Here is a 115,343-nt window from a genome sequence, read left to right as displayed (position 1 = left end):
GCGGATGTTCAGGCCCGGCGCGCGCTGCAGCTTGAGCAGGTCCTTCGCGAGCAGGATGCCGATGATGTTTTCCTTCTCGCCCTCGTACACCGGGAAGCGCGAGTGCGCGGTGTCGATGACCAGGTGCAGCAGCGCGTCGTAGGGCGCGTCGATGTTCACCAGGTCCATGCGCGGCGCCGCGACCATCACGTCGCCGGCCGTCATGTCGGCCATGCGCAGCACGCCTTCGAGCATCACGCGCGATTCGGCGCCGATCACCTGGTTGTCTTCGGCATCCGCCAGGGTTTCGATCAGCTCGTCGCGCGAGTCCGGACCGGGATGGATGAATTCGGCGAGCTTCTGGAGAAAGCCTCGCTTGTCTTCCCGTTCGACGGGTGCGCGTTCAGGGTGAGGTTCGGCCACTGCGGGAGGGCGTAGTTGGGGGGAGTGCAAGGATACCGGATTGCATGTGACAGGCTCTACCGGGTCCGCCTGGGGGTATGCAAGGAGCGTTCCCGGACGGGGCCCGGACGCTCGAGGGCCTTACTGCGCTGATTTGCCGCGTGCGTCGCGCACGCCACTGCGAACTTCCTGCAGGCTCGCGAGGAAGGCCCAGAACTGCTTGGCGCGCGTCTTGAGGTGGAAGTCGACCGCCGCGTAGTGCTCGAGCGCGATCTCGCTCATGCGGCTGTCGAAGGTGGCGCTCGGCAGCTGCAGGTGGGCTTCCGATTCGGAACCGCTGCGCACCACGGTGGCGCCGGCGTTGCGCGCGATCTTGAGCATCGCGGCGTTCTCGCTGAGCGCATGGATGAACAGCATGCCCACGCCTTCGTTGCGCGCCACGACCACGGCACGCTCGAACAGCCGGGCGCCATAGCCGCGTCCGCGGGCATGGGCCGAGACGGAAACGCCGAATTCGGCGCAGTCGCTGGGCTGGTGGTCGGGCGCGAAGGCCAGGTGGGCCATCGCGATCAGCTCGAGCTTGCGGTTGTAGATGCCGAACAGCTCGTCGCGGTCGAAGTCGAGGCCGTCGACATAGCGCTGCACCTGCTCGTCGCCCGCGGCATAGCCGAAGCGCAGGTAGCGGTCGTGGGCGCTGAGCGCCAGCAGGTGGCTGGCGATGCGGTCGCGCTCGCGCGGGCCGATCGAGCGGATCGGCACCATGACGGGCTGCGGCGCGGTGGCGGCGCGTGGCTGGGCCTCAACCATCGGCGCCTTCAGAAAAGAGCCGAGGCCGAGGGATGCCCTGAGGAGGTCCTTGGCGGTAAGCATGGCTTGAATGTAAGGGTTTTCCCTTAACCCGCAAGCCCGGCGGGACACTTTCGTGACTCATTTGTGAATCAATACCCGAAAGCGTGTGCATGGAGCAACTTTTTCCTGCCTAGACCGGCACGGCTGTGGTGGCTTTGACACGGTCGAGCACGAAACTGGTCTTGCAGTCCTGCACGCTCGGGTGCTTGAGCAGGGTGTCCATGATGAAGCGGCTGTAGTGGGCCATGTCGGCCACGACCACGCGCAGCAGGTAGTCCATCTCGCCCGTGAGGGCGGCGCACTCGACGACCTCGGGCCAGGTTTGCACGCTGGCGCGGAACAGGTCCATGGGGTTGCGCTTGTGGCTCTCGGTGTGCTTTTCGAGCCGCACGTTGAGATAGGCCGTGAGGCCCAGCCCGACGGCCTCGGGCTTGACCAGCGCCACGTAGCGGTCGATCACGCGCTGCTCCTCGAGCCGCTTGACCCGCCGCAGCACGGCGCTGGGCGAGAGGCTGACCTGCTCGGCGATCTGGTCGTAGGTGGCGCGGCCATCTGCTTGCAGAGTGCGCAGAATCAGCCGATCTATCTTGTCGAGTGCTTCCATCATTGGATTTTTGCACTTTTCCTGCAACATGACCAAAGAAGGCGCCCGCAAACGCTGAAATCATGAGCGGCAATCGACCTACATTGCTGCACTGGCCGAGCCGCCATCCTTTTCCTTCCCCCCTCGATCCCCACTTCTTCGGAGACTGCCATGAGCCACGCCGACGCGCCCGCCTTCACGCCCTGGGACAACCCCATGGGCACCGACGGCTTTGAATTCATCGAATACGCGGCACCCGATCCGGTCGCCATGGGCAAGGTCTTCGAGCGCATGGGCTTCACGGCCATCGCCAAGCACCGCCACAAGAACGTGCTGCTGTACCGCCAGGGCGAGATCAATTTCATCCTGAATGCCGAGCCCGATTCGTTCGCGCAGCGCTTCGCGCGCGAGCACGGCCCGAGCGTGTGCGCCATCGCCTTCCGCGTGCACGACGCCAAGGCCGCCTACGAGCGCGCCACCTCGCTGGGCGCCTGGGGCTTCGCCGACAAGGCCGGCCCGGGCGAGCTGAACATTCCCGCCATCAAGGGCATCGGCGACAGCCTGATCTATCTGGTCGACCGCTGGCCCGGCAAGAACGGCGCGAAGCCCGGCGACATCGGCAACATCGGCTTCTACGACGTGGACTTCGAACCGCTGCCGGGCGTGGCCTCGCAGGACGCCCTGACCACCAAGGGCAACGGCCTGACCTACATCGACCACCTGACGCACAACGTCTACCGCGGCCGCATGAACACCTGGGCCGGCTTCTACGAGAAGCTGTTCAACTTCCGCGAGATCAAGTACTTCGACATCGAGGGCCAGGTCACCGGCGTGAAGAGCAAGGCCATGACCAGCCCCTGCGGCAAGATCCGCATCCCGATCAACGAAGAGGGCAAGGAACAGGCCGGCCAGATCCAGGAGTACCTGGACATGTACAAGGGCGAAGGCATCCAGCACATCGCGATGGGCTCGGACGACCTCTACCAGACGGTCGACGCGCTGCGCGCCAAGGGCGTGACCCTGCTGGACACCATCGATACCTACTATGAGCTGGTCGACAAGCGCATCCCGGGCCACGGCGAGAGCGTGGAAGAGCTGCAGAAGCGCAAGATCCTGATCGACGGCAAGAAGGACGCGCTGCTGCTGCAGATCTTCAGCGAGAACCAGCTCGGCCCGATCTTCTTCGAGTTCATCCAGCGCAAGGGCGACGACGGCTTCGGCAACGGCAACTTCAAGGCGCTGTTCGAGAGCATCGAGCTCGACCAGATGCGCCGCGGCGTGCTGACCGCCGCAAAATAAGCGCTCCTTCCACCCTCCAGGAGCTCCGCATGCGCAACATCCTCTCGATCGGCCTGACCACCCTCGCCGCGGCGGTCGTTCTCTCGGGATGCGCGGCGGGGCCGGGAGGCGCGCCGGCCGGCGTCGCCGCGGGCTCGCACCTCGACAGCGTGCAGAAGGCGGCCGTGCTGCGCGTCTGCACGCCGGGCGACTACCGGCCGTTCAGCTTCCAGAAGGCCGATGCCTCGTTCGAAGGCATCGACGTCGACCTGATGGCCGGCTTCAGCAGCAGCCTGGGCGCGAAGCCCGAGTGGATCAAGACCACCTGGGCCAACCTGCTGCCCGACCTCGCGGCCGGCAAGTGCGACATCGCCGTGGGCGGCGTGTCGGTGACCACCGATCGCCAGAAGCGCGCCTTCTTCAGCGCGCCCTACATGGTCAACGGCAAGACGCCGATCGCGCGCTGCGCCGACGTGGCCAAGTACCAGAGCGTGGCCGACATCGACAAGCCGACCACGCGCGTCATCTTCAATCCGGGCGGCAGCAACGAACGCTTCGCCCGCACCAACTTCAAGCAGGCCCGGCTCACGCTGCACGGCGAGAACGTGACGATCTTCGACGAGATCCTCGCCAATCGCGCCGACGTGTTCGTGACCGAGTCGGCCGAGGCGATCGTGCAGCAGAAGCTCAAGCCGGGCCTGTGCGCGATCCATCCCGACAAGCCGCTGCAATACGGCGAAATGGCCTGGATGCTGCCGCGCGACGACGTGGCCTTCAAGGCCTATGTCGACCAATGGCTGCACCTTCAGCAGGCCGGCGGCGAGTTCCAGCGCGTCATGGACCGCTGGCTCAAGTAATCAACCGAAGCACCCATGGACACCCCTGCCACCGTCGTCACGCCCGCCGTCTACGGCGCCTCCGATCGCCCGCCGCGCGGCGACTATTCGCGCGGAGGCACGGTGCAGGCCGACTACACCTGCGCGCAGGACTGGACCAGCTACACGGCAGCCGACCACGACACCTACAAGCGGCTCTACGAGCGCCAGGCCGCGCAACTTCCGGGGCTGGCCTGCGATGCCTTCATCAAGGCGCTGCCGCTGCTGGGTGTGAAGGACCGCATCCCGCGCTTCGAGGAGCTCAACGAGCGGCTGCACAAGGCCACCGGCTGGGAGATCGTGGCGGTGCCGGGGCTGATTCCCGAGCTGCCCTTCTTCACGCTGCTCGCGAACCGAAAGTTTCCGGTCACCGACTGGATCCGCAAGCCCGAGGAGTTCAACTACATCGTCGAACCCGACGTGTTCCACGACCTGTTCGGGCACGTGCCGATGCTGTTCGACCCGACCTTCGCGGACTACGTCCAGCGCTATGGCGCGGGCGGTATCAAGGCCCATGAGCTCGATGCCGGCGAGAAGCTCGCGCGGCTGTACTGGTACACGGTGGAGTTCGGGCTGATCCGCCAGCCCGATGGACTGCGCGCCTATGGCGCCGGCATCCTGAGCTCGGTCGGCGAGCTGCAGCACGCGGTGCGCTCGAACGAGCCGCTGCGGCTGCCGCTCGACCTGCTGCGCACCATGCGCACGCTCTACAAGATCGACACCTACCAGGCCAACTACTTCGTCATCGACAGCTTCGCGCAGTTGTTCGACCTGACCGAGCCCGACTTCGCGCCGCTGTACCGGGCGCTGGAAACCGCGGCCGACATTCCCGCAGGCGTGCTGCAGCCCGGCGAATCCGGCAAGGCCTGAGCTTCCTTCTCGGCAGCCGTGCCGAAGTGCGCGGCTCGCGCCGGCTCCATGCATCGATCGGCAGCTATCGCGCAGGCGACAGCCGATGCATTTACCTAGGACAAGCCCGCTGGTCGCTTGTCCTTTGCGGCTCCCACAATCCGCGCCAAAGGAGCTTGCATGCAGACATCCGCGCGACAGCACTATCCGGCCGGCGTACCGCACGAGATCGATCCCGAGCAGTACCGATCGCTTTCCCACATGTTCGACGAGGCTTTCGGCCGCTATGCCGACCGCCCGTTCTCGGTGTGCATGGAACGCTGGATGTCGTACGGCGAGCTCGATGCGCAATCGAAGGCGCTCGGCGCCTGGCTGCAATCGCGCGGGCTCGAGCCCGGCGCGCGCGTGGCGATCATGCTGCCGAACATCCCGCAGTTCGCGGTCACCATGTGTGCCGTGCTGCGCGCCGGCTACACCTGCGTGAACGTCAATCCGCTGTACACCGCGCGCGAGCTCGAGCACCAGCTCAAGGACTCGGGCGCGACCGCGATCGTGATCCTCGAGAACTTCGCCTCCACGCTCGAGCAGGTGATCGAGAAGACGCCCGTGAAGCACGTGGTCATCACCGCGATGGGCGACCTGCTCGGCGGCCTCTACGGCAGCTGGATCACGCTCGCGGTGCGGCACCTGAAGAAGATGGTGCCGCCGTTCAAGCTGCCGCTGAGCGATGGCCGCACGGTCACGCCGTTCTCGCAGGCGCTCGCCGAAGGACGCGGCCGCACGCTGGCAGCCGACGAGAGCACGCTCGATTCGATCGCCTTCCTGCAGTACACGGGCGGCACGACCGGGCTGTCGAAGGGCGCGGTGCTCACGCATCGCAACATCGTGGCCGCCACCCTGCAGGCCGAGGCCTGGTTCACGCCGGCGCTCGCGCGCGCGGGCGACCTCGCGAAGGTCAACAGCATCGCGGCGCTGCCGCTGTATCACATCTTCGCGCTCACGCTGTGCCTGCTCGTGATCCGCCAGGGTTCGCACATGACGCTGGTGCCGAACCCGCGCGACTTCGACAAGTTCATCGCGGTGCTGAAGAAGCGGCCCTTCCACATGCTGCCGGCGGTGAACACGCTGTTCAACGCGCTGTTGATGCATCCCGAGTTCAAGACCATCGACTTCTCGACGCTGTTCGTCTCGCAGGCCGGCGGCATGGCGGCCTCGGAAGGCACGGCGAAGCGCTGGTTCGAGGCCACCGGCTGCCCCATGATCGAAGGCTGGGGCATGAGCGAGACCTGCGCGATCGGCACCAACAACCCGGTGTCGAACACCAGGTTCACCGGCACCATCGGCCTGCCGTTGCCGAGCATCGAGATCGCGATCAAGGACGATGAGGGCAATTCGATGCCGATCGGCGAATCGGGCGAGCTCTGTATCAAGGGCCCGAACGTGATGAAGGGCTACTACAACCAGCCGGCCGAGACAGCGGCGGCCTTCACCGCCGACGGCTTCATGCGCACCGGCGACGTCGCCGTGATGCAGGAGGACGGCTACAGCCGCATCGTCGACCGCAAGAAGGACATGATCCTGGTCAGCGGCTTCAACGTGTTCCCGAACGAGCTCGAGAACGTGATCTCGCTGTGCCCCGGCGTGGTGGAATGCGCGGCCATCGGCGTGCCCGACGAGAAGCAGGGCGAGGCGATCAAGGTCTTCGTGGTGCGCAAGGACCCGAGCCTGACCGAGGAGGCTGTGCTGCAATACTGCAATGGACAACTCACCGGCTACAAGCGCCCACGGCACATCGAGTTTCGCGATGCGCTGCCCAAGACCAACGTCGGCAAGATCCTGCGCCGCGAACTCCGCACCACCGCCTCCGCGGGCCATTGAATGAGCGCGGCGGCGGTCGCCGGGTTGCCGGCGAATGTCGTCGTGCTCGAGCGTGGGTGGCTGTCTTCCAACAACATCCTCGCGATCGGCGCCGATGAGACGGCGCTGATCGATACCGGCTATGTGGCGCATGCCGAGCAGACGGTGGCGCTGGTCGAGTCGGCATTGGACGGGCGGCAGTTGGACCGGGTGCTCAACACGCACCTGCACAGCGACCATTGCGGCGGGAATGCGGCGCTGCAGGCGCGCTATCCGGCCCTTCGCATCGAGATCCCGCCGGGCGAGGCGGCGCTGGTGGAGCGCTGGGATGAAGAAGCGCTGAGCTTCCGGGCGACGGGGCAGAGCTGCCCTCGGTTTCGCGCCTCAGGGCTGCTGCAGCCTGGGACGGAGCGCGAGGTCGGCGGGCTGCACTGGCAGATTCATGCGGCGCCTGGTCACGATCCGCACTCGGTCATTCTTTTCGAGCCTGTGTCGCGGACCTTGGTGTCGGCGGATGCGCTGTGGGAGAACGGGTTCGGCATCGCTTTTCCGGAACTGAAGGGCGAACCGTCGTTTGGAGAGATGGGGGTCACCCTGGATCTGATCGAGCGCCTGGCGCCATTGATCGTGATTCCGGGACACGGAACGATCTTCACGGACGTGGCAGGTGCGTTGAAGGTGGCGCGGCGACGGCTCGAGGGGCTGCAGCGGGATCCCGCAAAGCATGCGCGGCATGCGATCAAGGTACTGATCAAGTTCAAGCTGCTGGAAAAGCAGAGGATGTCGCGCTCGGATTGGACGGCTTGGGTGCGCGAGACGCCTTATCTAGCCATGGTGTGCGCGCGGTTCTTCCAGGGTGTGGCATTGGATGTCTTGGCACAGGAGATCCTAGGCGAGCTCGTCGCGGCAAAGGCGGCTGAATTAACCGAATACGAAGTCCGGAATCTCTGAATTGATCCAGCAATAAAAAAAGCGCATCGTTTCAAGCGATGCGCTTTTTGTTTTTTGCTTCTGCTTTGCTTTTGCTTTTGCTTGCGCAAAGAAAAAAGCCCCAACCGTTTTGGTTGGGGCTTTTTTGGCTGTAATAGCCTGACGATGACCTACTTTCACACGGGAACCCGCACTATCATCGGCGCTGAGTCGTTTCACTGTCCTGTTCGGGATGGGAAGGAGTGGTACCAACTCGCTATGGTCATCAGGCATAAAGGGTTGCCGGGCTGATCGAGTGATCAACCTGGCGAATTCATAGAGTTTTGAATCAGCACGCGCGGTGGCGTTATTTGAATGTGTTTTTGAATGCGTCAACTTGGCATAACACCTTGATCTGACTGATCAAAGTTATAGGGTCAAGCCGCACGAGCAATTAGTATCAGTTAGCTTAACGCATTACTGCGCTTCCACACCTGACCTATCAACGTCCTGGTCTTGAACGACTCTTCAGGGGGCTCGAGGCCCCGGCAGATCTCATCTTGAAACGAGTTTCCCGCTTAGATGCTTTCAGCGGTTATCTCTTCCACACTTAGCTACTCGGCAATGCCACTGGCGTGACAACCGATACACCAGAGGTGTGTCCACTCCGGTCCTCTCGTACTAGGAGCAGGCTTCCTCAAATCTGCAGCGCCCACGGAAGATAGGGACCAAACTGTCTCACGACGTTTTAAACCCAGCTCACGTACCTCTTTAAATGGCGAACAGCCATACCCTTGGGACCGGCTACAGCCCCAGGATGAGATGAGCCGACATCGAGGTGCCAAACACCGCCGTCGATATGAACTCTTGGGCGGTATCAGCCTGTTATCCCCAGAGTACCTTTTATCCGTTGAGCGATGGCCCTTCCATACAGAACCACCGGATCACTATGTCCTGCTTTCGCATCTGCTCGACTTGTCAGTCTCGCAGTTAAGCACGCTTATGCCATTGCACTATCGTCACGATGTCCGACCGTAACTAGCGTACCTTCGAACTCCTCCGTTACGCTTTGGGAGGAGACCGCCCCAGTCAAACTGCCTACCATGCACTGTCCCCGATCCAGATAATGGACCTAGGTTAGAACCTCAAACACACCAGGGTGGTATTTCAACGTTGGCTCCACAAGATCTAGCGACCCTGCTTCAAAGCCTCCCACCTATCCTACACAGATCTGTTCAAAGTCCAATACAAAGCTACAGTAAAGGTTCATGGGGTCTTTCCGTCTTTCCGCGGGGAGATTGCATCATCACAAACATTTCAACTTCGCTGAGTCTCAGGAGGAGACAGTGTGGCCATCGTTACGCCATTCGTGCAGGTCGGAACTTACCCGACAAGGAATTTCGCTACCTTAGGACCGTTATAGTTACGGCCGCCGTTTACTGGGACTTCAATCAAGAGCTTGCACCCCATCATTTAATCTTCCAGCACCGGGCAGGCGTCACACCCTATACGTCCACTTTCGTGTTTGCAGAGTGCTGTGTTTTTAATAAACAGTCGCAGCCACCGATTTTTTGCAACCCATTCATGCTCCGTTGTTCACTTCACACTAATAGGGCACACCTTCTTCCGAAGTTACGGTGTCAATTTGCCGAGTTCCTTCTCCTGAGTTCTCTCAAGCGCCTTAGAATACTCATCTCGCGCACCAGTGTCGGTTTGCGGTACGGTCGTATACAGCTGAAGCTTAGTGGCTTTTCCTGGAACCTCGTTCAGTCACTTCGCGAGCAAGCTCGCTCGATCGTTGGCCTCGGTATATGTGCACCGGATTTGCCTAATGCACGCCTACATCCAACTAAACCGGGATATCCAACACCCGGATGACCTATTAAGATCCGTCCCCACATCGCACTGTATATCGGTACAGGAATATTGACCTGTTTCCCATCAGCTACGCATCTCTGCCTCGCCTTAGGGGCCGACTCACTCTACGCCGATGAACGTTGCGTAGAAAACCTTGCGCTTACGGCGAGGGGGCTTTTCACCCCCTTTAACGCTACTCATGTCAGCATTCGCACTTCTGATACCTCCAGCACGCTTTACAACGCACCTTCACAGGCTTACAGAACGCTCTCCTACCACTTGCAATAAATTGCAAATCCGCAGCTTCGGTAACTGGCTTAGCCCCGTTACATCTTCCGCGCAGGACGACTCGATCAGTGAGCTATTACGCTTTCTTTAAATGATGGCTGCTTCTAAGCCAACATCCTGACTGTTTTAGCCTTCCCACTTCGTTTCCCACTTAGCCAATTTTAGGGACCTTAGCTGGCGGTCTGGGTTGTTTCCCTCTTGAGTCCGGACGTTAGCACCCGGTGCTCTGTCTCCCAAGCTGTACTCTTCGGTATTCGGAGTTTGCCTTGGTTTGGTAAGTCGCCATGACCCCCTAGCCAAAACAGTGCTCTACCCCCGAAGGTAATACTTGAGGCACTACCTAAATAGTTTTCGGAGAGAACCAGCTATTTCCAAGTTTGTTTAGCCTTTCACCCCTATCCACAGCTCATCCGCTAGTTTTGCAACACTAGTCGGTTCGGACCTCCAGTACCTGTTACGGCACCTTCATCCTGGCCATGGATAGATCACTTGGTTTCGGGTCTACACCCAGCGACTGATCGCCCTATTCGGACTCGATTTCTCTACGGCTTCCCTATTCGGTTAACCTTGCCACTGAATGTAAGTCGCTGACCCATTATACAAAAGGTACGCAGTCACCCTTGCGGGCTCCTACTTTTTGTAAGCACGCGGTTTCAGGATCTATTTCACTCCCCTCCCGGGGTTCTTTTCGCCTTTCCCTCACGGTACTAGTTCACTATCGGTCGATGATGAGTATTTAGCCTTGGAGGATGGTCCCCCCATATTCAGACAGGATTACACGTGTCCCGCCCTACTTTTCGCTAGCTCAGTACCACACAAGTCTTTTAACGTACGGGGCTGTCACCCACTATGGCCGGCCTTTCCAAGCCGTTCTGATAAGTCTTGTGCTATCACTAGCAGGCTCTTCCGATTTCGCTCGCCACTACTTTCGGAATCTCGGTTGATGTCTTTTCCTCGAGCTACTGAGATGTTTCAGTTCACCCGGTTCGCCTCGCATGACTATGTATTCATCATGCGATACCTTTCGGTGGGTTTCCCCATTCGGAAATCTCCGGATCAAAGCTAATTTGCCAGCTCCCCGAAGCTTATCGCAGGCTATCACGTCCTTCGTCGCCTATCATCGCCAAGGCATCCACCACGTGCTCTTATTCACTTGACCCTATAACTTTGACGTTTCTTCACAGAAACCAAAGTCAATCAAGGAATCGCCAGGTCTTTCACCTGGCGCGTTATGCCGTCTTCATAAATCGATTTCTCGAAATTGAAGTTCATATTGACGCAATCAAAAATTCAAGTTGCTGACGGCACGGTGAGCCATGAAGCTCTTTCCGTCAGCAACGCTGATTCAACTCTATGAATTTTTAAAGAACAGCCGATTGATCAGGAGATCCCGATCAACAACAAAGAAGCCTCATGCTTTCGCAGGAAGCCGCTTTGGTGTTGAAACGTTCCGAGGGGAACCGATGATTGGTTGTGGTGGAGGATGACGGGATCGAACCGACGACCCCCTGCTTGCAAAGCAGGTGCTCTCCCAGCTGAGCTAATCCCCCAAATCCCTCAGTTTTCTCTCACACGAGGTATCAGAAGATTTGGTGGGTCTAGTTGGGCTCGAACCAACGACCCCCGCCTTATCAAGACGGTGCTCTAACCAGCTGAGCTACAGACCCATTCGCCAATCGCCTTCAAAACCGAAGACAACCGACTTCTTCCAACAACCGATAAGTGTGGGCGTTTAAATTAAATTGCTTGTTTCCAGAAAGGAGGTGATCCAGCCGCACCTTCCGATACGGCTACCTTGTTACGACTTCACCCCAGTCACGAACCCTGCCGTGGTAATCGCCCTCCTTGCGGTTAAGCTAACTACTTCTGGCAGAACCCGCTCCCATGGTGTGACGGGCGGTGTGTACAAGACCCGGGAACGTATTCACCGTGACATTCTGATCCACGATTACTAGCGATTCCGACTTCACGCAGTCGAGTTGCAGACTGCGATCCGGACTACGACTGGTTTTATGGGATTAGCTCCCCCTCGCGGGTTGGCAACCCTTTGTACCAGCCATTGTATGACGTGTGTAGCCCCACCTATAAGGGCCATGAGGACTTGACGTCATCCCCACCTTCCTCCGGTTTGTCACCGGCAGTCTCATTAGAGTGCCCAACTGAATGTAGCAACTAATGACAAGGGTTGCGCTCGTTGCGGGACTTAACCCAACATCTCACGACACGAGCTGACGACAGCCATGCAGCACCTGTGTTACGGTTCTCTTTCGAGCACTAAGCCATCTCTGGCGAATTCCGTACATGTCAAAGGTGGGTAAGGTTTTTCGCGTTGCATCGAATTAAACCACATCATCCACCGCTTGTGCGGGTCCCCGTCAATTCCTTTGAGTTTCAACCTTGCGGCCGTACTCCCCAGGCGGTCAACTTCACGCGTTAGCTTCGTTACTGAGAAAGTGAATTCCCAACAACCAGTTGACATCGTTTAGGGCGTGGACTACCAGGGTATCTAATCCTGTTTGCTCCCCACGCTTTCGTGCATGAGCGTCAGTACAGGCCCAGGGGATTGCCTTCGCCATCGGTGTTCCTCCGCATATCTACGCATTTCACTGCTACACGCGGAATTCCATCCCCCTCTGCCGTACTCCAGCAATGCAGTCACAGATGCAGTTCCCAGGTTGAGCCCGGGGATTTCACAACTGTCTTACATTACCGCCTGCGCACGCTTTACGCCCAGTAATTCCGATTAACGCTTGCACCCTACGTATTACCGCGGCTGCTGGCACGTAGTTAGCCGGTGCTTATTCTTACGGTACCGTCATTAGCCCTCTTTATTAGAAAAGGCCGTTTCGTTCCGTACAAAAGCAGTTTACAACCCGAAGGCCTTCATCCTGCACGCGGCATGGCTGGATCAGGCTTGCGCCCATTGTCCAAAATTCCCCACTGCTGCCTCCCGTAGGAGTCTGGGCCGTGTCTCAGTCCCAGTGTGGCTGGTCGTCCTCTCAGACCAGCTACAGATCGAAGGCTTGGTGAGCCTTTACCTCACCAACTACCTAATCTGCCATCGGCCGCTCCATTCGCGCAAGGTCTTGCGATCCCCTGCTTTCATCCGTAGATCGTATGCGGTATTAGCACAGCTTTCGCTGCGTTATCCCCCACGATTGGGCACGTTCCGATGTATTACTCACCCGTTCGCCACTCGCCGCCAGGATTGCTCCCGCGCTGCCGTTCGACTTGCATGTGTAAGGCATGCCGCCAGCGTTCAATCTGAGCCAGGATCAAACTCTATAGTTCGATCTTGATTTGCGCCTGATCTCGCGACCAGGCAAAACTCATAAAAAAGAAATTGAAGTGAACTTCACTTCTATTCTCATGAGCGTTTTAAGTCTTGCGACTTGTTCCGAAGAACTTACGCAATTACCTTCAAACGCCCACGCTTATCGGCTGTAATTTTTTAACGATCACCGAAGCAACTTAACGTCTGCTTCGTCTTGCTCGCTGCGATCAGCGAAGCCTTGTAGTCTAACACGGTTTTTAAAGAACCGTCAAAACTTTTTTCATCCTCTTCACCATCCAACCCCACAGCAACAACTTTCGTCATCACCGCCGAAGCCAGTCAGCGAAGCCCTCGATTATGCACAGAATTTTCACCATGCGTCAACTTCGAGAGAAGTTTTTTCGACCTGCTTGCAGCTCGCCCGAAGACTCGCTACCGACAGTGCTGACAACCTGCAGAGTGCCGGATGCTTCGCTTGTCTTGCTTGCACTTATGAGGTGCTCACATAAATAAGAAAGGCCCAACACACTGTGCTGGGCCTTTCCGGGCTGTAATAGCCTGACGATGACCTACTTTCACACGGGAACCCGCACTATCATCGGCGCTGAGTCGTTTCACTGTCCTGTTCGGGATGGGAAGGAGTGGTACCAACTCGCTATGGTCATCAGGCATAAAGGGTTGCCGGGCTGATCGAGTGATCAACCTGGCGAATTCATAGAGTTTTGAATCAGCACGCGCGGTGGCGTTATTTGAATGTGTTTTTGAATGCGTCAACTTGGCATAACACCTTGATCTGACTGATCAAAGTTATAGGGTCAAGCCGCACGAGCAATTAGTATCAGTTAGCTTAACGCATTACTGCGCTTCCACACCTGACCTATCAACGTCCTGGTCTTGAACGACTCTTCAGGGGGCTCGAGGCCCCGGCAGATCTCATCTTGAAACGAGTTTCCCGCTTAGATGCTTTCAGCGGTTATCTCTTCCACACTTAGCTACTCGGCAATGCCACTGGCGTGACAACCGATACACCAGAGGTGTGTCCACTCCGGTCCTCTCGTACTAGGAGCAGGCTTCCTCAAATCTGCAGCGCCCACGGAAGATAGGGACCAAACTGTCTCACGACGTTTTAAACCCAGCTCACGTACCTCTTTAAATGGCGAACAGCCATACCCTTGGGACCGGCTACAGCCCCAGGATGAGATGAGCCGACATCGAGGTGCCAAACACCGCCGTCGATATGAACTCTTGGGCGGTATCAGCCTGTTATCCCCAGAGTACCTTTTATCCGTTGAGCGATGGCCCTTCCATACAGAACCACCGGATCACTATGTCCTGCTTTCGCATCTGCTCGACTTGTCAGTCTCGCAGTTAAGCACGCTTATGCCATTGCACTATCGTCACGATGTCCGACCGTAACTAGCGTACCTTCGAACTCCTCCGTTACGCTTTGGGAGGAGACCGCCCCAGTCAAACTGCCTACCATGCACTGTCCCCGATCCAGATAATGGACCTAGGTTAGAACCTCAAACACACCAGGGTGGTATTTCAACGTTGGCTCCACAAGATCTAGCGACCCTGCTTCAAAGCCTCCCACCTATCCTACACAGATCTGTTCAAAGTCCAATACAAAGCTACAGTAAAGGTTCATGGGGTCTTTCCGTCTTTCCGCGGGGAGATTGCATCATCACAAACATTTCAACTTCGCTGAGTCTCAGGAGGAGACAGTGTGGCCATCGTTACGCCATTCGTGCAGGTCGGAACTTACCCGACAAGGAATTTCGCTACCTTAGGACCGTTATAGTTACGGCCGCCGTTTACTGGGACTTCAATCAAGAGCTTGCACCCCATCATTTAATCTTCCAGCACCGGGCAGGCGTCACACCCTATACGTCCACTTTCGTGTTTGCAGAGTGCTGTGTTTTTAATAAACAGTCGCAGCCACCGATTTTTTGCAACCCATTCATGCTCCGTTGTTCACTTCACACTAATAGGGCACACCTTCTTCCGAAGTTACGGTGTCAATTTGCCGAGTTCCTTCTCCTGAGTTCTCTCAAGCGCCTTAGAATACTCATCTCGCGCACCAGTGTCGGTTTGCGGTACGGTCGTATACAGCTGAAGCTTAGTGGCTTTTCCTGGAACCTCGTTCAGTCACTTCGCGAGCAAGCTCGCTCGATCGTTGGCCTCGGTATATGTGCACCGGATTTGCCTAATGCACGCCTACATCCAACTAAACCGGGATATCCAACACCCGGATGACCTATTAAGATCCGTCCCCACATCGCACTGTATATCGGTACAGGAATATTGACCTGTTTCCCATCAGCTACGCATCTCTGCCTCGCCTTAGGGGCCGACTCACTCTACGCCGATGAACGTTGCGTAGAAAACCTTGCGCTTACGGCGAGGGGGCTTTTCACCCCCTTTAACGCTACTCATGTCAGCATTCGCACTTCTGATACCTCCAGCACGCTTTACAACGCACCTTCACAGGCTTACAGAACGCTCTCCTACCACTTGCAATAAATTGCAAATCCGCAGCTTCGGTAACTGGCTTAGCCCCGTTACATCTTCCGCGCAGGACGACTCGATCAGTGAGCTATTACGCTTTCTTTAAATGATGGCTGCTTCTAAGCCAACATCCTGACTGTTTTAGCCTTCCCACTTCGTTTCCCACTTAGCCAATTTTAGGGACCTTAGCTGGCGGTCTGGGTTGTTTCCCTCTTGAGTCCGGACGTTAGCACCCGGTGCTCTGTCTCCCAAGCTGTACTCTTCGGTATTCGGAGTTTGCCTTGGTTTGGTAAGTCGCCATGACCCCCTAGCCAAAACAGTGCTCTACCCCCGAAGGTAATACTTGAGGCACTACCTAAATAGTTTTCGGAGAGAACCAGCTATTTCCAAGTTTGTTTAGCCTTTCACCCCTATCCACAGCTCATCCGCTAGTTTTGCAACACTAGTCGGTTCGGACCTCCAGTACCTGTTACGGCACCTTCATCCTGGCCATGGATAGATCACTTGGTTTCGGGTCTACACCCAGCGACTGATCGCCCTATTCGGACTCGATTTCTCTACGGCTTCCCTATTCGGTTAACCTTGCCACTGAATGTAAGTCGCTGACCCATTATACAAAAGGTACGCAGTCACCCTTGCGGGCTCCTACTTTTTGTAAGCACGCGGTTTCAGGATCTATTTCACTCCCCTCCCGGGGTTCTTTTCGCCTTTCCCTCACGGTACTAGTTCACTATCGGTCGATGATGAGTATTTAGCCTTGGAGGATGGTCCCCCCATATTCAGACAGGATTACACGTGTCCCGCCCTACTTTTCGCTAGCTCAGTACCACACAAGTCTTTTAACGTACGGGGCTGTCACCCACTATGGCCGGCCTTTCCAAGCCGTTCTGATAAGTCTTGTGCTATCACTAGCAGGCTCTTCCGATTTCGCTCGCCACTACTTTCGGAATCTCGGTTGATGTCTTTTCCTCGAGCTACTGAGATGTTTCAGTTCACCCGGTTCGCCTCGCATGACTATGTATTCATCATGCGATACCTTTCGGTGGGTTTCCCCATTCGGAAATCTCCGGATCAAAGCTAATTTGCCAGCTCCCCGAAGCTTATCGCAGGCTATCACGTCCTTCGTCGCCTATCATCGCCAAGGCATCCACCACGTGCTCTTATTCACTTGACCCTATAACTTTGACGTTTCTTCACAGAAACCAAAGTCAATCAAGGAATCGCCAGGTCTTTCACCTGGCGCGTTATGCCGTCTTCATAAATCGATTTCTCGAAATTGAAGTTCATATTGACGCAATCAAAAATTCAAGTTGCTGACGGCACGGTGAGCCATGAAGCTCTTTCCGTCAGCAACGCTGATTCAACTCTATGAATTTTTAAAGAACAGCCGATTGATCAGGAGATCCCGATCAACAACAAAGAAGCCTCATGCTTTCGCAGGAAGCCGCTTTGGTGTTGAAACGTTCCGAGGGGAACCGATGATTGGTTGTGGTGGAGGATGACGGGATCGAACCGACGACCCCCTGCTTGCAAAGCAGGTGCTCTCCCAGCTGAGCTAATCCCCCAAATCCCTCAGTTTTCTCTCACACGAGGTATCAGAAGATTTGGTGGGTCTAGTTGGGCTCGAACCAACGACCCCCGCCTTATCAAGACGGTGCTCTAACCAGCTGAGCTACAGACCCATTCGCCAATCGCCTTCAAAACCGAAGACAACCGACTTCTTCCAACAACCGATAAGTGTGGGCGTTTAAATTAAATTGCTTGTTTCCAGAAAGGAGGTGATCCAGCCGCACCTTCCGATACGGCTACCTTGTTACGACTTCACCCCAGTCACGAACCCTGCCGTGGTAATCGCCCTCCTTGCGGTTAAGCTAACTACTTCTGGCAGAACCCGCTCCCATGGTGTGACGGGCGGTGTGTACAAGACCCGGGAACGTATTCACCGTGACATTCTGATCCACGATTACTAGCGATTCCGACTTCACGCAGTCGAGTTGCAGACTGCGATCCGGACTACGACTGGTTTTATGGGATTAGCTCCCCCTCGCGGGTTGGCAACCCTTTGTACCAGCCATTGTATGACGTGTGTAGCCCCACCTATAAGGGCCATGAGGACTTGACGTCATCCCCACCTTCCTCCGGTTTGTCACCGGCAGTCTCATTAGAGTGCCCAACTGAATGTAGCAACTAATGACAAGGGTTGCGCTCGTTGCGGGACTTAACCCAACATCTCACGACACGAGCTGACGACAGCCATGCAGCACCTGTGTTACGGTTCTCTTTCGAGCACTAAGCCATCTCTGGCGAATTCCGTACATGTCAAAGGTGGGTAAGGTTTTTCGCGTTGCATCGAATTAAACCACATCATCCACCGCTTGTGCGGGTCCCCGTCAATTCCTTTGAGTTTCAACCTTGCGGCCGTACTCCCCAGGCGGTCAACTTCACGCGTTAGCTTCGTTACTGAGAAAGTGAATTCCCAACAACCAGTTGACATCGTTTAGGGCGTGGACTACCAGGGTATCTAATCCTGTTTGCTCCCCACGCTTTCGTGCATGAGCGTCAGTACAGGCCCAGGGGATTGCCTTCGCCATCGGTGTTCCTCCGCATATCTACGCATTTCACTGCTACACGCGGAATTCCATCCCCCTCTGCCGTACTCCAGCAATGCAGTCACAGATGCAGTTCCCAGGTTGAGCCCGGGGATTTCACAACTGTCTTACATTACCGCCTGCGCACGCTTTACGCCCAGTAATTCCGATTAACGCTTGCACCCTACGTATTACCGCGGCTGCTGGCACGTAGTTAGCCGGTGCTTATTCTTACGGTACCGTCATTAGCCCTCTTTATTAGAAAAGGCCGTTTCGTTCCGTACAAAAGCAGTTTACAACCCGAAGGCCTTCATCCTGCACGCGGCATGGCTGGATCAGGCTTGCGCCCATTGTCCAAAATTCCCCACTGCTGCCTCCCGTAGGAGTCTGGGCCGTGTCTCAGTCCCAGTGTGGCTGGTCGTCCTCTCAGACCAGCTACAGATCGAAGGCTTGGTGAGCCTTTACCTCACCAACTACCTAATCTGCCATCGGCCGCTCCATTCGCGCAAGGTCTTGCGATCCCCTGCTTTCATCCGTAGATCGTATGCGGTATTAGCACAGCTTTCGCTGCGTTATCCCCCACGATTGGGCACGTTCCGATGTATTACTCACCCGTTCGCCACTCGCCGCCAGGATTGCTCCCGCGCTGCCGTTCGACTTGCATGTGTAAGGCATGCCGCCAGCGTTCAATCTGAGCCAGGATCAAACTCTATAGTTCGATCTTGATTTGCGCCTGATCTCGCGACCAGGCAAAACTCATAAAAAAGAAATTGAAGTGAACTTCACTTCTATTCTCATGAGCGTTTTAAGTCTTGCGACTTGTTCCGAAGAACTTACGCAATTACCTTCAAACGCCCACGCTTATCGGCTGTAATTTTTTAACGATCACCGAAGCAACTTAACGTCTGCTTCGTCTTGCTCGCTGCGATCAGCGAAGCCTTGTAGTCTAACACGGTTTTTAAAGAACCGTCAAAACTTTTTTCATCCCCTTCACCATCCAACCCCAGAGCAACAACTTTCGTCATCACCGCCGAAGCCAGTCAGCGAAGCCCTCGATTATGCACAGAATTCTCACCATGCGTCAACTTCGAGAGAAGTTTTTTCGACTTTCTTAATCGACTTGCCCTCGGCTTTCGCCTTCGGGCTGGTCGATCTGATTTGCGTTGCCGCATCGTCAGCCGAGCCAGCGAGTATATGCCATTTCTTCCGCCCTGCAAGAGCGCCGCAAACAAATCGACCGCCCGGCTTCCTGCCTGCGGCAGCGCTGCGCGCTGCCGCAGGCAGAACAGGCTCCTCGGATAATCCGCCCCACATGGCACTCATCACACTCCTCGACGCCCAACTGGCGTTCGGTCACGTCCCGCTGCTCGATCACACGGACTTCTCGCTGCTCGAATCGGAGCGTATCGGCCTGATCGGCCGCAACGGCGCGGGCAAGTCCTCCCTGCTCAAGATACTGGGAGGACTGGAGAAGCCCGACGACGGCGCCCTCCAATACCAGCAACACCTGCGTGTCTCCTATGTGGCGCAGGAACCCGCCCTCGACATGGAGGCCGACGTGTTCACCGCCGCCAGTGCCGGGCTGTCCGAGGTGATCGCCGTGCGGGACCTCTATCTATCGGGCGCGGAAGGCCTGGACCTGGACGCCCTCCAGTCCCAGATCGAGGCCTTCGACGCCTGGAACTGGGAGCAGCGCGTCGAAGAAACCCTGCATCGCCTCCATCTGGACCGCAATGCCCGCGTCGGCAACCTGTCGGGCGGCACCCGCAAGCGGGTGGCCCTGGCCCAGGCCCTGGTCGCGGCGCCCGACGTGCTCCTGCTCGACGAACCCACCAACCACCTGGACCTCGATTCCATCGAGTGGCTGGAACAACTGCTGATCGACTTCAAGGGCAGCGTGGTCACGGTGACCCACGACCGCAGCTTCCTGAACCGCGTCGCCACCCGCATCGTGGAGCTCGACCGCGGCAAGCTCGGCTCCTACCCCGGCAACTTCGAGCAGTACCTGCTGCAGAAGGAAGAGCAGCTGGCCCAGGAAGCGGTGATCAACGCCAAGGCCGACAAGCTGCTGGCGCAGGAAGAGGTCTGGATCCGCAAGGGCGTCGAAGCCCGCCGCACCCGCAGCCAGAGCCGCATCGGACGCCTCGAGGCGCTGCGCGCCAACCGTGCCGCCCGCCGCGAGGTGCAGGGCAGCGTCAACATGGACGTGGCCACCGGCCAGGCCAGCGGCAAGATCGTGGCCGAGCTGACCGAGGCCTCCAAGTCCTTCGGCGAGAAGACCGTGATCCGCAACTTCAGCGGCACCATCCTGCGCGGCGACAAGATCGGCCTGCTCGGCCCCAACGGCGCGGGCAAGACCACGCTGCTCAAGCTGATCCTCGGCGAGCTCGAACCCGACAGCGGCAAGATCCGCCGCGGCACCAACCTCGAGGTCGCCTACTTCGACCAGATGCGCGACAAGCTCGACCTCGATGCCACGCTCGAGGACTTCATCAGCCCCGGCAGCGAATGGATCGAGATCGGCAGCCAGCGCAAGCACGTCAAGAGCTACCTGTCGGACTTCCTGTTCTCCCCGGCGCGCGCCAATTCCCCGGTGCGCTCGCTGAGCGGCGGCGAGCGCAACCGGCTGCTGCTGGCGCGCCTGTTCGCCCGCCCGGCCAACGTGCTGGTGCTCGACGAGCCGACCAACGACCTCGACATCGACACGCTGGAGCTGCTCGAGGGCCTGCTGCAGGACTACGACGGCACGGTGTTCCTCGTGAGCCACGACCGCACCTTCCTCGACAACGTGGTGACCAGCACCATCGCCTACGAGGGCGACGGCCGCTGGCGCGAGTACGAAGGCAGCGTGCAGGACTGGCTGATCCAGTCCCGCCGCGCGCGCGAGATCGCCGAGCAGCGCCTGGCCGCGACCGCCACGCCCGCCGTGGCGCCTCCGCCGCCCGCCGCCAGCGTGGCCCCGGCCTCCACCGGCGCGGCGCGCAAGAAGCTCAGCTACAAGGAGCAGCGCGAATTCGACGCCCTCCCCGCGCTGATCGAATCGCTGGAGACCGAGCAGAAGCGCATCGCGGAAATCCTCGCGCTCGACGGCGGCGCGATCTACGCCACCGACGCCTCGCGCGCCACCGAGCTGGCGGCCCGCCATACGCAGATCGACGACGAACTGCTGAGCGCGATGGAACGACAGGAGGAATTGGGCGCGAGCCGCTGAGTCCGCCTGCCGTCCGACGCCGGACGGCCGCGACCTCGGCTATACATGCGGCTCCCACCCAATCCAGACCACAGACAGCGCCCCGGGGGAGTCCACCGCATGCCGTTCATTCCAGCGTTCCTCGGCCGATCGATGGCGGCGACCGTGCTGCTCGTCCTCGGCGCCTGCGCCCAACTGCCCCAGGACGTGGACCGCCCGGTGTCCAATGCCCTGGCCTCCCCGGCCGGCACGGCACTGGCCACGCTGGTCCAGGAACGCCGCCGAGCCGACGCGGCGCGCTACGAATCGGGCTTCCTCCTGCTGGCGGGCCCGCAGGCGGCCTACGGCAGCCGGCTGGCGCTGATCGATGGCGCCCAGAAGACGCTGGACCTCCAGTACTACGCCATCCACGTCGATGCCAGCACGGGCCGCCTGGTGCGCGGCCTGCGCGCCGCGGCCGAGCGCGGCGTGCGGGTGCGCATCCTGCTCGACGACTTCCACAGCACCGGCCGCGACGCGCTGGTGCTGGGCCTGGCCTTCGTGCCGAACATCGAGCTGCGGCTGTTCAATCCGCTCGCCGGCGCGCGCGGCTCGACCTTCAGCCGGCTGCTGAACTCGGCCGGCGACGCCTCGCGCATCCAGCAGCGCATGCACAACAAGCTGTTCCTGGCCGACAACGTGCTGGGCGTGACCGGCGGGCGCAACCTCGGCGACGCCTACTTCGGCAACTCGCTCAACGGCAACTTCATCGACGTCGACGTGCTCGCGGCCGGCCCGATCGTGCAGGACCTCTCGCGCAGCTTCGACAGCTACTGGAACAACGAGCGCGCCTACCCGGCGCAGTCGCTGGTCTCGCGCGAGGAGCTGCAGGCGATCCGCGAGCGCGCGCGCCAGACCGACAAGGAGCTGGCCGAGGAATCGGCCCGCGCGCGCGACCCCGCCACCGCCAATTCCGGCGACCAGCCCAAGCCGCCCGACGGCGAGCCCCGCCCCGACGGCCCGCCCACCGCCGAGCAGCGCGCGCGCGCCTGGGACGAGAAGCCGCTCGACCTGCGCAGCGCGCGTTTCGTCTGGGCGCCGGCCGCGATGCTGGCCGACCAGCCCGGCAAGATCCCGGCCGACGTGCCCGGCGGCCCGGACGGCGCCCGCGCGCCCGGGCTGGTGGTGAGCCAGCCCGAGGACAAGGCCAGGGTCTCGCGCAGCGCGGCCGCGCTCACGGCCGACTCCGACCTCGCGGCCGGCAGCGAGACGGTGGTCGAAGGACTGCTGCAGCTCATCGGCCAGGCCCGCTCCGACCTGCTGATCATCTCGCCCTACTTCGTGCCCGGCGCCGACATGAAGCAGGCCTTCGCCGCCGCCCGCGCGCGCGGCGTGCGCATCCGGGTGCTGACCAATTCGCTGGCCTCGAACGACGCGCCGGTGGCCCACGTGGGCTATGCGCGCCACCGCGAGGAACTTCTCAAGATGGGCATCGGCCTCTACGAACTGCGCAGCGAGCAGGCCGGCCTGGGCAGCGCCTTCGGCGGCTCCACCGGCTCGACCGGTGGCAGCAGCGTGACCGGCGAGTCGCGCGCGATGCTGCATTCGAAGGTGCTGGTGATGGACGGCCGGCTGCTGGTGGTCGGCTCGATGAACCTCGACCTGCGCTCGCAGTTGCAGAACACCGAGATCGCGCTGCTGATCCGCAGCACCGAGCTGTCGCGCCTGGCCGCCGATCAGATCGAGCGCGGGTTACGCGAGCGCGCGTGGCACGTCGAGCTGGTCGACGGTTCGCTGGTCTGGCATGCGCCCGAGGGCAGCGGCCTGTCCGACAGCCGGACCGAGCCCGATGCCAGCCTGAGCCTGCGCCTGCTGCTCAAGCTCTTCGGGCCGCTGGCGCCGGACCAGTTGCTCTAGTCAGCCCGGCGCCGCGGAAGCGGCCTCAATGCTTGTGCTGATGCGCGGCCCCGCCCGCGTCGGCACCGGCCGGCGCGCCCACGGGCAGCGTGACGTCGAGCGCGGTCTTCACGCCCTTCGCGTCCTCGAACTTCAGGGTCAGCGGCACGTTGGTGCCCTTGGCGACCGCGCCCTTCAGGTCCATCAGCATGACGTGGAAGCCGCCCGGCTTGAGCTCCACCGTCTGGCCGGCCGGCAGGTCGAGGCCGGCGCTCAGTTCGCGCATCTTCATGGTGTCGCCTTCCATCTTCATCTCGTGCACCTCGGCCACGCCGGCCGCGGGCGTGGAGATGCCCACGAGCTTGGTGCCCGTGGGCGAAGTCAGCTTCATGAAGGCGCCGGTGCCGCTCTGGCCCGGCACCGACTGGCGCACCCAGCCGTCGCGCACGTCGACGGTCGCGACGCCCTGCGCCACCACGTCCAGCCTGGCGGCCGGGCGCTTGAGGCCCGCGGTGGAATTGCCCGAGGCCGGCACTTCGGCCCAGTCGGCGCTGCCCACGTCGCAGGTCTGCAGCACCTTGAACCACAGCGTGCCCGGCGTGGCCGGCGCCTTGCCGCGCACCACGAACTCGGCCTTCTCGGTGGCGGGCAGCGCGGCCTGCGCGTTCTCGGCGGTCCAGCGCACCTCGCCGCCGGCGCCCTTCTGCACATCGAGCTTCCAGCCCTTGCGCGCCTGCGCCTCGCTCAGCACGAAGCCCGCGGGCAGCTTCACCGCCAGGCCGGTGGTGGACTTGGCGCCTTCGCAGGCATGGCCGACGCGGAAGGCGGCGTCGTAGTCGCTGCCCACGGTGACGCCGCCGGGCGGCAAGGTGACGTGGGCCAGCACGGCGGCGGCGCTGCCGGTCAGCAGGACGGCGGCGGCGACGCTGCGCAGGGTGAGGTGACGGTTCATGAGAGTTACTCCTTGAGGAAAGACGGTGGAAGACAGGGCAGGCGTCAGAGGTCGAACTTGAGTTCGCCCACGTAGGTCCGCTGCGGATAGGGATGGAAGGCCCAGTACTTGTTGTTGTTCAGGTTGTCGATGCCGAAGGATGCGCTCCACTGGCGGTCGATGCGATAGCGCACCCGCAGGTCGGCCACGAAGAACTTCGAGAAGCCCATGTAGGCGAAGCCGTTCGGATCGCTGTTGTCGAGCGTGCCGTACTGCTTGCCGCTGTAGCGCATGCCCAGGGTGTAGCTCCAGTTGGCGTCGGGCCGGTAGGTGGCCAGCAGGGTGGCGCGCACCTTGGGCACGCGCGGCTGCTGCTGGCCGACGCTGGCCGGAAAGCCGCGGTTGGCCGTGATCTTCGAGTTCGCGAGCGTGAGGCTGCCGCCGAGGTCGAGCCCGCGGAGGCCGACGTCGGTGGCGTTCAGCGCCACCTCGAGCCCGCGGGTGCGGATGGCATCGACGTTCTGCACCGTGCTCACGAGGTTGGTCAGCGCCTGGCTGTAGAGCGCGTCCTTCGTGCGCTCGAAGAGCAGCGTGGTGCGCAGCACGCCGTCGAGCCCCCAGCCATCGAGGCCGCGTTCGGCGCTGAGCTCGGTGGTCCAAGAGCGCTCGGGCCGCAGGTTGGGGTCGGTGTTGACGATGCGGTTGCCGTCGATCGAGCCCTGGTAGAGCTCGCTCACGGTCGGCATGCGCACCGCGCGGCCGGTCGAGGCCTTGAACAGCCAGTCGGACGTGGCCTGCCAGGCAATCGCGGCCTTGGGCGAGTCGTAGCTGTTCTTCCGCGGCGCGAAGTCGAGCAGCCGGGTCGCGTTGCCGAGTTGACCGCCCCAGGCCTCCCAGCGCTCGTGGCGCAGGCCCAGGGTGGTCTTCCAGTCGCGCGCGAAGCGCCAGGTGTCCTGCAGGTAGAGCGACTGCAGCCGCGTGTTGCCGTTGAAGGCCGAGAACGGCGTGACCGGCGGGCCGCCGATCCAGTCGAGGGTGTTGCCGACGCTGGTGCGCAGCTTGGCCGTGTCCTGCTGGAAGCCGAAGTCGACCACGTGCGCGCCTACGCCCTCGGCCGAGCCGGTGGGCCGCCAGGTGCCCGCGGCCTTGAAGGTGCGCCAGCCGCTGCCGCCCATGTCGGTGGTGCGGCCCGGCCCGCCGAGGAAGGCGCCGGGCAGCGGCGTGGTCGGCGTGCGCGAGGTGTCGCTCGCGTAGTCGAACAGGCTGGCCGCCACCTCCCAGTCGAACACGCCGCCGCTGTGGCTCTTGACCGAGAGGCCGTGCATGTAGTGGGTGAGCCGGGTCTCGGTCGGCACCAGCGCGCCGCTGGGTGCGTCGAGGTTGTAGCTGCGCCCGGCGATGTTGACCCGCCCGCCATAGACCGGCTGGCCCAGCGGATCGCGCAGCCAGGTGTCGACGCTGCCGTGCGTGCTGTTGTTCCAGGCGCCCAGCGTGTAGGTGGCGCGCACCGTGGGCGAGAAGTCGTAGGCCAGCTTGAGCTTGGCCTGTTCCTGCGTGGTGTCGTAGATCGTCGCGCCACCGACCAGCCACCAGGGCTGGTTCGAGGGGTTGAGCCCCAGCACCGCGCCGGCGACCGGGGTGCCGGCATTGCCGAGCGTGCCCGCGCTCAGCAGCCGGTTGCCGAACACCAGCGCCTGGCCCTTGCTCTGGGTGCGCGAGGCGCTGAGCCACCACGACCAGTCGCCGCTGCGGCTGCCCAGCGACAAGTCGAGCTGCTGGCCGGCCGGCGAGGAATGGCTGTTGTAGAGATCGAAGTTCGAGACGAAGCCGCTGAGCTTGACATGGGCCTCGAACTTCTCGGGCATGCGCGTCACGTAGTCGACCACCGCGCCCACCGAGTTGCCGGGGTAGGCGGCCGAGAACGGTCCGTACAGCACGTCGACGCGCTCGATCTCCTCGGGCGAGACCATGCCCCAGCGCGGCGCGTAGGTGGCGCCGTTGCCCAGCGGGTTCGACAGCATGATGCCGTCGGCATAGACCATCGAGCGCGCGCTGTTGCCGGTGCCCGAGGCGCGCGTGGCCAGCACCGCATGGTTGAAGTCACCGATGTAGCGCTTGCGCACGACCAGGCTCGGCAGGTACTTGAGCGCGTCCTCGCTGTCGGTGGCGTTCACCGTCTCGACGATCTGCGCGTGCGTCGTGCCTTCGATGGTGGTCGGGATCTGCGCCGGCAGCGAGGTCGGCCGGCCGCCGGTGACGGTGATGGCGCCGAGCGCGCGCTCGGCGCCGGGGGCCGCGTCAGCCGACGGCGCCGGCGCGGTTTGCGCCCAGGCGGGCGCGCCGAGCGAGGCGCTCAGCGGGAATGCCATGGCGATCGCCACGGCGCGGGAATGCTTGTTCACAGGGAGGCTGCTCCACGAAACGCTGGCCAGGAAGGACCGGAGACGCCCGTCGAACGGGCGCATCCAGCCATGGACTCGAGGGTTTCAGGAGCGCGAAGGCGGTCCGCGCGCGGGCAGCGGCGCCGCGGTGGCCGCGGCCAGGCGCGCGGCGGGAATCGGCTGGAGCACGCGCCCCAGCGGCAGGGGAAGGTCGAGGGTGGCGACCGGCGGCACCGGCGGCGGCGCGCCGGTCAGCACGCACAGCGGGCAGTCCATGTGCGAGACGCCCATTTCCTGCACGCCGTCCTCGGTGTGGACCACCGCCTTGACGGCACCGGCGCTCGAGCAGACCAGCTCGATCGCCTGCGGATGCACGAGCGGCGAGGCGATCGCCGCGCCCAGCGAGAGCGCGAACCACAGCAGCACCCAGCGGCCGGCGAGGCCGAGGAAGCGGGTGTGGCGGCGCATCAGGTGCATGGCGGGCGCGATTATCGGCGCGTTTTGGACGCGGCGGGCTTGGCCGGTGCCTTCGCGGCCGGCTTGGCCGCCGATTTGGCCGGTGCCTTGGCTGCCGGTTTGGCGCCCTTCGGCGCCGCCTTGCCGCCCTTGGCCGGCGCCGCCGCACGCGCGCCCGCCTTGCCGCGAACCGGCGCGGCCTTGGCCGAGCGGCTGCCGCGCGCCGATCGCACGGGCGGTGCCACCGCCGCCGCCTCGGCCTCGGGCTCCTCGGCCGCGGTGGGCAGCGTGCCGCGCTCGCCCGGCAGCACTTCGGTCACCGTGAAGCCGCGCGCCGCCAGCAGGGTCGGCAGGCCCTGGGCGCCGATCATGTGCAGCGCGCCCACGGCCGCGAACACGCGCTGGCCGCCGTCGTGCATGCGCGCGATGCCGGCCGCCAGGATCGGGTTGCGGTCGTCGAGCAGCCGCGTCATCAGCCGCTGTTCGGCCGGCGTGCGCATGCAGTCGCACCACTCCGGATAGCGCGCGAGCCGCGCGAGGTCGCTGCGCCCCCAGGCGTCGGCCAGCTCCTTGAGCTGGGTGCGCAACTGGCCCGATTCGAGTTCGTCGAGCGCCGAGTCGATCTGCGCCGCCTCCTCCTCCTCGGAGCCGCCGGTCAGCATCTCGAGCTGGGCGGCCGGGTTCTCGAGCGCGAACACCGGCTTGTTGGCGTTGCGCGCCCACACGGCCAGCATCTCGTCGATGCCGAAATCGGGGTAGAGGCCGTCGGCCCGCCCGGCCAGGCCGGTCAGCGCCGTCACCTGCAGGATCGGCTGCAGCGCCGCGTTGGCGCCCGGCGTCACGCAGGCGATCTCGTTCTGCCGCGCGAGCCGGCGCGCGCGCTCGCCGCTGAGCAGCCGCGCGACCAGCGCCGGGTCGGCCGGCTGGGTCAGCGGCTTCATCGCGGCGGGATCGCGCACGTCGATCTCGAGCGCCAGCGCGTCGCTCTGTCCGAGCGCGCGCTGCACGGTCGGGCCGGGGCGCAGCCAGGGCGCGCGCCCGAGGTGGATGGTGCCGTACAGCCACGAGGTGCGGCCGTCCTTCTCGATGCGCCACAGCAGGCCGCGGTCGGCGCCGCTGCGCTGGTCGCTCGAACTGCGCGAGCGCTCGAGGCTGCCGATGGCCGAGGGCGGGCAGGCTGCCTGCGCCGCCACGCCGGCCAGCGCGCAGCAGGCACCGACCAGGGCCGGCAACGCGCCGCGCGCCCAGGAGAAGGAGAAACGAAAGGAAGAGAGGAAAGATGAGGAGACCAGGCGCATGCGCCGTGCCGACCGATCGGACGGCTTGTCGATTTCGCGCCTCGGTGCAACCAGTGCCCGGAGTATCCGCAAGGCTCGCTCCATGAAGAAAGAAAGTCCGGCATTACAACAGCACCGCTGCCCATAATCCGGAACATGCAGAGCATCTTCCATCTCGCCTTCCACGTGCGCGACCTCGACGTCGCGCGCCGCTTCTATGGCGAGGCCCTCGGCTGCGCCGAAGGCCGCAGCACCGACACCTGGGTCGATTTCGACTTTTTCGGCCACCAGATCTCGCTCCACCTGGGCGAACCCTTCGCCACCACGCGCACCGGCCGCGTCGGCGATGCGATGGTGCCGATGCCGCACTTCGGCATCGTGCTGGCCCTGCCCGACTGGCAGGCGCTGGCCGCGCGGCTCGAGGCCGCCGGCACCGACTTCGTGCTCAAGCCCCAGGTGCGCTTCGAAGGCCAGCCGGGCGAGCAGTGGACCATGTTCTTCTGCGACCCCTTCGGCAACCCGATCGAGGCCAAGGGCTTCCGCTCGCTCGACGCGCTTTACGACAAGTGACCCACGCTCCGGTCCGGCCGGTCGATGTTCCGCGGCTCGCGGCGCGGCTGGCCCTGGCCACATCGCTGGCGCTGCTGTTCGCCGGCGCGACCGCCGCGCGCGCGGCGCAGGACTGCGAGCTCAACGGCCAGCCGGTCAACCCCGCCAACGGCAGCGAGACCGCGCGCAAGACCGGCGTGCTGCGCTGCAAGGACCGCGGCAGCGGCCAGCTGCTGCGCGAGGAACAGATCCAGAACGGCGTCTTCATGGGCCTGGTGCGCGTCTACGAGAACGGCCGGCTCGCGAAGGAGCACACGCTCAACGCCAAGGGCAACATGCACGGCCTGGCGCGCGAGTTCGCGCCCGGCGGCCAGGTGCTGCGCGAAGCCACCTACGACGACGGCCAGGAACGCGGCCTGGTGCGAAGCTTCCATGCCAGCGGCAAGCTGCGCCGCGCCAGCTTCTATCCCGAGCAGGGCGGCGACCGGGCCTCGGCCGAATTCACCGAGCGCGGCCAGCTCTCGGCGCTGCGCTGCGGCAACGCGCCGATGCTGGCGCCCGCGGCCGACGACGCGCGGCTGTGCGGCTTCGGCGGCGCGCCCTCGCAGGTCGAGCTGTTCGACGCGCGCGGCATCCTGCGCTCGCGCCAGTCCTACCTGGCCGGCAAGCGCGTGCGCACGCAGGATTTCTACGACAACGGCAAGCCCTCGCAGCTCGACGAGATCAACGGCAACCAGCGCACCGAGCGCCAGTTCTCTTCCGAGGGCGTGAAGCGCCGCGAGACCGTCTCGCTGCTGGGGGCGTCGCGCTCGGCGATCCGCCTGCGCGACCAGGAGTTCTCCGAGCGCGGCACGCTGGTGCGCGACCAGCGCTGGAACAGCGCCGGCGAGCCGATCGGCGACGACAGCTACTACCTCAACGGCCAGCCGCACACCAGGTCGGTCTACAGCGGCACGGGCAATGCGCGCACGGTGCTGGTCACCGAGTTCCACGACAACGGCCAGCGCGCCGCGCTGGGCCGCTACCTCGTGGGCGGGCGCGGCGCGCGGCAACTGCCGCAGGGCACGCACCAGCGCTTCGACGAGAAGGGCACGCTGGTCGCCGAATCGAGCTTCGACGCGCGCGGCCGCGTCACGCGCGAGCGCGGCTGGGACGAGAACGGCGAACTGGTGCGCGACGACGAGGTGTTCGAGGACGGCTCGCGCAAGGCCTACGCGCGCTGACGGGCCCCCTCGGGGGCGATCAGTCGAGCTTGATGCCTGCCTGCTTGATGATCGGGCCCCAGCGCTTCGACTCGGCGCGCGACAGCGCCGCGAACTGCGCCGGCGTGCCGGGCATGGCTTCCATGCCGAAGTCCTCGAAGCGCTTCTGCACCTGCGGATTGCCGAAGGCGCGGTTGAGGTCGCCGTTGAGCTTGTTCACCACCGGCGCTGGCAGGCCGGCCGGGCCGAGCACGCCCTGGAACGCGAACACCTCGGAGTTCGACACGCCCACCTCGGCCAGCGTCGGCACCTCGGGCAGCAGCTTGCTGCGCGCGCCCGAGCCGATGGCCAGCACGCGCACCTTGTTGCCCTTCATGATCGACAGGCCCGAGGCCAGGTCGAGGAACATGCACGGCACCTGGCCGCCCATCACGTCGGCCATGGCCGGGGCCGCGCCGCGGTAGGGGATGTGGGTGATGAAGGTGCCGGTGCGCACCTTGAACATCTCCATCGCCAGGTGATGCGGCGAGCCGTTGCCCGGCGAGGCGTAGTTGACCTTGCCCGGGTTGGCCTTCACGTAGGCCAGGAACTCCTTGAAGTTCTTGGCCGGGAAGTCCGGATGCACCACCAGCGCCAGCGGGAACTTGCCGATCGCGCCGATGTAGCTGAAGTCCTTCTCGGGGTTGAAGGGCAGCTTGCCGAACAGGTGTTCGTTGAAGGCCAGCACCGCGTTGTCGGCCGACAGCACGGTGTAGCCGTCGGGCTTGCTCTTGGCGACCATGTCGGCGCCGATGTTGGTCGAGGCGCCGGGACGGTTGTCGATCACGATCTGCTGGCCCAGCGTCTGGCGCATGGCCTCGGCCAGCGCGCGCGCGATCACGTCGGTGCCGCCGCCCGCGGGATAGGGCACCACCCAGCGGATCAGTTGCGAGGGATAGTCCTGCGCGCGGGCGAAGGGCGCGGCGGCCACGGCGGCGCCCGAGGCGAGCGTGGCAAGAAGGGTACGGCGGTCCATGAGTGTCATCTCCAGGTTGTCATTCGGTTGCGGACAGCGATGGTACGGGCAGCGCATGCAGCGCGTCGGCCAGCGCGGCGCGGCAGCGCGCCTCGTCGCCGACCTGCTCGAACAGCAGCAGCGCGAGCCGCGCGAGGAACAGCGATTCGCGCTCGGCGCCGGCCTCGCTGATGGCGTTCGCGCAGTCGGCGTAGAGGCGGTCGCGGGCCTCGGGGGCCAGGGTGGGAAGTGCGGTGGTCATGCGGCGAGGGTCTCCAGTTGCACGGCGGCGGCCGCGCGTTCGAGCGCGCGCGGCAGCACGCCCGCGCCCAGGCGGCGCCAGCGCGCGGCCACGTGGCCGTCGGGGCGCAGCAGGTAGACGGCGCCCTCGCGCGCGCCGAGGGCCTCGAACACCCGCGCGTCGGCATGGGCATCGGCGGGGCCGTCGGCCGCGACGGTGCACAGCGCGAACGGCAGGGCACCGGCGCGCGCCGCGGCGATGTCGCCGGCCGGCAGTTCGAAATCCGCGCCCGCGGAACGCAGCACGAGCAACGTGAAGCACGCGCCGATCCGGTCGGTGAGATGGCCCTGCGCGAGCTGCTGCTCGGGCATCGCCTCGCCGGGCAGCGGGCCCGCGGGCAGCGCGTCGCCATCTTCGCTCGACAGCGGCGAATCCTCGTAGCGCACCGCCTGCGTCTGGCGCGGATTGATCAGTTGCGCGATGCCGCGGTGCGCGCCCGACAGCGACAGCGCGGCCTCGCGCAGCAGGTCGAAGCCGCGCGAGGGCGGCGACATGAACTCGGTGCTGCGCATCGCGTTCTCGGCATTGACGTGGAAGGCGGCGATGCGCTCGGCCGAGTAGCTGTCGAGCAGCGCGGCCTCCGACAGGCCGCGCGCCACGAAGGCCAGCTTCCAGGCCAGGTTGTCGGCATCGTCGAAGCCCGAGTTGAGGCCGCGCACGCCGAAGATCGGCATCGCATGCGCCGCGTTGCCCGCGAACAGCACGCGGCCATGGCGGTAGCTCGCGAGCGTCATCGCGCCGGCGCGGTAGACCGAGGTCCAGACCGTCTTCCACGGCAGGTGGCCCTCGCCGATGGCGTCGAGATGGCGCTGCACGAACTCGGCCACGGCCGGCGGCTGCAGCGCCTCCTCCGTGCTCTGGCCGGCGCGCAGCTGGTAGTCGATGCGCCAGATGTCGTCGGGCTGCCGGTGCATCAGCACGGTCGAGCCCGGGTTCCACGGCGGGTCGAACCAGGCGCGGCGCTCGGTCGGGTGGCCGCTCTTGAGTTCGATGTCGATGATCACGTAGCGGCCTTCGTAGCCCGTGCCCTCGAGCGCCAGGCCCAGCGCCTTGCGCACGAAGCTCTGGCCGCCGTCGCAGGCCGCGAGCCACCGGCCGCGCAGCCTGTACTCGCCCTGCGCGTTGCGCGCCTCGAGCAGCACGCCCGCGTCGTCCTGCGAAAGGCCGGTGAGCTCGGTGCCCCAGCGGATGTCGATCAGCCCCGGCGCCGCGGCGTTGCGGCGCTCGATCTCCTCGAGCAGGTAGTGCTCGGCGTAGTACTGCTCGAGGTTGATCATCGGCGGCAGCTTCTGCCGCGCGTCGTGCGGCATCTCGAAGCGGAACACCTCCTCGGTCTTGTAGAAGCTGCGCCCGCCGGTCCACGGCAGGCCCTTGGCCAGGAAGGCCGGCAGCACGCCCAGGCGCGCCATGATCTCCAGGCTGCGGCGCGAGATGCAGGCCGCGCGGCTGCCCACGCAGACCGTGTCGTCGGCCTCGAGGATCACGCTGCGCACGCCGTGGTTGGCGAGCCCCAGGGCGAGCGCCATGCCGACCGGGCCGCCGCCCGCGATCACCACCGGATGGCTGCCGCCCGCCACGGCCTCGAGGCCGTCGGCCGCGAGCGCCGGCAGGCGCACCGGGTAGCGCGTGTAGTCGAAGGCGCCGACCGAGGGCGGCAGGCCGGCCGCTGCCGGCGGCAGCGGTCCGCCGGCGGCGTCGCCGGGGCGCGCGGCCGGCGAGGGATTCGAGGGAGCAACGGGGCGGTTCATGCCCGGGATTGTCCCGACGCGCCCGGCGCCGCATTGTCATAACTTCGTACGAAGTGTTTACCCGAATCCCCTGCCCTCTCCCCGCCCCATGAAACGCTGGCGCCTTCCCGCCGCGCCCGAGGCCACGCTGTCGGCCAGCGTGGTCGGCGACGTGCTCGCCGGCGTCGGCACGCCGCACCTCGCGGCCAGCTACCTCGCCGCGATGCAGCGCGTGATGCCCGTCACCTTCTGCACCGTGTTCGCGGTCGGCGCCAGCGGCCGCATCGAGACCGTGTCGGCGGCCAGCAGCTACGGCAGCACGGCCGAGCGCACGGCCGAGCGCTACGTGGCGCAGCGCTTCGACCTGCTCGATCCCAACATGGCCTGGCTGGCCGCGCGCAAGCTGCCGCGGCGCGCGCAGCTGTGGCTGGGCCACCAGCTCGGCGACGAGGTGGCCGATCCGGCCTACCGCGCCGCCTGCTATGGCGACGTCGGCATCCGCGAGCGCGCCTCGGTGCTGTTGCTGCTGCCCACGGGCCAGCGCGTGGCCGTGAGCTTCTACCGCAGCCTGGCGCAGCCCGAGTTCGGCGCCGGCGACTTCGCCGTCATCGAGCGCCACGCCACCCTGCTGGCCGACGCCACCACCGCCCACGGCCGCAGCGCCGTGGCCGCGCGCGAGGCCACGGCACCGGCGCTGGCCTCGCGGCTGCTCACGCTGAGCCTGCGCGAGCGCGAGGTCATCGGGCACCTGATGGCCGGGCGCACCGCGAAGGAGGCGGCGCGCGAGATCGGGGTCGAGCTCACGACCGTGCGCACCCACCAGTACCGGGCGTTCCGGCGGCTGGGGATACGGTCGCAGAAGGAATTGCTGCGCGGCTGGCCCGCGGCGCAGTGAGCGGGCGCGCTCAGTCCTCGGAAGCCTGCGGCTCGGCCGCGTCGTCGGGCACGGCCACCGGCGCGGGCTTCGCGGCCTCGTCCGCCGCCGCCTTCGCGCGCCCGCCCGGCGCCACGATCTCCTGGTCGATCGCGCCGAACATCGAGCGCCCGTCGAGCCCCTTCATCTCGATGCGGATGGTGTCGCCATAGCGCATGAACTCGGTCGAGGGCACGCCGTCCTGGATGGTCTCGATGCAGCGCTTCTCGGCGATGCACGAATAGCCGCGCGGCCATTCCATGCGGCCGTTCTTCTCCACGCCCTGGTTGCTCACGGTGCCGCTGCCGACGATGCTGCCGGCGCGCACGTTGCGCGTCTTGGCGACATGCGCGATGAGCTGGCCGAAATGGAAGGTCATCTCGGGGCCGGCCTCGCACAGCCCGACCTTGCGGCCGTTCCAGCTGCTCTGCAGCGCGAGGTGCACGCGGCCGCCGATCCAGGCCTCGCCGAGCTCGTCGAGGGTCACGGCCACGGGGCTGAAGGCGGTGGCGGGCTTGCTCTGGAAGAATCCGAAGCCCTTGGCGAGCTCGGCCGGGATCAGGTTGCGCAGGCTGACGTCGTTGGCCAGCATCACGAGGCGGATGCCGTCGAGCGCCTGCTCGGGCGTGGCGCCCATCTTCACGTCGCCGGTGACGACCGCGATCTCGGCCTCGAAGTCGATGCCCATGGCCTCGCTGGGCACGACCACGTCGTCGGTCGGGCCGATGAAGTCGTCGCTGCCGCCCTGGTACATCAGCGGGTCCTGGTAGAAGCTCTCGGGCACCTCGGCATTGCGCGCCTTGCGCACCAGCTCGACGTGATTGAGGTAGGCCGAGCCGTCGGCCCACTGGTAGGCGCGCGGCAGCGGCGCCATGCACTGGGCGGGATCGAAGGGAAAGGCGTGGCGCGCGCGGCCGGCGTTGAGCGCGGCGTACAGGTCCTGCAACTGCGGCGCCATGAAACCCCAGTCGTCGAGCACCTGCTGCAGGCGGTGGGCGATGCCGGTCGCGTAGTGGGCGAGCGTGAGGTCGCGCGACACGACGACGAGCTGGCCGTCGCGCGAGCCGTCCTTGAGGGTGGCGAGTTTCATGGTGCGGTGCTGGGAAAAAGGCGACGGGGCGCCGCGCCGGGCCCCGCGCCGCTCCCCTAAACTGGTTGGACGGGCGGCAGTGTACCGAGGTGGCCCCGATGAACCTCGGTGGCGGCGCCCACTCCACCTTCCATGCCGACGACCGTCGCTCCCCCACCCTCCTCCCCGGCGCCCTGGCGGCCCTCGTGGCGGGCGCTGGCGCTGCTGACGCTGCTGGTGGCGCTCGCGCACATGGCGCTGCTGGGCCTCGCGCCGGCCGGGCTCGGGGCCGAGCCCGCGTCGCCGATCACCAAGTTCAGCACGCGCACCATCGTGATCGCGCCGCCGGTGGCCGAAACGCCCGCGGCGGCGCCGCCGCCCGCCGCGACGGCCCCGCCCGCGCCGACCCGGCCGCTGCGGCCGCGCGCGGTGCACGCGCCGCGTCCGAAGCCCGATCCGGTCCCTGCGGCGGCCGCGCCCTCGCCCGATCCCGCGCCCGAGGCCACTGCGCCCAAGGATCCCGAAACACCCGACCTGGTGGCGCAGGCTGCTCCCGATTCAGGAGCAGCACCCGCGCCCGAGCCGCCCGCCAGCGCGGCCGCCCCCCCGCCACACCGGGCAGCGCGCCCGCCACCGGCGCCGGCGAAGCGCCCCCCACGATGGCCGGCACCCAGTCGCTGCGCATCCCGGGCTCGGTCACGCTCGATTTCGAGGCCACGGGCCAGATCGGCGCCTCGCCGCAGCGCGGCGTGTTCGGCGAGCTGGTGTGGCTGCAGGACGGCACCCGCTACGACGGCCGGCTGACGCTCAAGGCCGTCTTCTTCACCTTGCTGAACTGGCGCAGCACCGGAGTGATCGGCCCCTCGGGGCTGGAGCCCGAGCGCTATTCCGAGAGCCGCAAGGCCGAGGTGGCCTCGCATTTCGCGCGCGACCGCGGCGAGGTGGTGTTCAGCAACAACGCGCCGCCCGTGCCGCTCCAGCCCGGCGCGCAGGACCGCATGAGCGTCATGATGCAGCTCGGCGGCCTGCTGGCGGCCAGCCCCGAGCGCTACCCGGCCGGCACGCGGATCGCGATCCAGACCGTGGGCGCGCGCGATGCCGACGTCTGGGTGTTCGTGGTCGGCGACGAAGAGAAACTGAACCTGCCGGCCGGCGAGTACCTGGCGCGCAAGCTCACGCGCGATCCACGCAAGCCTTTCGACCGGAAAGTCGAGCTCTGGCTGGCCCCGGCCTATGGCTACCTGCCGGTGCGGATTCGCCAGACCGAGCCGAACGGCGACTTCGCCGACGCCCAATTGCGCAAACCCCTACCCGCCACGCCCCCCGGTTGATGCGAAAAACCAGGCATCCAAACGTTTTAATGGCAACACGACAACCCATCTTGAAACTGGCGCGTTGATTGCTATGTAACCCTCATGAACGCCCTCGACATCCTCACAGGCCCCGCCATGAACATGCTTTACGACTCGGATTCCTTCGTCGTCGTGCACGTGCAGCCGAACGAAGGCGAGGTTCCTGCCGAACCCAACGTGCCGGTGCTCGAGCGCCACGGCTTCGAGATCGTCGACAAGCGTTCCGGCAAGGAGCTCTACCTCGACGGTTCCTGGGCCGAGCTGTTCCGCCAGCAGATCGCGGCCTGGCAGCTCAACACGCCGACCCAGGAAGAGGTCGAGGACACGCTCGAGGGCTATGCCGAGCTGGCGCAGACGCCGCTGCTGGTGCACTGAGCCGAGCCCCGTGCCAGTAACGAAGCGCCCCGCGGGGCGCTTTTTCTTTGGGCCTTACCGGTAGATCCACCGGAACATCGGCCCCACAAGCAGCAAAACGGCCACCAGCCGGCAGACCTGGAACGCCGTCACCACCGGCACCCCGAGCTGCAGCACCTTGGCCGTGATCGACATCTCGGCGATGCCGCCCGGCGAGGTGCCGAGGATCATGGTGGCCGGATGCAGCCCGGTGGCCCAGGCCAGCAGCCAGGCCACGCCGGCGCACACCACGAGCATGGCCAGCGTGCCCACCGTGACCGAGCCCAGCCAGCGCGGCGCGGTGTGCAGGAACTCGCGGCTGAAGCGCACGCCCAGGCTGACGGCGATCACCAGCTGCGCGGCATTCGACATCCACCCCGGCACCGCCGACAGCGACAGCCCGGCGACGGTGAAAGCCATCGCGACCAGCAGCGCGCCCATGAACCACGGGTTGGTGCGGCCCAGCGCGCGCATCGCCAAGCCGCCCGCGCCCGTGGCCACCGCCAGTAGCGCGAGGCCGCCGGGGTTCACCTCGCGCGCGCTCGGCGGGCTGAGCTCCAGCCCATGCAGCCCGCTCCACTGCATCGCGAACGGGATCGTCACCGTCACGATCAGCACGCGCAGGCTGTGGGCCGCGGCCACCAGGTCGGTGCGCGCGCCCTGGGCCTCGGCCAGCAGCGTCATCTCCGAGGCGCCGCCGATCGCACCCGCGAAGTAAGTCGTGGCTCTCATGGAGCGCTCCGGCACCTGGGGCATGCGCGACGCATGCAGGCCGTAGAGCCAGCGCCCGAAGCCCCAGCCCAGCAACAGCGCCCAGGCGATCGCGAGCACGATCGCCCACCAGACGCTGGCCACCAGCGCGACCACATGCGGCGTGAAGTACAGGCCCAGCGCGGTGCCGATGGTCCACTGCCCGGCGTTGCGCAACGGCACGTGGCTGGCCGTGGGCGCGCCCGCGATCGAGGCCAGCGACACCGCGAGCAGCGGGCCGATCATCCAGGGCAGCGGGGTATGGAGCGCGAGGCAGATCTGGGCCGCCACGAAGGCGAGCAGCAGCGTGGCCAGCACGCGGACCGGGAAGGAAAGGGACACGCGGAACGGACGGACAGGCGGTAGGGGCAAAGGACGGCAGCGCGCGCGGCGCCGTTGCGTAGTATGGCGCGATGTCTTTCGCGCACCGGCCCGTCTCCGCCCTCCTGCTTGCTCTTCTGGGCAGCACCCTCATCGCCGGCTGCGCGGGCTGGCCCGGCGGCGCCGAGGCGCCCGACGCCCCCATCGCCCGCCGCGTCGAGGCCCTGCTGCCCACCGACGCCCTGCTGCTCGGCGAGCAGCACGATGCCCCCGAGCACCATGCGATCGAGCGCGAGACGGTCGAGGCGCTGGCCGCGCGCGGCCGGCTCGCGGCGCTGGCGCTCGAGATGGCCGAGGAAGGCAACGGCACCGCGCACCTGCCGGCCGCGGCCACCGAGGCCCAGGTGCGCACCGCGCTGAGCTGGAACGACAAGGCCTGGCCCTGGGCCGACTACGGTCCGGCCGTGATGGCCGCGGTGCGCGCCGGCGTGCCGGTGCTCGGCGCCAACCTGCCGCGCGCGCGCATGAAGGACGCGATGGCCGACGTTTCGCTCGACGTGCAGCTCAACGGCGAGGCCTACACCGCGCAGCAGGACGCCGTGCGCGAGGGCCACTGCAAGCTGCTGCCCGAATCGCAGATCGTGCCCATGACCCGGATCCAGGTCGGCCGCGACCGCGCCATGGCCCAGGCCATCGTCAAGGCGCGCCAGCCGGGCCGCACCGTGCTGCTGATCGCGGGCGCGGGCCACGTCGACCGCCAGCTCGGCGTGGCGCAGCACCTGCCCGACGAGGTCTCGTTCAAGACCGTGCGCCTGCTCGCCGCGCCCGCCGATGCCGCGGCGACGTCGGTCGGCTACGACCGCACCTGGCGCACGGCGCCGCTGCCCGAGAAGGACTACTGCGCGGAGCTCCGCAAGTCGATGGGCCCGGCGAAGAAGTCCTGAGCGGTCCGGACGTGCGAAGGCCGCGGCGGGACGTGCGTCCGGCCGCGGCCTTCGTCTTTCTTCGCGCGACGGGCCCGCGGGCCCGCCCCCGCTTCAGCGCGCCAGGATCGACGAGGTCGCCGAGTTGCCGGTGGCCGAGGCCGTGACCTGGTTGCCCGTGGTGCGCAGCGTGCTGCTGCCCACCGCGCCCGTCGAAGTCACGCCGGCGCCGAAGTTCACGGCGGTCACCGTGGCCGTCACCGCGCCGGTGTTGACCTGGTAGCTGCCCACCGCCGCGCTCGGCGTGCCGGTGTTCAGCGCGGTCTGCGTCACGCGGTTGGTGGCGCTGTTGCCGTAGGCCTGCGCCGCCAGCGAGTTGCCGGTGACGCCGATGCTGCCGTTGAGCGTGCCCGGGCCGGTCGCGTTCAGTGCCACCTGGTAGCTCACGCCGCTGCTCGTCGCGCTGACCGCGCCCGTGTTCACCTGGCTGTTGAGCACGCCGGCGCTGGCGCCGACGTTGAGCGCCAGCGGCGAGGCCGTCAGCGTCGCGCTGCCGGTCGAGGCCGCGCCCCCGTAGCCGCTGCCCGCGCTCGAGTCGACCACGTTGGTGGCCGCGTTGCCGCGCGCCAGCGCCGAGGTGGTGTTGCCGTTGAGCGCGATGCTGCCCGCGTTCAGCGGCACCGCGCCCGCGAGCGTGATGCCCGCGGCGGTGGTGGCGCTCGCGCTCACTGTCGCGCTGCTGGTCTGCACGTTCGACACGCCCACGCTCGCGCCCTGGGTGGCATCGCCGGTCACGGTCGCGCTGTTGGCGGCGCGGTTCGCCGAGGCCTCGGCCAGGGTGCTGTTGTTCGACACCGTCGCCGCCCCGCTCGACAGCCCGGCGGTGCCGGCCACCGCGCGGTCGTCGTTGTAGATCGCGGTGCTCGCGGTGCTGGTCACGCTGGTCGCCGCGGTCTGGCGGTTCGACACCAGCTGGTCGCCGGTCGCCACCACGTTGGCCGGTCCGCCGGTCTCGGCAAGCGAGACGCTGCCGGTGGCGGCCGCGGGCTTGATGTTGGCCGCGGACACCTCGAGCGTGTTGGTGGCGTCGTTCATCACGCCCAGCGCGGTGTTGGTGTTGCCCGAGAAGCGCACCGACGAATCCGTGGACGCGACCGGCGCGAACAGTTCGGCGCTCGAGCTGGCCGACACCGACGCCTGCGCGGACTGCGTGGACTGGATCGCGCCGCGCGCATCGACGGCCGCGCCTTCGAGGCTGAGCGAATTGGTCGCGGTGTTGGTGACCGCGCGCGCGCTCTGGCGGTTGTCGGACACGCTGATCGTCGAGGCCTGCACCGTGGCCGTGCCCGTGCTGTCGACGCCGATGCTGCCGGTCGCGACCGCCGACACCGGGCCCACGCCAAGTTGCGCGTTGCCCAGCCCATGGTCGGCCGTGATCGCCACGCCCAGGCCCGGCCCGCCCGCGGCCTGCGCCGTGGCCGGGTCGCCGGTGGCGACGCTGCCGCCCTTGACCGCGATGCTGTTGGTCGCCGAGTTGCCGGTGGCCGCGCTGCCGGTGGCGTTGCCCTCGAGCGTGGCGGCGCTGCGGGTCAGGGCATTGGTGCCGGTCAGCGTGAGCTGCGTGACGTTGGCGGCCGTCGCGGCCACCGCGCCGATGCTGTCCTGCGCGTTCAGCAGGCCGGTCTTCGCGCCCTGCGCCGTGCCGCCGGCCAGCGAGACGGCATTGCCCGCGCGGTTGCCCGCGGCCTCGGCCTGGGTCTGGTTGCCGGTCATCGCGATCGCGCTGTCGGTCACGCCCGCCGCGGCGGGCACGGCGCGATCGGCGTTGTAGATCGCGGTGTCGGCGCGCGCGCTGGCGCCGCCCACGGCCGACTGGCGGTTCATCAGCGCATGGTCGGAGACCACGCCGCCGTCGCCCGGCAGCGCGGCCTGCAGCACGATGGTCGGCAGTGGCGCGCCGGCAGGGGTGGTGTCGGCCGCGATCGCAATGCGGCTGGTGGCGTCGTTGGACACGGCCAGCGCGGTGTTCGCGTTGCCCGCGATGCGCACCGAGGAGTCGCTCACCGAGCCGGGCGCGTAGGCCTGCGCGAAGGAGCGCGCCTCCACCGGCGCGATGCTGGCCTGGCCCGACTGCAGCGCGCTGCGTCCCGAGACGTTCGCGGCCTGCAGCGAGAGGTCGTTGGCCGCGGTGTTGGCCACCGCCTTCGCGCTCTGGTCGTTGTTCGAGACGCTGAGCGTGGTGTCCGCCACCAGCATGCCCGCCGCGGTCGAGATGCCGAAGGCGCCCGCGGCCTTGGAGGAGATCGGCGCCGTGCCGATCGCGAGCTGCGCGTTCGACAGCGAGTGGTCGGCGATCGCGCCGCTCAGGATCGTGGTGTTGGCCGCTCCGGCCACCGGCAGCAGGCTGGCCGCGGCGATGTCGTTGCCCTTGACCGCGATGCTGTTGGCCGCGGCATTGCCCGTGGCCGAGCCGTGCAGCGTGTTGCCGTCGACCGAGAGCTGGGAGTCGGTCACGCCCTTGCCGCCCAGCTGCACCTGCACGCCGCCCTGCAGGGCCAGCGGGGCGCCTTCCTGGCCGATGACCGAGGCGACCTTGGCGCTGCTGAACTGCAGGTTCTGCACCGCGGTGGTGGTGGCGATGCCGAGCGCGTCCACGCTCACGCCGTTGACCGCGCTGTTGCTCGTGGCCGCGGCGACGGTGGCGTTGTTGTCGGCGTCGATCTTCGAGCCGCCGACCGAGCCCGCGACCTGCGCCACCTGCACCAGCACCTCGGGGCCGCCGCTGCGCGTGGCCAGCACCGAGCCCTGGCCCGACTGGCCGTTCTGCACGCTGAACGAGGCCTCGGTGGTCATCGCGCCGCCGGCGACCGTGGCGCCCGGGATCACGGGGCCCGCGGTGTCGATGCCGGTCGCGCTCACCTGCACGGTGTTGCCGGTGGCCCGGCTGCCGTAGGCCAGCGCCTCGGTCAGGTTGCCGCTGCTCGACACCGATGCATCCGACAAGCCGCCGCTGACGATGGTGCGCACCGCGTTGCCGCCGACCGCGCTGGCCTCGATCTTGGTCGAGGCGCCCGCCACCGACTGCAGGTTGGTCACGTTGGCCACGGCCGCGTAGCCGCCGCCAGCGTCGATGTTGTTGGCGCCGAGCTTGAGCGCGTTGGCGCCGTCGTTGCCGTACGCGGCCGCCACGAAGACGTTGCGGTCGTTCGCCACGCTGCCCGCGTCGACGCCGTTCGCACCGGCGACCGTGACCGCGAAGGCGTTCACGCCGACCGCGGTGGCGCCGACGGTGGACTGCACCGACTGGCTGCTGAGGATGCCGTAGGAGGCGTTCACGGCCGGCTGCGTCGCCAGCGTGTTGTCGAACGGCAGGTTGTTCGCGACGTTCACGTTGACGACCGAGGCCGGGTCCTTGCCGGCCGTGACCGCGAGGTCGCCGCCCGCGACGCCCAGCGTGTTGGTCACGGAGTTGCCGTAGGCGATGCCGCGCTGCAGGTTGTCGGTCAGCGCGGCCGAGCCGCGCACGAGGTCGGAGCCGACCGCGATGCGCGCTTCGGCGACGTTGAGCAGCGCGCCGGTCGAGGAGCTGCCGTCGTTCATCTGCACGCTGGCGATGCCGGCGCCAGTGCCGACCGCGTTGCCCTTGAGCGAGAGGTCGCTGGTCGCGCCGCTGCCCACCGCCACCGCCTCCTGGCGATTGCCGGTCAGCGAGAGCGCGCTGTCGGTCACGCCGCCGAGCGAGTTTGCGGTGAGCCAGATCTTCGAGCCCTGGTTCAGCGCGGTGGTCGTGCTGTTGTTGTAGTTGCCCTGCAGGTTGGTGAGGGTGGCCGGGCCGCTTGCCGACACGCGCCCGTCGGCGCTGGTGCCGCCGGTGAGCGCGACACTGTCGCTGCCGCCGCCCAGCGTCATGGTGTTGGCCTCGAGCGCGAGGCGCTGGTCGGCCTGGTTGCCGCGCGCGGTGGCGGCCGCGGTATTGCCCGAGACCGCGACCGTGCTGGCATTGGTCAGGCCGGTCACGCCGTCGCCGGTCTGGGCCGCGATCACCGCGCCGTCCGCTGGCGTGGTGCCGATCCGGGCCGTCACCGCCGATTCCGAGTTGGACTGCTGGTTCGAAATGCCCGCGGTGCCCGCGAACGAGGCCGCGCCCGCGCCGGGCACGATCGCGCTCGAGGCGATGTTGCCGGTCGCCGCCGCGCCGACCGCGTTGTCCTTGAGCGCGAGGCCGCCCTTGTCGAGCGATTGCACCCCGGCGAGCACCTGGCCGCTCACCGTCTGCGCGACCAGCTCGGTGCGCAGGTTGCCCTGGCTGTTGAGCACCGCGAGATCGGCGTCGAGCTTGCTCGCGACGGCCACGCCGCCGTGCACGCTGTTGTTGATGCCCGCGGTGCCCGTGCCCGCGACCGACACGCCGGCGCCGACCACCACGCGGTTGCCGGCCGTGCCGGCGGTGGCCGAGAGTGCCTCGTTGCCGGTGGCCGCGCTCGAGATCGCGTTGCCCTGCACCGACAGCGAGCCCTGCAGCGTGTTGACCGCGCCGCCGCCCAGGCCGTTGACCAGGCCCAGCACGGTGGAGCCGCTGTTGTCGGCCACGTGCTTGACCGCGGCGAGGATGCCGTCGCCGTTGACCTGCAGGTTCGACACCACGGCCGCGCCCGCGAAGCTCGGCGCGCCGCCGGCCTGGACCTCGGCCGCGCTGCTGGCGCTGTTGCCCTTGAGCGTGGCCGACAGCGTGTTGCGGTCGAGCGCTGCCGCCGCGGTCACGGTGTTCGCGCCGCTGGAGGTCAGCATCAGGTCGATCATGTTGCCGGCCAGCGTCGCGCCCGAGGGGCCGCCGACGCCGCGCTGCAGCGAGGTCACGACCAGGTTGCCCTGGGCGTCGAACAGCGGGGCGCCACCGGGGAAGCTCAGCGCCGCGCTGCCCGTGATGCCGGTCGCGCCGGCCATCGCGCTGCCGGTCACGAGCGAGCTGCCCTGGTTGATGGTGCTGGAGGCCGAGATCGTGTTGTCGGTGGCGCTCGCGCTGCCGCTCTGGAAGTTGTTGAGCTCGACCGCGAGCTTGCTGCTGGCGACGCCGCTGGTGATCGCGCCGCTGTTGTTCGCCACGCCCAGCGAGGCCGCGTTGTCCACCGGCGTGGCCGGCGGCGTGCTCGACAGCGGCTGGATCGCGTTGGCGAAGGCGTTGCCGGTGGCGCTCGCGCCGATCAGGTTGCCGCTGGTGGCGGCCGCGACCGGGTTGGGATTCGAGGGCGTGCCCGTGACGATGGTGCCGCCGGTCGCGCCGGTGATGCCCGCGCTCACCGCGCCGCTGTTGGTGGGCTGCGAATTGACCATCGGCGTGCCGGCCACCGAGCCGTTGAGGGCCGCATCGACCGAGGTGTCGGCAGCCTGCGCGGCACCGGCGGCGAGCAGGGCCGCCGCGACGGCGGAACCGATGCGGTTGAGGCGGATGGCGGGCTGGCGTGCGCCCCGGCTGCGGATCTTGCGTGCTTTCATGGAGTGACTCCTCGGGTGGGATGGCGGTGTGGACGACGGAAAACGGATGAACGAACGGACGGAAAGGAAGAAGAACGAAGGCCAGGAAGAAAACGGCGGGCGCGAGCGCCCCCGCGCGGGCCCGCTGCACGGGACGCGCCGGGACGGTTCGCGGATGGATCAGCTGCCGCGGCCCGGGCCGGCGGCGGGGTCGGGGTTGGCCGCGGCCGTGGCCGCGCGGCTCTCGACGGTTTCGGAGGCCGCGGTGGGCTCGGCCTGCGCGGCCGGCGGTGCGGCGGCGCGGTCGCCGCCGGTGGCGGGTGCCGGCGCGCCGGTCGCGCTGGTCGCGCTGGTCGCCGGTGCGGAGGAAGCGGCGCTCGGCGCGGGCGCGGCGGATGCGGCCGCCGGCGCCGGCGCCTGCAAACCGCCCACCACCGCGGCACCCACGCGCAGCTTCGCGACCTCCTGCAGCCCGGGCCCGTCGCGGTGGATCGAGGTGTCGGCCGCGTCGGGCCGCCACAGCACCGTGATCGCGCCCGGCGCGATGCCGCGGTTGGCCAGTGCCGAGGTCACGGCGGCGATGCGCTGGTCGGTGAGCTCGTCGCGCTTGCGCGCGTCCCAGTTCTCGGTGTCGCGCGCCACCAGCACGATGTCGGTGGCGCCCTTCTTCGCGGCCGCCGCCACCTGGTCGATCTGCGCCAGCGCGCTGCCGCCGAGCGTGGTGGCGCCGAAGTCGAAGGCCACCTGCAGCGCCGCGCCGGTCAGCCGCGCGCCGCCCGAGCCCGCGGCGTTGACGGCCACGCCGGGGCTCGCCTGCACCACCGGCGGCGCGGCGCCGGCACCGGTGCTCGCGTCGGCCGGGTTCTGCACCTTGCGCAGCTGCTCGGCCGGCACCAGCGGGATCTGCTCGCCGCCACCGGGGCGCAGGGTCATGCAGGGCCGGTGGTCGACCTGCGTGACCGCGGCCATGAGCCGCACCACGCCTTCCTCGAGCGCGGCGCGCACGCCCATCTGCACCGGCTCCTGGCCCTTGGCGCCGATGTCGACGTCGTAGAGCCGGCTGCCGAAGAAGCGGAACACGTTGAGCCCGACCTCGTAGCCGTTGAACTGCTTGGTGAGGCTCACGGTGCGCACCACCATCAGCGAGCGCGTGTCGACGATACGCAGGTCCACGCCCACCGACTGGGTGAAGGTGCGCGCCTTCACGCCGACCTGGTTCACCGCCACCTCGGCGCCGCCCGAGTTGATGTTGTAGTTGAGCTCGGTGATGCCGCCCACGATGAAGTAGTCGGACTTGTTGATCGTGCCGCCGAAGTACGGCATCCACGGCACCACCTGCGCGCCGCCGCCCGGCCCGCCGCCGAGCTGGTGCGTGCGGCCGTCGCCGAGCTGGCGCCGGTCGGCGTAGGCCAGTTCTCGCTCGGCGATCACCGGGTCGAAGCGCTCGGCGATGCGCACCGCGCCGCCCAGCTTGCCGAGGGCCGAATAGACCATCAGCGCGCCGCCCTGCGTGATCGCGTTGCCTTCGTTGATGCTGTACTTGCCGGTGTAGTCCTTCACGTCGCCCACGCCGATCACCACCTCGGGCCGGCGCGTGGCCGCGATGTGGTCGGCGAAGCAGGCCAGCACCGGCTCCATCGGCGTGACGTTGTCGCGCACCGAGGGGCCGAGCACCACCGGCGCCTCGTTGGGCGCGAAGCGCTGCTGCGGCGCCGAGACGCAGCCGGCCAGCACCAGCACGCCGGCGAGAGGGCCCGCGAGAAAGACCGCCCGGCGGGCGTGGGGCGAGATGTGCTGCATGGCGCCCCCGTTCAGTTGAGCACGCCGAAGGCGCAGGCGGCGCTGCCGCTCACGCCCGCCGTCTGCGCACCGGTGTTGCCCTGGGCCGAGTTCAGCGCCTGCCAGGCCGCGCCCTGCACCTGCGTGCTGGTGCCGCCGACGACCGCCGAGCCCACCGTGCCCGCGTTGGCCTGGTTGGTGCCCACCACCGCGGCGCCGAGCGTGCCGACCGCGCTGTTGCTGTCGTTGCCCGTGGCGCCCGAGCGCGCACCGGCATTCGCGGGCGAGTTGGCGACCGTGCTGTTGTTGCCGTCGTTGCCGGTCGAGGTCGCCGAGACGTTGCAGTTGTACTGGCGGCCGACCGTGGTGTTGTAGACCGGCGCCGCGTAGTAGCCGCTCTTCTGCTTGCGGACCATGTCCTGCACCGCGGCCTGGTTGACCTTGTCGGTGCTGGTCTGGAACTGCCAGGCGGCGTTCTCGCCGACGTTGTTGGCCTGCGCGCGCGGCGCCGCCACCAGCAGCAGCGCCACCATCAGGCCCACGTGCACCGTGGCGGCCCAGCGCGCACCACGGCGGAGATCGGGACACCGGGACACGGCGGCACGGATTGCACGAGGCATGGCAGCTCTCCTTTCAGGAGGAAGAACACTTAAACGAAAAGTGCTACTTCTTTGTAAAGAGAATGCTATGGATCGGGCCACCAAGCTGGCTATTCCGGAAACCAGTAGTACCTATGAGTACAAACCAGTGGTGAGCACTGGATGGCCGGACAGTGCGGTCGCCCCGATCTTGTGCACCTCGCAGGGTGCCGATCGGGGGGGCGCGCCCCCGTGGCGAGAGTGCGTCCGCGGCCCGTTGCGGGCCGCGGGAAAGACCAGGATCAGGCGTGCGCCTTGATCGAATCCGCCAGCGTGTTCACCAGCGTGTCGATGTGCGACTTCTCGACGATGTACGGCGGCGCGATCACCAGCACGTCGCCCGCGGGCCGCACCAGCGAACCCTTGTGGAAGCAGTCGAGGAACACGTCGTAGGCGCGCTTGCCGGGCGCGCCCGCGATCGGCGCCAGCTCGACCGCCGCGGCCAGGCCGAGGCTGCGGATGCCGATCACGTTGGGCAGGCCCTTGAAGGTGCCGTGGAAGGCGTCGCCCAGGAGCTTGCCCATCTCGCCGGCGCGCGGGAACAGGCTTTCCTTCTCGAACAGCTCGAGCGTGGCGATCGCCGCCGCGCAGGCCACCGGGTGGCCCGAGTAGGTGTAGCCGTGGAAGAACTCGACCACGTGCTCGGGCGCATCGGTCTTCATCATCGCGTCGTAGAGCTTGTCGCGGCAGATCACGCCGCCCAGCGGGATCACGCCGTTGGTCACGCACTTGGCGAAGTTCAGCATGTCGGGCACCACGCCGAAGTAGTCCGACGCGAAGTTGGTGCCCATGCGGCCGAAGCCCGTGATGACCTCGTCGAAGATCAGGAGGATGCCGTGCTTGTCGCAGATCTCGCGCAGGCGCTTGAGGTAGCCCTGCGGCGGCAGGTACCAGCCGGCCGAGCCGGCCACCGGCTCGACGATGATCGCGGCCACGTTGCTCGGGTCGTGCAGCGGCAGGATGCGGGTCTCGAGCTCGACCAGCGGGTCCTCGGCCCACACCGGTTCCTGGTTGTGGATGTAGGCGTTGTTGACCGGGTCGTGGATGAAGCGCATGTGGTCCACGCGCGGCAGGAAGGCCGAGCCGAACACCTTGCGGTTGCCCGGGATGCCGCCCACCGACATGCCGCCGAAGCCCACGCCGTGGTAGCCGCGCTCGCGGCCGATGAAGACGTTGCGGTGGCCCTCGCCGCGTGCGCGGTGGTAGGCCAGCGCCACCTTCATCGAGGTGTCGGCGGCCTCGCTGCCGGAGTTGCAGAACAGCACCTTGTTGAGGTCGCCGGGGGCCAGCGCGGCGATCATCTCGGCCGCGCGGAAGGCCTTGTCGTTGCTGATCTGGAAGGCGGTGGCGTAGTCGAGCGTGTCGAGCTGCTGCTTGATCGCCTCGTTGATCGGCTTGCGGTTGTGGCCCGCGCCCACGCACCACAGCGACGAGATGCCGTCGATCACCTTGCGGCCGTCGTGGGTGGTGAACTCCATCCCGTCGGCCGCCACGAAGACCCGCGGGTCCTTCTTGAAGTGGCGGTTCGGGGTGAAGGGCAACCACTGGTTGTCCATGTTGAAGTCCTGGTAGGCCATGCGCGTGCTCCTGTGTGTCTCGTCGGGATGTGGAAGGCCCCGTCGCCGAACGGCCGGCGCCCCGGGAAAAAGGGACGTGGCGGACGGGGAGAACGGCATTCTGGCACCCCTGCGACAATCACGCCCCTGACCATGACCACCACCCCTGCCTACATCCTCACCCTCTCCTGCCCGGACCGCACGGGCATCGTGCATGCCGTCTCGGGCTTCCTGCTGGAGCGCGGCGGCAACATCGAAGAGGCCGCCCAGTACAACGACCACGACACGGGCCTGTTCTTCATGCGCGTGCGCTTCGCCTGCGCCGAGCACGGCGAGGCCGCGCTGCGCGAGCAGCTCGCCGCCTTCGCCCAGGGCTTCGGCATGACCCTGCAGCTGCAGGCCGCCGCCCAGCCGATGAAGACGGTGATCCTGGTCAGCAAGGAAGGCCACTGCCTCAACGACCTGCTGTTCCGCTGGAAGAGCGGCCTCCTGGCCATCGACGTGCGCGCGATCGTCTCGAACCACCGCGACTTCTACCAGCTGGCCGCCAGCTACAACGTGCCCTTCCACCACATCCCGGTGACGGCCGCGACCAAGGCGCAGGCCGAGGCGAAGCAGCTCGAGATCATCGAGGCCGAGGGCGCCGAGCTCGTGGTGCTGGCGCGCTACATGCAGATCCTCAGCAACGACCTGTGCCAGAGCCTGGCCGGCCGCGCGATCAACATCCACCACTCGTTCCTGCCGAGCTTCAAGGGCGCCAAGCCCTACTACCAGGCGCACGACCGCGGCGTGAAGCTGATCGGCGCCACCGCCCACTACGTGACGGCCGACCTCGACGAGGGCCCGATCATCGAGCAGGACGTGGCGCGCGCCGACCACACCGACACCGTCGAGGACCTCACGGCCCGCGGCCGCGACACCGAGAGCCAGGTGCTGGCGCGCGCGGTGAAGTGGCACAGCGAGCACCGCGTGCTGCTCAACGGGCATCGCACCGTCGTGTTCCGCTGAGCGGGCGCCGGCCCGAAAGCAAAAGCCCCCGGCGCGGCCCATGCAGGCCGCCCGGGGGCTTTTTCGTGCCGGCCGCGTCAGTTGCGATTCGGATTGTTCGGCCGACGGTCGTAGCGGTTCGGCACGCCGTCGCCGTCGCGGTCCCAGCGACCCGAGCTGTAGACCCAGCGGCCGCCGTCCTGGCGCCATTCGGGCGCGCGGTAGGCATAGCCCGGGCGGGCGCGCACCCAGACGCCGCCGATCCACACATGGCGGCCGCCACGCCACTCGTAGTGGCCCGGGGCCCAGACATAGCCGCGGCGCGGCGGCGGCACCCGCTCGTAGCGCGGCGGCGGCGGCGGCACCTGGATGGTCACCACCGGCTGCGCCTGGGCGGCCGTCGGCAGCGTGAGCGCGCCCACCGAGAACAGCGAGGTGGCGACAACGGAAAAAGCGATGGCTGCGAGTTTCTTCATGGCTAGGCTCCATGAGTTGTTGGAGGAGCCTTCATGCTGCCGGTGCCTTGTGAACCGCCTGTAAGCGCCACGCGAAATCTTGTGTAGAGCTGTGACGCGCCGCCCGGCGCGCCGCCTGCAGGCGGCGGCCGACGCGCGTAGGCCTATTCCCGCAATTCCTGCAGATCGACCGCGCCGGCCATGGCCGTGAAGCCCGCGGCGTTGGGATGCAGGTGGTCGCCGCTGTCGTAGGCCGGCAGCAGCGCCAGCGGCTGCGCGGGATCGCGCAGCGCGGCATCGAAGTCGGCCACCGCGTCCACGTCCTGGCGGCCACGGATCCAGCGATTGACCGCGCCGCGCAGCGCCTCGGTGTGCTCGTTCCAGTACGACGAACCCTTGAACGGCGGGATGGTGCCCAGCAGCACCTTGAGCCCGCGCTCGCGCGCCTGCCGCACGAGCTGCTGCAGCCCGGCCTCGAGCTGCTCGGGCGTGGGGATCTCGCCGGCCGGCACGGCCTGCCCCGGCAGCCCGATGAAGGCGGTGCGGCCGATGTCGTTGGTGCCCATCAGCACGATCACGTGCGTGACGCCGCTCTGGCCCAGCACGTCGTCGCCGAAGCGCGCGAGGCCGCTGCGGCCCGCGCCGCCGTAGAGCAGCCGGTTGCCGCCGATGCCGACGTTGAGCACCGCCACCTCGCGCGCCGAACCCGGTCCCTTGCGCAGCAGCGTCGCGAGCTGCTGCGGGTACGAATTGCCGCCGCCCTCGCCGTCGAGCCCGCCCGCGGTGATCGAATCGCCGAAGGCCACCACGGTGCGGATCGCGCGCGGGGCCCAGACGTCCACGCCCGTCACGAAGGCGTTGACCGGCACCCGCTGCACCTCGGGCAGCCGCGCCGCCGCCACCGCGTTGCCGTTCGACATCCAGGTGGCGTTGCTCGGCTGCAGATGCACCGTCGACAGCGGCGTGGAGCGCTCGTAGTAGCTGCTGACCACCAGCGTCTGCCCGGCCTCGACCGCGAAGTCGACGCCGTCGCTCCAGGCCTCGGCGCCGGGCGCGATGACGATGCCCGGCCGGCCGTCGAAGCGCAGCGCGCGCAGCGAGGACGGAGAGATCGCGCCGCCGCCCGTGCCGCGCGCCACGCTCGCGGCCGTCACGCCCAGCGGCGCCGTGCCGAAGCGGTTGGAGAAACGCACGCGCAGCCGCTCGCCGCCCACGCTGGGCTGCAGCTGCTGGCGCAAGGTGAGGCCGGGGAAGGCGCGGTCGTCGGGCGCGACCGGCGGCGGCGTGCCCAGCGGCGAGATCTGGCGGAAGTCCAGCGGCGCCGAGGCCCAGCTGCCGACCCAGTGGTCGGCCGCCACCGGCGAATGCGAGGCGGGCGCGGAAGCGGAAGATGCCGGGGCATCCCCCGACGGCGCCGCGCAGGCGGCGGTGGCGAGCAGCGCCAGGCACAGCGTGCCCGCCGCAAGCCTGGCGCCGATCCCGGCGAATCCATGTGAAACCAGCGTCGTGCTCCTCGGGCGAAAGCGCCAGAGTGTACGGAGCCGCCTTGTCACTGCGCGTGACAAGGTCTGCGCTCGGGTTACCAGGTGTCGACGTAGGGCGCGACCGCCTCCTCGCGCCGCCCGGCGGCCGAGGCCAGCCCGCGCACCAGCCAGTCGCGCGTCTGCGCGGGATCGATCACGGCGTCGATCTCCAGCGTCTGCGCCATGTGGATCGCCTCGCCGTTCTCGTACTGCTGCGCCACCAGCTGCTTGAACAGCGCGTCGCGCTCGGCCCCTTCGGCGGCCGCGGCCAGCTCCTTGCGGAAGCCCAGCCGCACCGCGCCCTCGAGCCCCATCGCGCCGAACTCGCCCGTGGGCCAGGCCACGGTGAACACCGGCGCGTCGAAGCCGCCGGCTGTCATCGCCTGCGCGCCCAGGCCGTAGCCCTTGCGCAGCACCACCGCGAAGAAGGGCACGCGCAGGTGCGAGGCCACCATGAACATGCGGCAGACATGGCGCACCTGCGCCTGCGCCTCGATCTCGGGGCCGACCATGAAGCCCGGCGTGTCGCACAGCGAGACGATCGGCAGGCCATGCGCATTGCACAGCTGCATGAAGCGCGCCGACTTGTCGGCCGCCTCCACGTCGATCGCGCCGCCCAGGTGGTGCGGGTTGTTGGCCATCAACCCGACGGGCCTGCCCTCGATGCGCGCGAGCGCCGTCACGATGCCCGCGCCGAAGCCCGCGCGCAGCTCGAGCAGCGAGCCGGTGTCGGCCACGCCGCGCATCGCGGCGCGCACGTCGTACACGCGCAGCCGGTTCTCGGGCACCACGTGGCGCAAGGCGCGCGGGTCGGCGCACTGCCAGTCGGCGACCGGCCCCTGGAAGTACGACAGGTACTGCTTCGCGGCCGCGACCGCCGCGGCCTCGTCCTCCACCAGGATGTCGATCACGCCGTTGCGCGACTGCACGCTGCTCGGCCCGATCTGCTCGGGCGCGAAGCTGCCGAGGCCGCCGCCCTCGATCATCGCGGGGCCGCTCATGCCGATGTTGCTGCCCTTCGTGGCGATGATCACGTCGGCACAGCCCAGCAGCGCCGCGTTGCCCGCGAAGCAGCGGCCATGCACGATGCCGACCACCGGCACCTTGCCCGAGAGCGCGGCGAACTGGCTGAAGGTGTGGTTGTTGAGGCCCGCCACGATTGGCATGTCGGTGTCGCCGGGCCGGCCGCCGCCGCCCTCGGCGAACAGCACCACCGGCAGCCGCAGCTGGTGCGCCACCGCGAGCAGCCGGTCGGTCTTGTGGTGGTTGCGCATGCCCTGCGTGCCGGCCAGCACCGTGTAGTCGTAGGCCAGCACGGCGCAGCGCGACTTCTCGGGGCCGAACTGCCTCGCGTTGATGCTGCCGATGCCGGTCACCATGCCGTCGGCCGGCGTGTTGGCGACCAGATCCTCGAGCGTGCGGCGGCGCGTCTGCGCCGCGATGGCGAGCGCGCCGTACTCGATGAAGTTGCCGGGATCGGACGCGCTGTCGCAGAGGTCGGCGATGTTCTCGCGCGCGGTGCGCCCGCCCTGCGCATGGCGCTTGTCGACGGCGGCCCGGCGGTTCTCGTCGAGCGTGAACGCATGGCGGTCGATGACCTTCTTCAGGTCGGGCCGGATCGCGTCGAGGTCGTGCGCGGCGCGCGCCTCGTTGTGCACGGCCTGCGCGTCGACCGCCTCCAGCCGCAGCAGCGACTGGCCCTCGACCAGGTAGTCGCCGGGCGCGGCCAGCAGCGCCACCACGCGGCCCGCGGTGGGCGCGTGCAGCAGGTGTTCCATCTTCATGGCCTCGAGCACGCCGAGCTGCGCGCCCGCGGGCAGCACGTCGCCGACCGCGACCTCGAACTGCACCAGCTTCGCGGGCATCGGGGCCTTGACCGTGAGGCCGTCGTCCACGTCATCGATCTCGGGAGTTGCGACCTGCGCGACGACCGGCGCGATCTCCTTCGCGCGTTTCTCGAACGCCGTTGCGGCCGCCAGCAGGTCGCCCAGGTGCGCCTCGACGAAGCGCGTGTGCACCGCCTGCGTCGCGAACTCGGGCCGCGCGGCGATCGCGCGCAGCAGCGGCAGGTTGGTGGCGATGCCCTCGATGCGGCACTCGTCGAGCGCGCGCAGCGAGCGGCGCAGTGCATCGGCGAAGCGCGCCGAGGGCGAATGCACGATCAGCTTGGCCAGCAGCGTGTCGTAGTGCGGCGAGGGCGCCAGGCCCGCATAGCCATGCGTGTCGACGCGCACGCCGGGCCCGGCGGGCAGCTCGAAGCGCGCGAGCATGCCGCCCGAGGGCCGCGCCTGGCCCTGCGCATCGAGGGTCTCGGCATTGATGCGCCACTGCAGCGCGAAGCCGCGCTGCGCCGCGGTGCGGTCGGCCTCGATGCCGAGCGCGGCCAGCGACTCACCGGCCGCCACCGCGATCTGCAGCTGCACCAGGTCGAGCCCGGTCACGGCCTCGGTCACCGTGTGCTCGACCTGCAGCCGCGGATTGGCCTCGATGAAGACAAAGGGCAGCGTGGCCGAGGCCGCGTCGACCAGGAACTCGAAGGTGCCGAGCCCGCGATAGCCCACGGCCCGGGCCATGCGCAGCGCGGCCTGCGTGAGCTGCGCGCGCAGCGCCTCTGGCAGCGAGGGACTGGGCGCGATCTCCACCAGCTTCTGGAAGCGCCGCTGCAGGGTGCACTCGCGCTCGCCGAGGCTGGCCACGGCCTGGCCGTCGCCGAGCACCTGCACCTCGATGTGGCGCGCATCGCGCATCAGCCGCTCGACGTACACGCCCTCGATGCCGAAGGCCGCGCGCGCTTCCGACATGCAGCGCGCATGCGCCTCGGCCAGCTCGCCGGCCTCGAGCACCGCGCGCATGCCGCGCCCGCCGCCGCCGCCGATGGCCTTGACCATCACGCCCGCGCCCTGCGCCTGCTGCTCGGCGAAGAAGGCCTGCGCCTGCGCGAGCGTCACCGCGCCCGCGCTGCCGGGCATCACGGGCACCTCGCAGCGCGTGGCCAGTTCGCGCGCGCGCGCCTTGTCGCCGAACAGCGCGAGCTGCTCGGGCGTGGGCCCGATGAAGACCAGGCCCGCATCGGCGCAGGCCTGCGCGAAGTCGGCGCGCTCGCTGAGGAAGCCGTAGCCCGGATGCACCGCGTCGCAGCCCTGCGCCTTCGCGGCCGCGATCAGCGCGCCGATGTCGAGGTAGGCCGCGGGCCCGGTCGCGTCGAGCGCGAGCGCCACGTCGGCCAGCTGCACGTGGAGGGCCGAGGCGTCGTCGCGCGCATGCACGGCCACGCTGGCGATGCCGAGGTCGCGCAGGGCGCGCACCAGGCGCACGGCGATCTCGCCGCGGTTGGCAATCAGGACTTTGGAAAACACGCGGGGTCTTTCAGTTCTTGTCTTTGAGCAGCCGGCGCAGCACCTTGCCGGCGCCGGTGGTGGGCAATGCGTCGATGAAGCTCACGAAGCGCGGCGCCTTGTAGCTCGCCATGTTCTCGCGCGACCAGGCGATCAGTGCCTCGGCCGCGATCTCGGCGCCGGGCTTGCGCACCACGAAGGCCTTGACCACCTCGCCCTTCTCGGGATCGGGCTGCGCGATCACGGCGGCCTGCGCCACGGCCGGATGCTTGATGAGGATGGTTTCCACCTCCTCGGGGAACACGCTGTAGCCCGAGACCTTGATCATCTCCTTGAAGCGGCCGATGAAGCTGAGGTAGCCGTCGGCGTCGAGCTTGCCCATGTCGCCCGTGTGCACCCAGCCGTCGCGCAGCGTGGCGGCCGTGGCCTCGGGCTTGTTCCAGTAGCCCTTGAACGAGCCCGGGCTGGTCAGCACGATCTCGCCGACCTCGCCGGTGGGCATGTCGGCCTGCGTTTCCGTGTCGACGATGCGGATCGTCACGCCCGGCACCGCCACGCCCTGCGTGCCCCAGCGCGGCGCATGGCGCGGCGTGTAGGTGTCGCAGGTGTGGGTTTCGCTCAGGCCGTAGGCGGCCTCGAAGGAGGTGCAGTTCGGCGCATGCGAACGCCACTGCGCGGCCAGCGGCTCGGTGAAGGCGATGCCGAAGCTGGTGACCGGGTTCATGCGCAGGCTCGCGAGGTCGAAGCCCGCGATGTCGGGCAGCTGCATGCAGGCCACGTTCATCGGCGCGATGCTGTACCACCAGCTCACGCGGTGGCGCGCGATGGCCTGCAGCGCCGCGCGCGGATCGAAGCGGTGCAGCAGCACCGAGGCCGCGCCCGTGAGCACCGGCACGTTGACGCCCATCAGCATGCCGGCGATGTGATACAGCGGCGCGATCGACAGCAGCACGTCGTCGGGCCCGACACCGTTGCAGTCTGCCGCGGCGCGGGTCTTGAACAGCGCATTGCCGTAGCTGAGCATCGCGCCCTTGGGCAAGCCGGTGGTGCCCGAGGTGTAGGTCATGAGCGCGACGTCGTCCATGGCGATCGCCACCGGCTGCGGCTTCGCGTCGGCGTTCATGACGGCGAGGAAGTCCTCGCAGCCCGCGGGCACCGTGCGTTCGGTGTTGCGCTCTGCGGCGAGTTCGGCCGGCAGGTCGAGCGCGGGCGTCCCAGGCAGCAGGTCGGCGTAGTGCACGACGAACACGTGTTCGAGCGCGCTGCCGGGCTTCACCTTCTCGACCACCGGCAGCAGCGGCGCGGCCGCGACGATCACGCGCGCCTTCAGGTCGTTGACCTGGTAGGCGAGCTCGTGCTCCTTGTTGAGCGGGCCGCTGGGGCAGACGATGGCACCGATCTTCTGGATGCCGAAGTGCGCCACCAGGTACTGCGGGCAGTTGTTGAGGAACAGCACCACCGGCTCGCCCTTGCGCACGCCCAGGGCCTGCAGCCGCGCGGCGAAGGCATCGCTCGCGCGGTCGAGTTCGCGCCAGCTCATCGCATGGCCGTACCAGTGGCAGGCCGGATGCTCGCCGCGCTCGCGCGCATGGGCGCGCAGGTAGTCGTGCAGCGGTTGCTGCGCGCGCGGCGGGAGCGCGCGCAGCAAGGGTTCGTCGGTTGTCTCCATGGCGTCACTTTCTCAGGGTTATCGATAGCCGCTCGCGCCTGGCGGGCGCTTGCCATCGCCGGATGGTGCACGAACAATCCTACCCATGGGTATAACTTCCGCGACACGGCACAAACCCTCTGGGCGCAAGGCGCGCGCGGAGCAGGACGATCCCCCACGCGTGCCAGGCATGCAGGGCATGCACGAGGCGCATGCGACAGAGGCCGCGGCCCTCACGGCGCGTCCCGACCTGCCGCAGGGCACCGGCCGCCAGCGCGCCGCCACGCAGGGCACCGACCTGCAGCGCGAGCGCATCCTGCAGGCCGCCACGCAGCTGTTCGCGGCGCAGGGCTACGCCAACACCACCATGGCGCAGATCGTGCGCGCGCTCGGTGTCACGAAGCCCTTCGTCTATTACTACTTCCGCGACAAGCAGGAGATCTTCGAGACCATCTCCTGGCGCCCCGCGGTCGACTGCTTCACCGCGCTCGACTTCGCGGCCGACGATCCGCGCCGCGCGAGCGAGAAGGTGCTCGAGGGCATCGAGCGGCTGATCCGCGCCACCGTCGCGCATCACCCCGCCGCCTTCTTCCCGTACCGCGAACCGCAGGTCTACCGGCCCGAATACCTGGCCGCGCAGAAGAAGCTCGCGCACCACTTCTACGACCTGCTGTGCCCGCTGCTCGAACAGGCGCGGCGCGACGGCGACCTCGATTTCGACGAGACCAAGATCACCGCGCTCGCGGCCTGCAGCCTGCCGGGCTTCCTCTACAGCTGGTACCGCCCGGGCGGACGGCTCTCGCCCGACGAGGTGGTGGCCGAGCTCACGAAGCTCGCGAGCCGCGTGATCGGGCTGCGCACCGGCCACTGACCACCCATCCCAGGAGACACACCATGAAGTTCCACCCGGCGCCCCTGGCGCGGATCGCGCTCGCCTGCCTGATCGCCACCGGTGCCGCCGGCACCGCGCAGGCCCAGCAGACCTACAAACTCGCCTACATCGACCCGCTCTCGGGTCCCTTCGCCAACGTCGGCGAGCTGATGCTGATGCACACGCAGTACGCGATCGAGGAGATCAACGCGAAGGGCGGCGTGCTCGGCGGCACGAAGCTGCAGCTGCTGCAGTTCGACAGCAAGCTCTCGGCGCAGGAGAGCCAGAGCGCGCTGCAGGCCGCGATCGACCAGGGCGCGAAGGCCATCGTGACCGGCGGCTCGGGCTCCTCGGTGGTGACGGCGCTGGTGCAGGCGGTGGCGCGCTGGAACCAGCGCAACCCGGGCAAGGAACTGCTGGTGCTCAACCACTCGTCGATCGATCCCGAGATGACCGGCAAGGCCTGCAGCTTCTGGCACTTCCAGACCGAGGCCAACACGGCGATGAAGATGAAGGCGCTGGCCAACTACATCAAGAAGACGCCCGAGGTGAAGAAGGTCTACCTGCTGAACCAGGACTATGCGCACGGCAAGCAGTGGGCCAGCTACGGGCGCCAGCTCGTGGGCCTGGCGCGGCCCGACATCCAGTTCGTCGGCGAGGCGCTGCATCCGATCGGCCGGGTCAAGGACTTCTCGCCCTACATCGCCAACATCAAGCAGAGCGGCGCCGACTCGGTCATCACCGGCAACTGGGGACAGGACATGACGCTGCTGCTCAAGGCCGCGGGCGATGCCGGCTACGACCTGCGCTACTTCAACCACAGCGCGGGTTCGGTGCCGGGCACGGTCACGGCGGTGTCGCAGGCGAAGCTGGGCCAGCTCACCTGGGTCGCCGAATGGCATCCGGGCCAGGCCGGCACGCCGAAGGTCGATGCGCTGGCCAAGGCCTACAAGGCCAAGACCGGCAAGGACTTCCTCGCGCCGCGCATCGACATGACGCCGCGCCTGCTCGCGGCCGCGATCGAGAAGGCCGCGAGCACCGACACGGTGAAGGTGGCGCGCGCGCTCGAGGACCTGAGCTACGACTCGGTGGTGGGCCCGGTTCGCATGCGCGGCGAGGACCACCAGCTGCTGCTGCCGCAGGTGGTCAACACCATCGCGCCGGTCGACGGCAAGACGGTGAAGCTGGGCTGGGAAGGCACGAACTACGGCTTCCGCACCGACGCGGTCTACAGCGGCAACGAACTGGCGCAGGGTACCGACTGCAAGATGGTCCGCCCTTGAACGCTCAGCCGATGCGCGCGATGGGCGCGCCCGCCACCACCGGCGCCGCGCCCGCAGCCAGCCGCGCGAGCCGGCCCGCGCGGTGGGCCACGACCTGCACCTCCATCTTCATCGCCTCCATCACCGCGATCGGGTCGCCCTGCGCGACCAGCGAGCCTTCGTCCACGGTCCACGCCTGAAGCGTGCCCGTGATGGGCGCGGCCACGGCGGCGGGGTCTGCGGCCTCCTCGGGCTGCGGCGATGACGACGGTGCGGCGGGCGCATCGCCGATGCCGCGCAGCAGCGCCGGCGGCAGGCCCAGCGTCACGCGCCGGCCGTCGATCTCCACTGCCGTGCGCAGCAGCGCGGCATCGCGCACGGGCTCGGCGCGCACGGCCGCGGCCAGCGGCTGCGCGAAGTCGGTCTCGATCCAGCGCGTGTGGACCTTGAAGCCGTCCTCGGCCACGAAGTCGGGCGCCTCCACCACGGCGCGGTGGAACGGCAGCACCGAGGCCACGCCCTCGATGCGGAACTCGCGCAGCGCGCGGCGCGCGCGTGCCATCGCCTGCGCGCGCGTGGCGCCGGTGACGACCAGCTTGGCCATCAGCGAGTCGAAGCTGCCCGGCACGCTCGAGCCCGAGACCACGCCGGTGTCGACGCGCACGCCGGGGCCCGAGGGCGGCTCGAACAGGCGCACCGGTCCGGGCGTGGGCAGGAAGCCGCGGCCCGGGTCCTCGGCGTTGATGCGGAACTCGAAGGCATGGCCGCGCGGCGCGGGCGTCTCGCTGACCGACAGCGGCAGCCCGTCGGCGATGCGCAGCTGCTCGACCACGAGGTCGATGCCGGTCGTTTCCTCGGTCACCGGATGCTCGACCTGCAGCCGCGTGTTGACCTCGAGGAAGGAGATCGCGCCCGTCGGCCCGAGCAGGAACTCGACCGTGCCGGCGCCGACATAGCCGGCGCGCGCGCAGATGTCGTGCGCGGCGCGGTGGATGCGCTCGCGCTGCGCATCGCTCAGGAAGGGCGCGGGTGCCTCCTCCACCAGCTTCTGGTTGCGCCGCTGCAGCGAGCAGTCGCGCGTGCCGAGCACCACCACGCGGCCGTGCGTATCGGCGATCACCTGCGCCTCGACATGGCGCGGCCGGTCGAGGAACTGCTCGACGAAGCACTCGCCGCGGCCGAAGGCGGTGACGGCCTCGCGCACCGCCGACTCGTAGAGCTCGGCCACCTCGTCGAGCCGCCACGCGACCTTGAGGCCGCGGCCACCGCCGCCGAAGGCCGCCTTGATCGCGATCGGCAAGCCGTGCGCCTCGGCGAAGGCCAGCACCTCCTGCGCATCGCGCACCGGCGCCGGCGTGCCGGCCACCAGCGGCGCGCCGACCTCGAGCGCGATGCGGCGCGCCTGCACCTTGTCGCCCAGGGCCTCGATGGCCGACGGCGGCGGGCCGATCCAGCACAGGCCGGCCTCGATCACGGCGCGCGCGAAGGCCGCGCTCTCCGAGAGGAAGCCGTAGCCCGGATGCACCGCGTCGGCGCCGCTGCGCGCGGCCGCGGCCAGCAGCTTGTCGATGGCCAGGTAGGTGTCGGCCGGGCGCGTGCCCTCGAGCGCATGGGCCTCGTCGGCCACGCGCGTGTGCAGCGCGTCGAAATCGGCGTCGGCATAGACGGCCACCGAGCGCACGCCGTAGTCGGCGCAGGCGCGCGCGATGCGCACGGCGATCTCGCCGCGGTTGGCGATCAGGACTTTCTTCATGGCGTGTCGGAGGAAGGAGCGGGAAGGCAGTGCGCGTCGAAGGCGCGCACCGGGTTGAAACGCAGGCGCGCGCCGACCGGGATCTGGCCGGCGCGATCGAGGTGGTGGGTGGCGACGGCGCCGATCACCGGGTAGCCGCCGGTCAGCGGATGGTCGGCGAGGAACAGCACGGGCTGGCCGCTCGGCGGCACCTGGATCGCGCCGAGCGCGGTGCCCTCGCTGGGCAGCTCGGCGGTGTCGAGGCGCGCCAGCGGTGTCTCGCCCGCGAGCCGCAGGCCGACGCGGTTGGATTGCGGCGTGACGGTCCAGCGCTGGCTCGCGAGCAGCGCGACCGCCTCGGGCGTGAACCAGTCGGTGCGCGGGCCCAGCACCACGTCGAGCACCACCTCCTCGTGCACGGTCGGCAGCGCGGGCGGCGCGGCGTCGGGCAGGCCGACGATGGCGCCGCGCGCCACGGAACGCAGCGCGAGACGGTCGCCCGCGACGATCGGCGGCGGGCCGATGTGCGCCAGGGTATCGGTGGCGGCGCTGCCGAGCACGGGCGCCACCTCGAAGCCGCCGCGCACCGCGAGGTAGCTGCGCAGGCCCGCGCGCGGTTCGCCGACCGTGAGGCTGTCGCCGTCGGCCAGCGCGATCGCCTCGTGCGTGGGCACCGTCCAGCGCATGCCACCGGCGCTGCGCAGCTGCAGCGGCACGTCGGCACCCGCGAAGGCCACCACCGCATCGCCGCGGCAGCTGAAGCGAAAGCCCGCGCCGACGATCTCGATGCAGGCCGCGTCGCTGGCATTGCCCACGAGGCGGTTGGCCGCGCGCAGTGCGCCGCGGTCCATCGCGCCCGAGGCCGAGACGCCCTGGCCCGCGAGCCCGTGGCGGCCCAGGTCCTGGAACAGCGCCTGCAGGCCGGTGGCATGGACCTCGAGGGCCGGCCCTTCGCGCGCGGCCGATGGCGCCGGGGCCGGAACGGGTGGCGCGATGGCTGGCGCGGCCTGCCCCGAGACATCGACGAAGCGCACCGTGCAGCCCGGCTGCAGCAACGCCGGCTGCGCGCGGCCCAGGTCCCACATCGGCGTGGCGGTCACGCCGATGATCTGCCAGCCGCCGGGGCTGGCTTGCGGATAGACACCGCTGAAGCGCCCCGCGAGCGCGACCGCGCCGGCAGGGATGCGGGTGCGCGGCGTGGTGCGGCGCGGCACGTCGAGGCTGGGGTGGCCGCCGCTCAGGTAGGCGAAGCCCGGCGCGAAGCCGGTGAAGGCCACGGTGTAGTCGTGGCCGGTGTGGCGGCGGATCACCTCCTCGCGCGAGATCCCCAGATGCCGCGCGACCTCGCCGAGGTCCTCGCCGTCGTAGTCGACCGGGATCTCGATGCGCCGGCCCGCGCGTTCGATGCTGCCGTCGAGGCGGCGCTCGCCGATGCGCCGCGCGAGCGCATCGCGCGTGACCGCGCCGGGACGGAAGCGGACCAGGATCGTGCGCGCGGCCGGCACCAGTTCCTCGATGCCCGCTATCGGCTCGGCCTGCAGCGAGGCCAGCAGCGCGAGCGTCTGCGCGAGGTCGTCGAGTTCGACCAGCAGCGCGTCGAGGTTGACCGGCAGGAAACGCATCATCGCGGCGCTCCCGCCGGCTCTTCTTCGTCGCGCGCGAAGGCCCGCACCGCGACGCCCGCGCGCTCGAAGGTGGCGCGCACCTCGCGTGCCATCTCCACCGCGCCGGGGCTGTCGCCATGCACGCAGACCGAATCGGCCTGCAGTCGCAGCGTGCTGCCGTCGATCGCCTCGACCTCGCCGTGCGTGGCCAGCCTCAGCATGCGCCGCGCCACCGCCTGCGCGTCGTGCAGCACCGCGCCCGGCTCGCTGCGCGGCACCAGCGTGCCGTCGGCGCGGTAGGCGCGGTCCGCATAGGCCTCGGAGACCGTGCGCAGCCCGCTCGCGCGCGCCCAGCCGAGCAGCGGCGAGCCGGCGAGGCCGACCAGCCAGAGCCGGTCGTCGATCGCGCGGATGGCGGCGATCACGTCGCGCGCCTGCCGCTCGTCGTGCGCGATGGCGTTGTAGAGCGCGCCGTGCGGCTTGACGTAGCGCACCGAGGTGCCCGCGGCGCGGGCCAGGCCCTGCAGCGCGCCGATCTGGTAGATCACGTCGGCCACGAGTTCGGCGCTGCCCATCGCCATCGCGCGGCGGCCGAAGCCCGCGAGGTCGGGATAGGACACATGGGCCCCGACCGCCACGCCATGGGCCTTGGCATGGCGCAGCGTGTCGAGGATGCCGGCCGCGTCGCCGGCATGGAAGCCGCAGGCCACGTTGGCGCTGCTCACGATGCCGAGCATCGCCGCGTCGTCGCCCATGCGCCAGGCGCCGAAGCTCTCGCCCAGGTCGCTGTTGAGGTCGAGCGTGCTCACGTCGCTGTACCCGGACGAAGCGGACACCGGGCCGGGCGCGGGAGGGAGGGCTTCGGAAGGCGCATGAAGAACATGGGATCGACTCGAATCTGGCCGTTTTGTTGGAACGAAGTTTATTTGATTGTTGAACAATTCAATCAATCAGTTGAGCAATATCTATGCTGACTCTCAGGGGCAAACCCTGGTTCCGTGCCCGAGGCACCGCGGCGCGAGGAACGGAATCTGCTACAACCCCTCACCCCTGGAATCCCCCATCCGCATGACCTCCCCAGCTTCCGAACCGCTGACTCCCCCCGCCCAGGCCCTGAGCGAGCGCATGGCCGAAGCGCTGCGGCAGAAGATCACGCAGGGCGAGTTCATGCCCGGCGAGCGCCTGTCCGAGCAGTCGTTGAGCGAGAGCCTCGGCATCTCGCGCAACACGCTGCGCGAGGTGTTCCGCATGCTCGCCAAGGACGGCCTCGTGAAGCACGCGCCGAACCGCGGCGTGTTCGTGGTCATCCCGAGCATCGCGTCGATCATCGACATCTATCGCGTGCGCCGCCTGATCGAGTGCCAGGCGCTCGCGCAGGCCTACCCGCGGCATCCCGCGAAGAAGAAGATGCGCGAGGCGGTCGATACCGCGAAGGCCTGCCGCGACGCGGGCGAGTGGCTCGGCGTCGGCACGGCGAACATGGCCTTCCACATGGCCGTGGTCGAGCTCGCCGACAGCGAGCGGCTCAACCTGCTGTTCGGCTCGGTGCTGGCCGAACTGCGGCTGGCCTTCGGCCTGCTGCGCGACGCCGAGTTCCTGCACGCGCCCTATGTCGAGATGAACGAGAACATCCTCGCGCTCGCGGAGGCCGGCGAATTCGCCCGCGCCGCCGCGGCGCTCAACGACTACCTGGTCCATTCCGAACGCATCGTGCTCGCGGTCTACGCGCGGCACATCAACGATTCGGGCTGGAGCGTCTGAGCCGCGCAGCGGCCCCGCGGCGCGGGGCCGCTGCGGACCGGCCTCAGGTCGGGATGCGGATCTTGCAGGTCGGGTCCTCGTAGGGGCCCGACTGCTTGGTCCACTTGTCGGCCGGCATGTCGGGCTCGCAGACGGTCTGGCCCGAGCTCTTGTTCTTCCAGAGGTAGTACTCGCTGGGCTGCGCGATGGCGAGGCCGGCCAGCAGCAGCGAGGCGGCGGCGAGGGTGAGCTTGAGTTTCATGGTGATGCTTTCGTGTGTTCGTGAAGAAGGATCCGGCGGGTGCCGCGCCTGATCATTTATAGATGAGGCTGTTGCCGACTGCCACCAGCAAGCGCTTGCCCTGGGCCACAATCGCGGTGCGGTAGGCCTCGAAGCGCGCGTCGCTCATGGCGTTGTCGTCGCGCACGCCGCCGGTGGCCGCGGTGTAGAAGTTGGTCATCACCGGCACGTGGATGTGGCCCGCCGGGATGTCGATCCCGAAGGTGTCGCGCAGCAGCGTGTTGCGGTAGGCGCTCTCGTTGGAGAGGTAATTGCCGCCGCCGCCGCTCTGCGCGCAGGTGGCGAGGTTGGGCGGCGTCACCAGCGAGGCATCGGGCATGAGGTTCATCACGCCGTTGGACGCCACGCTGGTCGTCGTGGCCACCCCGCAATCCGCGAAGTAGGTGTAGTTGGTGTGCCAGGTCACGTCGAAGCCCTCGGTGCCCTGGCTGGTGGCGCCCGGCGGCCGCACGATGCCGATGCCGGTCTTGCCCGTGACCATCGCGGCCATCGGCAGCGATGCGGTGGTGAACTGCGGCGGATAGTCCTTCATCCAGTTGCTGATCGCGTCGTAGCCCAGCCAGCGCGCCGGCGGGCTGATGTCGCAGCCCGAGCCCGGCATCGTGATCGGCGCGGTGCCGGTCGCGGTGATGGTGCCCAGCGGCAGCACGTAGCTCGGCAGCCGGTTGCCGACCGGGCAATAGATCATGCCGTCGTTGCCGGCCGAGGGACCGTGGTAGCGGCCGTTCCACTGCTCGAGGTTGAACACGTTGGCGCTGCCCTGGCTCATGGTGATCGACGCATCGACGCGCTTCGGTCCCGGCTTGAACCACGGGCCCAGCGTGTCCTCCTGCATGCCCGCATGGAAGGGGTCGTAGCTCACCGGCAGGATGTAGCTCTCCACATGCAGCACGGTGCCGTCGTCGAGCGTGAACTCGCGCCCGTCCATCTCGAGGGCGGTGGCGCCCGAGGGATTGCCGTTGCGCAGGCCGGTGTTGGGCGTGCCGGGCGCGCCGAGCGTGAAGGTGTCGAAGCCGCTCATGATCATGCGACGGTACTTGCCGCCGCCGGGGGCGTTGCCCTCGGGCAGGTTGATGTCGTACTGGCCGCGCGAGGAGCGCTCGAACTCCCACTGCAGCGACTTCTTCTGCTCGTCCGACAGCGCGAAGTCCGGCGCCCACTGGCGCAGCACCTTGGTCATCTGCACGCGCGTCCAGTAGAGCATGCGGTCGTCGCTGTTGGGCAGCTTGCTGCCCGCGGGCGAGGCACGGCGGCCCTGCACGCGGTCGACCGCCGCGCGCCACAGGCCCGCGCCCTCGGTCTTCACGAGGCTCAGAGCCTGGTCGTAGCTGGTGACGCTGGTCACGCCTTCCGAACCGCACAGCTTGGCCGAGAAGGCCGGCGCGAAGGTGTCGAAGCCGGTGTCCTTGACGATGCGCTCGGCCAGCGGCGTCTCGTCGGTGCCCACCACGTTCGCGCCGCTGAAGGGCAGCGGCGTGCCGAGCCGGCGCTCCTCGAAGGCGAGCTCCACGCCGGTGTCCCAGGCGCACTTGGCGGTGGGGCCGGCCGGGGGAGGCGGCGGGGGCGGCGGTGGCGGAGGGGGTGGCGGCGGATTGCCGGTGCCGGTGGGCACGATCGGCACGAAGCCGTCCCCTCCTCCACCGCCGCCGCAGGCCGCAACCACGGCCGCAACGAGGACCGAAACGGCCGAAAGCTTCACTCTGTGTCGTGTCAACATGATTCGATTTCCTTCTGAAAACTGTCCGGGCATGGCGCACTGCGGCGCCTTCTCATTCCCTGGTCGTTCTGCGATGGGTCGTCGATGGCTTTCTCGATGGCAATCCCTCCGGCCTGGCCGCACCGCGCGGCGGTGCGTGAAACAGACTCCCTTTTGCTTTGCACTTTTTTCGGTGGTGCGGGACGAGCGCGTCCCGCACGCCGCCCCGGGGGGCGGGTGCTCGTCGTGGAGCGCGAGGATTCAGGGCGCGGCGAACGCGGGCGGCGCGCGCTCCGCCGCATGCAGCTGCGCGACACGCAGGCGCCTGCGACCGGCGGTGCGAAGGAACGGGCAGCGGCGCATGGCGTGCGTCAGCGGGTCAGGGCGTCATCTGCTGCGGCAGCCAGGTCACGAGCTGCGGCACGAAGTAGACGAGCAGCACCGCGGCCACCATCAGGAAGAACATCGGCAGCGTCACGCGCGCGATGTACAGCAGGTCCTTGCCGGTCATGCCCTGCAGCACGAACAGGTTGAAGCCCACCGGTGGCGTGATCTGCGCCATCTCGACCACCAGCACGATGAAGATGCCGAACCAGATCGGGTCGATGCCCGCCGAGATCACCGTGGGCATGATCACGCCCATGGTCAGCACCACCATCGAGATGCCGTCGAGGAAGCAGCCCAGCACGATGTAGAACAGCGCGAGCATCACCACCAGCTGGAACTTCGACAGGCCCAGCGAGCCGATCCATTCGGCCAGGTGGCGCGGCAGGCCGATGTAGCCCATGGCCAGCGTGAGGAAGGCCGCGCCCGCGAGGATCAGCGCCATCATGCAATAGAGGCGCGTCGCGCCCAGCAGCGCTTCCTTGAAGGTCGTCCAGCTCAGCGCCCCCTGCGAGGCCGAGATGATCAGCGCGCCCACCACGCCCACGGCCGCGGCCTCGGTGGCCGTGGCGATGCCCGCGTAGATCGAGCCCAGCACGCCGAGGATCAGCAGCGCCACCGGGATCAGCGACATCGAGGCCTTGAGCTTCTCGGCGAAGGGCAGCCTGGCGTCCGCGGGCGGCACGCGCTCGGGATGGCGCAGGGCCCAGAACGCGATGTAGCCCGAGAACAGCAGCGCCAGCAGGATGCCCGGCACGATGCCCGCGATGAACAGCCGCGCGATCGACACGTCGGCGCTGACGCCGTAGACGATCATGATGATCGACGGCGGGATCAGCAGGCCCAGCGTGCCGGCGCCGGCCAGCGTGCCGATCACCATGTCGTCGGGATAGCCGCGGCGCTTGAGCTCGGGCAGGCTCATCTTGCCGATGGTGGCGCAGGTCGCCGCGCTCGAGCCCGAGACGGCCGCGAAGATCGCGCAGCCCACCACGTTGGTGTGCAGCAGCCGGCCCGGCAGGGCCTGCATCCAGGGTGCGAGGCCCCTGAACATGTCCTGCGACAGCCGCGTGCGGAACAGGATCTCGCCCATCCACACGAACAGCGGCAGCGCGGTGAGCGTCCAGCCCGAGGCCGAGCCCCAGATGGTGACCGCCATCGCGTCGCCCGCGGGGCGCGAGGAGAACAGCTGCATCGCGATCCACGCGACGCCCGAGAGCGTGAGGCCGATCCACACGCCGCTGCCCAGGATCAGGAACAGCGAGAGGATCAGGAGGCCGGCGATGGCGATGTCACTCATGGCGCAAGGCCTCCCCGTCGGCGCGCTGCGGGCGGCCGTTCCATTCGATGAAGAACTCGTCCACCGCCGCGACGGCGAACACCAGCGCGCCGAGCGCCATCGACAGCTGCGGAATCCACAGCGGCGTGGCGTCGTTGCTGGTCGACACGTCGTGGAAGGCCCAGGACTGCCACACCAGCCGCACGCAGTAGAAGGCGAACAGCGCCGCCAGCAGCGCACCGGCGCCCATGGCCCAGCGCTCGAGCCAGCGGCGCGCGCCGGCGCCGAGGCTGGAGAGCACCAGCGTCACGCGGATGTGCTCGCCGCGCTTGAGCGTGTGCGCCAGCGCGAGAAAGCCGCTGGCCGCCATCATGTAGCCCGCGTAGGCATCGATGCCGGGCACGTTGAAGCTCAGTTGCCGCCCGAGGATGGACAGCAGCACCATCACCAGCAAGGCGAACAGGAAGAACGCGGCCAGGGCGGCGGCGCTGTCGTAGAGGAAGTCCAGGGACCTGCGCATCGAGGCCGCCCCGGAGGCCGGCGCACTGGCCCGCATGGTGTTCGCATTCATCGGTGCAGCCCCGCGCGCTCACATCTTCCGGTAGGCGTCGACCACGGCCTGGCCCTCGGGGCCGGCCTTCTCGACCCATTCCTTGAGCATCGTGTCGCCGACCTTCTTGAGGTCGTTCTTGAGCTGTTCGGAAGGCGCGAGCACGGTCATGCCGTTCTTCTTGAGCAGGTCGAGGTACTCGACGTTCTTCTTCTTCGACAGCTCCCAGCCGCGCTTCTCGGCCTCGGCCGCCGCCTTCAGCAGGCCGTCCTGCACGGGCTTGTCGAGGGCCTCGAAGGCCTTCTTGTTCACCAGCACCGCGTTCTTCGGCAGCCAGGCCTGGGTGTCGTAGAAGTTCTTGATGTACTCGTAGGTCTTGGTGTCGTAGCCGGTGGAGCCCGAGGACATGTACGACTCGATCACTCCGGTGGCCATGGCCTGCGAGAGCTCGGCCTGCTGCACGGTGACGGCCTGCGCGCCGACCAGTTCGCCGATGCGCGCGGTGGCGGGGCTGTAGGCGCGCCACTTCACGCCCTTGAGGTCGGCGGCCGAGGCGATCGGCTTCTTCACGAAGATGCCCTGCGGCGGCCAGGCCACCGTGTAGAGCAGCTGGATGCCCTGCTCGGCGAGCTTCTTGTCGAGCACGGGCTTCTGCGCCTGGTAGAGCTTCCAGGCCGCGTCGTAGCTGTCGGCCAGGAAGGGAATGCCGTCGGTGCCGAACACCTGCCATTCGTTCTGGAAGTTCACCAGCAGGATCTCGCCGAGCTGCGCCTGGCCGCCCTGCACCGCGCGCTTGATCTCGGGCGCCTTGAACAGCGAGGCGTTCGAATGCACCGTGATCTTGAGCTTGCCGCCGGTCGCCGTGTCGACGTCCTTGGCGAACTGCGCGATGTTCTCGGTGTGGAAGTTGTTGGACGGATAGGCGGTGGGCAGGTCCCACTTGGTCTGCGCGAGCGCGGAAGCGGCCAGGCAGGAAAGCGCGACGGCGGCAAGAGACGTTCGGAACATGGAAAAAGATCCTCCAGGAAGTGGCATGGCCGGGTTGATGGAAAACGGTGCGACGTGATCCAGGCGCGGTCCCCCGGCCTGCCCACCCCGATGCAAGCCTCGTGCCAAATAGATGAACAATTTCAAACTATGGAGGCATGCCGTTCACACGAATTGTTGAACAATGCTAGTGCGCATGCCCAACAATGATGCATGCTGAAAACCCGAATACGTGCGGACGGACCGCGGCGGCGCCTCGGCCGCGGCCCTGACATTTGCTAAGGGAAACCCCGTCCTGCCGCCGGGGGAGCCGCTTCGATACTCCAGTGGTCGTTCCCCCTCGGCGCGCCCCGCGGCCGCCTCCCGCAGCAGCACAACATCCAGACCCATGGCAGGCAAGAACTCGCTCCACCCGATCCCCCATCCCGCCAAGAAGCCCTTCGTGGGCAACCTGCTGTCGATCGGCTCCGACTCCCCGGTGCTGGACATGTGGAAGATCGCCCAGGAGCTCGGCGGCATCTACTGGCTGGACATGCCGGGCATGCCGGTGATCGTGGTGTCGTCGCCCGCGCTGGTCGACGAACTCTGCGAGGAGGCGCGCTTCGACAAGAGCACGCGCGGCGCGCTGCGCCGGCTGCGCGCCGCCTCGCACGGCCTGTTCACCTCCGACACCCACGAGGAGACCTGGTCGAAGCCGCACAACATCCTCTTGGCCAACTTCAGCCAGCGCGCGATGCAGGCCTACCACCCCATGATGCTGGACATCGCGGGGCAGCTCGTGACCAAGTGGGAGCGGCTGAACTTCGACGAGGAGGTCGACGTGGTGCGCGACATGACCGCGCTCACGCTCGACACCATCGGCCTGTGCGGCTTCGGCTACCGCTTCAACTCCTTCTACCGCGAGGGCTTCCATCCCTTCGTCGACGCGATGGTGCGCACGCTCGAGACGGTGCAGAACCGGCGCGGCCTGCCGCTCGAGGAGCTGATGCTCAAGAAGGAGCTGGCGCAGCAGCGCAAGGACATCCGCTACATGCACAAGATGGTGGAGGACATCATCGAGGAGCGGCGCGCGAGCGGTGCCGACATCGCGACCAAGCCCGACCTGCTGAGCTACATGATCGCGGGCGTGGACAAGAAGAGCGGCGAGCAGCTCACCGACAAGATGATCCGCGACGAGTGCATCGAATTCCTCATCGCGGGCCACGAAACCACCAGCGGCCTGCTCTCGTTCGCCATCTACTTCCTGCTGAAGAACCCCGAGGCGCTGGCCAAGGCGCAGGCCGAGGTCGACAACGTGTTCGGGCCCGACACCTCGCTCAAGCCCACCTACGCGCAGGTCAATAGGCTGCAGTACGTGATGCAGGTGCTCAAGGAGTCGCTGCGCATGTTCCCGACCGCGCCCGCGATCTCGATGCGCGCGAAGGAGGACACCAAGATCGGTGGCCAGTACACGATCAAGAAGAACAACATGGTCATCATGCATGCGCTGGCGCTGCATCGCGACAAGGGCATCTGGGGCGAGAACGCCGACCAGTTCGATCCCGACAACTTCAGCCGCGAGGCCGAGCGCGAGCGCCCGGTCAATGCCTTCAAGCCCTTCGGCAACGGCCAGCGCGCCTGCATCGGGCGCCAGTTCGCGCTACAGGAGGCGGTGCTGACGCTGGGCATGATCCTGCAGCGCTTCACCCTGGTGGACCACACCGGCTACAAGCTCAAGATCAAGGAAGCGCTGACCATCAAGCCCGAGGGCTTCAGGATCAAGGCGCTGCTGCGCGACCCCGCGACGCGCCCGCGCGGCAACATCAACGACGCGGCGGCCGCGCCGGTGCAGCCCGTGCAGCCGGCGGCGCGCAAGCCGCAGGCCGCGCGCCACGGCACCTCGCTGCTGGTGCTGCAGGGCTCCAACCTCGGCACCGCCGAGGACCTCGCGCGCCAGCTCGCCGAGGCCGGCGAGGCGCGCGGCTTCTCGACCCAGCTGGCCTCGCTCGACGACTACGCCGAGCGGCTGCCGGCCAACGGCGCGGTGGCCATCGTCTGCGCCTCGTACAACGGCGTGGCGCCCGACAACGCGGCCGAGTTCCACCGCTGGCTCGACAAGGCCGACGACGCGCTCAACGGCGTGCGCTTCAGCGTGTTCGGCTGCGGCAACACCGACTGGGCCGCCACCTACCAGGCGGTGCCGCGGCGCATCGACGAGCGGCTCGAGGCGCTGGGCGCCACGCGCGTGCATCCGCGCGGCGAGGGCGATGCGCGCGAGGACATGGATGGCGCCTTCCAGGACTGGAGCGACGCGCTGTGGCCCGAGCTGGTGAAGGCCTTCGACATCAAGACCGGTGCCGACACGCCCGCGCAGAGCGAGCCGCTCTACACGCTCGAGGAACTGCCGCCGCCGCAGAACAACGCCATCGTCGACGCGCTGGGCGCGGTGGCGCTGCGCGTGATCGAGAACCGCGAGCTGCAGCACGCCGGCGGCGAGGCCGGCCGTTCCACGCGCCACGTCGAGCTGATGCTGCCCGAGGGCCTGGTCTACCGCGCCGGCGACCACCTGAGCGTGGTGCCGCGCAACAGCCCGAAGCAGGTCGAGCGCGCGATGGCGCGCTTCGGCTTCGACCGCACGGCCCATGTGCGGCTGCATGCGATCGCGGGCCGCAAGCCGGCGCTGCCGGTCGAGCAGGTGATCGCGGTCGACCGCCTGCTGGGCGACTACGTCGAGCTGCAGGACGTGGCCACGCGCAAGCAGATCGCCACGCTCGCGGCCTACACCGAGTGCCCGTTCACCAGGCCGAAGCTGGTGGCGCTGTCGGGCAGCGACGAGGCCTCGCAGGCGGCCTACAAGGCCGAGGTGCTGCACAAGCGCAAGTCGCTGCTCGACCTGCTCGAGGAGCACCGCGCCTGCCAGGTGCCGTTCGCCGTGTTCCTCGAGATGCTGTCGCCGCTGTCGCCGCGCTACTACTCGATCTCCTCCTCGCCCACGATGACGCCCGGCAAGTGCAGCGTGACGGTGGGCGTGGTCAGCGGCCCGGCCAGGTCGGGCCTCGGCACCTTCGAGGGCGTGTGCTCCAACTTCCTGGCGCGCGCCGAGGCCGGCGACACGGTGCACGGCGTGGTGCGCGAGACCACGGCCGAGGGCTTCCGGCTGCCCGAGGACGCGCGGCGCCCGCTGATCATGATCGGCCCGGGCACCGGGCTGGCTCCGTTCCGCGGCTTCCTGCAGGAGCGCGCGGCGCAGGCCGAGGCCGGCACCGCGCTCGGCGAGGCGCTGCTGTTCTTCGGCTGCCGTCATCCCGAGCAGGACTTCATCTACGCCGAGGAGCTGAAGGCCTGGTCGCACCGCGGCCTGATGAAGCTGCACACCGCCTTCTCGCGCGCGGGCGAGCGCAAGGTCTACGTGCAGGACCTGATCCGCGAGCAGGCGGCGCAGGTGTGGGCGCTGCTCGAAGCCGGCGCCGTGGTCTACGTCTGCGGCGACGGCTCGCGCATGGAGCCCGACGTGCGGCGCGCGCTGTCCGACATCGCGCGCGAGCACGGCCAGGACAGCGCCGCGTGGATGGACCGGATGATCGCGGACCAGCGCTACGTGCTCGACGTCTGGGCCGGCAGCTGACGCGCCCGTCGCCGCGCGAAAAAAGTTGGAGCAGTTGGACTAACTTTCCGCCGGTTCTGGTTTTTCACGCCTAGACCCTCCCGCTGAAGATCGAAGGCTCGCGAGATCCACGGGATCCGCGATCCGATCAACAACCGGGAGGCATGGGGCATGCTCAGGGCAGACGAACCGCCGCGCGCGGCGGTGGTGGACGGCGATGCCGTCCGGGGCGCGGCGCTCGCGCAGCGCATGGCGCGGCGCGGCTACGGCGCGATGCCGTTCCATGGCGCCACCGGCCTGCTCAAGGCATTGCGGGGCGGCTGGCGCTTCGACCTGCTGCTGCTCCATCCCGAACACGAAACCGCCTGGGCCGACCTCTCGGCCGCCTGCCGGCTGCGGCGCATGCCGGTGCTGCTGCTCGCGGAAGATTCGGCCTGGCGCACGCCGCCCGCGGTCGAGGCGCTGTGCCATGGCCACGGCCTGGTCGACTTCGCGCCGCTGCCGCTGGCCGACCATGAACTCGAATGGCGCCTGCGCGCGCTGTTGTCGCGCTCGCGCACGCCGGCGCGGCCGGGCGCCGAAGCGCGGGAGCTGGTCTGCGGCGACTACCGCTTTCTCGAGGACGAACGGCTGGTGCTGCGGCGCGGGCGCGAGGTGCGCCTCGATCCGCGCGAGTTCGACCTCGCGCTGATGCTGTTCCGCCACCTCGGCCAGCTGCTGACGCGCGAGTTCCTCTGGATCGCGCTGTGGAAGCGGCCGCCGCACGAGGGCGCCCGCGCGCTCAACATCGCGGCGGCCAGCGTGCGCAAGAAGCTCGCGCTGCAGGAGGATGGCGGACTGGTGCTGCGCGCCGCCTACGGGCGCGGCTACATGCTGCAGGAAGTGCGCTCGCAGGCGGCGTTCGCCTGCGAGCCGGCCAGCTACGCCGAGGCCTGAAGGCCCCGGCGGCGCACTTCAGTTCCGACGATCGGGATCCGGATAGACCAGCGGCCCCAGCAGGCCGCGGTCGAAGGGCTTCCAGCCGCCCTCGGGCTGCGACAGCCGATCGGCCAGCGCATAAAGCACCGCGGGATGCGCGCCCAGGCCCAGATGGCTCGCGATGACCTCGATGTTCTCGGACTTCGGCCCGGTCTTCTCGATGCTGCAGCGCCAGGCCACGACGCCGTCGGTGCGGCTGAAGATCGAGGTGGTGGGCACCGAGGGCGTGGGTTGCACGAACTTCATGCGGCGCGGGTCGTGCGAGCTCTGGCCGCTCACGCCTTCGTAGACGCGCCAGGCATTGGTGGCACGCGGGCTGCCCGAGAACGGGCTGCCCAGCGTGACCACGCTGCGCACCACACCGGGATGCGCCGACGCCAACAGCCGCGCATACACGCCGCCCAGGCTCCAGCCGACCAGGCTGACCTTCTGGCCGCTGTCGTCGTGCAGCTTGTGCAGCAACTCGACCATGCCGTCCTCCACGCCTTCGCGCGGACCGAAGTTGCGGCCCAGGCCCCAGCCGTGCGCGTCGTAGCCGCGGCTCGCGAGATAACGGCGCAGCACCAGCGTGGAGGCATCGCCGGCCACCAGGCCCGGCAGCACCAGCACCGGATGACCATCGCCGCGCGGCGTGAGCTGCAGCAGCGGCCACATGGCGAGGCCCGCGCCGGTTTCCCAGAGCGCGCGGCCTTCGGCCAGCAGCAGCAGGCGCGAGGGCGGCGAGATGTGTTCACGGGTGGCGGTGGTCATGTGCGGGTCCTTTCTTGCGTGTCTCTGCGCTTCTGTTGGTTCTTCGTTGCCAGTCTGGGGTTCCGCCACGCGGCCCCCCGTCGGACGGTGTCGTCTGTTATCCGAGGTATTTGGCCCTCAGGTAATCGAGGTAAGCCCTCGATTCGCCCGAAACATACGGGGAAACCAGGGTCAGCGTGTAGAAGGCCGCCAGTCCCGGATCGGCCTGCGCCAGCGCGTCGCGGCCCGGCACCAGCCGTTCGAACGACAGCCAGCAGGTGGTGGTGAACACCATCTGCAGCGCGAGGATGCGCGCCTGCTCGGCGCTGGTCTCGATCACGCCCGAGGCCACCAGCCCTTCGCACAGCGACTGGGCCGCCAGCAGGTTCTGCGCGGTCAGGGCCTGCGCGCGCTGGCCCAGCACCGGGTACTCGCTCGCGAGGAAGGCCATGTCGCGGTAGATGAAGCGGTACTCGTTGATCGCCTCGAAGCGCAGGTGCAGCGCGAGCCACAGGTCGTCGATGGCCGCGATGCCGGCCGAGGAGCCGTTGAGCGATTCGAGCCGCTGCTCGAAGCGCCGGAACAGCCACTCCACGATCAGCTGCTTGGCCTTGAAGTGGTAGTGCAGGTTGCCCGGGCTCATGCCGAGCTCGGCCGCGATCTTGTGGGTGGACACCGCCGCGAGCCCCTGCGCGTTGAACAGCGCGAGGCTGGTCAGCAGGATGCGGTCGCGCGTGGTGTTGGAGCCGGCCACTGGCGGTTCTGCGGGTCGTGCGGGGATCAGCGCTTGCCGCCGCGCGCGGCCTTCTCGAGCCGATCGAGCCGCTCGGCGAGCGCCGCGATCTGCGACTGCAGCGCCTGCACCTCCTCGGCCGTGGGCATGCCCAGGCGCTGCAGCGCGGTGGCCACGCGCTGGTCGAACACGTCCTCGAACTTGCGGATGCCGAAGCTGTCGAGGCCCGGGAAGCCGCGCGTCAGCACGGCCTTGGCGCCGCTCGCCTCCTCGCCGCCCTTGCCGCCGATGCCCAGCAGGCCTTCGATCACGTTGGTGACGCTGGCCTGCCGCTTGGCGACGTCGTTGCGCACGGTGTCGAGCGCCTTGAGGCCGGCGCGCAGCAGGCCTTCGCCGGAGGATGCGGGCTTGGCCTTGGCGGCGGTGCGCTTGCGCGGCGCCGCCGTTTTTCTCGCCGCGGTCCTGGCGCCGGCGGTCTTCTTCGCGGGCGTCGCCTTCTTCTTCAGTTCTGCGGGTTCATCGCGGCGGGTCGCCATGCATCACTCCAGGGGAACTCGGTACCTTCGAAGGTACCGCAAAAGAAAAAGGCGCCCGAAGGCGCCTGCGGAACTCAGGCCGCCTTGCGGGCGGCAGCGCGGCGAACCGGCTTCTTGACCGCGGCGGCCTTGGCCTTCACGGTGCGCACGGGCTTGGCTTCCTCGCTGCCCGCGACGCGGACTTCGATCTGCCTGGCACCGGCGGCGATGCGGTCGGCGATCTGCACCGACACGGTCGCGAAGGGCTGGTTCACGGCCGACAGGGCGTTGATCACCGAGGTGGCGACCGGCGACTCGACCTGGGCCACGCGGTTGGCAACCGATTCGATGCCGCTGGTGGTGCCGGTGGCGACACGGTCCATCACCGAGACGATGCGGCCGGTGTCGATCTCGAGGCGGTTGGCCAGGAAGCCGTTGACCTTGGCTTGCGCGCCGATCAGGTTGGCCTTGATCTTGTCGTTCACCAGCGGCAGCTCGCGCTGGCCGAGGAAGTCGCTGTAGCGCGAAGCGGCGCCGTCGAGCAGGCGCTGCACGCCGGTTCGGTAGGCACCGACCAGGGTCTTGCCGGCGTCGTTGTACTGGCCGATGACGTGGACGGCGGCGGAAGCGATGGAGGTTTGCGAGGTGGGCATGGTTTGTTCCTGGAAGTTGATCGGTCGCGGGATTCGCGATGGGGTGATCTTCTTCCCGAGGGCCTAGGCCTGGAAAACTAGAAGCGTCGGAAAACTAGTCCAACTGCCCCAATTTTCCGGACCCGGGCGGTCCTCAAGCGGCGGCGGCCGCGGCGCGTGGCGCGCTCTTGCGCGCGGGAGCCTTGCGGGCGGGGGTCTTGGCGGCGGGCTTCGGAGCGGCCTTGGCAGCCGCCTTCTTCGCGGGCGCCTTCTTCACCACCGGTGCCGGCGTCTTCTTCGCCGCGGCCTTGCGCGCCGGGGCCTTCTTCGCGGCAACCTTGGCCGCGGGTTGCGCATCGGCGGGCGCCTCGACGACGGCTGCGGGCTTCGGCGCCGGCGCACCGGCCACCGACGGATGCTTCTGCGTCAGCTCCATCAGCAGCTTGTGCTCGGCCAGCAGGTAGTCGCCGATCTCAGTGATGTCGGGCACGGCGCGGCGGCAGGCGATCAGGCCGTAGTCCATGCGGCCGTTGTAGCTCTGCACCGTGACGTTGAGCGCCGTGCCGTGGCTCGCGATCGACACCGGGTAGTAGCAGGTGACCAGCGCGCCCGCGAAGTACATCGGGAACGGCGCGCCCGCCACGTTGGAGATCGCCACGTTGGCGGCCGGCGGCAGCATGTTGACCAGGCCCGAGCGGCCCACCATCGACGCGATGCCCGACACCAGCCAGGGCGCGGCGAAGGTCGGGAAGTCGTCGAGGATCACGGCCTTGAAGCGGTTCATGGTCGACTTCGAGGCGGTCGACGAGGCATTGATGGCCTTGAGCCGCTGCAGCGGATCGGTGATGTCGGTGGCCAGGCTCACGAGGATCATGCTGGCCTGGTTGTTGGCCGTGTCGTCGCCGGCCTCGCGCAGGCTCACGGGCACGCCCGCCACCAGCGGCTTGGCCGGCAGCTCGTTGTTGTCGGCCAGGTAGTGGCGCAGCGCGCCGGCCACGGTGGCCATCACCACGTCGTTGAGCGACACGCCGAAGTGCTTGGCGATGTACTTGGTCTCGGCCAGCGAGATGGTGCGGCCCGCGAAGGTGCGCTGGTTGGTGATCGAGACGTTGAGCGAGGTGCGCGGCGCGAACAGGTTGAACTTCTTCGGCGCCGTGGTCGTGAGCTTCTCGGCCGCCTTCTCGTCGGGCCTGGCGAGCCCGCTGATGGCGCGCACGATGGCCGGCGCCATCTTGAACAGCTTGACGTACTGCTGCGCCGTGTTGCGCAGCGCGGCGCTCGCGAGCTCGGCCATGCCGAGCTGGTAGCCGCTGCCGCGCGGACGCGAGCGCGGCGGCTTCACCACGCGGCCCGTGGCCTCGAGGTCGAAGATGGCCTTGCCCACTTCCACGCCGGCCTGCCCGTCGATGCCCGCGTGGTGCACCTTGGTGTAGAGCGCGACCTGGCCGCTCTTGAGGCCATCGATGATGTAGAACTCCCACATCGGCCGGCTGCGGTCGATCAGCGAGGAATGCAGACGCGCGACGTACTGCTGCAGCTGCCGGTTGGTGCCGGGCCGCGGCAGCGAGATGTGGCGCACGTGGTAGTCGAGGTCGATGTCGTCGTCCTCCACCCACACCGGGTTCGTCATGTCGAAGGGCATCAGCGCGAGCTTGCGCGTGAACACGTCGGCCAGGTGGATGCGGCTGGCCATGAACTGCTTGGCATCCTCGTAGAAGTCGCCCTTGTAGCCCTTGGGCAGGTCGAGCACGTTGAGCGAGCCCACGTGCATCGGCATCTCCGGTGTTTCCAGATGCAGGAAGGTGGCATCGAGACCGCTCAGGTGTTTCATGTGTTGTGTCTCCTAGGTCGTGGAATGCCGTCGCATTCGGCTTCGGCAGGATACCGTGCGGCCGCTGCGCCGGGGGGCCGCGCCCTTCAGTGTTTCCACCGGGGAGCGCACCCGGGTTTGCACCGAGCGATGTTCTGGGACCGGCCACGGGTAATGCGAAAGGTCCATCCGACCCGGGGCCTTCACGGTGCGTTCGTACACTGTGCCCATGACCTCTTCCCCCCGCCCGCAAGCGCAAGACCAAGACCCCTTCCTCTGGCTCGAGGACATCGACGGCACGCAGTCCCTCGACTGGGCCAAGGCCCGCAACGCCGAGACGGTGCAGCGCCACGCGCAGTCGGCGCGCTTCAAGCAGATCGAGCAGGGCCTGCTCGAGGTGCTCGACTCCGACGACCGCATCCCGATGGTCTACAAGGTCGACACCCTTTACTACAACTTCTGGCGCGACAAGGCCCATCCCAAGGGCCTGTGGCGCCGCACCACGCTCGCCGAATACCGCAAGCCGCAGCCGGCCTGGGAGACGGTGCTCGACCTCGACGCACTGGCCGCGGCCGAGGGCGAGAACTGGGTCTGGCACGGTGCCGACTGGCTCTACCCCGGCTATGGCCGCTGCCTGGTCTCGCTCTCGCGCGGCGGCGCCGATGCCGACGTGGTGCGCGAGTTCGACCCGGTGCGCAAGGCCTTCGTCGAGGGCGGCTTCGCGCTGCCCGAGGCCAAGAACACGGTGGCCTGGAAGGACATCGACCACCTCTACGTGGCAACCGACTTCGGCCCGGGCTCGATGACCACCTCGAGCTATCCGCGCATCGTGAAGGAATGGAAGCGCGGCACGCCGCTGGCCGAGGCCGTCACGGTCTACGAGGCCGACACCGAGGACCTCTCGGCCTCGGGCTGGCGCGATGCCACGCCGGGCTTCGAGCGCGACTTCGTCTCGCGCGCCATCGACTTCTACGACAGCGAGACCTGGGTGCGCGCGGCCGACGGCACGCTCGCCAGGATCGAGGTGCCCGACGACGCGGTGGTCGACGTCACGCGCGAATGGCTGCTGATCGAGCCGCGCAGCGACTGGGAGGTGGGCGGCGCGAGCTACAAGGCCGGCTCGCTGCTGGCCGCGAACTTCGACGCCTACATGGCCGGCGCGCGCGAACTCACGCTGCTGTTCGAGCCCACCGACACCAGCGCGCTCGACAGCCATTCATGGACGCGCCATCACCTGATCGTGAACGCGATGCACGATGTGGTGAACCGCATCGAGGTGCTCACGCCGCCAGCGGACGGCAAGGGCCCGTGGCAACGCGAGAGCCTGGGCGGCGCGCCCGCGCTGTCGACCATCGCGGCCGGCGCCATCGACGAGGACGAGAGCGACGACTACTTCCTCACCGTGAGCGGCTTCCTGCAGCCGACCACGCTCTACATCGGCACCCTGGGCCAGGGCGAGGCCGAGCCGCTCAAGCACAGCCCGGGCTTCTTCGATGCCTCGCGCTACACGGTCAGCCAGCACTTCGCGCGCTCGCTGGACGGCACGCGCGTGCCCTACTTCGAGATCGCGCCCAGGGACCTGGTGGCCAACGGCCGCAACCCCACCCTGCAGTACGCCTACGGCGGCTTCGAGATCTCGCTCACGCCCAGCTACAGCGGCGGCATCGGCCGCGCCTGGCTCGAGCAGGGCGGCGTGTACGTGGTGGCCAACATCCGCGGCGGCGGCGAGTACGGCCCGCGCTGGCACCAGGCCGCGCTGCAGCAGAACCGCCTGCGCAGCAGCGAGGACTTCGCCGCGGTATCGCAGGACCTGATCGCGCGCGGCATCACCTCGCCCGCGCACCTGGGCGCCATGGGCGGCAGCAACGGCGGCCTGCTGATGGGCAACATGCTCACGCGCCATCCGGAGCTCTATGGCGCGATCGTGAGCGAGGTGGCGCTGCTCGACATGCGCCGCTACACGCAGCTGTCGGCCGGCGCCTCGTGGATCGCCGAGTACGGCGACCCCGAAGTGCCCGAGGAGTGGGAATGGATCCGCCACTTCTCGCCCTACGAGAGCGCGAAGCCCGGCGCCAAGTACCCGCCCTCGCTGTTCACCACCTCGACGCGCGACGACCGCGTGGGCCCGGTGCATGCGCGCAAGATGCATGCGAAGCTGGCCGCGCAAGGCCACGACACGGCCTTCTACGAGAACCTCGAGGGCGGCCACAGCGCGGCCTCGGACAACAAGCAGTCCGCTTTCATGGACGCGCTGGGCTACGCCTACCTCTGGGACCACATCGCCTGAGCGGCGACGCGCGTCAGCCGCTGTCGCGCGGCGACTCGCCCAGGCCGTAGGGCCGTTCGTCGCGCCACGGGGGCAGGCGCCGCTCGCGGCGGTCCAGCCGCTCGCGCAGCTCGGCGCAGGTCATCGGCCGGCCCGTGCTGTAGCGGCCATCCCGGCAGGGATCGCTGCGCCAGCGCTCGGAGCGGCGCAACGCCTCCTCGCGGTCGAGCTGGCGCAACAGCTCGCCGCAGCTCATCGCGCGGCCCTGGCTGTAGCGGCCATCGTGGCAGGGGTCGTGGACGGGCGGCGGCACGTCGAAACCCGACACCACCTCGGCCGCCGCGACCGAGGCGAGCATCAGCGACAGCGCCAGGACGATCGCCTCCGGCAGCAGGGTGGTCTGGACATGAAGGACATGCATGCGGTGCTCCTTGGCAGATGACCCGCGACCGCGGGCCTGACGCCAGCATCGACCGCCAACATGGAGCCAGCATTGCGTCGCGCGGGGCGCGCGCACGCAACACTCGCGCAATCCAGCCTCCCTACAGTGCGGCACGCCGGAGCTCCGGCGCCGCCCTGAAAGGAACACGCGCGTGCGCATCCTGCTGCTGGAAGACGAACCCGAAATGGCCTCGGTGCTGCTCACCGCGCTGCACCGGCGCGGCATCCTGGTCGACCATGCCACGACGCTGGCCGACGGCGCGCGCCATGTCGAGGCCACGCCCTACGACGCGCTGGTGCTCGACCGCCGGCTGCCCGACGGCGACGGCCTCGCGCTGGTGGCGCGGCTGCGCGCCGCCGGCGATCCCGTGCCGGTGCTGATGCTCACGGCGCGCGATGCGCTCGACGAGCGCGTGCGCGGCCTCGACGCAGGCGCCGACGACTACCTGGGCAAGCCCTTCGCGGTCGAGGAACTGCTGGCGCGGCTGCGCGCGCTGCTGCGGCGCCCGGCCGAGACCCGGCAGGAGCTGCTGCAGGTCGCGCGCCTGCGCTTCGACCTCGCGCACCGCGAAGCCAGCGTGGCGGGGCATCGCATGGAGCTGCCGCGACGTGAGCTGCTGGCGCTGGAGCTGCTGATGCGCCGCGGCGGCCGCACCGTGCTGCGCGAGGCGCTGGAACGCGCGGTGTTCGGCTTCGACGTCGAGATCCAGTCGAACGCGCTGGACACCCACGTCTCGCGGCTGCGCCGGAAGCTCGCGGACACCGGCGCCGGCGTCGAGATCTGCGGCATCCGCGGCGTGGGCTACCTGCTGCGGGCCGTGCCATGAGCACAGCGGCGAACGCGGCGCCCTCCTCGCCCTCCTCACTCAAGCGCCGCCTGGTCCGCCGGCTGGTGCTGCTGCAGGCGGCGATCCAGCTGCTGGTGATCGGCGCCCTGGTGGCCACGGGACACCTGATCAACTTCAGCTCGCCCGAGAACACCGTCGAGATATTGCAGGAGGCGGTGATGCGCGGGGCCGACGGCCGCCTCTCGATGCGCGCGACGCAGCGGCTCGCCGCGCTGCGCGAGGCGCAGCCGCCGCTGTGGTTCTCGGTGCGCGACCGCCAGGGCGGCCGGCTGGTCGAGGGCCGCATCCCGGACGAATTCGCCGACATCGGCGCCACGCTCGACGGCGTGGGGCAGGCCCGGCTGGGCTGGAACATGGGCGATCCGCCGCGGCAGTCGGCGCGCATGCGCTGGGTCGACTCCGCCGCCGGCCCGGTGCAGATCCTCACCGGCGCCGACAGCCCGATCACCTGGCGCAACCTCGGCCTGTCGCTGCTGCTGGTGCTGCTCGAGGTGGTGCTGCCGATCCTGGCGATCACCGTGGCGGCCACGCTGCTGGCCAGCCACGTGGTGGTGCGGCGCACGCTCTCGGGCCTGCACGCCATCGTGGCGCGCGCCGGCCAGATCGACGCCGAGCAGCGCGGCGTGCGCCTGCCGCTGGCCGAGGTGCCGGCCGAGGTGGCGACGCTGGTGGGTGCCTTCAACGATGCCCTGCAGCGGCTGGACGACGGCCATGCGCGGCAGGAGCGCTTCCTGGCCGACGCGGCGCACGAGCTGCGCACGCCGATCGCGATCCTCCACACGCGCATCGAGAACCTGGCCGAGGGCGCCGAACGCACGCGGCTGCTGGCCGATGCCGCGCGGCTGTCGGTGCTGGCGGGACAGCTGCTCGACCTGCAGCGCATGAAGGCCCAGGGCACGGGACGCCAGCGCATCGAGCTGGTGGCGCTGGCGCGCGAGGTGGTGGCCGAGATGGCGCCGCTGGCGCTCGCCGCGGGCTACGAGGTCTCGTTCGAGCCGCTGGCCGCGCGCGTGGAGATCGAAGGCGACCGCGACGCGATCGCGCGCGCGCTGGCCAACCTGGTGCGCAACGCGATCGAGCACGCGGGCGGCATGGGAGCCGTGACGGTGCGGGTGATGCCGCCGGGCGACATCGAGGTCATCGACGACGGCCCCGGCATCCCGGCCGCGCTGCGCGAACAGATCTTCAAGCCCTTCCACCGCGGGCATGCGACCGGGCCCGGCGCCGGGCTCGGCCTGAGCCTGGTGCAGGAGATCGCGCGCCTGCATGGCGGCGAGGTCACGGTGCACGACGCGCCGGGCGGCGGCGCGCTGTTCCGGCTGCGGCTGCGGCCCGGGCGAAGCGGCGAGGCGCCGGCATGAAGGCCGCGCGCCGCTGGCTGCCGTGGCTGCTGTGGCCGGCGCTCTACGCCGCGGGCCTGCTGGCCGCGGCGGCGGCCTTCGCGAGCGCGGCGCCGCTGGCGTGGTTCAACGCGGCCTACCTCTCGCTCGCGCTGGCCATCGCGCTGCTCGAACGCTGGCTGCCGCACGAGCCGCGCTGGCTCGCGGACGACGGCCAGACGCCCTGCGACCTGGCCCACACGCTGCTGACCAAGGGCGCGGCCCAGGTCGTGGCCGCGCTCGCGGCGAGCCTGCCGCTGGCCGGTGCGATGGCGCTGCGGCCCTCGGCGCACGGCACGGCCTGGCCCGTGCACTGGCCGCTGGCCGCGCAGGTGGTGCTTGCGCTCGCGGTGGTGGAACTGGGCCTCTACATCGCGCACCGCGGCGCGCATGAATGGCCGCCGCTGTGGCGCTTCCATGCGCTGCATCACGGCGTGCGGCGGCTGTGGGTGGCGAACACCGGCCGCTTCCACGTGGTCGACAGCGCCTTCAAGGCCCTGCTCGGGCAACTGCCGCTGTACCTGCTGGGCGCGCCGCTCGCGGTGTTCCTGTGGGTGGGCGCGGTGACGGCCGTCACGGGACTGCTGACCCACTGCAACATCGAGCTGCGCACCGGCTGGCTCGACCGCGTCTTCAGCACACCGGCGCTGCACCGCTGGCACCATTCGCGCTCGCCGGCCGAGGGCAACCGCAACTACGGCGAGAACCTGGTGCTGTGGGACCTGCTGTTCGGCACCTGGTACCGCCCGGCGCGGCGGCCGCCGGCGGACATCGGCATCGACGGCGAGATCGCGGCCGGCTTCCTGGCGCAACTGGCGCAGCCCTTCACCGCGTCGGGCACGCGGCGGATCATGGGCCTGTCACCGGTTCCTCGGCACAATGGTCCGCCGAGCCCCCCGGATGCCGGGGACCGGATCGGCAGGACATGAAGGCCCACGCATGAACCTCACCCTCGAACTGATCGGCGCTCCCACCGACGTCGGCGCCAGCGTGCGCGGCGCGGGCATGGGCCCCGACGCACTGCGCGTGGCGGGGCTGGCGGAGGCGCTGGTGCGCCAGGGCTTCGCGCTGGTCGACCGCGGCAACCTCGCGGGCCCGGCCACGCCCTGGGCGCCGCCGGCCAACGGGCTGCGCCATCTCGACGAAGTGATCGCCTGGAACCGCGCCGTGTACGCGGCGGTCGACGAGGTGCTGGGCGCGGGCCACGTGCCGCTGATGCTGGGCGGCGACCACTGCCTGGCGATCGGCTCGATCAGCGCGGTGGCCTGGCATGCGCGCAAGCGCGGCCGCAAGCTGCGCGTGCTGTGGCTCGACGCGCACTCCGACGTCAACACCGAGACCACCAGCCCCAGCGGCAACCTGCACGGCATGCCGGTGTCGTGCCTGCTGGGCCACGGGCCCGCTGTGCTGACCGGCTGGAGCGGCGAACGCGCGGCGCTGCCGCCCGAGGCGATCCGCTTCATCGGCATCCGCAGCGTCGATGCCGACGAGAAGGAGGCCATCCGCACGCTGGGCCTCAACGTGTTCGACATGCGCCACATCGACGAGCACGGCATGCGCACCACCATGACCGAGGCGCTGCAGGACGTGGACGAGGACACGCACCTGCACGTGAGCTTCGACCTCGACTGCCTCGACCCCAACATCGCGCCCGGCGTGGGCACCGGCGTGCGCGGCGGACCGACCTACCGCGAGATGCAGCTGTGCATGGAGATGATCGCCGACACCGGCCGGCTCGGCTCGGTCGACGTGGTCGAACTCAATCCCGCGCTCGACGTGCGCAACCAGACGGCCGAGATCGCGGTGGAGCTGATCGAGAGCCTGTTCGGGAAGTCGACGCTGGTGCGTTAGGCCGCAACGCGCGTGGCCTGCAGCGCGCGCAGATCTTCCAGCAGCAGCGCGAGCGGTGCCGCCAGCAGCGGCCGGGCCGCGTCGTCGCGCGACGCATGGCGCGCGGCGAGCCGCTCGAGCACCGACAGGTCGGGCGCCATGCCCTTGCCTTCGAGCGCATCCGCCAGCGCGGCGAGCGCGCCGGCCGAGGCGCGCGCGGCCTTCGCAATCTCTTCGTTCGATGCCGGCTGCTGCTGCCCGATGGCACGGCCGAGCAGCGCCACGTCCTGCATCAGCCGCGCCATGGTGCGCGCGCGCTGCCGGTGCGCGTCCTTCGGCGCACCGACCGTGCGGTGGCGCCAGGGCCAGCGCGATTCGAGGTCGGCGCCGCCCGCCAGCACCGTGAGCCGCGCGAGCGCGGCGCGGGCGCGCTCGCCGTCGCCCTCGGCCGCGTCGCCCGCGGCCAGCGCCAGCAGCCGCTTCGCCATGCCGCGCAGCAGCGCCGCGCAGCCCGCGTCGAAGCGCGCGCCGGCCCGGTACTCGGCCGTCACCAGCGCCATCGCGAGCGCCACGCCCACGCCGATGCCCATCTGCGCCATGCGCAGCAGCGCCACCTGCAACGCCGAATGGCCGGGCAGGCTGCCGGCCGAGAGCACGATCAGCGCCGCCACCGGCGCGCTGCGCAGGCCCGGCAAGGCGGCGCCGACGAAGGCCAGCAGCAGCACGATCGCGAGCGCGTCGGCCTGCATCGGCACGCCATGGTGCGCGAGCCACACGCCCGCGAGCCCGGCCAGCGCGCCCGCGAAGGTGCCGCGCACGCGGTCCCAGCCGGCCTCGAGCGTGGAGCCGGCGCTCGGCCGCATCACGATCAGCACGCTCATCACGGCCCAGAAGCTCTCGGGCAGCCCCACCAGGCGCGACACGCCCCAGGCGATGGCGACCGCCGCCGCGAGCTGCGCGCCCGCGCGCCAGCGGCCGGCTCGCGCAGGAAGGCCAGGCGGTCCGTGAACGAGAGGCTGGCCATGGGTCAGCCGCGGTTGGGCGACGAGGGCACCGGAAAGGTGGTGGCCGGGCCCGGCGTAGCGGCGGGTGCCGGCGGCGCGGGCTCGGGCAGGTCCTCGGGCTCTTCCGCGCCCGGCTCCTGCCCTTCGAGGAAGCGGTCGAGCAGCGCGAAGAAGCGGTCGTAGAAGCGCTCGTCGGTCAGCGTCTGGCTCGCCACCTTGACCATCGCGTCGTCGCTGCCCGTCCGCGGCAGCGACAGCGAGCCGAAGGCGCCCACGCCCAGGCTCGCCGAGTTGTTGACCTTCTTGAGGCCGTAGCGGTCCTGCAGCGCGGTCGCGAAGGCCACCGTGCTCTTCGGCCTGGCGCCCTTGCCGCCCCGGCCGCCCTCGGCCGCGCAGACCACGCGGAACTCGACCTCCACATGCACCTCGGCCGCGGGCTGGAAGCTCTTGCGGGCCGTCACCAGGTCGGCATTGGCGGCCGTGACCATGTAGCCCTGGCTCAGCAACGCGCGGCGCGCGGCCTCGCAGGTCTGGGCCTCGGTGGCCTCGTAGCTGCGCGTATGGGTGGTGGTGGAGTCGAACTCCTCGGTGTCGTAGGAGACGCGGCGCGAGCCGCCGCTGCCGCAGCCCGCGAGCACCAGCGCCGACAGCAGCGCCAGGACGAGGACGGAAGGACGGGGGCGAAGGGAGATCGAAGGCAGGGTCGGCATGGCGTGGCGGATGCTAACCGGCGGGCTGCCGGCCCGGCTTCGAGCGCGATGAGCAGCCGCGCGTTCCCGGGGATCAGCCAGCGGTCAGGAAAGCACGACGACGTGGTGTGCCCGCGCGCGCGTGGCCGCGATCAGCCGCGCGTTCGGCGCATCGGTCTGCGCCACCCACGCGCGCGCCGCCTCGGCGCTGCGGCCGAACTGCTCGTGCCGGCGCACCAGCCGCGCCTCGCGCAGCGCATCGTCGATGTCCACGTACCAGACCTCGTCGAGCAGCGCGGCCGCGCCGGCCCAGGGCCCGCCGTCGTGCAGCAGGTAGTTGCCCTCGGTGATCACGAGCTGCGTCTCGGGCAGCACCGCGATCGCGCCCGCCACCGGCTCCTCGATCTCGCGCCGGAACTCGGGCGCATAGACGATGTCGCCACCGGGCCGTTGTTCGCGCAGCCGCTGCAGCAGCGCCACGTAGCCGGCGCTGTCGAAGGTGTCGGGCGCGCCCTTGCGGTCGGCGCGGCCGAGCCGCTTCAACTCGACGTTGGCGAGGTGGAAGCCGTCCATCGGCACCACCTGCGCGCGCGCGGCGCCGCGCGCGTCGCGCAGCAGCGCCGCGAGCGTGGACTTGCCGGCGCCGGGGGCGCCGACCAGGCCGAGCAGCTTGCGCTGGCCGCCGGCCGTGAGGGACCGCAGACGCGCGAGGCTGTCGGCGGGAAGCGAGAGAGGAGACTGCGGGGGAGAAATGCTCATCCCCCGAGCGTAGCCGCGCGCGCCGTCAAAAAAACATCAGGGGTACAGACCGCGCTCCTGCCGCGCCATCAGGATCCGCTCGCAAGCCACCGCGTAGGTCGCGGTGCGCAAGGTGATCTTGTGCTTGTCGGCCGTGTCCCAGATCTGGTTGAGGGCGTTCATCATGATGCGATCGAGGCGCACGTTGATCTCGTCCTCGTCCCAGAAGAAGGACGAGAAGTCCTGCACCCACTCGAAGTAGCTGACGGTCACGCCGCCGGCATTGCAGATCACGTCGGGCACCACCAGCACGCCGCGCTCGGCGAGGATGTCGTCGGCCTGCGGCACGGTGGGGCCGTTGGCGCCCTCGAGCACCAGCTTGGCGGTGGTCTTCTTCGCGCGCTCGGCCGTGATCTGGCCTTCGAGCGCGGCGGGGATCAGGATGTCGCAGCCGACGCTCCAGAAGTCCTCGTTCGGCACGATGTCGCCGCCGGCCTTGAAGCCGACCACGCCGTCGGTGCGCGAGATCGGCACCAGCTTCGCGAGGTCGAGACCCTTGTCGTTGACGATGGTGCCGGTGTGGTCCTGCACCGCGACGATCTTCGCGCCGGCCTCGGCGAACAGTTCGGCCGCGACCGAGCCCACGTTGCCGAAGCCCTGCACCGCGATGCGCGCGCCGCGCAGGTCGAGGCCGAGGCGGCGCGCGGCTTCGCGGCCGGTGACGAACACGCCGCGGCCGGTGGCCTTGACGCGGCCCAGCGAACCGCCCAGGTGCAGCGGCTTGCCGGTGACCACGCCGGTGGCGGTGCCGCCGACGTTCATCGAGTACGTGTCCATCATCCACGCCATGATCTGGCCGTTGGTGTTGACGTCGGGCGCGGGGATGTCGGTGTGCGGGCCGATGATGATGCCGATCTCGCTGGTGTAGCGGCGCGTGATCTTCTCGAGCTCGTTCTGCGACAGCTTCTTCGGATCGACGCGGATGCCGCCCTTGGCGCCGCCGTACGGCAGGTTGACGGCGGCCGTCTTGATGGTCATCCAGGCCGACAGGGCCATCACTTCCTCGAGCGTGACGTCGGGGTGGAAGCGCACGCCGCCCTTGCCCGGGCCGCGGCTCATGTTGTGCTGCACGCGGTAGCCCTCGAAGTGGGCGATGGTGCCGTCGTCCATCTCGATCGGCACGTCGACGATCAGCGCGCGCTTGGGACGCTTGAGGGTTTCGACCCAGCGGGCGAGCGGGCCCAGGTAGGGCACCACGCGATCGACCTGCGACAGGTAGGTGCCCCAGGGGCTGTTGGCCGTCGGCGCGACGAAGGAGAGTTTTTCGCTCATGAGAGTCCCTTGGTTGGAATGATGGGCGAACGATAGTCCCGTCCCGCGCGCCGCGCCATGGCTTATGCATGCCGCGACGGGCGGTTATGCAAGAGTCGCTTGACGCCCCCGCGCAGGGCTTTCCTGCTGCGGTGCGGCAGATGACGAAATCGTCATCAACGGGTTATCGATCGCCGGTTTGCGTTCCCTAGAGTCGGTGGCAAGGAAAGACGAAGACCACGCGGCCCACCGGCCCGCTTCGCTCCCACCGGGTTCAACCACCACGTCCCACCACTGAAAGGAACGACGACATGAAGACCTCGCAACACCGCACCGTCCGCACCACCCGCCTGCTGGGCACCGCCGCCTTCGCCGCGCTGCTGGCCGCCGCCGCCGCGCCGAGCTTCGCGGGCAACTACGCCGAGGGCGATCCGCGCCCCGCATCGTTCAGCTCGTCGACGACGCGCGAAGCCGTGACGGCCGAAGCGCGCCAATGGCTCAAGACCGCGCCCACGCAGGGCTACACCGACGGCACGCCGCAGCAGCAGGTGGCCACGGTGTCGGCCAACAGCCGCGCCGCGGTGGCCGCCGACACGCGGCTGTGGATGCAGTCGGGCCTGGCCGCGAAGCAGTCGGGCGAAGCGGGTGCCGACCCGACCCGCGCGGGCTATCGCCAGGCACAGGCCGAGTACACGCGGCTGCGCGCCAGCCCGGCCTACGGCGCGCTGATCGAGCAGCTCGATCGCCAGGCCGCCGCGCACGGCCAGAGCACGGTGCGCTGAGGTCGCGCGGTGGCGTGGCGCGACGGCGCTACGCCACCGTGCTCAGCAGGGCCGCATTGCCGCCCGCGGCCGCCGTGTTGACCGTCACGGTCTGCTCGGCGCAGAAGCGCGGCAGGTAGTTCGGCCCGCCCGCCTTGGGCCCGGTGCCGCTGAGCCCTTCGCCGCCGAAGGGCTGCACGCCGACCACCGCGCCGATGATGTTGCGGTTGACGTAGACATTGCCCACGTGGGCGCGCACGGCCAGCGCCTGGGCGCGCGAATCGATGCGCGTCTGGATGCCGAGCGTGAGGCCGTAGCCGAGCGCGTTGATGCGCTCGATGACCTCGGCCGGATCGCTCAGCGCGCCCGAGCCCCAGCGCACGATCTGCAGCACGGGGCCGAAGATCTCGCTGCGCACGTCCTCGATGGCACCCACTTCATAGGCCGCCGGCGCGATCAGGGTGGACGTTGCGTCGTCCATTGCAGCGGGCGCCAGCACGCGCTTCGCTTCGCGGTCCAGCCGCGCCAGATGGCGGCGGATGTTGTCGGCCGCCTCGCGGTCGATCACCGGGCCGACATCGGTCGCGAGCAGCGCGGGGTCGCCGGCCGACAGCTCGGCCGCCGCGCCGCGGATCATCTCGATCGTGCCGTCGGCGATGCCCTCGTGCAGCACCAGGAGCCGCAGCGCCGAGCAGCGCTGGCCGGCCGAGCGGAAGGCGCTCTGCACGACGGCATCGGCCACCTGCTCGGGCAGCGCGCTCGAGTCGACCAGCATCGCGTTGATGCCGCCGGTCTCGGCGATCAGCGGGACGATCGGACCGTCCTTGCCCGCCAGCGCGCGATGGATGATCTTCGCCACCTGCGTCGAGCCGGTGAACACCACGCCGGCCACGCCGGGCGCGGCCACCAGCGCGGCACCCACGGTCTCGCCGGGGCCGTGCAGCAGCTGCAGCGCGTCGGCCGGAATGCCCGCCGCATGCAGCAGCGCGACCGCTTCGCGCGCGATGGCCGGCGTCTGCTCGGCGGGCTTGGCGAGCACGGTGTTGCCGGTGGCGAGCGCGGCCGCGACCTGGCCCGTGAAGATGGCCAGCGGGAAATTCCACGGGCTGATGCAGACCCAGGGTCCGCGCGCGGTGAGCCGCAGCTCGTTGCGCTCGCCGGTCGGGCCGGGCAGCAGCACGGGCTGCATCAGGCGCTCGGCCTCGTCGGCGTAGTAGCGCAGGAAGTCGATCGCCTCGCGCACCTCCGACACCGCGTCGCCCCAGGTCTTGAAGGCTTCCTTGACGAGCAGCGCGCACAGGCGCGGCAGTTGCGCCTGGAAGGCATCGGCCGCGCGGCGCAGCGCGGCGGCGCGCGTTGCCACCGGCGTGTTGCGCCAGGCGCGGAAGGCCGTCGCGCTCGCGGCCACGGCGCGCGCGGCGCTCGCGGGATCGGCCTCGGGCACGACCGGCACCGCGGTCGCGGCCAGCGCCGCGAACAGCGGCGCGCGCATGGCGTCGACCGTGAGGTCGAGCCCGTCGCTGTTGCGCCGCGCGGGCGCCGGGCCGTAGAGCAGCGGCGGCAGCGGCAGTTGCGGGCTCTCGCGCTCCAGCCACAGCGGCGAGACCAGCAGCGTGGCGATGGGCACGCCGGGGTCGCCGAGCTGGTTGACGAAGGAGGAGTTGGCGCCGTTCTCGAGCAGGCGGCGCACCAGGTAGGCCAGCAGGTCCTTGTGGCGGCCGACCGGCGCATACACGCGCACCGAGGCGCCGGTGTGCTTCATGACCTCGCGGTAGACGCCCTCGCCCATGCCGTGCAGCCGCTGCAGCTCGAACGGCGCGCCCTGGCGCTGCGCCATCTGCAGGATGGCCGCGATGGTGCCCGCGTTGTGGGTGGCGAACTGCGGATAGATCGCGTCGGGCGCGGCCAGCAGCGCCCGGGCGCAGGCCAGGTAGCTGACGTCGCTGTGGTGCTTGTGGGTGAACACGGGGTAGTGCGGCAGGCCGAGTTCCTGCGCGCGCTTGATCTCGGCATCCCAGTAGGCGCCCTTGACCAGCCGGCACATCAGCCGCAGGCCGTAGCGGCGGGCGATCGCGGTGACGTGCTCGATCAGCTCGAGCGCGCGCGTCTGGTAGGCCTGCAGCGCGAGGCCGAAGCCACGCCATTGCGGATGCTCGGCCGCGACGCGGGTCGCGAGCGCGTCGAACACGTCGAGCGAGAGCTCGAGCCGGTCGACCTCCTCGGCGTCGATGGTGAGGTTGATGTTGGCCGCGGCCGCGCGCTCGCACAGCAGCCACACGCGCGGCACCAGCTCGCGCAGCACGCGCTCGCGCTGCGCGTCCTCGTAGCGCGGATGCAGCGCGCTGAGTTTGATCGAGATGCCGTCGTTGCGCTCGGGCGCGGCGGTGGGATCGGCGCCCTGGGCGATCGCGGCGATGGCGCGGGTGTAGCTCTCGAGGTAGCGCAGGGCGTCCTCGTCGGTGCGCGCGCCCTCGCCGAGCATGTCGTAGCTGAAGCACAGGGCGGACTGCTTGCGGTGCGCGGCACGGGCCTCGTCCATCGCCTCGGCGATGGTCTGGCCCAGCACGAACTGCCGGCCCAGCAATTGCACCGCGCGCAGCGTGGCGGCGACCACGGTGCGCGCGCCGAGCCGGGCCATCAGGCCCGGCGGATGGTCGGCCTCGGGCAGGAAGCGCTTGGACATCGCGATCGCGGCCGACGACAGGCGCGACAGCGTGGAATCGGCCGCGCCCGCGAAATCGGCGCGGCCGAGCTGGTCGGCCGTGAGCGCGATGGCGGTCTCGGCATCGGGCACGCGCAGCAGCGCCTCGGCCAGCCGCATCAGCGCGAGGCCTTCGGCGCTCGAGATCGGGTATTCGCGCAGCAGGCTCTCCATGGCCCAGAACGGCGGCGGATGGTCGCGCACCGCCTGCACCCAGGGCGTGGCGACGGTCGAGGCCGCGGTCCAGTCGAGCGCACCCTCGAGCAGGGCGAGTCGATGGGCGACGACCTCGGGTTCGGGTCGGTAGGGGTCGGGCAGGCGCATGTCTTCTCCTTGGTTGGATTGGCTATGGTCCATGCCTCGATGGCGAATTTTTCACCAAAATTCGACGGTAGTTCCGGATAATTCACCAGAACCCTTGCCATCCCACATTCCATGACCGACCTGGACCGCGTCGATCTCCGGCTGCTGAAGATTCTTCAGGAAGACGGCCGCATCACCAACCTCAAGCTGGCCGAGGCGGTGGCGCTGTCGCCGACGGCGGTGCTCGCGCGCGTGCAGCGGCTCACGCGCGAGGGCTTCATCCAGGGCTACGAGGCGCGGCTCGACGCCGAGCGGCTGGGTCGCGGCTTCACGGTCTTCGTCGAGGTGCTGCTGGACCGCACCACGCCGAACGTGTTCGACCAGTTCAAGGCCGCGGTGCAGGTGCGCGAGGAGATCGTCGAATGCCACATGGTGGCCGGCGGCTTCGACTACCTGCTGAAGACGCGCATGGCCGACATGGCGGCCTACCGCGACTTCGCGGGCACGGTGCTGTGGCAGCTGCCGGGCGTGCGCGAGACGCGCACCTACGCGGTGATGGAGGAAGTGAAGAGCAGCGCGCGGATCCCGCTGGGGATCTGAGCGCGGCCGCTCAGGCCGCCTTCTTCGGCCGGCCGCCGAAGATCGCCGTGCCGATGCGCACCATCGTGCTGCCCGCGCTGACCGCCGCCTCGAGGTCGGCGCTCATGCCCAGCGACAGGGTGTCGAGCGCGATGCCCGCGTCGCGGATCTGGTCGAACAGCGCCGTCGCGCGCAGGAACAGCGCGCGCTGGGCCTCGAAATCGGGCGCCGGCTCGGGGATCGCCATGAGCCCGCGCAGCACCAGCTGTGGCAACGCCGCCACAGCGCGCGCCAGCGGCAGCGCCTCCTCGGGCGTCACGCCGGACTTGTTGGCGCCGCCGTCCACGTTGACCTGCAGGCAGACCTGCAGCGGCGGCAGGTGGGCCGGGCGCTGGGCCGAGAGACGCTCGGCGATCTTGAGCCGGTCGACGCTGTGCACCCAGTCGAACTGCTCGGCCACGGGCCGCGTCTTGTTGCTCTGCAGGGGGCCGATGCAGTGCCACTCGAGGTCCGCGCGCAGGTCGGCCAGCGCGGCGATCTTGTCCAGGCCTTCCTGCACGTAGTTCTCGCCGAAGGCCGCCTGGCCGGCGGCATGCGCCTCGCGCACCGCCTCGGGCCCGAAGGTCTTCGATACCGCCAGCAGCCGCACCGCGCCGGGCGCGCGGCCGGCGTCGGCGCAGGCCGTCGCGATCCGCTGCCGCACATGCTGGAGGTCGTCGCCAATCATCGTCATAATCGTCCAAATTCGTATCAAAACGTCACCGAAACCCGTTCGAGGAGCCCCGTGGACATCACCCAACTGCTCGCGTTCAGCGTCAAGAACAAGGCCTCCGACCTGCACCTGTCGGCCGGCCTGCCGCCGATGATCCGCGTTCACGGCGATGTGCGCCGCATCAATGTCGATGCGCTGGACCACAAGGCGGTGCACGCCATGGTCTACGACATCATGAGCGACACCCACCGCAAGCACTACGAGGAGTTCCTGGAAGTCGACTTCTCGTTCGAGATCGACGGCCTGGCGCGCTTCCGCGTCAACGCCTTCAACCAGGCGCGCGGGGCGGCCGCGGTGTTCCGGACCATCCCCTCGAAGATCCTCACGCTCGAGCAGCTGAATGCGCCGAAGATTTTCGGCGAACTCGCGCTCAAGCCGCGCGGCCTGGTGCTGGTGACCGGCCCCACGGGCTCGGGCAAGTCGACCACGCTGGCCGCGATGATCAACTACCTCAACGAGAACGAGTACGGCCACATCCTCACGGTGGAAGACCCGATCGAGTTCGTGCACGAGTCGAAGAAGTGCCTGATCAACCAGCGCGAGGTCGGGCCGATGACGCTGTCGTTCTCGAACGCGCTGCGCTCGGCGCTGCGCGAGGACCCCGACGCCATCCTGGTCGGCGAAATGCGCGACCTCGAGACCATCCGCCTCGCGATGACCGCGGCCGAGACCGGCCACCTGGTGTTCGGCACGCTGCACACCTCGTCGGCCGCCAAGACCATCGACCGGATCATCGACGTGTTCCCGGGCGAGGAGAAGGAGATGGTCCGCGCGATGCTGTCGGAGTCGCTGCAGGCGGTGATCTCGCAGACCCTGTGCAAGACCAAGGACGGGATGGGCCGCGTGGCGGCGCACGAGATCATGCTGGGCACGCCGGCCATCCGCAACCTGATCCGCGAGGCCAAGGTGGCGCAGATGTACTCCACCATCCAGACCGGCCAGGGCCAGGGCATGCAGACGCTGGACCAGAACCTCACGGACCTGGTGCGGCGCAATACGATCTCCGCCGCGGAAGCCCGCAGCAAAGCGAAGATCCCCGAAAACTTCCCCGGCTGAACCCCCAGCCCTCCGGAGCCCCCATCATGGAACGCGATCAAGCCAGCCAGTTCATCAACGACCTGCTCAAGCTCATGGTGAGCCGCAACGGCAGCGACCTGTTCATCACGGCCGACTTCCCGCCCGCGATCAAGGTCGACGGCAAGGTCACCAAGGTCTCGCAGCAGGCGCTGGGCGCGCAGCACACGCTGGCGCTCACGCGCTCGGTGATGAACGACCGCCAGACGGCCGAGTTCGAGCGCACCAAGGAGTGCAACTTCGCGATCTCGCCGACCGGCATCGGCCGCTTCCGCGTCAACGCCTTCGTGCAGCAGGGCAAGGTCGGCATGGTGCTGCGGACCATCCCGGCCAAGCTGCCGACCATCGACGACCTGGGTATGCCGCAGGTGCTCAAGGACGTGTCGATGACCAAGCGCGGCCTGTGCATCCTGGTGGGCGCCACCGGCTCGGGCAAGTCGACCACGCTGGCCGCGATGATCGACTGGCGCAACGAGAACTCCTTCGGCCACATCGTCACGGTGGAGGACCCGGTGGAGTTCGTGCACCCGCACAAGAACTGCGTGGTGACGCAGCGCGAGGTGGGCATCGACACCGACAGCTGGGAGGCGGCGCTCAAGAACACGCTGCGCCAGGCGCCCGACGTCATCCTGATGGGCGAGATCCGCGACCGCGAGACCATGGAGCACGCGGTGGCCTTCGCCGAGACCGGCCACCTCTGCATGGCCACGCTGCACGCCAACAGCGCCAACCAGGCACTCGACCGGATCATCAACTTCTTCCCCGAGGAGCGCCGCGCCCAGCTCCTGATGGACCTGTCGCTGAACCTGCGCTCGCTGGTCTCGCAACGCCTGGTGCCGACCGAGGACGGCCTGGGCCGCGTGGCGGCGGTCGAGATCCTGCTGAACACGCCGCTGATCTCCGACCTGATCTTCAAGGGCGAGGTCGGCGAGATCAAGGAGATCATGAAGAAGAGCCGCAACCTCGGCATGCAGACCTTCGACCAGGCGCTGTTCGACCTGTTCGAGGGCCACGCGATCAGCTTCGAGGATGCGCTGCGCAACGCCGACTCGGCCAACGACCTGCGGCTGCAGATCAAGCTCAACAGCCAGCGCGCGCGCAGCACCGACCTGGCCGCGGGCACGGAGCACTTCGCGATCGTCTGAATTCGGGATCGGACAGCCGAACGCAGGAGAAGGACAAAAGCGCGCAGAAGTCGCAGAAGGAGAACCAAGAATTCTGGCTGTTCCTTCTGCGACTTCTGCGTAACCTTCGCGCCCTCTGCGTTCGGCTGTCCGCTTCCGCTTCGGTCAGTCGATCTGCCGCTGCCAGGCGGCGAACACGCCCGCCGCGAGCGCGACCACCGCGATCGCCGTGAAGCCGTCGAGCGAGGCCATGAAGGTGGCCTGCTGCTCGAGCGTGCGCCACAGGGTGCCGAGCGCCATCGCATGCGCCTCGCCGGCCGCATGGCCGAGCGCCGCGAAATTCCGCGTCAGCCCCTCGAGCGCCTGCATGAAGCCCGCGTTGCCGGCGTTGGCTGATTCGGCGAGCCGGGTTTCGTGCAGCGCGAGCCGGTGCTGCTGCAGCGCGATCACGCTCGAGGTGGCGAAGGAGATCGCGAGCTGCCGCACCAGGTTCTTGAGCCGGTAGCCGTGCGCGAAGTCCTCGGCCGCGAAGGGCCGGAAGGTGAGGTTCGCGACCGGCAGCACCACGAACAGCATCAGCAGGCCGCGCAGCAGCAGCGGGCCGACCAGTGCCTCGCGCCCCGACTGCGGCGTGACGCGCGCGAGCCAGGCGGACGCCAGCGCGGCGATCGCGAAGCCCGCGACGATCAGCCACTTCTTGCGCGCGAGGCGCGCCGAGTAGCGCAGATAGACGAACACCAGCAGCCCGGTGGCGAGCGACATCGCGCCCGTGAAGTAACCGGTGTTGCCCACGCTGAAGCCGAGCCCGCCCTCCATCAGCCGCGGCAGCAGGTAGCTGAAGCCGGTCGACAGGTAGTAATAGACGACGTAGAGCGCCAGCCCGACGCGAAAGCCCGGCTGCCGCAGCGCATGCAGCCGCACCAGCGGCGTGGGATGGTGCCACTGGTGCCAGCCGAACCAGGCGAGCCCCGCGAGGCCGGCCAGCGCCAGCCCCACGAGCGCGGGCGAACCGGTGAACAGCTCGAAGTGGGTGCGCGTGAGCACCACCTGCAGCGCCGCCTGCGCCAGCGCGAACACCAGGTAGGGCGCATGGTGCGGCGCGGTGCGCTCGTGCGGCTCCACGTCGCCGAGATCGGGCAGCGCCCACAGCACCAGCAGGCCGATCAGCACCGCCACCGGCACGGTGCAGCCGAACAGCCAGCGCCAGTCGAAGTTCGAGACCAGGAAGGCTCCCGCCACCGGCGCCAGCGCGCCGCCGAAGACGATCAGCACCATGAAAGCCTTGAGCGCCCTGGCGCGGCGCTCGGCCGGCATGCCGATCTGGATCAGGATGCGGCAGGCGCCGAGCATCGGCCCCACGAAGTAGCCCTGCACGCCGCGCGCCAGCGCGAGCTGGGTGGAACTGTCGGACCAGGCGGCGCCGAGGCCGCCCGCGGCGAAGGCGAACATGCACAGCGCGAGGTAGCGGCGGTAGCCGAGCCGCTCGATCCATGCATGCTGCTGCAGGATGCCGAGCACCGCGCCCAGCGCGTAGGCGCTCGAGGCCCACACCAGTTCGTCGGGCGAGGCGTTGACGCCGCCCGCGATGTAGCTCGCGAAGAACGCGAACAGCGCGTTGTCGAAGTAGTCGACCGCCGTGACCAGCCCGATCGCCCAGGGCATCCACGCCATGGCCGAGAGGCCGTGCGGTTGCCGGGCGAGGGCCGGTGCGTTCATGACGCCGGACGCTCCGCGCGCCGCTGCGCGAGAGCCTCCTCCACCGGTTCGCCGGCCAGCCGGCGCTCGACGTAGTCGAGGTCGCGGCGCAGCTGGGCCTGCAGGGCCGCGGCTTCCTTGAGCTCGCGGCGCACCTGGGCCACGCGCGTGTCGAGCGTGGCGAGCTGCGCGCCCAGCGTCTCGCGCAGCGACTTGAGCGAGGCATTCGACAGCCGCGGCCGGCCGCCCTCGGCCGGCGCCTCCATCGGCTGGCGCAGCATCTCGGTGATGGTGGTGAGCGAGAAGCCCAGCGAGCGCATGCGCAGCACGCGCGCGAGCCGCTCGAGGTCGGCCGGTTCGTAGAGCCGGTAGCGGCCCTCGCTGCGCACCGGCACCACGATGCCCAGTTCCTCGTAGTACTTGAGCGTGCGCGGCGTCACGCCGAGCTGCGCCGCGGCATCGCGAACGGTGAGGGACTTGGGCGGGGGGCCGGGGAGCTCATGGGGCGATTCTACTCCAACGTGTACGTTCACGTACAGGTTTGGGCCGGCACGGCCATGTCCCCCGGGGTGCAGGCTGTCGCCGAATGGCTTTAAGCTCGGGCCCATGAGCAGCATCAACACCCGCACCTACGAATCCGTTCCCGCGCAGACGGTGGCCTTCCTGGGCCTCGGCGTCATGGGCGGGCCGATGGCCGGCCACCTGGCCAAGGCCGGCCACGGCGTCACGGTCTACAACCGCACCGAGGCCAAGGCCCGGGCCTGGGTCGACGAATTCGGCGCCCCCGGCCGCCACGCCGCCACGCCGCGCGAAGCGGTGGCCGGCGCCAGCATCGTGTTCTGCTGCGTCGGCAACGACGACGACCTGCGCTCGGTGGTGCTCGGCGACGACGGCGCCTTCGCCGGCATGGCCAAGGGCGCGGTCTTCGTCGACCACACGACCGCCTCGGCCGACGTGGCGCGCGAGCTCTCCAAGGCCGCGCTCGAACGCGGCCTGCAGTTCATCGACGCGCCGGTGTCCGGTGGCCAGGCCGGCGCCCAGAACGGCGCGCTCACCGTGATGTGCGGCGGCGACGCGGCCGCCTTCGACCGCATCAAGCCGGTGGCCGCGGCCTTCGCGCGCGCGGTCACGCTGCTCGGCGAGAGCGGCGCGGGCCAGCTCGCGAAGATGGTCAACCAGATCGCGATCGCGGGCCTGGTGCAGGGCCTGTCGGAGGCCATTGCCTTCGGCCAGCGCGCGGGGCTCGACATGCGGGCGGTGCTCGAGGTCATCGGCAAGGGTGCCGCCCAGAGCTGGCAGATGGACAACCGCGGCAAGACCATGATCGAGGGCAAGTTCGACTTCGGCTTCGCGGTCGACTGGATGCGCAAGGACCTCGGCCTGGTGCTCGACGAGGCCAAGCGCAATGGCGCGCGCGTGCCCGTGACCGCGCTGGTCGACCAGTTCTATGCCGACGTGCAGCAGTCGGGCGGCCAGCGCTGGGACACCTCGAGCCTGATCACGCGGCTGAAGTAGCAAGCCCCTGGCTCATCCGGAAACGAACAAGGCCCCGTCGAGGGGCCTTGTTCGTTGGCGGGCGGAAAGACTTCAGCGGATCGGGCTGGTCGTCACGCCACCGGCCGGCGCGGGCGCCGGTGCCGGCAGCGGCTCCATCGGCGGCAGCGGCACGCGCGACGAGGTGCCGGGCTGCGGCTGCGAAGCCGGCGCCACGGGCGCGGGCGCGGACACGCCGGTGCCGCCGCGCTGCGCGCCGCTCAGGTCGGCCTCGCTCACCACCTCGACCACGCGCACCACCTTCTGCACGCCGGTCACGCTGCGCACCACCTCGGTCGCGCGGTCGGTCTCGCGGCGCGTGGCGATGCCCATCAGGTAGACCGTGCCGCGCTCGGTCACGACCTTGAAGGAGTTGGCGAAGATGTCCTTGGCATCGAGCAGCGAGGCCTTGACCTTGCCGGTGATGTAGAGGTCGTTGGAGCGGTCCTGGAAGGTGCTGGGCGCGCCCAGCGTGATTTCGTTGACCACCGAGCGCACGTTGTCGGCGCCGCGCACCACCTCCTCGACGCGGCGGCGGTCGGCCTCGTTGCCCACCGCGCCGGTCAGCAGCACCTGGCGGTTGTAGCTGGTCACGCTGACGTACATCTGGTCGTTGGCGATGTCGCGCACGCGGGCCGCGGCGCGCAGTTCGATGCCCTGATCGTCGAGCTGCGCGCCCGAGCTGCGGCGGTCGGTCGCCACCATGCCCACGCCCACCGCCGCCGCGCCGCCGACCACCAGCGGCACGCAGGCCGAGAGGCCCGCGACCAATGCCGCACCCGAGGCGAGTGCGAATACGAGGCGGTGCATGGCGCGAGGCGTCGAGGCGGTCTTCTGCATGTGTGATTTCCCTGGAATGGAGGTGCGAGACGGGCGCTGCCGCGAGGCCCTGGCCCGGGTTCGCGGCGAGTTTAGCCCAGCGGATTTGCCGCTCCGTTACGGCTTGTTGGTAGAAATGAAGACGGCCGCGGAGTTCCCGGAAGGGATCGCCCACGCCTGTGGGATGCGGCCTACGCCGCCTTGCCGCGCTCGATTCCTCAGCTCGACGGCGACAGCACGTCGCTGTCCGGATCGCCGAGCAGTTGCGCGTCCACGCCGTCGCACAGGCAATGCAGCGCGAGCAGGTGGATCTCGTGGATGCGCGCGCCGCGCTCGTGCGGCACGCTGATCTGCACGTCGGTCTCGCGCAGCGCGCGGCCGATCACGCCGCCCGTGCCCGGCGCGGCCGAGGCGCCCGCGTTGGCATTGCCGAGCAGCGCCACCACGGTCATGTCGCGCTCGTGCGCCGCGTGCACCGCCGCGAGCACCGGGGCCGACTGGCCGCTGACGCTGAGCGCGAGCAGCACGTCGCCGGCCTGGCCGAGCGCGCGCACCTGGCGCGCGAAGCGGTCGCCGTCGACGGCATTCGCGCCGTCGGCCGCGGGATCGGTGCTGTCGCCGGGCAGCGCGATGGCCGCGAGCTCGGGCCGCTCGCGCTCGAAGCGGCCGACGAACTGCGACGCGAACTGCGTGGCCAGCAGGCCCGACACGCCCGACCCGCAGGCCAGCACCTTGCCGCCGCTGGTCACGCACGCCAGGATCGCCTGCATCGCCTGCGAAATGGGTTTGCTCAGAATCGGGCCGGCCTGGTACTTGAGGTCGGCGCTGTCGATGAAGTGCTGCTGAATCCGTTGCTCGAGCATGGGGCGGGATGATAACTGCGGGCATCGCGGCCGAGCCGCGCCGCTCAGTCCGCGTCGAAGGCCGCGCGCAGCCAGGTGATGCGTTCCTCGACCAGCACCACGTCGAAACGGCACGGCGGCGGCTCGCGCAGACGCGCGAGATAGTGGCGTGCCGCGAACACGATGCGCCGCTGCTTGGCCGCGGTGATGCTGCCGGCCGCGCCGCCATGGCCGCCCGAGCTGCGCTGGCGCACCTCGACGAACACCAGCGTGCGGTCGCGCGGATCGCGCATGATCAGGTCGATCTCGCCGCCGCCGCGGCCCGGCGTCCGATAATTGCGCGCGACCAGCCGCAGCCCCGCGCGTTCCAGGTGCGCCAATGCGGCGTCCTCGGCCGCGTCGCCGCGGCCCTTGGTCGTGACGGCCGATGCCGTCGTCGTGGTCTTCATGACCGCTCCCTGTTCCCGTTTGTTCTTGTGTCGACGTCCCTCGGAGAAAAGCGCTTGGCCTCACTCGCACCCGCCTCTTTCGGTGCCGCCCTCGGGGCCGCGCGCGACGCCGCCGGTGCGCAGCATTATCCGCAGGGCACCCTCTACGTGGTCGCCACGCCGATCGGCAACCTGGCCGACATCACGCTGCGCGCGCTGCACGTGCTGCAACTGGTCGACGCCATCGCCTGCGAGGACACGCGCCACACGCAGAGCCTGCTGCGTGCCTACGGCATCGACCGCCCCGGCGCGCAATTGCTCGCGCTGCACCAGCACAACGAGGCCGAGGCCGCGCAGGCCGTGGTCGCGCGGCTCGCGCAGGGCGAGCGCATCGCCTACGTCAGCGACGCCGGCACGCCGGGCGTGAGCGACCCCGGCGCGCGGCTGGTGGCCGCGGTGCATGCCGCCGGCCTGCGCGCGCTGCCGCTGCCGGGCGCGAGCAGCGTCACCACGCTGGTGGGCGCGGCCGGGCTGGTCTCCGATGGCAGTGGCGACAGCGCGAGCAGCGCCTTCGTGTTCGCGGGCTTCCTGCCTAGCAAGGCCGGCGAGCGCGACAGCGCCGTGCAGGCGCTCGCGCGCGAGCCGCGCGCCGTGGTGCTGCTCGAGGCCCCGCACCGCATCGAGCCGCTGGCGCGCGCGCTGGCCGTGCTCGGCGAGCGCCGCGTCACCGTGGGCCGCGAGCTCACCAAGCAGTTCGAGGAGATCGCGACGCTGGCGGCCAGCGCCCTGCCCGGCTGGTTCGCGGCCGAGCGCGACCGCACGCGCGGCGAGTTCGCGCTGGTGCTGCATCCGGTGGCGGTGGCGGCCGACGACGGCGCCGAGGGCGAGCGCGTGCTGCGCCTGCTGCTGGCCGAGCTGCCGGTGAAGAGCGCCGTGAAGCTCGCGGCCGAGATCACGGGCGCGCCGCGCAACACGCTCTACGACGCGGCGCTGCGGATCCGCAACGCATCGGACGAAGACGCCGACTAAGCGCGCTTCTTGAACAGCGCCGAGGCCCCGCTCGCCGTGGCCACCTCGGCCGCCGCCTGCATCAGCGTGGGCCCGAGCGTCTCCATGCGCTGCGCCGTCAGCCGCACCGCGGGGCCGGCGATGGTGATGACGCCGATCGCCGGGCCGGTGGGGCCGAAGACCGGCGCCGCCATCGCGGTCATGCCCGGTGCGAACACCTCGTTGATCAGGCTGAAGCCGCGCTGGCGCGCCGCCTTCACGTAGACCATCACGGCCTTGAGCGTGGTCGGCGCCTTGGGACCGAAGTCCTCGGGCTTGCCCAGGCCCTTCTTCGCGACCAGCGCCATCGCGTCGTCCTCGGGCAGGGTCGAGAGCCAGGCATGGCCGGCCGCGCTGCACGACAGCGCCACCGACAGGCCCATGTCCGGGTCGTAGCGCAGGCCGTGGGTCGCGCCCTGGGCCTTGGCCACGAAGGTGAGTTCGTCGCCGTCGACCACCGCGAGGCGCACCAGCTCGCCGGTGGCCTTGGCGAGCTGGTCGAGCAGCGGCTGCGCGACGTCGACCACGCCCGAGTTGCTGAGGAACGAGAGGCCGATCGACACCAGCTTGATGGTCAGCACGTAGTGGCCGTCGCGCTGCTCCTGTCGCACGTAGCCGTAGCGGATCAGTTCCGTCAGCAGGCGGTGCGAGGCGCTCAGCGGGATCTGCAGATCGCCCGCCAGCAGGGACAGGGGCACGCCCTCGGGATGGGACGCCAGATATTCCAGCACCCTGAAGCTGCGTCCCAGCATTTCGCTCATGTCAGTACTCCCGGTTCATGTCGCGGACCGATGCGACAGCCGAACTCTAGCAGAACAAGGGAAGGGATTTCCATAGTGGAAAGATTTTCCGATTCAACACAGAATCCGCTCCATCGCTTCGGCCCTGCCGACTTCCGTCCCTCCCTGGAGCCCTTCCGTGAAACTTCTCCGCACCTTCGCCCTCGCCAGCCTCTGCATCGGCCTCGCCGCGCCCGCCCTGGCGCAGCAGGAACGCACCATCCGCTTCGGCCACCTCAACAACACCGACCATCCGGTGAGCCTGGGCGTGAAGCGCTTCGCCGAGCTGCTCGCGGCCAAGAGCGGCGGCAAGATGAAGGTGCAGGAGTACCCGGCCAACCAGCTCGGCAACGAGATGCAGCAGCAGTCGGCGCTGCAGGGCGGCGTGCAGCAGATGTCGGCGCCCGCGACCACCTCGCTCGCGGGCATCGTCAAGGAGTTCGGCCTGGTCGACTTCCCGTTCGCGGTCGCCAGCTTCGAGCAGGCCGACCAGCTGCTCGACGGGCCGCTGGGCCAGGCGCTGATCGCCAAGCTGCCCGAGAAGGGCCTGGTGGCGCTCGGCTACTGGGACCTGGGCTTTCGCAACGTGACCAACAGCAAGCACCCGATCGCCAGGGCCGAGGACCTGCAGGGCCTGAAGATCCGCGTGATCCCGAACCCGGTGTTCCTCGACACCTTCAAGGCCTTCAAGGCCAACCCGGTGCCGATGCCCTTCGCCGAGCTCTACGGCGCGCTCGAGTCGAAGGCGGTCGACGGCCAGGAGAACCCGTTCGCCGTGATCCTGTCGAACAAGTTCTACGAGGTGCAGAAGTTTGTGAGCGCGACCAACCACGTGTACGCGGCCAACATCGTGCTCGTGAGCAGGAAGTTCTGGGACCAGCTCTCGCCCACCGAGCAGAAGTGGATGCGCGAGGCCGCCGACGAGGCGCGCGGCTACCAGCGCCAGGCCAGCCGCGCCGCGGCGCAGAAGGCCGTGGGCGAGCTGCAGGCCAAGGGCGCGCAGTTCAACGAGGTGGCGCCGAAGGAGCAGGTGCGCATGCGCGAGATCGCGCAGCCGGTGATCGACAAGTTCGCGGCCCAGTACGACCCCTCCATCGTCAAGCTCTACAACGACGAGCTCGCGCGCATCCGCGGCGGCAAGCAGTGAGTGCAAGGGAACCGCGAGCATCCATCATGAAGTTCCTCGTCCTGCACGGCCCCAACCTCAATCTCTTCGGCCGCCGCGAGCCGCACATCTACGGCCGCACCACCCTGGCGGAGATCGACGCGCGCATCGACAAGCTCGCGCACGAGCTCGACATCACGGTGGCGACGATCCAGTCCAACCACGAAGGCGCGCTGGTCGACTTCCTGCACCAGCACATCGACGAGGCGCAAGGCGCGCTGGTCAATCCCGCGGGCCTCACGCAGCACGGCGTGCCGCTGCACGACGCGATCAAGGCCATGCCGTTCCCGACCATCGAGGTCCACATGTCGAACATCGCGGCGCGCGAGGCCTGGCGCGCGCACTCGATCATCTCGCCGGCCGTGCGCGGCACGGTGCAGGGGCTCGGTCCGCAGTCCTATCTCGCGGCGCTGCGCGCGCTGGTCGAGATCGTGCGCGACGCCAGGCAGTGAGCCCGCGCGTGCGCCCGTGCACGGCGCACGCCCCCCGACCGGATTGAAGAGGACGACATGAATCGATGGATCGATCGCGCCTGCCGCGTGGTGGAGGCGCTGATCGCGACCTTCCTGGCCGCGATGGTGGTGCTGGTGTTCGGCAACGTGGTGCTGCGCTACGGCCTCAACTCGGGCATCACCGTGTCCGAGGAGGTCTCGCGCTGGCTGTTCATCTGGATCACCTTCCTGGGTGCGCTGGTGGCGCTGCGCGAGCATGCCCACCTCGGCGTGGACATGGTGGTCGGCAAGCTGCCGCCGCTGGGCCGCAAGCTGTGCCTGGGCGCCAGCCACCTGCTGATGCTCTACATCCTGTGGCTGCTGTTCCAGGGCAGCCTGGCGCAGACGCGGATCAACTGGGACGTGGAGGCGCCGGTCACCGGCGCCTCGATGGCCGTGGTCTACGCCTCGGGCCTGGTGTTCTCGGTGCTGGCCGCGGCGCTGCTGCTGATCGAGCTGCTGCGCCTGGTCACGGGCCGGCTCGCCGACGACCAGCTGGTGGCGATCCAGGAATCGGAAGAAGCCGCCGCGCTCGCGCAGGTGCTCGACCACGAACGGGAGCGCCGCGCATGACGATCGCCGTCTTCCTCGGATCGCTGCTGCTGGCCATGGCGCTGGGCATGCCGATCGCCTTCGCGCTGCTGGCCAGCGGCGTGGCGCTGATGTGGCAGCTCGACCTGTTCGATGCCCAGATCCTGGCGCAGAACCTGATCGGCGGCGCCGACAGCTTCCCGCTGCTGGCCGTGCCCTTCTTCATGCTCGCGGGCGAGATCATGAACGCGGGCGGCCTGTCGCGCCGCATCGTCGCGCTGGCGCTCGCGCTGGTGGGCCACGTGCGCGGCGGCCTGGGCTACGTGACGATCATGGCGGGCTGCCTGCTGTCGGCGCTGTCGGGCTCGGCCGTGGCCGACGCCGCGGCGCTGACCGCGCTGCTGCTGCCGATGATGGTCTCGGCCGGCCACGACCGCGCCCGCGCGGGCGGCCTGATCGCGGCCACCGGCATCATCGGCCCGGTGATCCCGCCGAGCATCGGGCTCGTGATCTTCGGCGTGGCGGCCAATGTCTCGATCTCCAAGCTCTTCCTCGCGGCCATCGTGCCCGGCCTGCTGATCGGCGGCGCGCTGTGGATCACCTGGGCCTGGCTGGTGCGGCACGAGAAGATCGAGCCGCCGCCGCGCCAGTCCGGCCGCCAGATCGCCAGCGCCGCGCGCGAGGCCGGCTGGGCGCTGATGCTGCCGGTGATCATCCTGGTGGGCCTGCGCATGGGCGTGTTCACGCCCACCGAGGCGGCCGTGGTGGCCGCCGTCTACGCGCTCTTCGTGGCCACGGTCATCTACCGCGAGCTGCGCTTTCCCGATCTCTACAAGATCTTCGTGAGCGCCGCCAAGACCAGCGCGGTCGTGATGTTCCTGATCGCCGCGGCGATGGTCAGCGCCTGGCTGATCACGGTGGCCGACCTGCCCGCCAAGGTGGTCGCGCTGCTCGAGCCCTTCATGGGCAACAAGATCGTGCTGATGATCGCGATCATGCTGCTGGTGATGGCGGTAGGCACGGCGATGGACATGACGCCAACCATCCTGATCCTCACGCCGGTGCTGATGCCGGTGGTGGTGGCAGCCGGCATCGACCCGGTCTACTTCGGCGTGATGTTCATCATCAACAACTCGATCGGGCTGATCACGCCGCCGGTGGGCGTGGTGCTCAACGTGGTGGCGGGCGTGGGCCGCATGCGCATGGACGAGGTCACGCGCGGCGTGCTGCCCTTCATGGCGGCGGAGTTCGCGATCATGTTCCTCATGGTGCTGTTCCCGCAGCTGGTGACGGTGCCCGCCAGATGGTTCGGCGGCTGATGCGCGCGCCCGCCCTTCGGCCCGCGCGCTGCCGGCTGCGCGCGCTGTGCGCGGCGCTCGCGCTCTTCGTTCCGCTGGCGGCATCGGCGCAGGACCCGGCGCGCGACGTGCTGCCCGAGCAGCTGCAGCCGCGCGCCTTCGTCGGGCCGACCGGCCTGGTGCGGCTGGGCCCGCGCGTGCTGTTCTCGGCCTTCCACGTGACCACCGGGCAGGAGCTCTGGAGCAGCGACGGCACCACCGCCGGCACCGTGCTGCTGAAGGACATCCGCCCCGGCTTTCGCGGCGCCTTCCCGAGCTGGCAGACGCGCTTCGGCGCGCACGTCTACTTCACCGCCACCGACGGCGAGCACGGCCTCGAGCTGTGGCGCAGCGACGGCACCGCGCGCGGCACGCAGCGCGTGACCGACCTCAACCCCGGCGAGGCCGACGCCATGCCGGCCGAGCTGACGGCCTGGCGCGACGCGCTGTACTTCGTCGCCAACGACGGCCGCCACGGCTTCCAGCTCTGGAAGACCGGCGGCGATGCGCGCAGCACGCGGCGCGTGTCCTCGGTCGACGCGGGGCCGGGCGCGGTGGTGCGCCAGCTCACCCCGGCCGGCCGACGGCTGTTCTTCACCGCCACCAGCCACGCCCATGGGCACGAGCTGTGGGTCAGCGAGGGCGCGCCCGAGACCACGCGGCTGGTGAAGGACATCCGGCCCGGCGCGGAGGACGGCAACCTCGAGAACCTGGTGGCGACCGGCGAGCGGCTCTGGTTCACCGCGAGCGACGGCCGGCATGGCATCGAGCTCTGGACCAGCGACGGCAGCGAAGCCGGCACGCGCATGGTCAAGGACATCCGCCCCGGCGAGGCCGCGTCGCGGCCCGCGCATCTCACGGCCGTGGGCGCCACGCTCTACTTCGCGGCCGAGGACGGCACGCACGGCATCGAGCTCTGGCGCAGCGACGGCACCGAGGCCGGCACGCAACTGGTGAAGGACATCCGCCCCGGCGCCGCGAGTTCGGTGCCCGGCCCGCTCGCGGCCTTCGGCGGCCGGCTCTACTTCGCCGCCACCGACGGCGCGACGGGCGCCGAGCTCTGGACCAGCGACGGCAGCGCGGCCGGCACCCGGCTCGTGAAGGACCTGGGGCCGGGAGCCGGCAGCGGCTCGCCCGCGCGCTTCGCGCAGGCCGGCGGCCGGCTGTGGTTCTCGGCGAACGACGGCGTGCATGGCGTGGAGCCCTGGTCCACCGACGGCAGCGCGGCCGGCACGCGCCTCGCGGCCGATGTCGCGCCCGGACCGCGCCATGCGATGCCGCTGGGCTTCGTCGCGCTCGGCGGCGCGGTGCTGTTCGTGGCCGACGACGGCCTCGGCAACGAGCGCCTGTGGTCGCGCAGCACGAAGGGCGGCGCGCGCCGCGCCACATTGATCGGCGATCCGCTGCGCGAGCGGCTGCGCTGAGCCGCGCCGGCTCGCCGGCTCCTTTCCCGCGCCAACGAAAAAAGGCCCCGGTTCGCACCGGGGCCTTCAGATTGCTGACAAACCCCAAGCCCTCGCCCCCGGCGAGGGCTTTGTGCTTTTAAATGGCGGGATGCTCAAGAGCCCCACCCCCGCGCAGCAAGAACTCGAGATGGTGACGCTGGAGATGCTGGTGCCGCAGGACCACTTGCTGCGCAAGATCGAAGCGGCGATCGATTTCGAGTTCATCCGGGCCAAGGTCGCTCACCTGTACTGCGCCGACAACGGCCGCCCGGCGCTCGATCCGGTCGTGATGTTCAAGCTGCTGCTGGTGGGCTACTTGTTCGGCGTACGCAGCGAGCGGCAGCTGATGCGCGAAGTGCAGGTCAACGTGGCCTACCGCTGGTTTGCCGGCTTTCGCCTGACCGACAAGGTCCCCGACGCTTCCACCTTCTCGCAGAACCGGCGCCGCCGCTACAGCGACACCACCGTGTACCAGGAGATCTTCGACGAGATCGTGCGCCAGGCCATCGGCCACGGCATGGTCGATGGCCGGGTGCTGTACACCGACAGCACCCACCTGAAGGCCAACGCCAACAAGAACAAGTTCGACCTCGTGCAGGTCCAGCAGACACCCTCGGCCTACCTGGGAGCGCTGGACGCGGCGGTCGATGCGGATCGCGCCGCGCAGGGCAAGAAGCCCTTGAAGCGTGATGACGACGATACCCCGCCGCCGAGCAAGGAAGTCAAGCGCAGCCGCACCGATCCCGACAGCGGCTTCATGGTGCGCGACGACAAGCCTCGAGGCTTCTTCTACCTGGACCACCGCACGGTCGACGCCAAGCACGCCATCATCACCGACACCCACGTCACGCCGGCCTCGGTGCACGACAGCCAGCCGTACCTGGGGCGGCTGGACCATCAGCGAGAGCGCTTCGGCCTGCAGGTGCAGGCCGTGGGCCTGGATGCGGGCTACTTCACACCGGCGATCTGCCAGGGACTGGAGACGCGTGGCATCGCCGGGGTAATGGGCTACCGCACGCCGACCCACAAGCCGGGCACCTTCTACAAGCGCCAGTACGAATACGACCGCTACCGCGACGAGTATGTCTGCCCGGCGGGGCAGGCGCTGGCGTACAGCACGACCAGCCGGGTGGGCTATCGCGAGTACAAGTCCGATCCGGCAATCTGCCGACGCTGCGAGCTGCGCGGGCAGTGCACGAGCAGCGCCAATGCGGTGAAGGTGGTGGTGCGCCACGTCTGGGAGTGGGCCAAGGAGCGGGTGGACACCAGGCGTCTGACCGAAGAGGGCAAGCGCCTGTATGCGCGGCGCAAGGAGACGGTGGAGCGCAGCTTCGCCGATGCCAAGCAGCTGCACGGGCATCGCTACGCACGCATGCGAGGGCTGCGCAAGGTGGCCGAGCAGTGCTTGCTGGCGGCGGCTGCGCAGAACATCAAGAAGATCGCGCTGCTGCTGGCGCGTCTGAGGGCGCTTTTACGTCATCGCAGGCGCGTTCTGACTGCGCAACAGCGCATCCAGGCCTGCTCGGACCTCGTTGCAGCTCGATGGGGCGAGCGCCGCGCAGAAATCGGCTTCGCTTGAAAGACAAAACCCCATGTTCCGGAAAACATGGGGTTCGTCAGCAGCCTGAAGGCCCCGGTTCGCACCGGGGCCTTCTTGCATCGCGCGCGGGCTCAGTACACGACGATCTTGCCGGTCGGTCGCGCGCTGTGGCAGTCGTTGTAGAAGTACTCGCCGGGCGTGTCGAAGCGGTGCTGCGCCGACTGGCCCGGTGCGAGCTTGAAGTCGAAGCGGCCCTCGAAGAACTGCGTGGCGCAGTGCTGGTTGGCATTGCCGGCGGGGTTGGTGAAGGTCACGGTGGTGTTCGCGGGCACGCGCATCCAGGTCGGCGTCATCGCGTTGACCGCGGTGCTCTCGCTGGTGCCGGGCGCGTTGGCCGCGGTCTGCACGCGCGCGAGGAACACGGTGTTGGGCGTGGGCAGCGCCGCGCCTTCCACCGCCTGGCCCGACACCGGCCGGCGCACCTCGGGCGGCTTCGGCGTGGCCGCCGGCGCCACCGTGCCGCCGACCTTGAAGGCCCAGAGGTAGTCGCCGCGCGGCGCCGAGTCGCCGTAGGGGATGCTGGTGCCGCCCGCATACACCGCGATGTACTGTTCGCCGTCGACCTCGTAGGCCACCGGGCTCGCGGCGATGGCCGCGCCGGTCTGGAAGCGCCACAGCTCGCTGCCGTCGCCCGCGTCGAGCGCGAGCAGGTTGCCGTCGGGCTGGCCGATGAACAGCAGGTCGGCGGCCGTGCTCAGGATGCCGTTGCCGTGCGCCAGCGAATAGGGCATGGGCTTCTTCCACCTGACCAGGTTGGTGCTCGGGTCGACCGCCACCACCGCGCCCGTCATGTAGGTGCCCGGCGGGCGCAGGCCGTTGCTCGACTCGGTCAGCGAGTGCGCGGCCGAGACGTAGCCCATGCCGGTGTAGACCAGGCCGGTGCGCGGGCTGAAGGACTGGTGGTTCCAGTTGGCACCGCCGCCGTGGCCCGGGATCGACAGCAGCGGCACGTCCCAGTGCGCGTCGTAGAGGCAGCCCTTGAGGTAGTTGGGCACGGCGCGGTTCGGGTCGCCGGGGATCGCGGTGCCCAGCGGCTGGTCGACGATGCAGGTCTCGGTCCAGGCGCCCTGGCGCGGGAAGGGCTGGGTCGGCCAGCTCGCCTGGCGGGCGTCCTGCTTGACCGGCATCTCGTCGATGCCCAGCGGCGCGCTGCCGTCCTTGCGATCGAGGATGTAGTACATGCCGGTCTTGCTGCCGTAGATCACGACCTTGCGCTCCTGGCCCGCGATCCTCACGTTGGCCAGCACGGGCGACATCACGTTGTCCATGTCCCAGATGTCGTGGTGCACCGACTGGAAGTGCCACTTGTACTCGCCGGTCTTGAGGTCGAGCGCGACGATCGAGTTGGCGAACAGGTTCAGGCCCGGCCGCGTGGAGCCGTTCTGCGACGAACCACCGCGCACGTTGCCGAAGGTCCAGTACACCAGCCCCAGCTCGGGATCGACCGCCGGGTGGATCCACGGCGTGGCGCCGGTGCGGTCCGACTCGGGCGCGCCGCCCCAGGTGTCGTAGCCGCGCTCGCCCACGCGCGGCACGCCCCAGAAGGTGGAGAGCACCTTGCCGGTGGCCGCGTCGGCCGAGAAGGCGGCGCCGCGGTTGCCGTCGTTGGTGCCCACGTACAGGCGCTTGTCGTGATAAACCAGCGCCACCTTCTGCACCGCGCCCTGGTAGTCGGCGTCGGTGGCGCTGCTCGGGTACTGCTTGATCCAGACCGGCTTGCCGGTGTTCGTGTCGAGCGCCACCAGCCGGTTGCCCGTGGCCACGGTGTAGACCAGGCCCAGGTCCTTCGCGACCGCCGCGCCGCGGCGCGTGATCGCGCCGTAGGGCGTGGTCCATTTCCACTTGGTGACGCCGGTCTTGCCGTCGACCGCGATCAGGTTGCCGAGCGCCGACTCGATGTAGATCACGCCGTCGACCACCACCGTGGTGCTCTGGCTGTTGCCGGTGTTGGTGCCGCCCTCGATGCGGTTGAGCCAGGCGCCGCCGAGCTGGCCGACGCGCGCCTTGTCGATCTTCGCGAGGCTCGAGTAGTTCTGGTTGCCGAGGTTGCCGCCCACCTTGGGGAAGTCGCGGTCGCCCGCGGTGCAGCAGTCGGCGAGCGCGGCGGCCGAGGGACCGGCCGCGGGCGGTGCCGGCGGCGGGGCCGGCGGGTTGGGTGCCGGCGGGGGCGCCGAGAACCAGGGGAAGGCGCCGCCGCCCGAGTCGCCGCCGCCGCAGCCGGCCAGCAGCAGGGGTGCGCCGATGGCGCCGCAGGCGAGCAGCGTCGCTGCCAGTGATGTGAGTCGCATGGTGAAGATCTCCGCTCCGAAGAAAAGGTTGTCCGCGATGGGAAGGAGGAACGCGGCGCGCAGGGCTGCGCGCACGGCGCCAAGGCACCGTGCGGGCCGCGAGGCCGGTCGGGTCAGCTCAGGGCGTGGTGCAGAAGGGCGTCAGGCCCATGGCCGACTTCACGCCCTGCACCACCAGCTTCTGGAACTGGTCGGCGCCGGGTCCGGTCGAGCTGGCGCTGAACGAGTGGTCGTTGTGGCCCAGCGTGCTGAGCCAGGCGCGGCCGCCGTCGTAGTACTGGCACCAGGCCACGGGATGGAAGTCCGCATGGCCCGGATGCGGCGGCGAGGTCAGCGGCTTGAGCGTGGAGGTGTCGACCTTGGCGAGGAACTTCACGTTGGTCGGGAAGGGCGCGAGGTTGTACCACTCGTCCTGGAAGGTGAAGCGCCTGGGCAGGTCCACGGTGGAGGGGTCGTCGGCAATGATCTCGACGTCGCCCGAGCGGTTGGGCCCGTGGTTGTAGAAGTTGGCGTTGCCCAGCAGGCCTTCGTAGTAGGGCCAGTTGTATTCGGCGCCGAAGGCGTTGTGCAGCCCGACGAAGCCGCCGCCGCGGCGCATGTAGTTGCGCAGCGCGGTGCGCGCGGCATCGTTGCTGGTCGTGACCGCGCCGTTCCACAGCGTGTCGCGGTTCGAGCTCGCGAAGATCACGGCCTTGTAGTTGTTGATGCGGCTGCCGAGCACGGCCACGTCCTCGGTCCAGTCGGCCGCGATGGCCGCGTCCTTGAGCATGCGCACCAGGCCCGCCTGCATCACGTTATCGGGATTCATGACGGGGTTGAGGCCCGGGCCCATCGGCGTGCCGAGGTTGGCGTGGCGCGGCCCGGCGGTGCGCGAGTAGATCAGCACGCGGTCGGGCGTGGTGGCGAAGGCGCCCCAGTCGTTGTAGCACTTGGGGTCGGTGCCGCGGCAGACGTTGTAGTAGGTGTCGAAGCTGTTGTCGGGCGCCTCGGCCACGGGATCGGTGGGCCGGTCGTCCACCGGTTCCTCGGGCGCCACGGCCGGCGGCGGCGGTGGCGGCGCCACCGCGATCGGCACGAAGCCACCACCGCCGCCGCTGCCGCCGCCACAGGCGGTCAGGACCAGGGCGAGCGCCGCGCTCGACACGAGGCCGAGGGTCAGGGAATGAGCTGGTTTCAACGAAGTCTCCTACTTGTAGTCGTGGCCGGGACCGCGCGGGCGCGCCCTGCCGGGATGGCTCGACTGCTTCCGATGGCCGGGGAAGCAGCCGACGAAGCACCAAGGAATGCCGGCCTCAGACGGGAAAGCGGCGCCCTGCTTCGATCGGGTGCGGCAGGCCGCCCTCCCTCGGCGAGCGAAGGAAGCTGCGGTTGCGACGACGGAAGCAGGCGCGAAGGACGCGCGGGGCGCGGGCGAACGCTCAGGACGGCGCGTTCGGCACGCGCCGCAGATCGGACACGGACAACGGACGAGGCAGTGGCACGGATCGTCTCCAGGACTGGGAGTCGGGGCCGAAGGGCCCGCTGGGAGGAATCATAAGCAGAACTGGAAAATATTTCCAGTATAGAAATTCATTCCTTTCTCAAGACTTACCCTCCTCCGCCGGGAGGCGGCGGGCGGGAGCACCTCGGGCCGCGGCCGCCTCGCCTCCTCGGTGCCGCGGTTCGCCCGTTCGAGGCCGCGGGCCGGCACGCGAAATTTCTTTATGGAATGAATTCATCGGCGAGGCCGATTGATCAGCCGCCGGCCATTTCGCCCACTCATGCAATTCGGGACTCTTGAAATTCAATCCTCCAGGAATTGAATCGATTGCGTAAGAAGACCGTCAGCCGATCGCCAAAGACTCCCGGCTTCCAAAGGCCGCATCTTTCAAAAAATCAAAAAAACGGCCCGCCGTATTGATCGGTAGCAAAAGGAGGCAAATCGTGAAATCACTGCGAAATATTCTGGCCTGCGCGGCCGCGTGCCTGGTCCTCGCGGGATGTGGAGGCGGCGATACGAACACGCGCTTCGTCCCCGTGCCCGTTGCCGTGGCGCCCAATGGCGGCGACACCCGGGGGCCCGGGCCGGGAGGCGGCACGACGACCGATCCGGCGGTGCCGGAGACTTCCGCCGAAACCGGGTTCGACGTATTCCTGCTCGCCGGCCAATCGAACATGGTCGGCTGGGACAAGAACTTCGATCCGGTTCTGGACGCACCGGACCCGCGCATCCTGCAATTGGGCTTCTGGAACGATCACCGCAATTTCGTCATTCCCGCAATCGATCCGCTCGACCATCCTCAGCGCGATAACGGGGTGGGTCTGGCCATGCAGTTTTCCAGGGCCTATCTCAATGACCTCCCCAAGGGGCGAGGCATCCTGCTGGTGCCCTCGGCTTTCGGCGGCACCGGCTTCTATCAACAGCGCTGGAATCCCGGAAACGACCTGTTCGAACAAGCCGTGGAACGAGCCAATGCGGCCATGGCCACGCATCCGAGCAACAGGTTCGCGGGCATCCTCTGGCACCAGGGCGAGGACGATGTCCGCTTCTGGGGCTCGCAGCCGGCGCGCTACGCGGCGGCGCTGGATGCGGCGATCTACGGGTTCCGGGCTCGCATCGCCGGGGCGGCTTCGGCACCGATGATCCTGGGGAAGTTCACCGACAGCTGGGGACTGGTCGACACGACGTTCAACGCGGCCGGCGAAACGACGGCGGCCAAGGCGAACATCATGCAGGCCATCGACGAGACGACCCAGCGCGTTCCATTCACCGCCGTGGCCTCGTCCACCGGTTTGCCGTCTCCTCCCGGCGACCCGATTCACTTCAGCGCGGCGGGCCAACGGGAACACGGGCTGCGCTATTTCGCGCAACTGCCCCATGCCCTGGCCAATGCACCGACGGCCTTCGCACCGCCTTCGGCACCGACGGCCTTGAGCGCCACCTCGGGAGCCAGCTGGATCGAGCTGCGCTGGACTGCGCCGGCCCTCTCGGGCCGCAACGCCATCACGGGCTACCGGATCGCCTACCGCCTGTCCGGCGAGGCCGCCTGGACCGACACGGGATTCGCCACCAGCCTGGCAACCTCCATCATGCTGAGCGGCTTGAAACCCGACGCGAGCTATTCGGTGCGCATCGCCGCCGTGGGCCAGGCCGGCCTGGGCACCGCGGCCCAGCTGGATGCCATCGCCACCTTGCCGGCGCAGACGGTCCGCGTGCCGCCGGCGGCTTTCGAATACACCTTCGAGGCCGGCGACCTGGCGAACACCGGTTCGCTGGGCACCGCGATGAATGGCACGGCCGCCGGCAAGGGGGTCGGCTTCGTGGACGATGCCGTGCGCGGCAAGGTCATGCGGCTGTCGCAGGACACTGGTGCGCCGGGCTGGGTCACGGTGCCACGGGCGATCAATGCCACGGCCTACACCAAGTCGGTGTGGGTGAAGCTCGGCACCTACGCGGGCGCCCAGAACCTCGTGTCGAGCGACAACCAGGGGCGAACGGCCGGGCAGCACACCTTCTTCCTGCCGCAGGGCAAGCCCGTGTCCGCCGGAGGACATGGCCAGGGCTTCGAACTGGTCGCGGACCCCTCCGGCCCTCCCGAGCTCGACACATGGCACCACTTCGCGGTCACCTATGACGCAGCGGTATCCGGTGGCGTGCTGAAGCTCTACAGGAACGGCGTGAAAGTCTCGGAGAGGGCCGGGGTCCCGGCCCTGCGCGACCAGGCCAGCTTCTTCACGATCGGCGCCTTCATGGGCGGCAATGGCTTGAACAACGGATTCCTCGACAACGTGCGCATCTACGACAGCGCCCTCGACGCCGGCACCATCGGCGATGTCCACGCAAAGGAACGCCGGCCCTGAGCCGCGGCGCGCGGCAAGAAAAAAGGCCGGCTCCCTGGAGAGCCGGCCCTTGCTTGCGAAGGAAGTCCCGTCGGATCAGAACGGAATGTCGTCGTCCATGTCGTCGAAGCCCGACGAGGACTTGGCCGGTGCCTGGCGCGGCGCGGGCGCCGGTGCGCGTGGCGCGGCGGCCGGCGCACGCGCCGGCGCGGGGGCGTAGCCGCCACC

The 115,343-nt window shown here is 68.7% G+C and carries 86 protein-coding genes, 4 tRNA genes and 6 rRNA genes (2 of these 96 only partly in view); 37 read left to right on the top strand and 59 right to left on the bottom strand.

The features are described 5' to 3' along the window. From ACEN9J_RS23680 to ACEN9J_RS23670, 3 genes are all read right to left on the bottom strand, one after another. Positions 1–402 carry the beginning of an HlyC/CorC family transporter gene (locus ACEN9J_RS23680; RefSeq protein ID WP_057596996.1) on the bottom strand. It extends 477 nt beyond the left edge of the window, so only the first 402 of its 879 coding nucleotides appear in the window; it begins with the start codon at positions 400–402; the stop codon falls past the left edge of the window. Positions 403–522: 120 nt separating this feature from the next. Next, positions 523–1,251 carry a GNAT family N-acetyltransferase gene (locus ACEN9J_RS23675; protein WP_261217295.1) on the bottom strand — a complete coding sequence of 243 codons (729 nt, stop codon included), beginning with the start codon at positions 1,249–1,251 and terminating at the stop codon, positions 523–525. 109 nt (positions 1,252–1,360) lie between these two features. Then, positions 1,361–1,834 carry an Lrp/AsnC family transcriptional regulator gene (locus ACEN9J_RS23670; RefSeq protein WP_057596999.1) on the bottom strand — a complete coding sequence of 158 codons (474 nt, stop codon included), beginning with the start codon at positions 1,832–1,834 and terminating at the stop codon, positions 1,361–1,363. Positions 1,835–1,984: 150 nt separating this feature from the next. Here ACEN9J_RS23670 and hppD point away from each other — a divergent pair, with 150 nt between their 5' ends. The 5 genes from hppD (at position 1,985) to ACEN9J_RS23645 (ending at position 7,623) form a co-directional block, all read left to right on the top strand. Next, positions 1,985–3,112, top strand: a complete 1,128-nt coding sequence (gene hppD, locus ACEN9J_RS23665) for a 4-hydroxyphenylpyruvate dioxygenase (RefSeq protein WP_057597001.1) — start codon at positions 1,985–1,987, stop codon at positions 3,110–3,112. 29 nt (positions 3,113–3,141) lie between these two features. Continuing rightward, positions 3,142–3,948 (top strand): transporter substrate-binding domain-containing protein, encoded by an 807-nt coding sequence (locus ACEN9J_RS23660; RefSeq protein ID WP_413762217.1) that lies wholly within the window; start codon positions 3,142–3,144, stop codon positions 3,946–3,948. A gap of 15 nt (positions 3,949–3,963) precedes the next feature. Further along, the gene (gene phhA / locus ACEN9J_RS23655) at positions 3,964–4,836 is read left to right on the top strand and encodes a phenylalanine 4-monooxygenase (RefSeq protein ID WP_413762216.1); all 873 of its coding nucleotides are present in this window, start codon (positions 3,964–3,966) and stop codon (positions 4,834–4,836) included. A gap of 159 nt (positions 4,837–4,995) precedes the next feature. Beyond that, positions 4,996–6,693: an AMP-binding protein gene (locus ACEN9J_RS23650; RefSeq protein WP_413762215.1), complete on the top strand. Its 1,698-nt coding sequence runs from the start codon at positions 4,996–4,998 to the stop codon at positions 6,691–6,693. Continuing rightward, complete coding sequence (locus ACEN9J_RS23645; RefSeq protein WP_413762214.1) at positions 6,694–7,623, top strand: MBL fold metallo-hydrolase; 930 nt, start codon at positions 6,694–6,696, stop codon at positions 7,621–7,623. It abuts the gene before it with no gap. Between the two features lie 136 nt (positions 7,624–7,759). Here ACEN9J_RS23645 and rrf (ACEN9J_RS23640) read toward each other — a convergent pair. The 10 genes from rrf (ACEN9J_RS23640) to ACEN9J_RS23595 form a co-directional block, all read right to left on the bottom strand. Next, positions 7,760–7,872 (bottom strand): 5S ribosomal RNA (gene rrf / locus ACEN9J_RS23640). A 142-nt stretch (positions 7,873–8,014) separates the two neighbouring features. Beyond that, positions 8,015–10,885 (bottom strand): 23S ribosomal RNA (locus tag ACEN9J_RS23635). Positions 10,886–11,200: 315 nt separating this feature from the next. Beyond that, positions 11,201–11,276: transfer RNA gene (locus tag ACEN9J_RS23630), tRNA-Ala, on the bottom strand. Positions 11,277–11,316: 40 nt separating this feature from the next. Next, positions 11,317–11,393: transfer RNA gene (locus ACEN9J_RS23625), tRNA-Ile, on the bottom strand. Positions 11,394–11,482: 89 nt separating this feature from the next. Beyond that, a 16S ribosomal RNA gene (locus tag ACEN9J_RS23620) occupies positions 11,483–13,017 on the bottom strand. Between the two features lie 539 nt (positions 13,018–13,556). Further along, a 5S ribosomal RNA gene (gene rrf, locus ACEN9J_RS23615) occupies positions 13,557–13,669 on the bottom strand. A 142-nt stretch (positions 13,670–13,811) separates the two neighbouring features. Further along, a 23S ribosomal RNA gene (locus ACEN9J_RS23610) occupies positions 13,812–16,682 on the bottom strand. A gap of 315 nt (positions 16,683–16,997) precedes the next feature. After that, positions 16,998–17,073: transfer RNA gene (locus ACEN9J_RS23605), tRNA-Ala, on the bottom strand. A gap of 40 nt (positions 17,074–17,113) precedes the next feature. Continuing rightward, positions 17,114–17,190: transfer RNA gene (locus ACEN9J_RS23600), tRNA-Ile, on the bottom strand. A gap of 89 nt (positions 17,191–17,279) precedes the next feature. Continuing rightward, a 16S ribosomal RNA gene (locus ACEN9J_RS23595) occupies positions 17,280–18,814 on the bottom strand. The 16S, 23S and 5S rRNA genes sit together here with 4 tRNA genes alongside, the layout of an rRNA operon. A 594-nt stretch (positions 18,815–19,408) precedes the next feature. Here ACEN9J_RS23595 and ACEN9J_RS23590 point away from each other — a divergent pair. Together ACEN9J_RS23590 and ACEN9J_RS23585 are read left to right on the top strand one after the other, a co-directional pair. Next, the gene (locus ACEN9J_RS23590; RefSeq protein ID WP_057597884.1) at positions 19,409–21,307 is read left to right on the top strand and encodes an ATP-binding cassette domain-containing protein; all 1,899 of its coding nucleotides are present in this window, start codon (positions 19,409–19,411) and stop codon (positions 21,305–21,307) included. 99 nt (positions 21,308–21,406) lie between these two features. Then, positions 21,407–23,182 carry a phospholipase D family protein gene (locus ACEN9J_RS23585; protein WP_413762213.1) on the top strand — a complete coding sequence of 592 codons (1,776 nt, stop codon included), beginning with the start codon at positions 21,407–21,409 and terminating at the stop codon, positions 23,180–23,182. Positions 23,183–23,207: 25 nt separating this feature from the next. Here ACEN9J_RS23585 and ACEN9J_RS23580 read toward each other — a convergent pair whose 3' ends face one another. The 4 genes from ACEN9J_RS23580 to ACEN9J_RS23565 form a co-directional block, all read right to left on the bottom strand. Next, complete coding sequence (locus tag ACEN9J_RS23580) at positions 23,208–24,113, bottom strand: copper chaperone PCu(A)C (protein WP_413762212.1); 906 nt, start codon at positions 24,111–24,113, stop codon at positions 23,208–23,210. Positions 24,114–24,157: 44 nt separating this feature from the next. Next, a complete protein-coding gene (locus tag ACEN9J_RS23575) occupies positions 24,158–26,461 on the bottom strand; it encodes a TonB-dependent receptor (protein ID WP_413764604.1) in 2,304 nt (767 codons plus the stop codon). A gap of 117 nt (positions 26,462–26,578) precedes the next feature. Further along, a complete protein-coding gene (locus tag ACEN9J_RS23570) occupies positions 26,579–26,950 on the bottom strand; it encodes a DUF2946 family protein (protein WP_057597421.1) in 372 nt (123 codons plus the stop codon). 11 nt (positions 26,951–26,961) lie between these two features. After that, positions 26,962–28,161 carry a TraB/GumN family protein gene (locus tag ACEN9J_RS23565; protein ID WP_413762211.1) on the bottom strand — a complete coding sequence of 400 codons (1,200 nt, stop codon included), beginning with the start codon at positions 28,159–28,161 and terminating at the stop codon, positions 26,962–26,964. 201 nt (positions 28,162–28,362) lie between these two features. Between ACEN9J_RS23565 and ACEN9J_RS23560 the strand changes: the two genes are divergently transcribed. Both ACEN9J_RS23560 and ACEN9J_RS23555 read left to right on the top strand, forming a co-directional pair. Beyond that, positions 28,363–28,776, top strand: a complete 414-nt coding sequence (locus ACEN9J_RS23560) for a VOC family protein (protein ID WP_057597423.1) — start codon at positions 28,363–28,365, stop codon at positions 28,774–28,776. Further along, a complete protein-coding gene (locus ACEN9J_RS23555) occupies positions 28,773–29,978 on the top strand; it encodes a toxin-antitoxin system YwqK family antitoxin (RefSeq protein ID WP_413762210.1) in 1,206 nt (401 codons plus the stop codon). The genes ACEN9J_RS23560 and ACEN9J_RS23555 overlap by 4 nt, the downstream gene beginning before the upstream one ends. A 19-nt stretch (positions 29,979–29,997) precedes the next feature. Here the strand turns inward: ACEN9J_RS23555 and ACEN9J_RS23550 are convergent, their stop codons facing one another. Genes ACEN9J_RS23550 through ACEN9J_RS23540 form a run of 3 tightly spaced genes read right to left on the bottom strand, consistent with a single transcriptional unit; the run spans position 29,998 to position 33,000 of the window. Then, complete coding sequence (locus ACEN9J_RS23550; protein ID WP_057597429.1) at positions 29,998–30,972, bottom strand: Bug family tripartite tricarboxylate transporter substrate binding protein; 975 nt, start codon at positions 30,970–30,972, stop codon at positions 29,998–30,000. A 19-nt stretch (positions 30,973–30,991) separates the two neighbouring features. Continuing rightward, positions 30,992–31,213: a hypothetical protein gene (locus ACEN9J_RS23545; protein WP_057597424.1), complete on the bottom strand. Its 222-nt coding sequence runs from the start codon at positions 31,211–31,213 to the stop codon at positions 30,992–30,994. Beyond that, entirely contained in the window at positions 31,210–33,000 is a 1,791-nt protein-coding gene (locus ACEN9J_RS23540; protein WP_413762209.1) for an FAD-dependent monooxygenase, read from the bottom strand. The genes ACEN9J_RS23545 and ACEN9J_RS23540 overlap by 4 nt, the downstream gene beginning before the upstream one ends. A gap of 88 nt (positions 33,001–33,088) precedes the next feature. Between ACEN9J_RS23540 and ACEN9J_RS23535 the strand changes: the two genes are divergently transcribed. After that, positions 33,089–33,874, top strand: coding sequence for a response regulator transcription factor (locus ACEN9J_RS23535; RefSeq protein WP_057597426.1), 786 nt, complete (start codon positions 33,089–33,091; stop codon positions 33,872–33,874). 10 nt (positions 33,875–33,884) lie between these two features. On the opposite strand, the gene ACEN9J_RS23530 is transcribed toward ACEN9J_RS23535, so the two are convergent. Then, positions 33,885–34,982 carry a fumarylacetoacetate hydrolase family protein gene (locus ACEN9J_RS23530; protein ID WP_413762208.1) on the bottom strand — a complete coding sequence of 366 codons (1,098 nt, stop codon included), beginning with the start codon at positions 34,980–34,982 and terminating at the stop codon, positions 33,885–33,887. Positions 34,983–35,620: 638 nt separating this feature from the next. Between ACEN9J_RS23530 and ACEN9J_RS23525 the strand changes: the two genes are divergently transcribed. Continuing rightward, positions 35,621–36,292 (top strand): DUF3108 domain-containing protein, encoded by a 672-nt coding sequence (locus ACEN9J_RS23525; RefSeq protein WP_413762207.1) that lies wholly within the window; start codon positions 35,621–35,623, stop codon positions 36,290–36,292. 117 nt (positions 36,293–36,409) lie between these two features. Beyond that, entirely contained in the window at positions 36,410–36,688 is a 279-nt protein-coding gene (locus ACEN9J_RS23520; protein WP_057597632.1) for a DUF3567 domain-containing protein, read from the top strand. 54 nt (positions 36,689–36,742) lie between these two features. On the opposite strand, the gene ACEN9J_RS23515 is transcribed toward ACEN9J_RS23520, so the two are convergent. After that, complete coding sequence (locus ACEN9J_RS23515; protein ID WP_413762206.1) at positions 36,743–37,798, bottom strand: AbrB family transcriptional regulator; 1,056 nt, start codon at positions 37,796–37,798, stop codon at positions 36,743–36,745. 71 nt (positions 37,799–37,869) lie between these two features. On the opposite strand from ACEN9J_RS23515, the gene ACEN9J_RS23510 reads away from it, so the two are divergent. Then, the gene (locus tag ACEN9J_RS23510) at positions 37,870–38,721 is read left to right on the top strand and encodes a ChaN family lipoprotein (RefSeq protein WP_413762205.1); all 852 of its coding nucleotides are present in this window, start codon (positions 37,870–37,872) and stop codon (positions 38,719–38,721) included. 93 nt (positions 38,722–38,814) lie between these two features. Here ACEN9J_RS23510 and ACEN9J_RS23505 read toward each other — a convergent pair whose 3' ends face one another. From ACEN9J_RS23505 to ACEN9J_RS23490, 4 genes are all read right to left on the bottom strand, one after another. Further along, positions 38,815–44,193, bottom strand: coding sequence for a beta strand repeat-containing protein (locus ACEN9J_RS23505; protein ID WP_413762204.1), 5,379 nt, complete (start codon positions 44,191–44,193; stop codon positions 38,815–38,817). Between the two features lie 159 nt (positions 44,194–44,352). Further along, positions 44,353–45,972 (bottom strand): CsgG/HfaB family protein, encoded by a 1,620-nt coding sequence (locus tag ACEN9J_RS23500; protein ID WP_413762203.1) that lies wholly within the window; start codon positions 45,970–45,972, stop codon positions 44,353–44,355. 11 nt (positions 45,973–45,983) lie between these two features. Beyond that, a complete protein-coding gene (locus tag ACEN9J_RS23495; protein WP_296740759.1) occupies positions 45,984–46,571 on the bottom strand; it encodes a hypothetical protein in 588 nt (195 codons plus the stop codon). Positions 46,572–46,831: 260 nt separating this feature from the next. Then, positions 46,832–48,166, bottom strand: a complete 1,335-nt coding sequence (locus ACEN9J_RS23490; RefSeq protein WP_057594449.1) for an aminotransferase class III-fold pyridoxal phosphate-dependent enzyme — start codon at positions 48,164–48,166, stop codon at positions 46,832–46,834. Positions 48,167–48,298: 132 nt separating this feature from the next. Here ACEN9J_RS23490 and purU point away from each other — a divergent pair, with 132 nt between their 5' ends. Further along, positions 48,299–49,153 carry a formyltetrahydrofolate deformylase gene (purU, locus tag ACEN9J_RS23485; protein ID WP_296740757.1) on the top strand — a complete coding sequence of 285 codons (855 nt, stop codon included), beginning with the start codon at positions 48,299–48,301 and terminating at the stop codon, positions 49,151–49,153. Between the two features lie 77 nt (positions 49,154–49,230). On the opposite strand, the gene ACEN9J_RS23480 is transcribed toward purU, so the two are convergent. The 4 genes from ACEN9J_RS23480 to ACEN9J_RS23465 all read right to left on the bottom strand — a co-directional run bounded on the left by ACEN9J_RS23480 (position 49,231) and on the right by ACEN9J_RS23465 (position 56,114). Then, entirely contained in the window at positions 49,231–49,608 is a 378-nt protein-coding gene (locus tag ACEN9J_RS23480) for a YXWGXW repeat-containing protein (protein ID WP_413762202.1), read from the bottom strand. 143 nt (positions 49,609–49,751) lie between these two features. Beyond that, complete coding sequence (locus ACEN9J_RS23475) at positions 49,752–50,945, bottom strand: SGNH/GDSL hydrolase family protein (protein ID WP_413762201.1); 1,194 nt, start codon at positions 50,943–50,945, stop codon at positions 49,752–49,754. Positions 50,946–51,166: 221 nt separating this feature from the next. After that, positions 51,167–54,466 carry a carboxyl transferase domain-containing protein gene (locus ACEN9J_RS23470; RefSeq protein ID WP_413762200.1) on the bottom strand — a complete coding sequence of 1,100 codons (3,300 nt, stop codon included), beginning with the start codon at positions 54,464–54,466 and terminating at the stop codon, positions 51,167–51,169. 10 nt (positions 54,467–54,476) lie between these two features. Further along, a complete protein-coding gene (locus ACEN9J_RS23465) occupies positions 54,477–56,114 on the bottom strand; it encodes an AMP-binding protein (protein WP_413762199.1) in 1,638 nt (545 codons plus the stop codon). A gap of 169 nt (positions 56,115–56,283) precedes the next feature. Between ACEN9J_RS23465 and ACEN9J_RS23460 the strand changes: the two genes are divergently transcribed. Next, entirely contained in the window at positions 56,284–56,964 is a 681-nt protein-coding gene (locus tag ACEN9J_RS23460; RefSeq protein ID WP_413764602.1) for a TetR/AcrR family transcriptional regulator, read from the top strand. A gap of 23 nt (positions 56,965–56,987) precedes the next feature. After that, positions 56,988–58,247 (top strand): branched-chain amino acid ABC transporter substrate-binding protein, encoded by a 1,260-nt coding sequence (locus ACEN9J_RS23455; protein ID WP_057594443.1) that lies wholly within the window; start codon positions 56,988–56,990, stop codon positions 58,245–58,247. 4 nt (positions 58,248–58,251) lie between these two features. Here the strand turns inward: ACEN9J_RS23455 and ACEN9J_RS23450 are convergent, their stop codons facing one another. From ACEN9J_RS23450 to ACEN9J_RS23440, 3 genes are read right to left on the bottom strand one after another with little or no spacing between them, the layout of a single operon-like run. Further along, positions 58,252–59,979 carry a biotin carboxylase N-terminal domain-containing protein gene (locus tag ACEN9J_RS23450; RefSeq protein ID WP_413762198.1) on the bottom strand — a complete coding sequence of 576 codons (1,728 nt, stop codon included), beginning with the start codon at positions 59,977–59,979 and terminating at the stop codon, positions 58,252–58,254. Next, positions 59,976–61,580 (bottom strand): 5-oxoprolinase/urea amidolyase family protein, encoded by a 1,605-nt coding sequence (locus ACEN9J_RS23445; RefSeq protein WP_413764600.1) that lies wholly within the window; start codon positions 61,578–61,580, stop codon positions 59,976–59,978. The genes ACEN9J_RS23450 and ACEN9J_RS23445 overlap by 4 nt, the downstream gene beginning before the upstream one ends. Beyond that, positions 61,580–62,398, bottom strand: coding sequence for a LamB/YcsF family protein (locus ACEN9J_RS23440; RefSeq protein WP_412179613.1), 819 nt, complete (start codon positions 62,396–62,398; stop codon positions 61,580–61,582). The genes ACEN9J_RS23445 and ACEN9J_RS23440 overlap by 1 nt, the downstream gene beginning before the upstream one ends. Positions 62,399–62,630: 232 nt before the next feature. Here ACEN9J_RS23440 and ACEN9J_RS23435 point away from each other — a divergent pair, with 232 nt between their 5' ends. After that, positions 62,631–63,323 carry a GntR family transcriptional regulator gene (locus ACEN9J_RS23435; RefSeq protein ID WP_057594441.1) on the top strand — a complete coding sequence of 231 codons (693 nt, stop codon included), beginning with the start codon at positions 62,631–62,633 and terminating at the stop codon, positions 63,321–63,323. 43 nt (positions 63,324–63,366) lie between these two features. Here the strand turns inward: ACEN9J_RS23435 and ACEN9J_RS23430 are convergent, their stop codons facing one another. The 5 genes from ACEN9J_RS23430 to ACEN9J_RS23410 form a co-directional block, all read right to left on the bottom strand. Next, on the bottom strand, positions 63,367–63,564 hold the full coding sequence (locus ACEN9J_RS23430; protein ID WP_413762197.1) for a hypothetical protein: 198 nt from the start codon (positions 63,562–63,564) through the stop codon (positions 63,367–63,369). A 52-nt stretch (positions 63,565–63,616) separates the two neighbouring features. Then, complete coding sequence (locus tag ACEN9J_RS23425) at positions 63,617–65,320, bottom strand: hypothetical protein (RefSeq protein WP_413762196.1); 1,704 nt, start codon at positions 65,318–65,320, stop codon at positions 63,617–63,619. A 358-nt stretch (positions 65,321–65,678) separates the two neighbouring features. Beyond that, on the bottom strand, positions 65,679–66,980 hold the full coding sequence (locus tag ACEN9J_RS23420) for a TRAP transporter large permease (protein ID WP_413762194.1): 1,302 nt from the start codon (positions 66,978–66,980) through the stop codon (positions 65,679–65,681). After that, complete coding sequence (locus tag ACEN9J_RS23415) at positions 66,973–67,479, bottom strand: TRAP transporter small permease (RefSeq protein ID WP_057594036.1); 507 nt, start codon at positions 67,477–67,479, stop codon at positions 66,973–66,975. Before ACEN9J_RS23415 ends, ACEN9J_RS23420 begins: the two co-directional genes overlap by 8 nt. A 69-nt stretch (positions 67,480–67,548) precedes the next feature. Then, positions 67,549–68,517 (bottom strand): TRAP transporter substrate-binding protein, encoded by a 969-nt coding sequence (locus ACEN9J_RS23410; protein ID WP_057594033.1) that lies wholly within the window; start codon positions 68,515–68,517, stop codon positions 67,549–67,551. A 367-nt stretch (positions 68,518–68,884) separates the two neighbouring features. Here ACEN9J_RS23410 and ACEN9J_RS23405 point away from each other — a divergent pair, with 367 nt between their 5' ends. Beyond that, positions 68,885–72,100: a bifunctional cytochrome P450/NADPH--P450 reductase gene (locus ACEN9J_RS23405; protein ID WP_413762193.1), complete on the top strand. Its 3,216-nt coding sequence runs from the start codon at positions 68,885–68,887 to the stop codon at positions 72,098–72,100. Between the two features lie 150 nt (positions 72,101–72,250). Then, positions 72,251–73,015: a winged helix-turn-helix domain-containing protein gene (locus tag ACEN9J_RS23400; protein ID WP_413762192.1), complete on the top strand. Its 765-nt coding sequence runs from the start codon at positions 72,251–72,253 to the stop codon at positions 73,013–73,015. Between the two features lie 18 nt (positions 73,016–73,033). Here ACEN9J_RS23400 and ACEN9J_RS23395 read toward each other — a convergent pair whose 3' ends face one another. From ACEN9J_RS23395 to ACEN9J_RS23375, 5 genes are all read right to left on the bottom strand, one after another. Further along, complete coding sequence (locus ACEN9J_RS23395; protein ID WP_413762191.1) at positions 73,034–73,807, bottom strand: esterase/lipase family protein; 774 nt, start codon at positions 73,805–73,807, stop codon at positions 73,034–73,036. Between the two features lie 97 nt (positions 73,808–73,904). After that, on the bottom strand, positions 73,905–74,540 hold the full coding sequence (locus ACEN9J_RS23390; RefSeq protein ID WP_057594029.1) for a TetR/AcrR family transcriptional regulator: 636 nt from the start codon (positions 74,538–74,540) through the stop codon (positions 73,905–73,907). A 26-nt stretch (positions 74,541–74,566) separates the two neighbouring features. Beyond that, on the bottom strand, positions 74,567–75,055 hold the full coding sequence (locus ACEN9J_RS23385) for a phasin family protein (protein ID WP_057594028.1): 489 nt from the start codon (positions 75,053–75,055) through the stop codon (positions 74,567–74,569). 74 nt (positions 75,056–75,129) lie between these two features. Further along, a complete protein-coding gene (locus ACEN9J_RS23380; protein WP_413762190.1) occupies positions 75,130–75,687 on the bottom strand; it encodes a hypothetical protein in 558 nt (185 codons plus the stop codon). A 133-nt stretch (positions 75,688–75,820) separates the two neighbouring features. Then, the gene (locus ACEN9J_RS23375) at positions 75,821–77,497 is read right to left on the bottom strand and encodes a WS/DGAT/MGAT family O-acyltransferase (protein ID WP_413762189.1); all 1,677 of its coding nucleotides are present in this window, start codon (positions 77,495–77,497) and stop codon (positions 75,821–75,823) included. A 208-nt stretch (positions 77,498–77,705) separates the two neighbouring features. On the opposite strand from ACEN9J_RS23375, the gene ACEN9J_RS23370 reads away from it, so the two are divergent. After that, entirely contained in the window at positions 77,706–79,763 is a 2,058-nt protein-coding gene (locus ACEN9J_RS23370; RefSeq protein WP_413762188.1) for a prolyl oligopeptidase family serine peptidase, read from the top strand. A 13-nt stretch (positions 79,764–79,776) separates the two neighbouring features. Here ACEN9J_RS23370 and ACEN9J_RS23365 read toward each other — a convergent pair whose 3' ends face one another. Next, a complete protein-coding gene (locus tag ACEN9J_RS23365) occupies positions 79,777–80,163 on the bottom strand; it encodes a hypothetical protein (RefSeq protein ID WP_413762187.1) in 387 nt (128 codons plus the stop codon). A 172-nt stretch (positions 80,164–80,335) separates the two neighbouring features. On the opposite strand from ACEN9J_RS23365, the gene ACEN9J_RS23360 reads away from it, so the two are divergent. From ACEN9J_RS23360 to rocF, 4 genes are read left to right on the top strand one after another with little or no spacing between them, the layout of a single operon-like run. Next, positions 80,336–81,010, top strand: a complete 675-nt coding sequence (locus tag ACEN9J_RS23360; protein WP_057594023.1) for a response regulator transcription factor — start codon at positions 80,336–80,338, stop codon at positions 81,008–81,010. Next, positions 81,007–82,392 carry a sensor histidine kinase gene (locus ACEN9J_RS23355; protein WP_413762186.1) on the top strand — a complete coding sequence of 462 codons (1,386 nt, stop codon included), beginning with the start codon at positions 81,007–81,009 and terminating at the stop codon, positions 82,390–82,392. The genes ACEN9J_RS23360 and ACEN9J_RS23355 overlap by 4 nt, the downstream gene beginning before the upstream one ends. Next, on the top strand, positions 82,389–83,339 hold the full coding sequence (locus ACEN9J_RS23350) for a sterol desaturase family protein (RefSeq protein ID WP_413762185.1): 951 nt from the start codon (positions 82,389–82,391) through the stop codon (positions 83,337–83,339). The genes ACEN9J_RS23355 and ACEN9J_RS23350 overlap by 4 nt, the downstream gene beginning before the upstream one ends. Positions 83,340–83,349: 10 nt before the next feature. Then, a complete protein-coding gene (gene rocF, locus ACEN9J_RS23345) occupies positions 83,350–84,261 on the top strand; it encodes an arginase (protein ID WP_057594021.1) in 912 nt (303 codons plus the stop codon). On the opposite strand, the gene ACEN9J_RS23340 is transcribed toward rocF, so the two are convergent. From ACEN9J_RS23340 to ACEN9J_RS23325, 4 genes are all read right to left on the bottom strand, one after another. Further along, the gene (locus ACEN9J_RS23340) at positions 84,258–85,271 is read right to left on the bottom strand and encodes an FUSC family protein (protein ID WP_413764598.1); all 1,014 of its coding nucleotides are present in this window, start codon (positions 85,269–85,271) and stop codon (positions 84,258–84,260) included. The genes rocF and ACEN9J_RS23340 overlap by 4 nt on opposite strands. Then, entirely contained in the window at positions 85,268–85,954 is a 687-nt protein-coding gene (locus tag ACEN9J_RS23335) for a DUF2242 domain-containing protein (protein ID WP_413762184.1), read from the bottom strand. Before ACEN9J_RS23335 ends, ACEN9J_RS23340 begins: the two co-directional genes overlap by 4 nt. Positions 85,955–86,038: 84 nt before the next feature. Next, positions 86,039–86,692: a nucleoside/nucleotide kinase family protein gene (locus ACEN9J_RS23330; RefSeq protein WP_413762183.1), complete on the bottom strand. Its 654-nt coding sequence runs from the start codon at positions 86,690–86,692 to the stop codon at positions 86,039–86,041. Positions 86,693–86,728: 36 nt separating this feature from the next. Continuing rightward, entirely contained in the window at positions 86,729–88,003 is a 1,275-nt protein-coding gene (locus tag ACEN9J_RS23325; protein WP_057594017.1) for a Glu/Leu/Phe/Val family dehydrogenase, read from the bottom strand. Positions 88,004–88,293: 290 nt separating this feature from the next. Between ACEN9J_RS23325 and ACEN9J_RS23320 the strand changes: the two genes are divergently transcribed. Further along, positions 88,294–88,764 carry a hypothetical protein gene (locus tag ACEN9J_RS23320; protein ID WP_093354401.1) on the top strand — a complete coding sequence of 157 codons (471 nt, stop codon included), beginning with the start codon at positions 88,294–88,296 and terminating at the stop codon, positions 88,762–88,764. A gap of 28 nt (positions 88,765–88,792) precedes the next feature. On the opposite strand, the gene ACEN9J_RS23315 is transcribed toward ACEN9J_RS23320, so the two are convergent. Continuing rightward, a complete protein-coding gene (locus ACEN9J_RS23315; protein WP_413762182.1) occupies positions 88,793–91,768 on the bottom strand; it encodes an L-glutamate gamma-semialdehyde dehydrogenase in 2,976 nt (991 codons plus the stop codon). A 111-nt stretch (positions 91,769–91,879) separates the two neighbouring features. Between ACEN9J_RS23315 and ACEN9J_RS23310 the strand changes: the two genes are divergently transcribed. Then, positions 91,880–92,347, top strand: coding sequence for an Lrp/AsnC ligand binding domain-containing protein (locus ACEN9J_RS23310; RefSeq protein ID WP_057594014.1), 468 nt, complete (start codon positions 91,880–91,882; stop codon positions 92,345–92,347). 10 nt (positions 92,348–92,357) lie between these two features. Here the strand turns inward: ACEN9J_RS23310 and ACEN9J_RS23305 are convergent, their stop codons facing one another. Continuing rightward, positions 92,358–93,059, bottom strand: a complete 702-nt coding sequence (locus ACEN9J_RS23305) for a YggS family pyridoxal phosphate-dependent enzyme (RefSeq protein WP_057594013.1) — start codon at positions 93,057–93,059, stop codon at positions 92,358–92,360. A 51-nt stretch (positions 93,060–93,110) separates the two neighbouring features. On the opposite strand from ACEN9J_RS23305, the gene ACEN9J_RS23300 reads away from it, so the two are divergent. Continuing rightward, on the top strand, positions 93,111–94,154 hold the full coding sequence (locus ACEN9J_RS23300) for a type IV pilus twitching motility protein PilT (protein ID WP_057594012.1): 1,044 nt from the start codon (positions 93,111–93,113) through the stop codon (positions 94,152–94,154). 26 nt (positions 94,155–94,180) lie between these two features. Then, positions 94,181–95,317 (top strand): PilT/PilU family type 4a pilus ATPase, encoded by a 1,137-nt coding sequence (locus ACEN9J_RS23295; RefSeq protein WP_057594011.1) that lies wholly within the window; start codon positions 94,181–94,183, stop codon positions 95,315–95,317. Positions 95,318–95,461: 144 nt separating this feature from the next. On the opposite strand, the gene ACEN9J_RS23290 is transcribed toward ACEN9J_RS23295, so the two are convergent. Together ACEN9J_RS23290 and ACEN9J_RS23285 are read right to left on the bottom strand one after the other, a co-directional pair. Next, positions 95,462–97,012: an MFS transporter gene (locus ACEN9J_RS23290; protein WP_413762181.1), complete on the bottom strand. Its 1,551-nt coding sequence runs from the start codon at positions 97,010–97,012 to the stop codon at positions 95,462–95,464. Then, the gene (locus tag ACEN9J_RS23285; protein WP_413762180.1) at positions 97,009–97,524 is read right to left on the bottom strand and encodes a MerR family transcriptional regulator; all 516 of its coding nucleotides are present in this window, start codon (positions 97,522–97,524) and stop codon (positions 97,009–97,011) included. The genes ACEN9J_RS23290 and ACEN9J_RS23285 overlap by 4 nt, the downstream gene beginning before the upstream one ends. A 73-nt stretch (positions 97,525–97,597) precedes the next feature. On the opposite strand from ACEN9J_RS23285, the gene ACEN9J_RS23280 reads away from it, so the two are divergent. After that, positions 97,598–98,506: an NAD(P)-dependent oxidoreductase gene (locus ACEN9J_RS23280; protein WP_413762179.1), complete on the top strand. Its 909-nt coding sequence runs from the start codon at positions 97,598–97,600 to the stop codon at positions 98,504–98,506. Positions 98,507–98,578: 72 nt separating this feature from the next. Here the strand turns inward: ACEN9J_RS23280 and ACEN9J_RS23275 are convergent, their stop codons facing one another. The 3 genes from ACEN9J_RS23275 to ACEN9J_RS23265 form a co-directional block, all read right to left on the bottom strand. Then, positions 98,579–99,334, bottom strand: coding sequence for a BON domain-containing protein (locus ACEN9J_RS23275; protein ID WP_057594035.1), 756 nt, complete (start codon positions 99,332–99,334; stop codon positions 98,579–98,581). Positions 99,335–99,561: 227 nt separating this feature from the next. Then, on the bottom strand, positions 99,562–100,206 hold the full coding sequence (locus ACEN9J_RS23270) for an SIS domain-containing protein (protein ID WP_057594006.1): 645 nt from the start codon (positions 100,204–100,206) through the stop codon (positions 99,562–99,564). A 44-nt stretch (positions 100,207–100,250) separates the two neighbouring features. Beyond that, on the bottom strand, positions 100,251–100,634 hold the full coding sequence (locus tag ACEN9J_RS23265) for a YraN family protein (protein WP_057594005.1): 384 nt from the start codon (positions 100,632–100,634) through the stop codon (positions 100,251–100,253). A gap of 54 nt (positions 100,635–100,688) precedes the next feature. Between ACEN9J_RS23265 and rsmI the strand changes: the two genes are divergently transcribed. Further along, the gene (gene rsmI / locus ACEN9J_RS23260; protein ID WP_413762178.1) at positions 100,689–101,642 is read left to right on the top strand and encodes a 16S rRNA (cytidine(1402)-2'-O)-methyltransferase; all 954 of its coding nucleotides are present in this window, start codon (positions 100,689–100,691) and stop codon (positions 101,640–101,642) included. Here rsmI and ACEN9J_RS23255 read toward each other — a convergent pair. Then, entirely contained in the window at positions 101,639–102,421 is a 783-nt protein-coding gene (locus ACEN9J_RS23255) for an IclR family transcriptional regulator (RefSeq protein ID WP_261212407.1), read from the bottom strand. The two genes, rsmI and ACEN9J_RS23255, sit on opposite strands and share 4 nt — an antisense overlap. A gap of 157 nt (positions 102,422–102,578) precedes the next feature. Between ACEN9J_RS23255 and ACEN9J_RS23250 the strand changes: the two genes are divergently transcribed. From ACEN9J_RS23250 to ACEN9J_RS23225, 6 genes are all read left to right on the top strand, one after another. Continuing rightward, positions 102,579–103,586: a TRAP transporter substrate-binding protein gene (locus ACEN9J_RS23250; RefSeq protein ID WP_413762177.1), complete on the top strand. Its 1,008-nt coding sequence runs from the start codon at positions 102,579–102,581 to the stop codon at positions 103,584–103,586. Between the two features lie 26 nt (positions 103,587–103,612). Beyond that, the gene (locus ACEN9J_RS23245) at positions 103,613–104,056 is read left to right on the top strand and encodes a type II 3-dehydroquinate dehydratase (protein ID WP_413762176.1); all 444 of its coding nucleotides are present in this window, start codon (positions 103,613–103,615) and stop codon (positions 104,054–104,056) included. 57 nt (positions 104,057–104,113) lie between these two features. After that, entirely contained in the window at positions 104,114–104,668 is a 555-nt protein-coding gene (locus tag ACEN9J_RS23240; RefSeq protein WP_261212404.1) for a TRAP transporter small permease, read from the top strand. After that, positions 104,665–105,945 (top strand): TRAP transporter large permease, encoded by a 1,281-nt coding sequence (locus ACEN9J_RS23235; RefSeq protein ID WP_413762175.1) that lies wholly within the window; start codon positions 104,665–104,667, stop codon positions 105,943–105,945. Before ACEN9J_RS23240 ends, ACEN9J_RS23235 begins: the two co-directional genes overlap by 4 nt. Next, positions 105,945–107,387, top strand: coding sequence for an ELWxxDGT repeat protein (locus tag ACEN9J_RS23230; RefSeq protein ID WP_413762174.1), 1,443 nt, complete (start codon positions 105,945–105,947; stop codon positions 107,385–107,387). The genes ACEN9J_RS23235 and ACEN9J_RS23230 overlap by 1 nt, the downstream gene beginning before the upstream one ends. A gap of 130 nt (positions 107,388–107,517) precedes the next feature. Beyond that, positions 107,518–108,987 carry an IS1182 family transposase gene (locus ACEN9J_RS23225; RefSeq protein ID WP_413761731.1) on the top strand — a complete coding sequence of 490 codons (1,470 nt, stop codon included), beginning with the start codon at positions 107,518–107,520 and terminating at the stop codon, positions 108,985–108,987. Between the two features lie 92 nt (positions 108,988–109,079). Here ACEN9J_RS23225 and ACEN9J_RS23220 read toward each other — a convergent pair whose 3' ends face one another. Then, the gene (locus ACEN9J_RS23220) at positions 109,080–111,296 is read right to left on the bottom strand and encodes a PQQ-binding-like beta-propeller repeat protein (protein ID WP_413762173.1); all 2,217 of its coding nucleotides are present in this window, start codon (positions 111,294–111,296) and stop codon (positions 109,080–109,082) included. Positions 111,297–111,414: 118 nt separating this feature from the next. Then, positions 111,415–112,473 (bottom strand): ThuA domain-containing protein, encoded by a 1,059-nt coding sequence (locus ACEN9J_RS23215; RefSeq protein WP_413762172.1) that lies wholly within the window; start codon positions 112,471–112,473, stop codon positions 111,415–111,417. A 746-nt stretch (positions 112,474–113,219) separates the two neighbouring features. Here ACEN9J_RS23215 and ACEN9J_RS23210 point away from each other — a divergent pair. Further along, positions 113,220–115,136 carry a sialate O-acetylesterase gene (locus ACEN9J_RS23210; protein WP_413762171.1) on the top strand — a complete coding sequence of 639 codons (1,917 nt, stop codon included), beginning with the start codon at positions 113,220–113,222 and terminating at the stop codon, positions 115,134–115,136. A gap of 75 nt (positions 115,137–115,211) precedes the next feature. On the opposite strand, the gene ssb is transcribed toward ACEN9J_RS23210, so the two are convergent. Further along, positions 115,212–115,343: the 3' portion of a single-stranded DNA-binding protein gene (gene ssb / locus ACEN9J_RS23205; protein WP_057594677.1), read on the bottom strand. 402 nt of this gene lie beyond the right edge of the window; 132 of the gene's 534 nt are visible here — the last part of the coding sequence; the start codon falls outside the window, past its right edge; the stop codon is at positions 115,212–115,214.

The organism is Variovorax sp. Varisp41, from assembly GCF_047325085.1.
In the GTDB taxonomy this organism is placed as follows: Bacteria; Pseudomonadota; Gammaproteobacteria; order Burkholderiales; family Burkholderiaceae_C; genus Variovorax.
The sequence above is the reverse complement of the archived record's forward strand: the minus strand, read 5'-3'. Positions and strand labels throughout refer to the sequence as shown.

Coding starts and splice junctions, on each gene's coding strand:
- ACEN9J_RS23675 (WP_261217295.1), bottom strand. CDS start 1,251: ATGCTTACCGCCAAGGACCTCCTCAGGGCATCCCTCGGCCTCGGCTCT.
- ACEN9J_RS23670 (WP_057596999.1), bottom strand. CDS start 1,834: ATGGAAGCACTCGACAAGATAGATCGGCTGATTCTGCGCACTCTGCAA.
- hppD (WP_057597001.1), top strand. CDS start 1,985: ATGAGCCACGCCGACGCGCCCGCCTTCACGCCCTGGGACAACCCCATG.
- ACEN9J_RS23660 (WP_413762217.1), top strand. CDS start 3,142: ATGCGCAACATCCTCTCGATCGGCCTGACCACCCTCGCCGCGGCGGTC.
- phhA (WP_413762216.1), top strand. CDS start 3,964: ATGGACACCCCTGCCACCGTCGTCACGCCCGCCGTCTACGGCGCCTCC.
- ACEN9J_RS23650 (WP_413762215.1), top strand. CDS start 4,996: ATGCAGACATCCGCGCGACAGCACTATCCGGCCGGCGTACCGCACGAG.
- ACEN9J_RS23645 (WP_413762214.1), top strand. CDS start 6,694: ATGAGCGCGGCGGCGGTCGCCGGGTTGCCGGCGAATGTCGTCGTGCTC.
- ACEN9J_RS23590 (WP_057597884.1), top strand. CDS start 19,409: ATGGCACTCATCACACTCCTCGACGCCCAACTGGCGTTCGGTCACGTC.
- ACEN9J_RS23585 (WP_413762213.1), top strand. CDS start 21,407: ATGCCGTTCATTCCAGCGTTCCTCGGCCGATCGATGGCGGCGACCGTG.
- ACEN9J_RS23580 (WP_413762212.1), bottom strand. CDS start 24,113: ATGAACCGTCACCTCACCCTGCGCAGCGTCGCCGCCGCCGTCCTGCTG.
- ACEN9J_RS23575 (WP_413764604.1), bottom strand. CDS start 26,461: ATGGCATTCCCGCTGAGCGCCTCGCTCGGCGCGCCCGCCTGGGCGCAA.
- ACEN9J_RS23570 (WP_057597421.1), bottom strand. CDS start 26,950: ATGCACCTGATGCGCCGCCACACCCGCTTCCTCGGCCTCGCCGGCCGC.
- ACEN9J_RS23560 (WP_057597423.1), top strand. CDS start 28,363: ATGCAGAGCATCTTCCATCTCGCCTTCCACGTGCGCGACCTCGACGTC.
- ACEN9J_RS23550 (WP_057597429.1), bottom strand. CDS start 30,972: ATGGACCGCCGTACCCTTCTTGCCACGCTCGCCTCGGGCGCCGCCGTG.
- ACEN9J_RS23545 (WP_057597424.1), bottom strand. CDS start 31,213: ATGACCACCGCACTTCCCACCCTGGCCCCCGAGGCCCGCGACCGCCTC.
- ACEN9J_RS23540 (WP_413762209.1), bottom strand. CDS start 33,000: ATGAACCGCCCCGTTGCTCCCTCGAATCCCTCGCCGGCCGCGCGCCCC.
- ACEN9J_RS23535 (WP_057597426.1), top strand. CDS start 33,089: ATGAAACGCTGGCGCCTTCCCGCCGCGCCCGAGGCCACGCTGTCGGCC.
- ACEN9J_RS23530 (WP_413762208.1), bottom strand. CDS start 34,982: ATGAAACTCGCCACCCTCAAGGACGGCTCGCGCGACGGCCAGCTCGTC.
- ACEN9J_RS23525 (WP_413762207.1), top strand. CDS start 35,621: ATGGCCGGCACCCAGTCGCTGCGCATCCCGGGCTCGGTCACGCTCGAT.
- ACEN9J_RS23520 (WP_057597632.1), top strand. CDS start 36,410: ATGAACATGCTTTACGACTCGGATTCCTTCGTCGTCGTGCACGTGCAG.
- ACEN9J_RS23510 (WP_413762205.1), top strand. CDS start 37,870: ATGTCTTTCGCGCACCGGCCCGTCTCCGCCCTCCTGCTTGCTCTTCTG.
- ACEN9J_RS23505 (WP_413762204.1), bottom strand. CDS start 44,193: ATGAAAGCACGCAAGATCCGCAGCCGGGGCGCACGCCAGCCCGCCATC.
- ACEN9J_RS23500 (WP_413762203.1), bottom strand. CDS start 45,972: ATGCAGCACATCTCGCCCCACGCCCGCCGGGCGGTCTTTCTCGCGGGC.
- ACEN9J_RS23495 (WP_296740759.1), bottom strand. CDS start 46,571: ATGCCTCGTGCAATCCGTGCCGCCGTGTCCCGGTGTCCCGATCTCCGC.
- ACEN9J_RS23490 (WP_057594449.1), bottom strand. CDS start 48,166: ATGGCCTACCAGGACTTCAACATGGACAACCAGTGGTTGCCCTTCACC.
- purU (WP_296740757.1), top strand. CDS start 48,299: ATGACCACCACCCCTGCCTACATCCTCACCCTCTCCTGCCCGGACCGC.
- ACEN9J_RS23480 (WP_413762202.1), bottom strand. CDS start 49,608: ATGAAGAAACTCGCAGCCATCGCTTTTTCCGTTGTCGCCACCTCGCTG.
- ACEN9J_RS23465 (WP_413762199.1), bottom strand. CDS start 56,114: ATGGAGACAACCGACGAACCCTTGCTGCGCGCGCTCCCGCCGCGCGCG.
- ACEN9J_RS23460 (WP_413764602.1), top strand. CDS start 56,284: ATGCAGGGCATGCACGAGGCGCATGCGACAGAGGCCGCGGCCCTCACG.
- ACEN9J_RS23455 (WP_057594443.1), top strand. CDS start 56,988: ATGAAGTTCCACCCGGCGCCCCTGGCGCGGATCGCGCTCGCCTGCCTG.
- ACEN9J_RS23450 (WP_413762198.1), bottom strand. CDS start 59,979: ATGAAGAAAGTCCTGATCGCCAACCGCGGCGAGATCGCCGTGCGCATC.
- ACEN9J_RS23445 (WP_413764600.1), bottom strand. CDS start 61,580: ATGCGTTTCCTGCCGGTCAACCTCGACGCGCTGCTGGTCGAACTCGAC.
- ACEN9J_RS23435 (WP_057594441.1), top strand. CDS start 62,631: ATGACCTCCCCAGCTTCCGAACCGCTGACTCCCCCCGCCCAGGCCCTG.
- ACEN9J_RS23430 (WP_413762197.1), bottom strand. CDS start 63,564: ATGAAACTCAAGCTCACCCTCGCCGCCGCCTCGCTGCTGCTGGCCGGC.
- ACEN9J_RS23425 (WP_413762196.1), bottom strand. CDS start 65,320: ATGTTGACACGACACAGAGTGAAGCTTTCGGCCGTTTCGGTCCTCGTT.
- ACEN9J_RS23420 (WP_413762194.1), bottom strand. CDS start 66,980: ATGAGTGACATCGCCATCGCCGGCCTCCTGATCCTCTCGCTGTTCCTG.
- ACEN9J_RS23415 (WP_057594036.1), bottom strand. CDS start 67,479: ATGCGCAGGTCCCTGGACTTCCTCTACGACAGCGCCGCCGCCCTGGCC.
- ACEN9J_RS23410 (WP_057594033.1), bottom strand. CDS start 68,517: ATGTTCCGAACGTCTCTTGCCGCCGTCGCGCTTTCCTGCCTGGCCGCT.
- ACEN9J_RS23405 (WP_413762193.1), top strand. CDS start 68,885: ATGGCAGGCAAGAACTCGCTCCACCCGATCCCCCATCCCGCCAAGAAG.
- ACEN9J_RS23400 (WP_413762192.1), top strand. CDS start 72,251: ATGCTCAGGGCAGACGAACCGCCGCGCGCGGCGGTGGTGGACGGCGAT.
- ACEN9J_RS23395 (WP_413762191.1), bottom strand. CDS start 73,807: ATGACCACCGCCACCCGTGAACACATCTCGCCGCCCTCGCGCCTGCTG.
- ACEN9J_RS23385 (WP_057594028.1), bottom strand. CDS start 75,055: ATGGCGACCCGCCGCGATGAACCCGCAGAACTGAAGAAGAAGGCGACG.
- ACEN9J_RS23380 (WP_413762190.1), bottom strand. CDS start 75,687: ATGCCCACCTCGCAAACCTCCATCGCTTCCGCCGCCGTCCACGTCATC.
- ACEN9J_RS23375 (WP_413762189.1), bottom strand. CDS start 77,497: ATGAAACACCTGAGCGGTCTCGATGCCACCTTCCTGCATCTGGAAACA.
- ACEN9J_RS23370 (WP_413762188.1), top strand. CDS start 77,706: ATGACCTCTTCCCCCCGCCCGCAAGCGCAAGACCAAGACCCCTTCCTC.
- ACEN9J_RS23365 (WP_413762187.1), bottom strand. CDS start 80,163: ATGCATGTCCTTCATGTCCAGACCACCCTGCTGCCGGAGGCGATCGTC.
- ACEN9J_RS23355 (WP_413762186.1), top strand. CDS start 81,007: ATGAGCACAGCGGCGAACGCGGCGCCCTCCTCGCCCTCCTCACTCAAG.
- ACEN9J_RS23350 (WP_413762185.1), top strand. CDS start 82,389: ATGAAGGCCGCGCGCCGCTGGCTGCCGTGGCTGCTGTGGCCGGCGCTC.
- rocF (WP_057594021.1), top strand. CDS start 83,350: ATGAACCTCACCCTCGAACTGATCGGCGCTCCCACCGACGTCGGCGCC.
- ACEN9J_RS23335 (WP_413762184.1), bottom strand. CDS start 85,954: ATGCCGACCCTGCCTTCGATCTCCCTTCGCCCCCGTCCTTCCGTCCTC.
- ACEN9J_RS23330 (WP_413762183.1), bottom strand. CDS start 86,692: ATGAGCATTTCTCCCCCGCAGTCTCCTCTCTCGCTTCCCGCCGACAGC.
- ACEN9J_RS23325 (WP_057594017.1), bottom strand. CDS start 88,003: ATGAGCGAAAAACTCTCCTTCGTCGCGCCGACGGCCAACAGCCCCTGG.
- ACEN9J_RS23320 (WP_093354401.1), top strand. CDS start 88,294: ATGAAGACCTCGCAACACCGCACCGTCCGCACCACCCGCCTGCTGGGC.
- ACEN9J_RS23315 (WP_413762182.1), bottom strand. CDS start 91,768: ATGCGCCTGCCCGACCCCTACCGACCCGAACCCGAGGTCGTCGCCCAT.
- ACEN9J_RS23310 (WP_057594014.1), top strand. CDS start 91,880: ATGACCGACCTGGACCGCGTCGATCTCCGGCTGCTGAAGATTCTTCAG.
- ACEN9J_RS23305 (WP_057594013.1), bottom strand. CDS start 93,059: ATGACGATGATTGGCGACGACCTCCAGCATGTGCGGCAGCGGATCGCG.
- ACEN9J_RS23295 (WP_057594011.1), top strand. CDS start 94,181: ATGGAACGCGATCAAGCCAGCCAGTTCATCAACGACCTGCTCAAGCTC.
- ACEN9J_RS23290 (WP_413762181.1), bottom strand. CDS start 97,012: ATGAACGCACCGGCCCTCGCCCGGCAACCGCACGGCCTCTCGGCCATG.
- ACEN9J_RS23280 (WP_413762179.1), top strand. CDS start 97,598: ATGAGCAGCATCAACACCCGCACCTACGAATCCGTTCCCGCGCAGACG.
- ACEN9J_RS23275 (WP_057594035.1), bottom strand. CDS start 99,334: ATGCACCGCCTCGTATTCGCACTCGCCTCGGGTGCGGCATTGGTCGCG.
- ACEN9J_RS23270 (WP_057594006.1), bottom strand. CDS start 100,206: ATGCTCGAGCAACGGATTCAGCAGCACTTCATCGACAGCGCCGACCTC.
- ACEN9J_RS23265 (WP_057594005.1), bottom strand. CDS start 100,634: ATGAAGACCACGACGACGGCATCGGCCGTCACGACCAAGGGCCGCGGC.
- ACEN9J_RS23255 (WP_261212407.1), bottom strand. CDS start 102,421: ATGAGCGAAATGCTGGGACGCAGCTTCAGGGTGCTGGAATATCTGGCG.
- ACEN9J_RS23245 (WP_413762176.1), top strand. CDS start 103,613: ATGAAGTTCCTCGTCCTGCACGGCCCCAACCTCAATCTCTTCGGCCGC.
- ACEN9J_RS23240 (WP_261212404.1), top strand. CDS start 104,114: ATGAATCGATGGATCGATCGCGCCTGCCGCGTGGTGGAGGCGCTGATC.
- ACEN9J_RS23235 (WP_413762175.1), top strand. CDS start 104,665: ATGACGATCGCCGTCTTCCTCGGATCGCTGCTGCTGGCCATGGCGCTG.
- ACEN9J_RS23230 (WP_413762174.1), top strand. CDS start 105,945: ATGCGCGCGCCCGCCCTTCGGCCCGCGCGCTGCCGGCTGCGCGCGCTG.
- ACEN9J_RS23225 (WP_413761731.1), top strand. CDS start 107,518: ATGCTCAAGAGCCCCACCCCCGCGCAGCAAGAACTCGAGATGGTGACG.
- ACEN9J_RS23220 (WP_413762173.1), bottom strand. CDS start 111,296: ATGCGACTCACATCACTGGCAGCGACGCTGCTCGCCTGCGGCGCCATC.